The following is a 115,343-nucleotide window of genomic DNA, read 5'->3' on the forward strand; positions in this document are numbered from 1 at the left end:
TAAGAATCAATTAAGCCCCAAATACAAACAGCTGTTCAAGGATATACAAGAAGATGATAATCCAATCGTAATTATTGCAAAATTGAAAGATTAAATATTCCTTAATGAGTAAAAATATGATTTGTCGAGTGACTTATTTTTTATAAATGTTAATAGGAAATCGTAATTCTTTACTCAATGAAAAGTTTGATTTTATTTAAAAAATAGGAAATATGTCCAATTATTTAGTCGAGTTACTTTCTAGGCTACTCAAATCGTACGGTATTAAAATAACGACACATACGATTGAGCAGACTATACTCACTCATCCTGAGTATCCATCTATGCAATGTATATCAGATGCATTGGATAGTTGGAAGGTTAAGCATGTCATAATGAAACTCACATTGGAAAAGTTGAGAGCTTTAGATATACCGGTTGTTGCGCATTTAAAGAAAAATGAATTTGTGTGGGTAAAGCAAGTGACTGATTCAAAGGTTTATTTAGAGGACTCATTCGGTAAAAAAATAAGCGATGACATTGAAACATTTGAGCAGGAGTGGTCAGGAATAGCACTGGCTATCGAAGATATAGTAGATGCAGGAGAGCCTAGTTACAAAGAAAAGTACGATAAAGGGTTGAGAAAAAAGATATTTGAATATACCTTTATGAGCAGCTATATGATTTTACTATTTGCGTTGGTATATTTTTCATGGATGAATGATACTGCTATATCTATTCTGTGCAAATTAATACTACTTTTTGTAAATATGACAGGATGTTATATCGCTTATACACTGATAAAGCAAGAAAAATTCCAAATCAATCGTTTAGCTCAGAGATTCTGTAAAGTTGGGAAACATGTAGATTGCTTCCAAGTAACTCGATCAAATTATTCTAAGTTTTTCGGATGGTTGTCGTGGGCAGAACTGGGAATAGCCTATTTTTCTGCAGTAACTCTTTGGGTAGCTATTGCTCCAATCAGTAGTCATTGGATATCGCCTTTATGATGGCTTTTATTGTTGCCATTACCTTTCACTTTGTGGTCGCTGTATACCCAGGTATTTTTGATTCGTAAGTGGTGCTTGTTTTGCTGTACAATAGTATTTATTTTATGGTTAAAGGAGTTAATTCTTTATTTTATTCTTCCTCAGTGTAATGTGTTTCCAATTATTGAATCGTTATTGGCAGCTTTATTACTTTTGACATGTACAGCAGTTGTATTCTATATCAGTAAAACAAGAAAAGTAATCGATCCATATTTGGAAGAAAGGCAAATGGCTCGTATAAAATATAATGTCCCAATTATACGTAGTCAGCTTTCTGAGACTAACTATGAAACTAAAAATATAGGGCTTACGTGGGGAGATCCTCAATCTTCTCATGAAATTATTCTCTACATTAGCGTAGGATGTTCGCATTGTGGAAAGGCAGTAAAAGAGTTGGGACGTTTAATGGAGATTTATCCCAATCTTCATTATCGGTTAATTTTTGCTCTTAATCCTAATAGTTCTAATGATGAGACAAATATCATCACTCGTAATTTTATCTGTTATTATAGAAACTTGAGTAAAAATGAGTTCTTTAATGTGTTGGATACTTGGTATGCTCTGCCGGAAAAGACATTTGATGCGTTGCAAAAAGCTTATCCTACTTTATACACCCAATATGACTATAAGAAGGAAATAGATATTTTATATGAATTCAACCAACAAAATAAAATAAACTATGCACCAGCTATATTTCTTGATGGACGGTTATTATCTCATATATACAATTATATGGATTTGTATGGAATAGCAAGAGCTATAAATGCTGAATAATGTTGCTTTAGTTCATTTGCGTAAGTCTGATACTTTTATATTATCCATATTTATATTTATAAATATAAATTTTCTTGAATAGGTATCATGAGAAGAATAAGTCACAATAAATAATGAGAATGGTAATTTTGCAACTAGTTTGCATTTAATTCTCACTACTTTTGTCATCAAAGAAAATATGAATATGAAAGAATATCGTTATGAATGCTTCTCGTTCTTGATGTTGATAGGCGGGATTTTAGCTTCTCATTTTGAACAAAGTTGGTTTGCAGCAGAATACGTTAGATTAATCTGGTATCTCATCGCAATCTTACCTGTAGGACTTCCTGTTCTTAGAGAAGCATTAGAGTCATTGAAAGAGAAGGATTTTGCCAATGAGTTTATGTTAATGAGTCTTGCTGCTATTGGTGCCTTTATTATAGGTGAATATCCGGAAGGAGTTGCTGTAATGTTGTTTTATGCGGTTGGTGAGAAATTGCAGGATAGTGCAGTTGATAAGGCACGTGATAATATTCGTGCTTTATTGGATATGCGTCCTCAGACAGCTTCTGTATTAAGGGAAGGTGAGTTACAAATTGTAACTCCTGCTGAAGTGCAGATTGGAGAAACGATTGAGATAAAGGTAGGCGAACGAGTACCTTTGGACGGTACATTGCAGAATGAGTCGGTTCTTATGAATACCGCTGCTTTAACGGGAGAGAGTGTTCCCCGCTTATTAAAACAATCAGAAGAGGTATTGGCAGGTATGATTCCTTCGGATCGTATGATTCATCTGACAGTAAACAGGACGGCAGATCAGAGTGCTTTATCACGTGTATTGAAGATGGTAGAGGAAGCAGCAGAGCGTAAAGCTCCGACTGAAGTTTTTATGAGGAAGATAGCGCGTATTTATACGCCTGTAGTCATGGGAATAGCTTTATTAATAATGGCTTTACCTTTTTGTTATAGTTTATTACAACCTACATTTAGTTATGTATTTGCCGATTGGCTATATAAAGCATTAGTATTCTTGGTAATAGCATGTCCTTGTGCATTGGTGGTTAGTATTCCGTTAGGATATTTCGGAGGTATTGGAGCAGCCTCTCGCAGAGGTATCCTGTTTAAAGGAGGAAATTATTTGGATGCCATAACAAAAATTGATACGGTAGTATTTGATAAAACTGGAACATTGACTACCGGGAAGTTTAAATTGGATAAAGTGATTGGAATCGTGCCTGAAGAAGAGGTTTTGCAGTATATAGCTTCAGCAGAAAGTCAAAGTAATCATCCGATGGCAAAGGCTGTGATAGAGTATGCCAGACAAGAAAATATTCCGATCCTACCAGTCGAATTTTCAAGAGAAATGGCTGGTTATGGTTTGGAAACAAAGATAGACGGGCAGCAGGTAGTGGTTGGTAATTATCGCTTGCTGGATAAATTTCATATAACGTACCCTATTGAGCTACGTTCTATACCGGAAAGTTTGATTTTGTGTGCTCGTGACCAACAATATATAGGTTATGTTGTATTAGTAGATGAACTGAAAGAAGATGCACATCAAGCTATTCTGGATCTAAAGAAATTGGGAATCCGACAAATCGAAATATTATCGGGAGATAAGGATGCTCTTGTGCAGAGTATTGCCCGGAAATTGGGAATTGATAAAGCTTATGGTGATTTATTACCCGGTGGGAAAGTGGAACATTTGGAGACATTGAAACAGGAAGGGCGTCAGGTTGCTTTTGTCGGTGATGGCATCAATGATGCTCCGGTATTGGCTTTAAGTGATGTAGGAGTGGCAATGGGAGCTCTAGGAAGTGATGTCGCTATTGAAACAGCAGATGTTGTGATACAAAATGATCATCCCTCTCAGCTGGCGACAGCAATAAAAATTGGAAAATATACTCGCCGTATTGTCTGGCAAAATATTACCTTTGCATTTGTAGTTAAGATTATTATTCTTATTCTGGGTACAGGTGGACTTGCTACATTGTGGGAAGCTGTATTTGCAGATTCCGGAGTGGCACTTTTAGCCATCTGCAATGCAATGCGTATCGGAAAATTACTAAAATAAATGATGAAAGAAATGGAATCGAATCAAGTTTATATAGAGCGACTGGAGAAGAAAAATATAAAACCAACCTCGATGCGTATTTTGATTTTACGTGCGATGATGGACGTGCCTTATGCAGTTTCATTGGCGGATTTGGAAGATAAATTAGATACAGTCGATAAATCAACGATTTTTCGTACCTTAACTTTGTTTCTGAGCCGTCACCTGATACATGGTATTGAAGATGGTAGCGGATCTTTGAAGTATGAGGTTTGTAGCAGTGAGTGTGAATGTAGTGTAGATGATATGCATACACATTTCTATTGTGAAAAATGCCATCGTACATTCTGTTTTAAGAGAATACAAATTCCGGTTATTGATTTACCGGAAGGGTTTATAATGGAGAGTATTAATTATATGGTAAAAGGAATTTGTTCAGATTGTGCAGGAAAAGAAGATCTCTCTTCCTGCATTTAATTACCTTATATTGTTGTTATGATATCAACTATTAGCATAGCTGTGCATTCCACCAAGAATATAATTTACTCCAAAATAAGTCATTAATACTGTCAGGAAAGCCAGAATCATATAGATATGAAAGAATAAAGGTTTACGGAATATGCGTAAGCTGTGCGAATGAAAAGCTACGCCATATACAAGAAATGTAATTAAAGCCCATACTTCCTTAGGGTCCCATGCCCAATAACGTCCCCAGGATACATTTGCCCAAACAGCACCTAGAAAGATTCCTGCACCTAAAAAGAAGGTTGCCGGATAGAGTAGCAGACGACTGAGTAAAGTCAATTGTTCTACACGTTCGCTGTTATTTGCGGGTTCGGAAATGGTAGTATCTTTCTTCAGAATACATAATACAAGTATCCCGTTGAGCATGATAAATGCAAATAAGGCATAGGACATCATGATCAGTGAGACATGAATGCTTAACCATGGAGAAACGAGTACCGGCATTAAAGGAGTGATTTGTGGATTCATTTGTCCCAAATAAGAGACTAGTAATGCAAAACCGGAAAGTAAGAAGCCGAATGGAAGGGTATATGGGAATTTGCGGTGAAGCAGACAAGATAAAAGAAGAATGCAAAGTGCCATAAATTGCATTGTTTCGTAACCATTGCTAAGTGGAATACGTCCGCCAATATACCAACGCAGGCAATAACCTGATAAATGAAATAAAAATGTAGTATAAAGTGCAATGGAAAAAAACAGATTTGTGATGCGTAATAACCTTCTTTTACCGGTTACAAAATACGTTGGTTTCAAATAATAATAGAGTAATCCCAGAAAGGAGAGTAATCCTAATGATAAATTTGCCATAAAAAGTATTTTGCTGAAAGGGATACGGTTATAAAGTATTTCTGCTTCTATTTTCGTGTTGGAAAGAGGTTTTACACTACCATCATCCGGTAGCAGACGAATCATTGTGCCGTTGGTTAGCATAAGAATCAAGCCTACCTTTTCGTCTGTTTCCTGAATCGCTTTTGCTAATTTACTTTGTTTCTCCTCTTGTTGAAAATAGTCTTGTAAACGATAGACAGAACCGTTGAATAATTCACTTAGACGTGCATAAGGAGCTTTTATTCCGAGTAAATGACGGAGTTCAGTGCTTTTTATGTAAATCATCGGTTCGTCTTTCCATATTTCCGGGTGGAGCAACCATCCTCCTAATACCTGTTCGGAAGTCAAACCTTTGTAAGTTGGTTTTCCTGTAAGTTTTTGTACAAAATCACGAGCCAATGTATTAAATGGAGCTATCCGTTCATTGTATATTACCTGTTTATAAGCTAGACTGTCTGCTTGGGCTCTTGTGAGAGCGGGGAGTACTCTTTTTTGTCCTTGCATAGTTCCTATTATACAGAAAAGAAATGTTACGAATAATCCTCCTTTTTTCAATAAAGGATGATTTAAAAGCCGGATAAATTCACCTTTGCGTGAGAACAATAAACAGATCATGGAGAGACCAAGTAAAATATACCCAATATATGTTACCCCTGTTCCCCATCGATCATAATTTACAGATAACCAACTCCCTTGCTTATCATCATCAAACGAGGCCTGGTAAAAACGATAACCTTGTAAAGTGAATATATGGTTCATAGAGATCGATTCTTGCATTGAAACCTGTTCTCCCGGAAGAGAATAGGTAAAATGGGTGACATAATCAGCAGGTGCTTCCGTACCCGGATAATATTCTATCTGAAAACTGTCCAAGCGTATTGTAAACGGTAAATTGATATGATTTTTGCTTTCCTTTTCTTGAAAGCTACATTCTGTTACTCCCGGTCGTAAATGTATATATCCTTTTTTGCCTCCGACAAATGTAATCATGGCCCCCACCAAGATAACCAAGAGGGAGCCATGAAACAACAATAAAGGAAGCCGGTGCCATAGAGAACGTCGGATGAGCACAACGAACGCTATGGCGGCTATTGCTCCCCATAAACAACAAAACCAGATCGTATGATATACATTCTTTTCTACAAAATCTGTCCCTTCTAGCTGTTCCACAAAAGTGGTAACGGCAAGTAGAACTATGAGACAGGTATACAAAACAACAATGAACCCTTTCAACGATGTAACTTTTTAATGATACTAAAATGGAACATACTTTTTGTTCTCACAAGCTTTCACTCCTATACATTCCATTTCGATTAGCCATCCGGGACGACATACAGGTGCATGAACAAATACTTTAGGAGCATTAGGAAAGCGTTGGTCGTACATCTCTTTGACAATTGTATAATCTGCGATGTCACGTAAATATACGATCATCTGTCCTACATGATCGAATGTACATTCCGCCTCCTTTAATAAAGTTTCTACATTTTCCCACATTCGTTGGGTCTGTTTGCGGATATCCCCGGGATATACCACTTCACCTTTGTTGTTAATACTTGCGGTTCCGGAGATAAACACTTGACGTCGATCTCCATAATCTACGTACGTTCCGCGTTCGAAACTGACACCATACTCATAAGTTGGATTTAGATGAGACGGCGCATAGAGAAAATGAATCTGTTCCGGTTTCAAACCATCAACAGCATATGTATCCATTTGGACCAGAACTTTAGGATCTGCATGACGTCCACCGATTCCTGTACTGGAGATGTAATGTGTCTTTTCTGTCAGATTTTGAGTGACAAAAACTTCATTGCGTGCTTTAACTACTCCGGCATAATTAACATCTACATTTTGTACGAAAAACCAGGTACGGATGCAATTGTCTGCTAATTTGCAGCCTTGTTCTACGAGTTGCATCACATAGTCATTCAATAACAAGCGCGTCTGGTATTCTGAATTGGCAGCATGATTGAACGCATTACCTCCCCAGAAATGGCGATAAGAATTATGCTTAACTTCAAACAAACCATTGTGAAGCACTCGCGTCTGTACATTGGTTTGGAGATAAATCCATAACGCGATTTTTGTTCCATTCAATGGTGGTTGTTCTACAATGGAAAGCGCACAATCTGTGCTTTCTGCCGTTAGAGCCAATAAAGTGTCCGCTTGATTAGAAGCATCACTAAGGAAATAACGTTTGAAAACGGCTGTTGCTCCATACAATTCTTTTTCACGTAACCGATAATAAGTATCTATGATGGCATTTAATTGCTCCTCATAACTAATCTTCGGATTAGTAACATGAATCATTACGTGAAATTCCGAAACTCCGGTTTTTACTTCATATTTAAATATTTCGGTTAAAGTATTTTCTGAATAAATAGTTTGTTGTTTATTGTTGTCCATATGATTTTTTTATAACTGGTTACTGTTGTGCACCACCGTCAATCCAATTGTCGATAAGTTCTAATAATTCGGTTTTGGTTTTGGCGGGAAGTATATCTACATGAGGGTGATGTGAATAATCATTGCTATTTAATATAAGATGTAAAAAGCTCTCTTGCGCATTGTTGGGCTTTACTCTTAACATATTCCCATCAATTGTTGAAGGCTGATTAACCAAAGCATTGTAGCTTGCTCCTGTTGTCAGATGTAGCTGGGCAGCTGCCGCAGTGCTTTCGCCATGACAACCAATACAATTGGTGGTAAAAATGTTAGCTTGAATCGCATGGTACATACTGATGTCAATAGTACCTGCATCCATTCTGATCGTATCGGCTTCCGCAGTACTGCTATTTATCGAGCAGAATGTTACCACACGTCTTCTCAACCTGTCAATAGCACATAGTTCTACTTTCGTTACATCATCACTAATACCTGACATGGTTACTTGGGTATTACCATCTTCTCCTACCGCAGTGGAGACTATCTTTGATATAATAGCATACTCACTCTCATCATCAAAGCCTGCCACTACTATGTTATAGTCACTAGTCCATTTATCTATCCCATTAATCTTACCGGTCAATTTCAAGGTACGACCTTCTCGGGGAATGTGAACTGTTTTTTCATAAATCCGTCCGTCATCACATGAACTAATGACTATGGAAATCAAGGTAAGAATAAAGATTGGAATTGTATATTTTCTTATATATAACATCTTTTCTATCTTTTAGAAAGTATATTGAAGCATAATAACTCCTGAATGCATAGCTAAACCTAAGTCGTCATTATCCCGGTCGAGTTGTGTATCATGACCTGTACGGGCAATATATTGATACATTGCTTGCATCTTCAAGTTGCAATTCTTGAAGAAATAATTCACTCCTATGGCAGGCATATTCAAAAAACCGTTTGTATCCAATCCATTACGGTTGAAGAAATCATAGCGTAGAGCCGCTTGCAAACGTGGAGCTACAAAATAACCACCTTGAACATAACCACCTAAATAATCGTATGACTCGGATATCTTTTGACGTTTGGTAAAGCCTACATGCATATAGTACATCTCGGCTCCTAGATAAAGTTTATTCTTCAACATAGCAAATTCAAGACCTGCACGAAAATCATTAGTACTTTCATTTTCACTTTCTACATTGAGAGATGTAGAAATACCAAACATAATTTTGTCCTCGTGCAAACGATTGGGATTTCCCTGAGTGGCCGGCAATACTCCTTTGGGCATATAAGTAAAGCGACCGGCGTATAATAGGGATGGAATATGCCAATCGTCACTAAATGTTTTAGTAGCTGTATTTACTGAAGCTCCTGTACCATTAAATATACCAACTTCATAGCCGAATTTATCAGCAACTAATCCATGAACTTCTACACCTAAGTCGAAACCTGTACCAATATTGGGTGTTACGGCATTCAGAGAATAGGGGAGAATGGTAGATGCTGTCAGAGATACAGGGAGTGAAGGTAACAATGTTTCTCCTAATGTAGTCAAATAAGCATGTGAAAATGGAGTTTTAAATTTTCCGACACGAATGGCAAATTGCTCTTTTAACTGTACGTCAAACCATGCTTGTTGGAGTAATGCCGCTCCACTGGCAGCAGCATTCATGGAAAGATTGAAAGATACTTTACCAAATGCCTTACCGGTAAATCCTAAGACTGCATAGGGTATGGAAAAACCTGAATTGGCTACATTATCTTGATTGTAAGCTTTATCCAGTCCTTCATCATCGTAAAAGTTGAAGTTGGCACTTGTCTGTACCAGTAAATAGGGCTTGAATACAAAATCTCCTTTTTTAGTCTCGATGGTAAAGCCTTCTCTTCCTGCTAATGAAACTACACCGTTTTCCGTATCTTCTTCGTGTTGAGCCATTATTGCAGTAAAAGGCATGATCGACAATATAATGGCAGTTATTATTTTATTCATAATAATATTATTCTGTTTTAAATTTAAAGTGAATTTATAAATGCAATAAGTGCGTCGCGGTCTTCTTTACTCATATTTTTGAAAATATTTTTGGACGCTTCTCCTTCTCCTCCGTGCCACATAATAGCTTCTACTAAGTTTCTAGCACGTCCGTCATGCAAAAAGTAGGTATGCCCATTGACTTTCTCTTGTAATCCGATCCCCCACAGAGGAGTGGTTCGCCATTCATTTCCTCGTGCCAGACCACTTACATAATTATCGTTCAACCCGACTCCCATGATTTCAGATCCCATATCATGTAGCAGGAAGTCTGAATAAGGGTGGATAGTTTGCCCGCCTAACCATGGTAGTTGAGTACCGTTCAATAAAGCTGTTCCACGTGTTTTGGTGTGAAGTGTAGTCACATGACAAAGATGGCATTTAGCTTCGTAAAACTTTTGCTCGCCTTTAATTACCTGAGGATCATTTACATTGCGGCGTGCCGGCACGCTTAAAGATTGCATATAAAGGTCCACATCTTCCATTTCTTTTGTGCTGATATCCAGCTGATCGTAAGAAAGCCCCATCATACTACCTTGATTTACTTGAGTTTGTCCTTCACAAATTTCCTCCGGATAGCGACTGTTAGTGACTCCCATATCACTAGAAAAACCAAGTTCAACGGTTAAATCAGCATGTTGAGCTTTATTACCGGAAAGCCCCAAACATCTAACGCCCCGTTCTGTGATGTAATTACAGCGTCCGCTGATACCGTACTCCGGATAATTACTTTTCGCGGCTAAAGCCTCTATTTCGATAGGATCCAATGCCATCATTTGTCCCATGCCTACGTGACGCAGAGGAATACGTACTGTGCAAAAAAGGTCTTCTGGTTTTATTTCATCTGCATACCATTGAGTAATTGTGTAATTGGGCTTACAAAGTTTATATTCTTCACTGTCCGGGAAGGTGAAAGTCTCTTCAGTATAGGTAACAGAAAGCTTTCCTTCCGGATCAACCCCATAAATAGCCTGATCGTGAAGCACTCGTCCATAATCTTGGAAAAATGCACCATTTTTACGTGAAATATAAACTAACATTGAGGAGAATCCATAGTTTCCTGAACCACCTTCACTCCACAGTGTTGGTTTGGTGCGACCGGCATTTCGATGGCAACTTCCGCAAGAATAACCGGCATATACCGGACCTAATCCCCCTCCTGTGCCATTACTACTTGTACGGACATCATCATAAAGCTTATCACCAGAATTGAAACGGCTATCATAGCTGCCTGAGATCCAGTCTGCAGGAGTGTCATAAGCAAAGGATGAGTTTAGAAAATTAGTTGCCGTACCGGCTGATAATGCATAGCCTTCAGGAACTTCTATTTCTAAAACATCAATTCCTTCTTCGTTGCAAGCACTGCATGCTAACAGGAAAAAGATAGGAAATGAATATTTAAATAAAGAATTCATTTTCATTGTCATAGATTGAGATAATATACTTGAACATGCCAAAGAAGTAAAGGGAGATTTTTCAATCTCGCCTTTACTTCTCGGAGTTATTTATAAGATACACTTATTTGATAGTACGTGCTTTACCATCTTTAAAAAGCAAATATTCTAATGTGTGGAAGCCACGTACATTTTGAGCTGCTGCTATATCTTCATTATCTTCATCGTAGTCACCACTCCATTCCAAGTCTGCATAGTTTCCTGAATTCAAAATATTAACAATTGCATCTTGGTCTAAAGGCCAGCTATCCATATTTGGATCAAGACCTTTTGAAGCAACAGGGCCAAACAAAAATGCTTCACTTGTTTCCCAAGGACCACGTGCTTTTACCCAGGCAGCAGCAGCAGTAGTGAATGCTGCGTTACTAGGATTAGCTTGGAAGGCACTTACTGTGTTGTAAAGTACTGCGGTTTCATTCTTTAAATCCAGATATGTTGGCAATACGACAACATCTACATATTGTTTAACTACGGGGTCTAAAGTACTATTACTACTAAGAGTTGAGTTATTAGTGATGGTGGGTTTTAATGTATTTGTTAATAAGTTGGCAAGTTCTGCGCAAGCTTCCATAGCGGCTTCAGCTTCAGAACTATTAATGTTATTACGAAAAGGTTGCGGAATATCCAAAATAGTATCATAAGCTTTATTGATGGCTGCTATCATTTGATTATTCAATTCTGAGTAACCGTTGTTGGCAAGAATCTTTGATATTGAATTATCGTTAATACTACCATCTCTAGTTCCATAATATGCATTACGGATAGAAAGTATATTATTTGAATAGTCTTCACGCGAATGCCAACTGTACCAAGACTCAACAGCATATAATGCTCCGCTGATATTTCCTGCTTCATATTTTTCGTATGGGTCACCGATTTTCTGCGTACCGACTTCATTGGCAATATCGTAACAACCGTCAATAATTTGCTGGACACAGTTCAATGCACTTGAAAAAGTTGTACTGTTATGTTTTTTGAATATCTCAGCATAACTATCTCCACCCTCATAACTATTATTCCAATCTGAATATAGGTTAGCTGCATCATTTTTTAGAAGAGTAGCTACCACTTTCATGTAGTTGCCCCAGGAAGCCACATTATTTTGCGTACATTCCAGATCTATGGGAGATTGGGTAATATCATCATCATCATTACTACAAGCTGTAGTTGTAAAAGTCAATCCTGCAATAAGTATTGCAGTGTAAAAGATGTTCTTTTTCATATTTATATAAAATTAAATTATTAATATATACTTATTTTTTTATAAACCAGCCAATGTATGCAATACCGATGGCAAATTCATTTTCGCTATTATAGCGTCCTTTACCAAATATTTTACTTGTCCCTATTTTACGTGTTGTATAATCGGCTTTAATGACTAGGTTGGGTAAAGCATACCAGTTTAAGCCGGCTGTCCACATACTGACCTGATTACGTTTATCCATTGTTTGTCTTTTTTCACCTTTTTCTTGTGGGTTGTAATATTCATAACGGGCAAAAGGATAAATAACCGGAATTTTGCTATTATTGAATATTGACCTGATATTGACTCCAACTTCCCCGGCATAACTTACAGCATTTTTTGCTATCGGTGTGATACGGCTATATGGGGATAAGTTAGATAACTGGGTATTTTTCCCGCTAAGTGCAGCAGAATTTCCTAAATTCCCATATACAATATTTCCACGTGCAGTTACATATTTATTAATGTATTGCGCATCTGCTGTATAAATCCTTACCGGAATACTACCAATTTTTGAGTACGTAGCAGCTTTATCAGAATTAGAGCCTGCATTTACACAATAATAGAATGACGCTCCTACACGTAAGCCGGGTACTCCTTTATAATCCAAGCGGGCAACATAAGCTGGTGAAGTAAAGTTATCTTCTTCAAAGAAACCTTGTTTACCACTGGCTACCCACGTGTTTCGGTCAAATCCATTAGCATTTAATCCGGTAACTACCATAGCTTGGTAATCGAAACTGGCATGTCCTTTTCCAAAAGAACCGAAAAAGGCTAAACCTGTTTCATGCCACGTAGATGGTAGAATGGTTGTTTCTCCTTCCGGACGTGAGGTCCCGAAAAAGAACGTTGGTTCATGATGTGCATTTGTTAGTCCCACTGGAACAATCATATGTCCGGCACGTATGTTGAAAGCAGGATTTATTATGCGGGTAATGTGAAATTGTTCCAAGGCAACTTCACCACCCTTTTCAATTTCTGTTTCATATTCTCCGTTCTCAGAGTTTTCTAGTTCAAGAGCAGTTCCTGTTCCACCGGATTCAAACTCAATTTCAGCACCAAGTATCCATTTAGAATTAAATTTGTAATCGAATGCTAATACAAAGCGTGGAATAGAAATTGTATTTCTTTGATCATTGGCATTTCCGTCACTACCACCATAGAATCGGTTGATACCATAATCTTTGAATTTTGCGATAATTTCACCATAGCCGCCGAAACGGAATTTTGTATACTCTTCCGAAGAAGATTTGGTGCTTTTAGATTTTTCTTGCGTTTCCTGTGCTGAAAGTGTATGAAATGAAGACAGGAAACAAAGAATGAAGATTGCAGTTAGTTTTCTCATTTTTTATTTAATTTTTTCGACTGCAAAGTTATATGAGGTTAAAAGGGGGTGCAATACCTAGAAATAGGCAAACTTATTTCTTAAATTCAGTATATTTAGGTAGTTTAAGGCTGAGGAGTAAAAAGGTAGAGAAAAATAAAAAGCAGAAAATACAAAAAGGTGTATATCTATAGTTCTTATTCTATATTGAAATACACCTTTTTATAGGACTATTAATTTGATTTAGTTGAGAGTGAGTGTTTGCTTCCAGGTTATTCCACTGATATCAGTTAAAATGATCTCGTATTCACCTGGGAGTAGTTGGGAGAGTTTATTATTTCTGATTGTAATAATGGCTTTGCTTCCTAAAGGAACAATAAGACTATGTTTTCCCGGAACTACTTTGGCTATATATTCATTTTGAATATCAGAGATGGGAAAGTGTGCAAGTTTTTCTCCATCTTCTTGGAAAACAGTCGTTCCGTTTGATTCTTTTAAAGTAATTCCAATAAGAAATGAGCCATATACATCAACGCCTTCTACACGATAAATCTCAAATGATAGTATATTATTGTGGATACTGGCATTGGATATTTCTATTTTGGGTTTTACAGATTTATTGTGCAATGGTCCCCAAACTCCATTGTGGAATGTTTGATTTGTATATAGAGTGAGAATGAAAAGTAAGAGTGCACCACTGACTGCTGTTTTATTAAATTGTTTCATAGTGATAGGTAATTCACCTGAAGTGAGCCAAAAGAGCCATTTATGTTGTGAGGGATTGATTTTACCTTTTAGTAAATAATCTAAGGAGTATTTTCCACCACCGGAAAGAAAAATAGTAAATCCGGCTGCTACTCCTAAAATTCCGATTTGCCATTCGTCGAGACAAGTCGTACCTAGCCAACCGGAACCTAAAAGAATTCCAAACGCGAGGCTAAATACTCCGATACTCATCAGACGGGTGAAAAATCCAAGTATGTAAAATAGGCCTACAATACCTTCTACTAATGTAAAGATAACCATTGCCCACCAGAGTAAGTCTGGAGTACTGACTAAATATTCGATAATTGGTTTGATGCCTATGGAGTTTGGGAGAAAATGATTAAATTTCTCTCCAATGTAACCAACTGTATCTGGGATAAGTTTATTTTCAAGAATTAATCTACGCCAAAACGCAGAGAAATAAGTCCAACCTACAATGAGACGTAACGAAAGAGTGAAAATACCAGCTAGCGTATAAGCTTTGATCTGTTCTTCTTCTTGTGTCATAATTTTGTTTGATTAGTTAATAAAAGGACGAATCGTTTCTTATGTAACAAATTTCCATCAGAAATAGTTTGGAGGAAATTAATTAAAAAGAAACGATTCGACTCAGGACAAACTATACACAAACAAAGCTAACTAAGCTACAAATATATATTATCATTCAAACAGCAATCTTGATACTTTCTTTTTTACTACAATAACGTTTACATTGCTGACACAGATCATATCCTAGCATGGTTCCCAGAATAAAATCTTCCTCAGCTGTTAGTCGGTTTAAAGGGCGGATGATAATATGACGCATAGCTTCCATACATTCAGGCTTTCCAAAAAATAGGTTGATTTTATTTGTACCAACTTCTTGTATCATATAGCTTATTTTCTGACTTTTGAGCCGACGGATAGCAAATTCTTCATGTTCTTTATTCATAGTATAAAGTACCATGTTACGTACACCTTTCTTAAACTCATAGATATGGTTGAGAAAAATCCGGATTTCACCGGGAATTATTCTTTCAGTGGGCATAATGTAAATAGATTTTTTATGATAGACTATTAACTGATTTCTTGTTTTACTTGTTCTACCCATTTACTGATTCGCTCAGCTGTTTTGTTGTCTTCGTTCACTTCATCAATTGGAAGTCCGATGAATTTTCCATTAACAACAGCAATAGAAGAATCAAATGTATATCCGGTAGTATTGATTGTACCGCAGAATTTACAATTGGTATCTTTCAGTTCTTCATAAAGAATACCTATACCATCGCAGAAGGTATCGTAATAAGAGTCTGAATCACCACAGCCAAACAAGGCAACATACTTGTGAGACAGATCGCATTTCTTTAATATCTTTACTCCATCATACCAATCATCCTGTAGTTCGCCGGCTCCCCAAGTAGAGGTACCTAATACTAGTACATCATATTCTCTAATCAAATCTTCCGTAATTTTGGAGACATCGTAAATATGTCCGGAGGGGACATTCAGTTTTTCTGCAATTTGACGGGCTACGTCTTCAGTAGTTCCGGTTGTGGAACCGTAAAATACTCCGATTTTATTCATCTTTATTTCTTTTTTTATGTGATGTTGCAAAGATAGAGGGGCTTGTTGAGATAGAAAATCCCTATTAATAATGGAATAACAGGCCTTTCTCATTATTAATGGGGATATTGTCAGATATATTTTTGGATATTTTAAGGTTTTAGGTTACCTTTGTAGGTATCGAAACAAACATAGTTTAGTAAATATGAGAAACTTAAGGTACCTTTTTGGGGGAATTATTGGCTTGATACTAGTCTCATGTGTGGATGAGAAGAACTTGTATAAGCAAGATGGGGAAACATCAAAAGATGAACAACTCGGTTTGTCCTCGGACTTTAATCTGAAAACAGTAAAAAACATCTCAATTACTGCACTCAATGGGGATGGAGAACCACAAAAGGATGTAAAGTTTGGGATTTTTATGAGCCAGCCTTACATTGGTGAAGGGATTATTTCTATAGATCCGGTATATGTTGGAAATACGGATACTTCGGGTAAATTGGATGCGGAAGTGGTAATGGCAAATAATATTTCAACAATTTATGTAGCTCCTCTTACAGCTGGTTACGGTCAGGTGCAGGAGGTGAATGTTCAAGATTTTATTTCATTAAATTTTCGAGGTGTTGCTTTTCCTCAATTTACTACTAATGTCCGTGCCACGACTTCTATTGAGATTCCTCAAACTTTTACTAAGGTTAGTGGATTGTATGAATTATATGTGCCTTATAAAAATGCGGAGGTAGATAAAGATGGTATTCCGGTTCAAGGCGGTTGCTCTTTGATATCAAAAGAATTACTGTCTACTGCTTTGATTAATCAGATTGATAGCTGGTATCCGGAACAGGAAAATGTTCAGAAAGCAGATCTTTCTAAAAATTCTGATTTGAGGGTTATTGATGAAAATGGAGCTGAGGTTTGGGTGACTTACGTAGGTGATGGAGGTTTTTATGTTTCCAATCAAACAGTTTATAATTCATTAATGTATTATAATTATAAAGAAGGAGAAATAAATGGGCATGATGATATTGATAATCTACATATGACCCTGTTACTTCCTAACACAAATCAGATCCAATGTCCATCTGGATTGAAGATTCAGTTGCTTTATTGGAATGGAACTGAATATAGTACGGTTTTTCCAAAGGGAACACGTATTGGATTTGCTGTAGCACGAACAGGCTTTAAGAAAGATGGTACGTTTATAACAGAAAAGAATGCATATTCTTTTAAAAATAAGACTTACCCGATTGTGAATGGTGATGTGTCTGGAATGTATTATTCTACTCCGATGTTGAATGCTTGGGGAAAAACTCAGGCTGTAACTCGGCAATTGGGTTCTTATAACTGTTGTGTGACAGGGTTTGATATTCGTCCTTTCGGTGATAGTAAGTCTGATTATGATTTCAATGATGTGATGGTGAAAGTGACAGCTAGTCCTGTGGAAGCTATTGAGCCTGGAGAAGATATTCCGGTTGATGAAGAAGTAACTGTTAATGAATCTATTCATGGTACATTGGCTTTTGAAGATCAATGGCCTAATCCCGGAGATTATGACCTGAATGATTTTGTGGTGAACTATACTTATAGTGTAGTTAAAAATACTGATAATAAAATTACGGATATCAAACTGCGTTTAAAGCCGATAGCTAAGGGAGCCGCTGCTTATACAAAAATAGGTTTTGGAATAGAGTTGCCTTTAGCAGAGAATGATATTGATGTTGTAAAGGTGGAAGGTGCTACCATGGAAAGTGGGAATTCAAAAGCTACTTTTGTTGTATGGGAAGATGTAAGTGAACTTTTTCCAGATGCGAATGGCTTTATAAATACAGAGAAAGGATCTGATTTTGTTTCAATAGAAGAGGTGGTTGTAAATATCCCTTTGAAAGTTTCGGTTACTAATCTTTCTTTGATGAAATTCAATCCATTTATATTTGTTAATGGGCGTTCCCGAGAAATCCATTTACCAGATTTTGCTCCAACGTCTAAAATGGATAGAACATTACTTGGAACAGAGAAAGACTGTTCCGATGAATCAAAAGGAATTTTCTATCGAATGGAAGATATGTTTTGTTGGGCATTGGATTTTCCTCGTGTTTCTGCAAATGAACCAGCATGGAGATATCCGAAAGAGAGATCATCTGTGGTAAAGGCTTATAAAAAGTATAATGAGTGGGTGACTAATAAGACAGATTTATCTTGGTTCGATTCTACAATTTCTGGAAACGTAAACGAGGAGGAATTATATTAAGTACAATATATATAATGATTTTTTAAGTAAAGGGATTATCTTTCACGAGGTAATCCTTTCTTTTTGAGAGGTAAGTATGAAAATTAGAAATGAACTTGTCGGTATATCGATGTTTACATAATCGCATAAATTAGGCGTGGATTGCACAAGATTACATGAATATTTATTATCCTACTCATGAAATTTGTGAGATCCACGCCTTGAAAAAGTATGAGTAACTTTTTACACATCCCTTAAAACTAAGATTTAATAGTTTGATTTTAAGATTTATATGTATGAATCTTAAAGCTTTTATAAGTAAAATCTTTGTATTTTAATGATGGAATAGACGGATACCTGTAAATGCCATTGCCATATTATATTTATCACAAGTTCCAATTACATGGTCGTCACGTACTGAACCGCCCGGTTGAGCAATGTAGCTGACTCCACTTTTGTGAGCACGTTCGATATTATCTCCGAAGGGGAAGAACGCATCAGAACCTAATGCTACGCCGGTCATAGTATCTAGCCAAGTACGTTTTTCTTCACGAGTCAGTACTTCAGGTTTTTCTGTGAAGAATTGCTGCCAAACTCCATCCGCTAATACGTCATCATAATCCTCGGAAATATATACGTCAATAGTATTATCGCGATCAGCACGGCGAATTTTTTCAATCCAAGGTAAGTTCATTACTTTTGGATGTTGGCGCAAATACCAGATATCCGCTTTATTTCCGGCTAGACGGGTACAATGGATACGTGACTGTTGTCCGGCACCAATACCGATTGCTTGTCCGTCTTTGGCATAACATACTGAATTTGATTGAGTATATTTCAGTGTAATTAAGGCAATAATCAGATCACGTTTTGCATCAGCCGGAATTTCTTTGTTTTGTGTGGGCATTTCTTTCAAAAGACTTTCATCGATTTTCAATTCATTTCTACCTTGTTCAAAAGTAATGCCAAATACATCTTTATGTTCGATAGGAGCAGGACGGTAAGCTGGATCTATCTTGATAACATTATAAGTTCCTTTTCTTTTATTTTTTAGGATTTCCAGTGCTTCAGGTGTATAATCCGGAGCAATTACACCATCAGATACTTCACGGTTGATAATACGTGCAGTTTCTTCATCGCATATATCAGACAATGCGATAAAATCTCCATAGGATGACATACGATCAGCACCACGTGCACGTGCATATGCTGTAGCTAGCGGAGATAGTTTGACATCATCTACAAAATAGATTTTTTTAAGTGTTTCATTCATTTCTACAGCTACAGCAGCACCAGCCGGGCTGACATGTTTGAACGAAGCTGCAGCCGGTAATCCAGTTGCTTCTTTGAGTTCTTTTACTAACTGCCAACTATTGAAAGCATCCAATAAGTTGATATATCCAGGTCGTCCATTCAATACCTCAATAGGTAGTTCGCCTTCTTTCATGAAGATACGTGCTGGTTTTTGATTAGGGTTACAGCCGTATTTTAATTCGAGTTCTTTTGCCATAATATGGATTAATTATGAATTACTGATTACAAATTGATAGCGACAAAATTACTAAAAAAAGCATATTCCTCCTAACGACTCTAGTATTTAGTAACATATAATCAGTAATTAGTATTCTGTAATAAATCAAAATACCTATAAATAGTGATTGTGCACCCGCAAAATAATGCGTTTCTTTGCAGGCGTTAATATTAAATAGGTATAGATGGATAACTTACAGAAATACAAGCCAACAGATAAGATGATTGATCTCATCAGTGATAACTATTCCTTATTACAAGTGATGAGCCGTTTTGGACTCTCGTTGGGGTTTGGCGACAAAACGGTCAAGGAAGTATGTGAGCTTAATAGGGTAGATTGCCGTACTTTTTTGATAGTTGTTAATTTTATGGCAGAAGGATTTTCTCGTTTAGATGGAAGTAATGATGAGATTTCTATTCCTGCACTGATTGATTATTTGAGACAGGCGCACCTCTACTTTCTTGACTTTTGTCTTCCTGCCATTCGTCGTAAATTGATTGAAGCTATAGATTGTTCACAAGATGATGTGGCTTTCTTGATTCTTAAGTTTTTTGATGAATATACGAGGGAAGTACGTAAGCATATGGATTATGAGGAAAAGACTGTATTTAAGTATGTAGATTCACTACTGCTGGGTAATGCTCCTAAAAATTATCAAATTAGTACATTCTCTAAGCATCATGATCAAGTAGGTGAGAAGTTGACAGAACTCAAAAATATTATAATTAAATATTGTCCTGCTAAGACGAATGTAAATCAACTCAATGCTGCACTTTTTGATATATATGCTTGTGAAGAGGGATTAGAATCACATTGTAAAGTTGAAGATTATATTTTTGTTCCTGCTATTCTGAATTTGGAAAGGAGGATAAGAGAAAATGAAAAATAACGAAACTGTTCGAGTTGCAATTGCCGAAAGCTCTGTGATTGTTCGTAGTGGATTGACAGCGGCTTTGAAGCGTCTTCCTAATCTGAAAATACAGCCGATAGAATTACTGTCTGTTGAGGCTCTACATGATTGTTTACGTACGCAATATCCTGAAATGTTGATTGTAAATCCCACATTTGGCGATTATTTCGATGTAAATAAATTCAGAGAAGAAACTTCTGGAAAGAGAATACGTTTGATAGCTTTAGTCACTTCATTCGTTGATGTGACTCTATTAAGTAAGTATGACGAATCTATTTCTATATTTGACGACCTAGCAGTACTTTCCAAAAAGGTTCATGAGTTATTGAATATGAGTATGGAAGAAGGGGAAGTGGATAGTCCTGATACATTGAGCCAACGAGAGAAAGAAATCGTGATTTGTGTAGTAAAAGGTATGACGAATAAAGAAATCGCTGAAAAACTATTTTTGTCTATTCATACTGTCATTACTCATCGTAGGAATATCAGTAAAAAACTTCAGATACATAGTGCGGCTGGTTTGACTATTTATGCTATTGTAAATAAGTTGGTTGTATTGAGTGAGGTGAAGAATTTATAACTCAAAAATAATATTATAAAATACAAATTCGTTTGTGGGCGCAAAGATTCTTCTGTATATTTGCAGTGCAGTTGTGAAACTGTTATTAGTTTTTTTAGTAAAGAAAAGATTTCTAAGTATTTAGATTAATTAAGGTATTAAATTTAGTTTTTTAGGATAAGTTTAATAGAAGGTAAAAGGGTATTAATTAGGTAAGAAAGTTTTAAGGTAAAGGATAAGAAAGTTTTTAGGAAAAAGAGGAAAATTAAAGAAAAGCCTTATGGCTTTTCTGATGTGGGGCGAGTGATTCCATCTAGGGAATTAGCTCGTTTTTTTATTGTAAACTTTGAGGATATGACGAGGTCTGCATTAGTAGTAGAATTGATAGTTCTTGGAGAAAACTTACCCTTTATACATACATATAGTTTTGCTGGTTTTTTGAAATCTGGCAGATGAATATTTACTGAAGCAGATTATGATTTTAGAATAAAAACAAAATCCCGGCGAAATCACTTCGACAGGACCCTATTTCATTTTTACTTAAATGTGGCTACGTAATAAAATTATGACTAATTAATTCAATTCTGATACTGCAAAGATAGATTGTTTTAATTAGTGCCACAATCCCCTTTAAAAGGTATATTGTAAAGTGATTCTCATCATTTATAGCTACTGAAGGCTAATTATTATCTTTTTTCCCATTCTTTTGTTTCAAAATTGTAGGACTTGATCACTTTAGCTGGGCTACCTGCACAGACAGAATAGGGGGGAATGGAATGGGTAACTACACTTCCGGCTGCTACTATACAATGTTTTCCTAAAGTTACTCCAGATAATATAACTGAATTAGCTCCTATCCATACGTCATCTTCAATAATGATGGGTCGAGTGCTGACTCCTTGCTCATCAATTAATTTTTCTACATTTTGGAAATTATGATTAAGTCCACTGACTGTTATATTCTGAGCCAGATTTACATGATCTCCAATGTTGACCGGTCCAATAATAGTGTTTCCTAATCCGATACGTGAGTAATTTCCGATGATAATATCACCAACTGCATTATTCAAACAGCAGAAATCTTCTACTACGGAATAACGTCCTAAAGAAAAACGATTGAAAGGAGGAAGATCTTTACGGACACTACGGTATATGATTGAACCTTTTCCATATTTCAAATAGGTGAAATAGAATAATCGTATCCACCAATTAGGACGTGTTTTGACAGGGTGCATAATAAAGCGATGGATTATCTGTTTCAGAGCAGGATGTTGCTTGATTCGTTGTTTTAAGGTCATCGTTTCCATATTGAATGTTTTTTTCTTTTTTTCTCTTTAACTAGATAGTCAGGTATTGCCAGACTGTATGTAATTGCAAGTCCGAATAATATTATCCACCATTTGAATGATTCCCCAAAATCATAGACTGCCATCAATAAAGTCCAAATACTGACACAGATATATAATTTAGTTGGAGATGGAAGTAGCTGTTGGATTATTCGGTTACAGAAATTCCAATTTCCTTCAAAAAGAGAAGATAAAAAATAAGAAAGGAATTTTCTGGTTCTTTTGCGATAGGGATGAGCGGGAATCGAATTGCAATATACTATTGCATCGGGTAAATATTCAATATATATATTTTGTCTGAATAATTTTCGCTCTAGATTCGTTTTGGAAGTTTTTAAGTTGTTTTGTAGCCAAGTCAGATCAATAGCCATATTCGTTCCATATAAATTAGATGAGAAACCAAGTTGAGTATTTCCGGCTCTAAATAAACTATTATTTATTTCTTCGCATAAGGCTTGTAGATACTTTTGAATCCCTTTGCGATCTTTTATCATGGTATGCAATTGAATAACTTTTATTCCGGCATCATATACATTACAGACTTTCTCGAGAAGGTGAGGAGAGAGGCTGTAGGTAACACCGGAGAGAAGGATTACTATATCATACTGTTCTCTGTTTAAAGAATAGACGGTTTCTTGTAGATTTTTATATGTGATTAATTCGTATGAAGCTTTCTCGTCAGTATCATTAGAGAATTGATTTTCTTCAGGGATGAGGACGACGCAACGGTATTTACATTTGCACTTAGAATACTGCATGCGTTTCCCATGTGAAGCAACAGCAAGAATAAACCAATATAACAACATAACTCCTGTACAAAGAAGTAGTAAGCCGTCTATCATATAAACAAAGGTATCCATAAGTAGAGGGAATTATACATTCTCTTTTTGTACAAAGGCTGTGACTGTTTTCAGGATTATTTTCATATCCAATCCAAATGAAAAGCTTTTTGCATATTGGATATCCAACTGCTTACGTTCTTCTGCAGATAGTTTGCCGGCTTCACCTCTTTTTTCCACTTGCCATAGTCCGGTAAGTCCTGCTGGTCCCATAAAACGATCGATATGTTCGTCACTGGTCAGTAGTTCTGCTTCGTAAAGCGGGAGAGGACGGTTGCCAACAATAGACATATCACCTTTCAAAATATTAATGAGTTGTGGTAATTCGTCAATACTATATTTACGAATAAAACGTCCTACTTTGGTTATTCTAGGATCATTTTCCAGTTTTACGAAAGCGTTACTTTTTTCTTGGGATTTTTGGTGGATATAATCTTCTTCGGAAATAACAAAGTCGTCGGATACTAAAAGAATTTCTTCAAAGTCTTCTTCATTTATATCCGATATTTCTTTTTCTTTATTTTCTTTTGTTAATACATATTCCTCTTGCTGATATTGATTTAGAGCATTAAAATCCTTTAAGTGTTTATCCGCATCGGTATACATTGAACGGAATTTTAGAAAGTCGAATATTTGATAATTGCTTCCAACGCGCTTAGATTTATAGATAATTTGCCCTTTACTTTCCAACCGGATAGCTAAAGCTGTTGCAATTAAAAGAGGAGAGAGAAATAATAAAGCCATGCTGGAGAAAATAATATCAAAAACTCTTTTCCATAAGGGTAAATGGAAGCTATATTGGTTCTGGGTTTTCAGCTGTAGATCTTCTATTTTTTGTTCTTTTCTGCGATTAAGGAAAGTAGATAGAGTAATAAATGTATCACTAGTTGTTTGGTGTTTGATAGTGTTATTTACACCAGCCTTTAGATATTTTGTACCTTCTTCCTGAGTGATGGCGTCAGTTACTAGTACCATATAAAGCCCCGGATATTTCTTACGTATAAAAGAGATGTTTTTAATATCTTCGGAAGTGGTGGATTGCTCAAAGAATAATACGGCATCGTATTTCTCATGAATATTGTCTAGTATACGAAACGCCTTTTGGCAGGTAGAAACTGCACAAAATACTCCTATACTTAGCTTTGAGAACAGTTCTATTGTCTTATTATTTTTGCCTATGTAAACAAAATATTGCATGATATTACCGTGGATTAGTCTTAATCTATAATCTTTTTGATACGGATTTTAAGTTCTAGCGGATTAAAAGGCTTCAATATATAGTCTTCAGCTCCTTCCTCCAGAAGTCTGATTCTTTCTGTAGTACTTTCCTCGCTGGATAACATAACGATGGGTATTGATTTAAATAGTTCGTTAGTTTTCATGTAGCGTAAAAACTCATCTCCCATCATAAGAGGCATACGAATATCTGAAATAATTAGATCTGGCATATTACCTTCATTAAGCCATTGTATTGCTTTTAAAGGGTTTTCTATGTAGGTAAAATCATAATCTTTACCTAAATATATTCCTGCTACTTTTCCGATGGTTTCTTTATCATCAACCAATAATATTTTCTTTTTCATATAAATACAATTAGAACCGTTTTTAATGTTTGTTTTGTCATTCGGTTTTAAATGGATAGATTATTCTTTTGTCATATTTCTATGACTCTATGCAAATATAGCTATTATTTTGAATATTCTTTCAATCTGTGCATATAAAATTCTGAAGACTGCACCATTAATGTTATTTATTTGTTGTTTTATACATGATAAGGGCACGAATTCCTTGTATTCTGTGAAATTCGTGCCCTTATATTAAGAGCTAAAGTTAGTTTTTATTGGTTTGAAAGACTTTTGTTTTGTCCCAGTCATTCCACCAGTTTTTATTTCCTGCACCACCACTGGTTACCCAATCATTAAATTGGTTATAAGCTGTTTTAATATTGACATATTCCAATGGCCATTTAAAGTTGGTAGGAACAATGATTCCCCAAGCAAGATTTTCTTTACTCAAATAGTATTTTTTAGAAGAAATAGAGCTGGCATCATCATTTCCTCCAAATGAACTAACATCTGCTAATTGGGTAGGTTGGTAACCTGCTACATGGATTTCTCTACGATTTGTACCGTTTCCTCCAGTAATGATGAAGACATTCAATTTGTTAATGTTAAAGGCATCAGCTGATAGAGTCGGTTTATCAAATTCTATAGAAAAGCTTATAGTCTTTGTTTTTTTGACATTGTTTGAATGACCGGAAATAGTGTTTATTTGTATATACCGATCTCTTCCCAATGCTTTATGGGCATCGTCAAACAATGGAACTACTGCATATTTTTGTCCTTTTTCAATATTATAATTGTTTAAATTGAAGTTTTTAATAAGAGTATTGTCATCATCGTCATCGTCAAAGTCTACCTCTTCTGTAATATCACTTGCAAGAACTCCGTCAAACATAATAGCGGCACCGATTTTCTTTGTGGCTCCGACAGCACTCAATTCAATCTCGAGTTCGAATTCTTCAACTTTATTATCGTGTTTTGATAATTTTAATTTCCTTTTTTTGATAGTCATAACGATGTCATTCATATCGTAATCTCCATATAGAGGCCATTGATCTTCGAAAAGATAACTGTATTCATGATTATCTTCCACCTCAATAGGGAATTGAGGATCTTTAGGATCAGTAGATATTCCTCCTCCATATCCATTGTTACATTCTGTTTGGGGAATGGATAGCGTATTTTTCCCTTCTTCTCCCCATTCAGCACCATTGGTCATAGTCCAACGTTTGTTCCAGGCATCAACTAAGGCATTTGGGTGATCGGAACATACAATTTGAATATTGCCAGTATAATGAATCATGTCATTATTGTTGGGATATTTAGCTATAGCCTTTTTCATTACAAGGAGTGCCTTATTCGTGTTTGAACTAGTTCCTTTGAAACCCTTATTGTTCACATTATAACCAAATTCAGCTTTTTCAGTAACTTCTAATAATGAATTCACTCCTAATTCAATAGTTGCATCATCCATGTATAGTTCTTTGCATTGTATATATGCGCCTCCATCATTAATAAGTTTGGCCGAGCTGACTTGAAATTCATTTGTTACAACTAGCTTGCATTTATTGATTGCATTTTGATTCTGGCTAGAAATAAGAAAATCATAGGTAAACCATTTGCCTTCGTTCTCCCAAATACCATTATTACAATCAATGACTGTTTTTTCTTCAATATCCATTTTTCCTCGGTTCATAATGTGGCTATTTCCACTAATATATGCTGTTTTGGCTTTAAGAGTTCCGGTATTGAGAATGAAGGATTCCATATTTTCTCCACTAATCTTGCCTGATATAGTGGCAATACCTTCACTGCCATTATAGAAAAATGAGGAGTTGGTATTCATCCATGTATCGGCACTTATGTTACCCATATTATATATTTTGAAGTCCTGATCCAATTTTATGTCACCATTAAATATCAGACTTGCGTTTTTACCGATAGAGATAAAACTATTTTTTTGGCCATTATTTTGGTAGGTCGCAGAAACTTTTATTCCTGGAAGTATAAAAAGAGACGAACCTGTGGATAGTATAAGCGGATTCTCTAAATTAATATCTTCTGTAATATATAACTTTATATTTTTATTGTTTTTTAATTCTATGTTTTTTGTAGTAGAAGTCACTTTGTAACTTTCTCCATCTTTTATAGAATTACCGTTGCCAAAGATGTTTTCTGTAGGACATTTAATAGGAAATAATGATGGATCCTCATCATTAGGTTCTTCAATTGTTAAACCTCGTGTTGTCGCAAGGCTCCGATGTATTGCGGATGTAGTTGTTTTAAAGCTACAAATAGCAATTCCGTCGGTAATGTCGGCAGATTTAACAGTGGAAAATCCTGTTGGGGTTATTTCCTTAACATAGATTGTATTGATTGTCTTTTCAGCAGTTATATTGATAACATAAGGTTTATCACCTTTGGCAACACCTTTACCTAAAAGATGTGCGTCAGCCGATATAACCGGATGGTTATCATATAATTCAACTGTATAGTAAAATTGACCGTTAAACTGGTCATTGACTTCTACTGTAACTTGTGTGGTTGCAGTCATTGACCAATCAAAACCATCGGGAGCAACAAATTCGTCTCCCATTGGATTAGGCGTTCGATAAGATGAATCATAGAAATTTTTGTCGGAATCAACGCAACTAAACAAAGCACTTACTATTGCTATCGCAATAATGGGTGCAAATAGGTTAAATCTTCTCATACTATTGTAGATGTTTGATTGTTTGTTAATTAGTTTGCTACAAAGATACTTGTATATTTTTAAATAAAGATGTATTTATTGATTTTTTTGTTTATTAGAACAATATATTTCTTTTTTAGTTTCAATTTTAGCTTTATAAAGTGAAAGCCCTTTGATTTTTTTTATTGTAGGGCATAAAATAGAAAAAATCAAAGAAGATAATCACCTATATAATTTAGTCTTTTACGACTTAGTGATTTCCCCAATTAAGCATGAATCCATTTTATTACGAATTTCTTTGTTGGGTAATTCATGTCCCAATAAAAACATTAATTTAGTAATTGCACATTCCGGAGTGCTATCATAACCACTGATAACTCCTGCTTCTAATAAATGCATTCCAGTTTCATAACGTTCCATTTCTACCGCTCCGGAGGAACATTGTGTAATATTTACTATAATAATCCCTCGTTCTGTTGCCTCTTTTAATTGCCTGATAAACCACTCTTTTTGTGGTGCATTTCCTGAACCAAATGTTTTTAGAACAACAGCTTTCAAACCAGGGACATGGAGTAGGGAAGTGACTATCTCTTCTTGAATACCGGGGAAAAGAGTTAATATGACAACGTTGGTATCAAATAAATAATGCGGTTTGAGTGGCTTGTTTGGATCTGGTTTGCGAATAAGGTTCGGTTCATATTTAATATGAATGCCTACTCGTGCCAGTGGGGGATAATTGAAAGAACGAAAAGCATTGAAATTTTCAGCATTTATTTTGGTTGTACGGTTGCCACGCATTAAGTGATTCTCAAAGAAAATACAGACTTCAGGGACAATAGCAGTACCGTCAGGATGTTTCGCAGCTGCTATCTCAATAGATGTAATCAGGTTTTCTTTTCCATCTGTACGTAATGTCCCAATAGGGAGCTGAGAGCCTGTTAAGATCACCGGTTTACTCAGATTCTCGAGCATAAAACTTAGTGCAGAGGCAGTGTAGGCCATTGTATCTGTTCCATGAAGGATGACAAAACCATCAAAATCATCATAATTGTAATTGATAATTTTGACTAACTTGGCCCAGTAGACAGGCTCCATATCCGAAGAATCAAGAGGAGGATTGAATTGATAAGAAGAAATACGGTAATTGAATCTTTTTAATTCGGGAACATGCTTGAGCAAGTGGTCGAAATTAAAGTTTTCCAAGGCACCTGTTTCGGGGTTTTCTATCATTCCGATAGTACCACCTGTGTAAATTAACAAAACGGATGGGGCATCTACTCTCATAATTGACGAATCTTAGTTAAATGGCTAACAAAGATATAGATTTATCATGAATAATAAATAGTGAATGATGTATTTGTTGGTAGTTTATATTATAATGTTATAAAAATGAATATTTATTTGTATAAATACTGCGAATTAAAAGAAAAAACTACAGAACTCAATCATTCACTATTTGTCATTAGGTGTATATTTTTATTTGAGTGCTTCTTTTAAGCGAATGATCGCTTTCTCGGGATCTTTTTCTTCTTCAAGTAAAGTTACGAATCGGCTACCGATAATAGCTCCGGAAGCATGTTCACAAGCTGCATCAAAAGTTGTTTTATTAGAGATTCCGAATCCTACCATCAAAGGATTATTCAGATGCATATCCTCTATCTTTTTAAAATAGGCCTTTTTTTGTCCATCGAAATCTTGCTGGGCACCAGTAGTAGCTGCCGACGATACCATATAGATGAATCCGTCTGTATGTGTATCAATTTCCTTTACTCGTTCTTCACTTGTTTCAGGAGTAATAAGCATAATCACTTTGATGTTGTAACGTTCAGCTATGATACGATACTGTTCCTGATAGTCTCTGAAAGGTAGGTCCGGGACAATAACACCGTCGATGCCACATTCTACACACTTTTGGCAGAAGTTCTCAAATCCAAATTGCATGATTGGATTTAAATATCCCATTAATATGAGTGGTATTTTTACATCCTGACGAATATCACGTAGTTGCTCAAAAAGAATTTTCAGAGACATGCCATTACGTAATGCCTGAGTGGCAGCATTCTGAATGACAATCCCATCAGCCATGGGATCACTGAATGGAATCCCGATTTCAATCATATTTACCCCTTGTTTCTCAAGGGTGCGGATTACATTGGCAGTACCCTCCAAGGTTGGATGTCCGGCACAAAAATAAATGGAAAGCAAATTTTTCTTGTTACTGCTGAAAAGTTGGTTTATTCTATTCATGACTTTGGTTATTTTTGATTGATTATATAGTTTCTAATTTATGGAGAAATTTCTGAATGCGCTTCGTATCTTTTTTCCCTGGTTCCACTTCAAAACAGCTGTTGATATCGTATCCTGCTAAACGTGGATGTTCGAATCTTTTCAATAAATGAATACTATTCATATCGATACCTCCACTTAGAAGAAATGAAGTTTTCCCATTATAGGTACGGAGAACATTCCAATCGAATTGTGAACCGGAACCACCGTACTGTTTACATTTAGTGTCGAATAGGAAATAATCACAGACTTCTTCGTAATTGCATACATTTTCCAAATCTTGGATATTGGCTATAGAGAAAGCTTTGATAATTTTTATTCCGTGAGTAGATAGGGAACGGCAATATTCGGGTGATTCGTTACCATGAAGTTGTACATAGTTCAGTCCGAAACGATCAGCATAAGTAGCGATAACTTGTTTGTCTTCGTTTACAAATACTCCGACACGTTGAGAGTGAGTTGGCAAATAGGAGGGTAACTCATATACAAACCGGGGAGATGGAGGATAGAAGATGAAACCTATCATATCTATACACCCAAGTTCCTCCAAGCTTTGTATATTCTCAGCTTCTCGCATACCGCATACTTTGATTATTTTTCTATTTACCATGATACTATTTGTTTGGGAGATCAGGGATTAATGAATTGATTGTATAAAGCTTTGTAGAGTTTCTCCTGGTTGTGGAGTTTTCATAAATGTTTCCCCGATCAAGAAACCATGGAATCCATTTGCTCGAAGTAATTTTACAACTTCAGGATTAGAAATACCGCTTTCCGAAACCAACACTGTATCTTGAGGAAGTTGTCCGGCCAGACGGAAGGAGTTCTCTATGTCAGTAATAAATGTTCCTAAATTACGGTTATTGATACCTACCATATCAATCTCCTTATTTATATAAGATAATTCTTCGGTACTATGAATCTCTAACAAAACTTCCAATCCCAGTACATGCGCTTGTTCAGTCAGTTGCTGACATTTGTCTTTTCCCAGTGCGGCAGCGATGAGAAGGACTGCATCTGCGCCGACAATTCTTGCCTGATATAATTGGTATTCATCAATGATAAAATCTTTTCTGAGAATTGGTATATCGACTAAAGGACGTACTGTACGAATGTCTTTCAAAGAACCACCAAAAAACTTCTCATCGGTAAGTATCGATAATGCGGAAGCACCTGCTGCAACATAAGAAGGAATAATCTCTTCCGGACATGCCTCCTGCTTGATCCATCCTTTTGAAGGTGAACGGCGTTTGAATTCGGCAATAATGCCTGAACTGGAGGAAGATAAAGCCTGCTTCATGGAACGTGCCATCGGAATATCCCCGATGCCTTCTTGCAATTGTTCGAGTGATATCGTTTGTTTTTGCAGATCAACTTCGAATCGTTTGTTAGCTATGATTTCAGATAATATATCTTTCATACGAGTTTTATTTATTCAGTTCGATAAATTTTTTGAGGGTTGCTAGTGCCTGTCCGCTTTCCAGTGATTCTTTAGCAAGAGCAATGCATTCTTCAATTGCTTTTTCAGGGCAAATCACATGAATAGCAAAAGCTGCATTGATCATTACTGCATTTTTCTGTGCATTTGTAGCTGTATTATTCATTACACTATCAAAGATTTTTGCAGCATCTTCAGGAGTTTGTCCACCATCCAGTTCTGCTTCGGTACATCGGGAAAAGCCAAGATTTTCCGGAGTATAAATCTTCTCGTGATCACAGGTGGCAACTTTAAATTCGTTAGTCAGAGAGATTTCATCGTATCCATCCAGACTATGAACTACTGCGAATTTTGTTTTACTTTCCTGATAAGTGTAAGTGTAAAGACGTAGCAAAGGTAGATTATAGACACCCAATAATTGATAAGCAGGAAGTACAGGGTTAACTAATGGACCGAGCATATTGAAGAAGGTACGTACGGCTAGTCCTTTACGTATAGGTGCAACAGCTTTCAGAGCCGGATTAAATAGCGGTGCATGTAGATACGCGATGTTACACTGTTCAATGCTTCGCCGTAATTGATCTACATTGCTTGTGAATTTGACTCCATGTTGCTCCATTACATTACTTGCTCCACTGACAGAAGTTGCTCCATAATTACCATGTTTTACAACAGGAAAACCTGCTCCTGCTACAGTAAAAGAAGCGGCTGTAGAAATGTTGAAAGTGTTTTTTCCATCACCTCCTGTACCTACAATGTCTATTGGTGAAAACTCACTTAAATCGACAGGAACACGCATTTCTAACAAAGCATCGCGGAATCCGCATAATTCTTCTACAGAAATATTACGCATCAAAAAGACAGTAATTAGTGAAGCGACTTGTACATCATTATATTTTCCTTGTGCAATATTTTGCAAAATAGTGCGAGCTTCGTCGCGTCCCAGATATTGATGTTCAAAAAGTTTATATAGAATCTGTTTCATAAGTTTAGCTATTTAAGAAGTTCTTGATAATTTCTTTACCTTGTGGAGTAAGTACGGATTCCGGATGAAATTGAATTCCATGTACATCATAAGTTTTGTGGCGTAGTGCCATGATCTGCCCTTCTTTACTTTCTGCCGTGATTTCCAGACAGTCGGGGAAATTATCACGACTGACTACCCACGAGTGGTAGCGTCCCACAGGTATTTCTTTCCCTAAGTGCTGAAATAGAATGTCTTCACGAAGGATGGATACCGGAGTCTGTACTCCATGATACACTTCTTTCAGGTTTTCCAAACGGGCACCGAAAGATTCTCCAATGGCTTGATGTCCCAAGCAAACTCCCAAAATACTTTTAGTTGGTGCATATCTTTTGATAATAGGCAGTAATAATCCGGCTTCCTCTGGTATTCCCGGTCCGGGAGAAAGGATTATTTTATCGAATTGTTCAACTTTGTCAAGAGATATCTGGTCATTACGGAATACTTCTACATCTGGAGTACCCAGCTCTTTTACAACGTGTAAAAGGTTGTAGGTGAAAGAATCATAGTTGTCTATAAGTAATATTTTCATTTTTCTATTTTATTTCTAAAGTTGATATCTTAAAATGAAGTTTTAAGTAGAATTACTAAGATCAATTCTTTAATGTAACAGCTAAATCAATCGCTTTTTTCAAAGCTCCCAATTTATTGTTCACCTCTTGTAACTCATATTCTTCCTGGCTACGTGCTACTATACCTCCTCCGGCTTGAAACCACAATTCATTGTTACGACTGACAAAAGTACGTATAGTGATAGCTTGATTTAACTCTCCGTTCAATCCGATGAATCCGATACAGCCTCCGTAAGCACCACGGTTGTGCGGTTCTATTTCGCTGATCAGTTGCATAGCGCGGACTTTGGGAGCACCGCTTAAAGTTCCTGCCGGGAAAGTGTCGATAAAAGTCTTTATTTTATCTGCTCCTTCATTCAAGACTCCGGAAACACGACTAACCAAATGGATGACATGACTGTAATATTGAGGTTCTTTATAGAATAGCACTCGTACATCATAACAATTGCGTGAAAGATCATTTCTTGCCAGATCTACCAGCATGACATGTTCTGCATTTTCCTTGGGATCGGCTAGTAATGCTGCTGTTAATTCACGGTCTTTGACTGTATCTCCTGTACGACGTGTTGTTCCGGCAATCGGATCAATATAGGCGTGTCCATTTTCTATTTTACAATGTGTTTCGGGTGAAGAACCAAATATACGATATCCTCCGAAATCAAAGTAGAAAAGATAGGGAGAAGGATTTATACTACGTAAGGCACGATAAACTTTGAAATCATCTCCGGCATACGGCTGTATAAATCTGCGGGAAAGGACGATTTGGAATACATCCCCACGCATACAGTGAGCAATTCCTTTACGCACATTGGCTTTGTGTTGTTCGTCGGTAATGGGACTGGTAACAGGACCTGTAACTGCAAAATTGTATGAAGCATAATTACGGTTTTCAATAGCTGCCTCTAGTTCTGTCAAGCCGCTTTCTTCGCCTTCGGAAAGCATCTCTACTAATGTCAATTCATTTTTGAAATGATTGAAGACAATTACATATTTATATAATATGTATAGTAGATCCGGCGCGTCATTTTGTTCATCATGGCTTTCTTTTACAGGAATCTGCTCAAAGTACTTTACCGCATTAAAAGTAGTGTATCCATAGAGTCCACATACATTTTTGTTTTCTCCGCTGACATGAAACTGATTAATAAAACGATTCATGGCTTTTTCTACAGTGAGAATTTTACCTAATGGTTCTTTAGTATGGGTTTGATCCGGATAAGTAGTAGTTACGATGCCACTATTTACTCCGATAGTTGCCAATGGGCAGAGTGCGATGAATGACAGCGAGTTTTCTCCGGCATGATAGTCCGAACTTTCCATTAATGCGGATTGCGGATACATATCGCGTACTTTCAGATAGATACTGACGGGAGTATGCATATCTCCAAGTACCTGTTTACTATGAGTGGTGTAATTAAATGTTTTCATTTTTATTAATTTTGAATGGTCGATCATTTTTTGTTAATCGTTAAACGCTAAATACGTTTCAACATCTTTATCTCCACGTCCTGACACAGTAAGTACGACTATGTCATTAGCTTTGAACTTCATCTTTTTCAAAGCACCAAGTGCATGTGCCGATTCTAATGCAGGAATAATACCTTCAAGTTTGGTTAGTTCATAGGCTGCTTCTATCGCTTCATCATCATTTATAGCCAATACAGTAGCACGTTTTTGTGCGGCAAGATTGGCATGAATAGGTCCGATACCCGGATAATCAAGTCCGGCAGAGATAGAATAAGGTTCTTCAATTTGTCCGTCTTCGTTTTGGATAACGTAAGTTCGTGCTCCATGGATGATTCCCATTTTACCTAACTGAATGGTTGCGGCAGTCATTCCTGTTTCTATTCCTTTTCCACCGGCTTCTGCAAGAACGATATTGATTCGTTCGTCATTGATAAAATGATAAATAGTTCCTGCAGCATTACTTCCTCCTCCTACACAGGCGATCAGATAATCAGGATGGTCACGTCCCTCTTTCTCCAAAAGTTGCTTTTTGATCTCTTTACTGATAACAGATTGCAAACGTGCTACCATGTCGGGATAGGGGTGAGGTCCTACAGTGGAACCGATAATATAATAAGTATCCGAAGGATGACAGCACCAGTCGCGGATTGCTTCATTTGTTGCATCTTTCAAGGTCATGTTACCAGAAGTGACAGGGATTACTGTTGCACCTAACATTTTCATTTTTTCTACATTGATATGTTGGCGCTCAACATCTGTTTTGCCCATATATACAATGCATTCCATATTCATCAGTGCGCATACGGTAGCTGTTGCTACTCCATGTTGTCCGGCACCCGTTTCAGCAATAATCCTTTTTTTACCCATGCGACGTGCTAAGAGGATTTGTCCAATAGTATTATTGATCTTATGGGCACCCGTATGATTTAAATCTTCTCGTTTGAGATACAATTTGCAACCATACTTTTCGGAAAGCCGTCGTGCCAGATAGAGAGGTGAAGGACGTCCTACGTAGTCACGTAATAATTGGTCGAACTCTTTTTTAAATTCTTCACTTTCGAGTACTTCAAGATACGTATTCTTCAATTCCTCTACACATTTGTGGAGTATTTCCGGTACATATGCACCACCGAACTCTCCGTAATAACCATCCTGATCAACTAAAAAACTTTTCATGATTCTTATTTTTATTTTGTTAAACTCTAACTGGATTTGAAATTTGAGTATACGAAAAGAGCCCTGTCGCAAGTTGCGACAGGGCTCTTTCAAATATCTTATATCTTTAATGAAGTATATATATACGAGCACTGCTCCCTTACGACTGTCGGAGTTGTAACGGGTGCCACCACCAATATGTATTTACTAACATTGTTCTCATATCTTTTTTCTTTAATTCGCAGCAAATATAGACATTTTGTTTTAAACAACAAACTTTTGATGACTTTTTTTCTTCCAGTTTTTGATTTTTTTCTAAAATAGAACAATTCTCTTTCTTATCTGTTCTAATAAATATTGAATATTAAAACAGAAACAAATTATGAAACAGAGAAAGATTTTAGTAGGCATTGCCGTAGCTATTTTTATTATACTTTTACTTTATTGGTTGCTTGTTGCAGAGGACATGAATGCATGGTTATCAGCTATGGTTCTTTAATATGTATGCCATTGGAGCATATGCAACCTATTTGAGCGAAAACTTCGAAAAAAGTTAATTACTCGAAATCCTTTTAATAAAAATGTGAGAGTCTGAAGTTGAGAAGCAATTCAGTTATTCATATCCACAGGGTAGCTTTCTGTTAGATAACTTTTCCTTCAAGTAAAAAAGAACTATTGTTTTATTGTATTCGATCTGTTAAAACTGTACTTTTATAGCGGAATTGTTAATATAATAATGACCTATGAAAACGATACAGAGTAATATGAGTGCTTTAAACTAAGTATAGAAATAACTTTTTGATATACTTTTGCCTATTGGTAGTCATCTATAATCTTTATTAAAGACGGTATGCAAATGCTTATGTGTAGTTTTATTGTTTAAAAACCTAGATATGATAGCTTATGAAAAAGAATAATTTATTTCTCAATTACTATAGAGGGATTGTGTTATGGTTATTTCTACCTTTGTTGTTAGGCGATATCAATAATGTTTGGGCCATCTCTAATTCATATTTGAAAAATGAGAGGCAAGGGATGGGCAATACTATTGGGAAAGATAGTTTGGGAGCTTATTATACCGGTGTTTATCCTAACTTATTTAAAGAGTATTTGGGAATTTCCCAGCAACAAACAGATGACAAAATAGAGCAAATATGGGAGCATTTCTTTGTAAAGGAGGCAACGAAGGTTTATTTTGAAAGTGATGGCAATACAGCTTACATTTATGATACGGGTAATCGGGATGTAAGGACAGAAGGAATGTCCTATGGTATGATGATTTGTGTACAGTTGGATAAGAGAGCGGAATTTGATAAGTTATGGAGATGGGCTAAGAAGAATATGTTGTATACATCGGGTAAGTGGTCCGGATATTTTGCATGGCAATGTGATATAGAGGGTCGGAAGATAGGAGGGCAGCCTAGTTGTGCTCCGGATGGTGAAGTCTATTTTATAACCTCTCTATTTTTTGCTTCTCATCGATGGGGAGATGAAGGTAGTTGTAATTATGGTCGTGAAGCACAGGAAATATTAAAGAATATTATGTCCAAAGATGGGACAAATGGTGTTTTCAATATGTTCAACCCGGATTCCAAATTAATAACCTTTGTTCCTTCAGGAGATATGTGGAAAATTACGGATCCTTCCTATAATCTGCCGGCATTCTTTGAACTTTGGGCTGCTTGGACGGATACAAATAAAGATTTCTGGCAACAAACTCCGGATGCGGCTCGCTGTTTATTGGCTAAAGCTTCACATCAAAAGACAGGATTATTTCCTGATTATTCTACTTTTGAAGGGAAACCTTATCAACCGGAGTGGAAAAAAGACTATAATGCAGGACGTTATCAGTTTGATGCAATAAGGTGTGCGATGAACGTCGGGATGGATTACTATTGGTTTGGAAAAGATGTTGAAAGACAAACGATTATGATGACGCGTTTACTGAAATTCTTCAAATATGATAATTTCTTGCATGGACAGTTTAACTGGGATGGAAGTGGTGCAAGTGGTAATTATTCGGAAGGTATGGCGGGGGCAAATGCTGTTGGAGCTTATGCTCTTAAAGATGATAATTTGAAACGTGAATATCTTCAACATCTTTGGGATGTAGAAATTCCTATCGGTACTTATCGTTATTATAACGGTATGGTGTATATGCTCTCCATGTTACATGTAACCGGTAATTTTAGAATTTTCAAACCCTAATTCTCTGGAATTCCATACAATTAAATATGTTTATTTTGTTCACTCAAATAAATTGTGATGTTTTTTGTTCTACCTAGGTCTGTAATGGGTTCATCTAAAAGAGGTGTATTTGATGAGTAATATATAAATCGTGAATATTAAAAAGATACGAAATCTTTTATATTAATGACATATATCCGTAAAAAACGACGATACACTAACTTGTCTGTCAGAGATTTTTCTACTATTACACAACAATAATACATATTATTTAAAAAACTTGTGCTTATCTTACAAAAAGACCGTATAGTTTGATTGATTTCTCTTTAATGTTTGACAAAAACAATAGGAAGAATGGATGAAAAGATACGGATGAAGTTACCAAAAGGAGCGGATAATGTCATCAAAAGATACGGATGGTGTAAGCAAACTGTCTTTATGGTGTCATCATACAAAATATATGTCTATAATTTATACTTTATAGCCTTTTAATTTCCTACTTTACTCTTTTTAATGAACGAACTGCAAAAGATAAAGTGAAATGAAATAGGTGTGGAAAATAGCTATCGGATGTGAGAATTGTGAAATAACTGTCTTTAAGGAGGAAATAAACGAAAAATATGAGAATTATGATTTAGCTTGATGTCTCTGTATGCGCAGAAAATAGTGCGCACTTGGATAAGCATCGAAAGAAGCCACTCCTGACACTGTATAAAATACAAAATGTCAAAAGTAGCTTTTTGTCAAAATCAAAATCCGATTATATTTTATTCTTGGTATATAAACTATCAATGATTCTGTGGACAATCCAATAGTCGGTACTGCAATTCCTGTAGCATTACTTAATTTCCAATTTCAAGATACGGTATATGCTTCTTCCTGACTGTCGGTAATCTCAACGCGGATACCGGTTATCTTAGCAAAGCGTTGTGTAATTTCTTTGCCGTTACTGGCAGCACGCAAGTCAGATGTGGCACAAGCACGGTAATCGACTATATCATATATTTTCATCAATTGCTTATAAGTCTTTCATTCTGTATTCTTTTTATATTCTTTATAAAGTTCTTCCTGAGAACGGAAAAGAGATATCTTTGTTTCATCAACTGGCTGTTCCGAAAGAGTAGGGTAGATATCTTTCCAGGGGAGATTCTCTCCACTACCGTCTACGATATGTCCTTTCGCAGTATCATGCAAATCATAATAAATAATTTGTTTCAAATCTGCTTGTATTTCTTTATTGTAAACTGGTACAAGTACTTCAATACGGTTATCCAAATTGCGTGGCATCCAGTCCGCAGAACCGATGTAATACTTCTCTTCTCCACCGTTAGAGAAAATAAAGATACGCGAATGCTCCAAATAACGATCGATAATTCCATTGATATGTATATTTTCACTAACGTCCGGAATACCTGTTACTAAAGAACAATTACCTCGTACTAGCAGGTCAATACGAATACCGGCAGTCGAAGCCTCATAAAGTTTTTCTATCAGCATGCGATCGGTTATATGATTTACCTTAGCCAGTATATAGGCATCTTTACCCTGCTTCTTATTTTTGATTTCTTTGTTGATAAGAGCTATTAGTCGTTTCCGCATATCATTCGGAGAAACCAGTAACTCACGAAAATTTACTGGAGTATAAGGCTTCTCAATAAAATTGAATACCTCATTCACCTCTTTTACGATTTGCCGATGAGCTGTCATAATTGTGTAATCTGTATACATACGTGCATTTCCTTCATGGAAATTGCCTGTACTTATACAAGCTATATCTCCATGACGAGATGCAATATGAACGAGTTTCGAGTGTATTTTCAACCCTTCCACACCGAAAATGACATGAATGCCTGCATCTTGCATTCTCTTGCTCCAATAGATATTGGAAGCTTCATCAAAACGAGCTAATAATTCGATAACTACTGTTACCTTCTTTCCATTCTTAGCAGCACAAATCAGTGCTTTAACCACTTTCGAATCTTTAGCCAGGCGGTAAAGTGCTATTTTGATACTTTTTACTTCCTTACTGATAGCTGCTTCACGAAGTACCCGTATAAAAGAGTCGAATGAATGGAACGGATAATGTAACGAACGATCTTTATAACGGATTAGCGTTAATAAACTTTCAGTACCATTCAACTCCGGTTTGAAGATTGGATACCAGACCGGGTATTTTAAATTTTTACGATTACAGTCCGGGAATTTCATCAGGTCTTTGAAGTTATGATAACGGCCTCCTGCTACACGAGTATCATTTTTGTCTATATTTAGGCGTGTAATCAGTTTTTTTAGCAGATCTTGGGGCATCTGTTGATCATAAACAAAACGTATTGGTTCTCCTTTTTTTCTACTTTTCACTCCTTTTGAAATCTTTTGAAGTACTCCTGTACGGAGATCACTATCTATTTCCATCTCAGCATCTTTGGTGAATTTAAAGGTATAGGCTTCGTAATCCGTATATTTCATACCGACAAATATCAGAGGCAAACAATAGCGAATGACATCATCCAGAAACATAAGGTAGGTTTTGCCATCTACATCCGGGAGTTGAATGAAGCGTCCGAAATCGGCAGTTGGAAGCTCAATTACTGCATAATCTTTTTCCTTTATTTTTCCTTCCGTATCTTTTCTGATGAGACGGGTTGCCAGATAGATATTTTCGTCATTTTGATCGTCTAGAGGACGGCTATTGATTAGTAAAACCGGATTTGTGGAACCATTTAGTCTGCTACGATAAAAGGAAGTGATAAATGCTTGTTGTTTCGGAGTCATCTCTGTTTCTTTGATGACGAAAATGTTTTCTTGCTTCAGCTCTTCCATGATTTTGGCAAACGTTTCCTCAAACTGTTGATAGTATCGGTTATGTAGTTTGCCAATCTGTTTTAGAGTTTGTGAAGCTATTTCCTGTTCTTTTCGGATGTTTTTGTCGTCATATTCGATAATACGATTCAAAGTTGCTACGCGTACGCGAAAAAACTCATCCAGATTGTTCGAATAAATCCCAAGGAAAGTCAGACGTTCCAATAATGGGACTGCCGGGTTGGCAGCTTCAAGTAAGATGCGTTGGTTGAAATACATCCAGCTGATGTCACGTTCCACATAAGGAAGTTTTTGCTTCTTGTCGTTTGATTTCATAAAGAAAAACCTTTATTATTATTACCCAAGTATCGGATGCAAATGTTATCGATATAACATTTTTGATACGAACTTATTACAATCCGAGTTTGTTATTTTTATATATGGATAGAAACACTTATATTCGCAAAAGTATTGAAATAGACTTCGTTAAAAAATATAGAATATATGAAAACAATGAATTTTTCTCTTATTCGCATACTATTTGCATTAGTAATAGGTTTGGTATTGGTACTTTGGCCCGATGCGGCTGCCAATTATATTGTTATTACAGTAGGAATCGCTTTTTTACTTCCAGGTGTGATCAGTCTTATTAGCTACTTCGGACGGAAAAAGCCAGCGGATGGAATGTCTTTGCGTTTCCCGATTGAAGGGGTAGGCAGTTTGTTATTTGGTATTTGGCTGATCGTGATGCCTGATTTTTTTGCTGATGTACTGATGTTTTTGTTGGGCTTCATTCTGATGATGGGTGGAGTTCAACAGATCGCTTCTTTATCAATGGCGCGACGTTGGATGCCGGTTCCGGGAGCCTATTATCTGGTGCCTTCGCTGATTCTTATTGCAGGAATTGTTGCTTTATTCAATCCGACTGGGGTACGTAATACTGCATTTATTATTATCGGAATCACTAGTTTGGTATACTCAGTTTCAGAATTGATAAATTGGTTTAAGTTTGCACGTCGTCGTCCTATGAATCCGGTTTCACATTCGGATGACGATATTGAAGATGCCAAAATAATAGAGTGAGTATATTGAGTATAAAAAGAAGAGGACTACTTCACAGTACCCCTCCCCACAAACTTAAAACAACCAACAAAAGAAATAGATAATCTCAATCTGAATGAGGCTATATCTTTTAAAGATATAACCTCATTTCTTTTTTATCTGATAAATAAGAGTTCTCTATATTTCGGCAGTGTCCACATTTGGTTATCCACGATAAGTTCGAGCTTGTCAATGTGATAACGGATTTCTTCCAGAGCCGGAACAATCGTGTCATGATAAGCAATTGCTTTCTCTCGTTCACTTTCAATTTTGTTTGCCACTTTGCGGGCCTCGACCATTGCATCCACATGTTCCTTGATGAAGGCCGTACGGTCAGCAATCTCTTCGATCAGTTCCAGATTTTTGGAAGAAAGTTTGGTAGCTTTTTCAGCCGGGAATAGAGACTGCATTTTATATACGTTATTAATCAAGTCGGTCTGATACTGAGTAGCAACCGGGATAATATGGTTCATAGCCAAGTCTCCTAAAACTCGTGCTTCGATTTGAATTTTTTTGGTATACATTTCCCATTTCACCTCATTACGTGCCTCCAATTCTTTCTTTGTCATGACTCCGGTAGCTTCGAACATTGCAATGCTTTCCGGTTTCAGATAATTATCGAAGATAACGGGAACACTGGTTTCGCAATCCAACCCACGACGGGCTGCTTCCGCTTTCCATTCGTCACTGTAACCGTTACCGTCAAAATGAATAGGTTTACATTCTTTGATATAACCGCGGATAATTTCCAGAATGGCGGAGATTTTCGGTTCTCCTTTCTCAATCAGGGTGTCTACATCTTTTTTGAACTTATTCAGCTGGTCGGCAACTGCTGTGTTCAAAGCTATCATAGCAGAAGCACAGTTTGCTTCGGAACCTACGGCACGAAATTCGAACCGATTCCCGGTGAAGGCGAAAGGAGAAGTACGGTTACGATCAGTGTTATCAATTAACAGTTCGGGGATTTGCGGAATATCCAGCTTCATTCCTTGTTTACCGCTGAGATTGATCAAATCGTCTTTGGTACTGTTTTCAATGTGCTCTAATACTTGAGACAACTGCTTGCCAAGGAAGGAAGAGATGATTGCGGGAGGTGCTTCGTTGGCTCCCAGGCGGTGAGCATTGGTAGCACTGGAAATGGAAGCTTTCAATAATCCATTGTGGTGATAAACTGCCATTAAAGTATTCACTACGAATGTAACAAAACGCAGGTTGTCTTCAGGGGTTTTGCCCGGTCCCATTAATAAGATACCCGTATCGGTACCTAGCGACCAGTTGTTGTGCTTACCGGAACCATTGACACCTTTGAACGGCTTTTCGTGCAGTAGCACACGAAAACCGTGACGACGACTTACCTTCCGCATTAATGACATGATAAGCAAGTTATGATCATTTGCCAAGTTACATTCTTCAAAGATAGGTGCCAATTCGAATTGGTTCGGAGCAACCTCGTTATGACGGGTTTTCACCGGGATACCAAGTTTCAAAGCCTCAATTTCCAGATCCTTCATAAAAGCAGCTACCCGGGTTGGAATAGCACCGAAATAATGGTCTTCCAATTGTTGATTCTTTGCGCTATCGTGTCCCATAAGAGTGCGTCCCGTCATCAATAGATCTGGGCGGGCTGCATAGAGTCCTTCGTCTACAAGAAAATATTCTTGTTCCCAACCTAGATAAGCAACCACTTTCTTTACTTCCGGATTAAAATAATGACAAACGGAAGTTGCTGCTTTATCTACGGCACGAAGTGCTTTCAATAATGGAGCCTTATAGTCAAGTGCCTCACCGGTATATGCGATAAATACAGTCGGGATGCAAAGCGTATCATCAACAATAAATGCAGGTGATGAAGGATCCCATGCACTGTAGCCGCGAGCTTCGAATGTGTTACGAATACCACCATTGGGGAAAGAAGAAGCATCCGGTTCTTGCTGTACTAACAGTTTGCCTGTAAACTCTTCCATCATACCACCTTTTCCGTCGTGTTCAACAAAAGCATCATGCTTTTCTGCTGTACCTTCGGTCAGTGGTGCAAACCAATGTGTATAATGGGTAGCACCCATTTCAATAGCCCATTTCTTCATTCCGGCAGCTACTTCGTCGGCAATGCTGCGGTCGAGTGGGGCACCGTTGTCAATTGCGTCAATCAGTGTGTTGTATACCTTGCTGGGCAGGTATTTAAACATCTTTTCTTTGTTGAAGACATACTTGCCGAAATATTCCGAAGGACGTTCGGCAGGCGTTGCTACTTCCACTGCTTTCTTTTTGAAGGCTGTTTCTACTACTCTGAATCTTAGTTTTGACATAATTACCTAATTAATTTGTTGTTTAATATATTAGAGTCTATAATCACTTTCTTTTTAAACTTCCGGGTAGGCGGTCAAACCTGCCCGGAATGATATTTGTTTCGTTGTACAAAATCTGTTTTATAAGCAATAAACCGTTTATTTTAGTTATAAGCAGACTCTCCATGCTCGTAAATATCGAGCCCTTCTTCTTCCACACGTGCCGAAACGCGAAGTCCGTGAATTTTATCAAGTGCTTTGAATATGATGAATCCCATACTTGCCGCCCATGCACCGACAACCAAAGCACCGAATATCTGTGCCCCGAAGAAACCATAACCGTGTCCGTAGAATACTCCTTCACTGACGGAGAAGAGCCCGGTCAGGATTGTTCCGAGGCATCCACATACTCCATGTACAGAGGAGGCACCTACAGGATCGTCTATTTTTAGAATGCGGTCAATAAATTCGACAGAGAAGATCATTACCACGCCACAGATTGCACCGATGATAACTGCTCCTGCTGCGGAAACTGCATCACATCCTGCAGTGATACCTACCAAACCTGCTAAAATACCGTTCAACGTTAAGGAGAGTGAGGGTTTGCTGTATTTTATCCAGCTTACTAGCAGAGCGAAGAAGCCACCCGCACAAGCTGCGAGGTTAGTAGTCAGAAATACGTGTGAGATAGCTTCCTGATCGGCTGTCGTAGCAGCAGCCAGTTGTGAACCGGGATTAAACCCGAACCATCCGAACCATAGAATGAATACTCCGAGGGCAGCAATGGTCAAATTGTGTCCGGGGATTGCTTTTGACTTACCGTCTTTTCCATATTTACCGATACGGGGACCCAGAATGGCGGCTCCTACTAATGAAATCCAACCTCCGACAGAGTGGACAATGGTGGAACCTGCGAAATCATGAAAGGTAGTTCCGAAAAGATCCATCATGAATGATCCTTCTTCACCGTTCATCAGCCAACCTCCTCCCCATGTCCAGTGACCCGAAACCGGATAAATTAATACACTGATAAAAATGGTGTAGACTAAATACATGGAAAACTTTGTACGTTCTGCCATTGCTCCTGATACAATGGTAGCTGCGGTTGCACAAAATACAGTTTGGAATATCAGAAAACCTTCTCTAGGTAATTCGGAATCTAAAAAGGAAAGATTGAAGAAGTGAGGCATTCCAACGAATCCGCCTACTCCAAACATTAGTCCAAATCCGATAAACCAATACAAAAGGGAACCGAACATAAAGTCTACAAAGTTTTTCATTAAAATGTTAGCGGTGTTTTTTGTACGGGTGAATCCTGCTTCCACAAGAGCGAATCCCGGTTGCATGAAAAATACCAGCATTGCGGCTAACAACATCCATACAGTATTCAGTCCTGTTGCTAATTCTGTGATATTATCGGTTGCTGCTTCCATAGTAGGGGAGGCTACTATAGTATCTGTAACCGTTTCTATTACTTCTGCACTTGTGGAGGAGGTGCTACTGTCTTGTGCGAAAGTTTCTGTTGTGAGGCTCAGTGCAAAAAGCATAGCACTGGCTATACACAGCTTTATAAGGCTGCGTTTTTTATATATATCCATAATGTAATATCTTTAGATTTATAATATCTATTTATTGTAATCAGAGGTGCTCCGAACCTTATTGTTTATCTTGAAATTAACGTTCCTGTTCGGCATTATAAAGAGCGATATCACCTCTTTCTGCAGTCCGGATACGAATGGCATCTTCTATGGGGATAACGAAGATACGTCCGTCACCAATTTCTCCGGTTTGTGCAGCCTTGATGATCGCCTGTACGGTCTTTTCTGCATTCTTATCACGTACTACAATAGAAATCAAAATGCGTTCGATGCTACTGGTATCATACACTACGCCGCGGTAGATACGTCCTTGTCTTGCTTTTCCAATACCTCTCACATCATAGTATGAGAACCATTCGATATCCGCTTCCAGAAGAGCTTCTTTCACGTCTTCAAATTTTGTTTTGCGGATAATTGCTTCAATCTTTTTCATACACCTTACTTGTTAGTGTGACTTATTCTTTTTTTTACTCTCTTAAAAACTTAGCCCGAATGTGAAGTAAGCTCCCTCGGTACGGGGATTTACTGTTACTTTGGCAAAGGCAGGAAGGGTGAACGAACTAGTTACCTTCATGTCTTTTGCAGCACTGAGGCTGACATCGGAAACACAGAATCCACTGGTGTAACCGTTATAGAAAGTCGTTTCCCAAGGTACCATACCTAAATCCACATTCCATTCAAGTCCTCCGAAAGTTAATGGAACACTGACTGCCAGATAGGAAGAATAAGCTCTTTTCCCATTTTTTTTGATACCGTCATTTCCTGCAAAGTTGGTATACCAATTTACAACCATAGGACCGAAATCATAGCCAATCTGTGCTTCAAATACATGTGCTGTAGAATATGTTCCGTAATGAAAATATTCCCCGGAGGTAGGCATTCCTGTTTTAAAGTTGTCACCTTGATTAAACCAATAGTCGGTTACTGAGAAACTAAAACCTCCGGTCGAATATCCAAGAGTTAAATCCAGTTCTTTTGTATCGGATGACTCAATACCGGCCGATCCCCAAGCTCCCAGTGAGAAACCTTTGTAGCTAGCTGCTAAAGAAGGTTGTATGCTAACGCCTCCTAAATGCTGACCACGCCAGATATAACCACTGACCAAATCCGCTCCTACAGAAGCCTCCAGATTGTCCTGTGCCATCATTCCGGATGATGGGGCAAGAGTTGCAAGTATAGTCAATGCTATTACTTTCAATTTTTTGTTCATCGTCGTTTTCATTGTCTTTTTACCTTTAAATAGTTAGAAAAATGTGGATGTACGGTCCATGTGTTATATAGTAGCGCGCAAAATACTATCTAAAGCCAGTTCTTGATTCTTCTCATTGCTTCTATGCAATCATTGCGGTCCCCGAATGCTGTTAAGCGAATGTAGCCTTCTCCACTGGGACCAAACCCTACACCGGGAGTACCGACTACATTGGCTTCATACAACATTTGTTCGAAGAATCGCCAAGAAGAAATTCCGTTGGGCGTTTTTAGCCATAAGTAAGGAGCGTTTACTCCTCCATATACTTTCAAACCTGTTGCTTCCAGTCCTTCTTTCATGATTTTAGCATTAGTCATGTAGTAATGTATGGTTTCTTTCACCTGTTCTTTCCCTTCTATACTGTATACTGCTTCCGCAGCACGCTGGGTGATATAAGAAGTTCCGTTGAATTTTGTACATTGGCGTCGATTCCATAATCTGTTGAGTGGAATGCGGTTACCTTCCAAAGTCGCTGCAGTCAGTTCTTTGGGTACAACTGTATATCCGCAACGTACTCCCGTAAAACCAGCAGTTTTTGAGAAACTGCGGAATTCAATGGCACACTTCCTGGCTCCTTTGATTTCATAAATGGAATGGGGGACATCTGCATCTTGAATATAAGCTTCATATGCAGCGTCAAATAAAATCAGCGTATCGTTCGCCAAAGCATAATCCACCCATTTCTTTAACTCCGGTTTGGTCAATGTAGTCCCGGTTGGATTATTCGGATAACAGAGATAAATGATGTCTATCCTTTTATCCGGGATTTCCGGAATAAAATTGTTTTCGCTCGTACAAGGCATATAAGTAACATTACTCCATTTGCCTATCTCTTCTTCCAATATTCCGGCACGTCCACACATCACGTTACTATCAATGTATACCGGATAAATAGGATCTGTTACTCCCACGCTGTTGTCATGCCGAAGAATATCACCAATATTGCCGGTATCACTTTTCGCTCCGTCATTAATGAATATTTCTGATGTTGAGAAATGGATACCTCGTGAGGTGAAATCATTTTTTATAATTGCTTCAATTAGGAACTCATAACCCTGCTCAGGACCATATCCGCGAAAGGTGTCTTTATTAGCCAACTCATCAACTGCTTTGTGCATGGCTTCAATACAAGCTTTCGGAAGCGGTTGGGTGACATCACCGATACCTAAGCGGATGATGTCCTGTTTAGGGTGCGTTATCCTGAATGTATTAACTTTTTTCGCTATATCCGAAAATAAATAACTTCCGGGTAGTTTTAAAAAATGTTCGTTTACTAGTGCCATATTGTTATTGTTTTAAGTTTCTTCAATTTATTGTTGTTATGCCTTCAATATCAGTTTTCTATTTCTCCATCGAAAACTTTGGTGGCGGGACCGGTCATCAATATATGTCCCGAAGCTTGTTCCCATTCGATAGTGACGGTTCCCCCGTCCATTATGATTTCACATTTTCTTCCGGTTAGCCCGTTCTCAAAAGCTGCTACTGCTGTGGCGCAAGCACCGGTTCCGCAAGCTTGGGTAATGCCTGATCCTCTTTCCCACACTCTCATCCGGATTTTATCTTTGTCGATAATTTGTGCAAACTCTACATTAGTCCTGTCCGGAAAAAGAGGACAGCACTCTAATTCGGGTCCTATTTTCGATAGATTAATTGAAGTAATATCTTCTACAAATGTTACCAAATGAGGATTTCCCATTGATATCCGAGTGGATTGCAGAGGATATTTTCCTTCTAACCGGATTCTTTCTATCTCTAGCGGAGTGCCCATATCTACGGTGACTGATGTTACTTTATCGTTTTCGATATTTAGTTTCAGCACTTTAATACCAGCCAGCGTTTCAAGAGTGATCTCAGTCTGACGGGTAAGACCGTATTCATATACATACTTGCCTACACAACGACTTCCATTACCACACATCATCGCTTCCGAACCGTCTGCATTGAATATGCGCATACTGAAATCTGCTATTTCTGAAGCTCCAATCAATATAAGTCCGTCACTGCCGATCCCAGTATGATATTTGCTCCATTCAATTGCTTTCCTTTCGGGAGCCGCTATCGGAGACTTGGTAACATCTACATATATATAATCATTACCGGCTCCATGCATCTTAGTGAATCTTATTTTGTTTGTCATTTAGCTTTTTAATGACTGGTTATTCTTTCTTTTTGTTTTATTTTGATGCAAAGATATGACTTTTTGATTTATCTTTTTGTTAAAAGAGTGTCTAATATCTATTTGTTTTTATCTAACTTTCATTTGGTATAAATATGGATGTGAATAGTGTTAAATTATAATTATATGGATATTAATAATAGTATATTGTTATTTGGGGAAAGAATACTGCATATCTTTTCATTAAATATGAAGAATGTATAGAGCAAAATCGACTCTGTTTTTGAAGAACTTTTTCTATTGATCTGTTGTTTTAATCATTACTTATAATTAATAAATAATAGAGATGGACATAAAGAAGCAATTAGAAATAGAAGCAAAAGGTGATCATTTGGTTTTAGTCGTTTTTTATGCAGATTGGACTCCTCATTATGAATGGATTGGTCCGATACTGCGAACGTATGAAAAAAGAGCGGTTGATTTGATAAAGGTGAATACGGAGGAGAATCAAGATATAGCTGACTTACATAATGTAGAGACAGTTCCGGCTTTTATTCTGTTACATGGGGGACATGAACTTTGGAGACAGGTAGGTGAGTTGACTGTGGATGAGTTGAAAGAGGTATTGGATGATTTCAGATAAATTGAAAAGGGAAAAAAGATTGTAAAGCCTTCATTTCCGAATTACACATTCCGGAATGAAGGCTTGTACTTAGTGGGAATATCATTATTTGATGAGCCCTTGCAAAACAACGGGTTCATTTGTTGTGATGAAATCTGCTTTTTGGTCTATGAGCCATTTCATGTCTTCTTCTTTATCAATGGTCCATGAATTGACTTTCATCCCCAGATCATGACATTCTTTGATCCATTCCGGATGCTTCTTGAACATTCCGAGATGATAATCAGGTCCTGCGCATCCAAGAGCTTTCAGTTCTTGAGGCGATAAATCTCCGTTTAAATAAAATACGGGAGTTCCTGCTGGTGCCAGCCGGATAAATTCTTTGGTAGCATGCAGAGAAAAAGAGATATATTCCATGCGTTTCTCCAAGCCCAACTGTTTGACCAGAGCTATAATTTCTTCCACAGCTTTTGTTTCACGTTTTTTATTATTGTGCTTTTTTAGTTCCAAAATGAGACGTGTCGTTCCTTTTTGAGCCGCTTTCAGATACTGTTCCAGCGAAGGCAGTTTTTCACCGTTAGAGAGCCTTAGACCGGTCAATACATCTCCTTTAGAATATTCCATTGCCTTCATCTTGTACATGGGATCATGATTGACTACTAATTTATTGTCTTTAGTCATCCATACATCAAATTCTGAACCGTAACATCCTATCGAATCTGCTTTTTGGAGGGAGGTGATACTATTCTGTGCCGAGCCCGGAGTTTTCCAGAAACCTCGGTGAGCAATGATTTGTGTTTGAGCTTGCATATAGCAAGCAGAAACCACTAAAGCGGAGAACATCAATATTTTAGTTAACTTCATTTTCTTCTGATTTTAAAAAGTTTTATGTTCTGAATTTAACTTAGGCTTCAAATTTACAAAAAAGAAAACGCCAATTAGTTAATAGGAGTGCTAATCTGCGTTAATCGATACAGAGTATTTGTTTCATACGTTGAATTTCGTTCTTATTATAGGATATTTCATCCATCTGTATGAAAGTTATGGCGTCTATTTAGTTTGAAATAGGTAATATTTGCTCTCACCTTGCCACCACTGGATCTCTCAATGAATAGGGGAGTGTATAGAGAAAGTGGGAGCGTGAGAGCAAATTGAATATAAATTGTATAAGTAGTGTTTAGTCAGTATACGCTTCTTCGTGTATTCCCTTTACTGCCCTTCCGCTCGGATCATTCAGGTGTTGAAAGGCAACATCCCAAGCTAATGCTTCCGCTGTGGAACATGCCACACTGGGAACACTGGGCACACTGCGTGCAGCACTTTCACTTGGGAAATGTTCTTCGAAAATACTACGGTAATAGTATTCTTCTTTATTCATCGGAGTGTTGATTGGAAAGCGTTCAGCAACATGTTCCATTTGTTCGTCACTGACGGCAGCAGCTGTTACCTCCTTCAGCGTATCAATCCATGAATAACCTACACCGTCACTGAATTGTTCTTTTTGACGCCATGCCACACTGGGCGGTAACATATCTTCAAAAGCTTCGCGCACTATTCGTTTTTCGATTTCTTTTCCCGGACACATCTTGGCTTTAGGATTCAATCTCATGGCTATATCCAGAAATTCTTTGTCCAAAAAGGGAACGCGCCCTTCCACTCCCCATGCTGCCAGACTTTTATTCGCGCGTAGGCAATCATACAAATGAAGTTTGTTTAATTTACGAACGGTTTCTTCATGAAAAGCTTGTGGGGTAGGAGCCTTATGAAAATAAAGATATCCGCCAAATACCTCATCGGCACCTTCACCGCTCAGTACCATTTTGATTCCCATCGATTTGATAACACGTGCTAATAAATACATCGGTGTGGAAGCTCGTACGGTGGTTACATCATAGGTCTCGATAAAATAAATAACATCACGAATAGCATCCAGTCCTTCCTGAATGGTATAATTGATTTCGTGATGTACGGTTCCAATATATTCTGCTACTTCACGGGCCTTGATCAAGTCGGGCGCACCTTTTAATCCGACGGCAAAGGAGTGGAGTTGAGGCCACCAAGCATCGCTGGCACCATCCGTTTCTATACGTTTGGCTGCATATTTCTTGGCAATGGCAGAAATAACGGAACTGTCTAAACCACCGGAAAGTAGTACGCCATACGGCACATCACTCATTAACTGTCGTTGTACAGCCTCTTCCAGTGCCTTTTTTACATCATTTACTTTTGCATCATTATCTTTTACTGCATTGTATTCCGTCCAGTTACGGGTATACCAGCGATTCATTTTTCCCTCTTTACTATAAAAGTAGTGTCCGGGGAGAAAAGGTTCATATTTATCACAAAATCCTTCTAACGCCTTGAGTTCACTTCCAAAATATATTCTTCCTTCTTTATCCTTACCTATATAAAGAGGAATGACACCAATAGGATCTCGGGCAATGAGAAATTCATCTTTTTCCTCGTCATAGAGGACAAATGCGAAAATACCGTTCAGTTCTTCCAGAAAATGAATCCCTTTCTCTTTGTAGAGAGCGAGGATCACTTCGCAGTCACTACCGGTCTGGAAATGATATCGATCTGCATATCGGGTACGGATCTCACGATGATTGTAGATCTCACCATTGACAGCGAGCACTTGTTTCCGATCGGGTGAGAACAAAGGCTGTCCTCCGCTTTCCGGATCTACAATCGAGAGCCGTTCATGAGCCAAAATGGCACTTCCACCTACATAAATGCCACTCCAATCCGGTCCGCGATGACGAATTTTCTGAGCCATTTTCAGTACTTTATTTCTTAGTTCTCTAGATTGATATTTTATGTTGAGTATACCAGCTATTCCACACATAACTTTTACTTTTGAAGGTTGATGAAAAACTTTGTTTATTATATTGAGACAGAATTTATTTACTCAAATAGGCATCGATTTTCGTGGCGGCTTTCCGCCCTTCTGCCATGGCACGTACTACCAGACTGGCACCTGTGGCTGCATCTCCAGCGAAAAATACGTTTTTTGCTGGTTGAGGATGTTCAGGTTTCAGGAATCCCATAGCAAGCAAAACCATATCGGTCTCGATGATTTCTTTTTTACCAGTCGGTTTCATGGTTGGTTTGTTGCCGTTCGGTGAGGGTATCCATTCCACCTCTTCGACTTCTACTCCGTTCACTTTGCCGTTTTTTCCGATAAATTGCTGGGAAGCCAGACACCAACGTCGGATACAACCTTCCTCATGACTGGATGTAGTTTTAAGAACGATAGGCCATTGTGGCCATGGAGTAGAAGGATTGTATCCGACAGGCGGTTGAGGCATGATCTCGATCTGTGTGACACTTGTCGCTCCCTGACGAATACTGGTCCCGATGCAGTCAGACCCCGTATCTCCGCCGCCGATGACCAGAACTTTTTTCCCTTTTGCATTGACTGTTTTATCTTTAGGAAAGTTTTGACCGGCCAGTATACGATTCTGTTGTGAGAGCATTTCGAGCGCGAAATAAATACCTTTCAGTTCTCTGCCCGGAATATTCAGGTCACGTGCTGTCGGAGTTCCGGTACAGATACAATATGCGTCAAACCCTTCGGGTAAATGGTTGACATCGATCTCTGTGCCGAATTTGAACTGTATACCTTCTGCCGTCAGAATCCTTATTCGACGGTCTATCACGTTTTTGTCCAGTTTGAAATTTGGAATACCAAAACGTAACAATCCTCCGGCAGCTTCGTCCTTATCAAATAAGGTAATTGCATACCCTTTCAGATTTAACTGATTGGCAACAACCAAGCCGGCAGGACCGGCACCGATCACAGCAACCTTCTTGCCATTTCTTTTAGGTGACTTTACTTGTATATACCCTTCCCGGAAAGCTGCTTCCACAATTGCTGCTTCATTCTCACGAATGGTAACCGGCTGATTGCATGATAGTTTGAGCACACATGACTTTTCACAGAGTGCCGGACAGATACGCCCTGTAAATTCGGGAAAGTCACAAGTGGATGATAATATCTCGTAAGCCTCTTTCCATTTTCCTTTATAAAGTGCATCTTGCCATTCAGGCTGCTTATTGCCTAACGGACATGCCCAATGGCAGAAAGGCACACCACAATCCATGCAGCGTGAGGCTTGCAGTTTGCGACTGTTCGTATTCAACGTTTGTTCAACTTGACTGAAATCTGTGATTCGCTCGCTTACAGGACGGTATCCTGCTTCTTGGCGAGGTATATTTAAGAATGCTTTTGGATCTCCCATACGACTTTTATTTAATTATCAATAGTTACTAATGTCGGTTAATAGTCTCTTTGCATATCTGCTATTTTTTGCTGTAACTTTTTCATCTGTTCTTCCTGTAATACCTTTTTGTATTCGATGGGTACTACTTGGATAAATTCATCTGCGTAATGATTCCAGTCATCCAGCATTATACGTGCCAGTTTGGAACCTGTATACAAATAGTGCTGACGAATCAGTTCATGGAGTTCTTTCCGGTAGCTGGCTTCCTCGATTAGTGACAGTTCCACCATTTCCATGTTACAGAAATAATCAAAATTGCCATCCTTATTCCATACATAAGCAACACCTCCACTCATTCCGGCTGCGAAATTACGCCCTGTCTGACCGAGTACTACGACACGTCCTCCTGTCATATATTCACAACAATGGTCGCCTACCCCCTCTACTACAGCAATTGCTCCAGAGTTTCGGACTGCAAAACGTTCACCTGCCCGACCGTTAATATATACTTCTCCGCTTGTTGCACCATAAAGTAGCGTGTTGCCTGCAATGGTGTTTCTTTCAGCTTCAAAATTACTGCGGATCGGAGGAAGTACAGCTATACGACCACCACTCAGACCTTTACCCAAATAATCATTGGCTTCCCCTTCTAACTTGAAATAGACTCCTCTAACAAGGAAGGCACCGAACGATTGACCGGCTGCTCCTTTGAACTTGATGTTCAGGGTATGTTCCGATAATCCTCTTTCTCCATATTTCCCGGCAATAACTCCGGAAAGCATGGCACCTATGGCCCGGTCTGTATTGGCAATCGTATATTCCAGAGAAACTTCTTTTTCATGTTCGATAGCTTCTTGTGCCGCATCTATGATAGTGATGTCTTTTACAGAAGAAACTCCGTGCTCCTGATCAATGACATGACGGATAGCTGCACTATTGTCTATACGTGCCAACATCTTTGTAAAATCGATTAACTCGTGTTTCGGGTTTGAATCGTCTTTTATTGATTTACGTTGAATTAAATCCGTACGTCCGATGATGTCGTCTAAGCGAGTAAAGCCCATTTCTGCCAGATATTCACGTACTTCTTGTGCCAGGAAGGTGAAGAAATTGATCAGGTATTCACTGCGTCCATGAAAGCGTTGGCGTAATTCCGGATTCTGAGTGGCAACTCCTACCGGGCAGGTATTCTGATGACATTTACGCATCATGACACATCCTAATACGATCAGTGCGGAAGTAGCGAACCCATATTCTTCAGCTCCCATCAGTGCCATAAGGATAATGTCACGTCCGGTTTTCAACTGTCCGTCAGCTTGTAGAATGACCTGTCCGCGCAATCCGTTCAGAACTAATGTTTGTTGGGTTTCACTTAATCCCAATTCAGGAGATATTCCTGCATACCTGATAGATGATGCTGGAGAAGCTCCCGTACCGCCTTCTGCACCTGAGATTACGATTAAGTCGGCTTTTGCTTTTGCCACTCCTGCTGCGATGGTTCCTACGCCACTTTCCGCTACTAATTTCACGCTGATCTTGGCCTTTGGATTTACGTTTTTCAAGTCGAAGATCAATTGTGCCAGGTCTTCGATAGAATAAATGTCGTGGTGAGGAGGAGGAGAGATTAGTGAAATACCCGGTATGGAATGACGGGTTTTAGCTATCACATCATCTACCTTAAATCCGGGAAGCTGTCCGCCTTCACCGGGTTTGGCTCCTTGAGCTATCTTTATTTGTATTTCATCTGCATTGACTAGATATTCAGTTGTTACTCCGAAACGACCGGATGCTACTTGTTTAATGGAACTTCTCAGAGAGCTCCCGTCCGGCAAAGGCTGAAAACGGGAAGAGTCTTCTCCGCCTTCACCAGTATTACTCCGTCCATGAATCTTGTTCATGGCAATAGCCATCGCTTCGTGTGCTTCTTTACTAATCGCTCCGAATGACATTGCTCCGGTAACGAAACGATGTAGTATATTTTCTACAGGTTCTACCAAGTCAATAGAAATAGGGTTGCGACGAAAATCAAGAAAATCGCGTAGAAAGATGGGAGTTGCCTTGTCATCGACTAAATGAGTGTATTCTTTAAACTTTTTGTAACTTCCCAAACGGGTAGCAAGTTGAAGAGTACTGATCGTTTCCGGATTCCAAGCATGTTTTTCTCCGTCTTTACGGAAAGAATATAACCCTCTGTTCGGCAATAAACCGGTGATTTCTTCTTTTGCCAAAAAGCCTTCATCATGGAAGGTTATTGCATCCTTTGCAATTTCTTCTAGCCGGATACCGCTGATAGGAGAACTGATTCCTCCGAAATAAGCTTTACTTAATTCTGCACTTAATCCGACGGCTTCAAAAATTTTGGCTCCCCGATAAGAACGGATAGTGGATATTCCCATTTTACTCATGATCTTGAATAAGCCTTTGCAGATAGACTTTATGTAGTTTTTCTCAGCAGTGGCGTAATCCAGCTGGATATCTTTATCTTTTACCAACTGATCTAAGATTGCAAACGCCATGTATGGATTCAAAGCACTGGCTCCAAAACCTAATAGCAAAGCTGCGTGCATAACTTCTCGAATTTCTCCGCTTTCTACAATCAGTGCGGTTTGTACCCGCTTTCCCACAGAAATAAGATGATGATGAACAGCACTTACTGCAAGTAGGGAGGGAATAGCGGCATGTGTAATATCTACTTCACGATCTGTCAAGACAATATAATTAACTCCTTCCGTAACGGATGCTTCCGCCATTTTGCAAAGTTCATTCAGGGACTCCTGTAGCCCGGCTTTTCCTTTGGCTACTTCAAACAACATAGGTAATTTCACCGTTTTGAAACCTTTGTAGCGAATGTTGCAAAGAATATCCAATTGCGTATTACTTAAAATCGGATGGTTCAGGCGTACCATCTTGCAATGGCTTTCGCTGGGAGTGAGAATGTTCATTCCGACAGCTCCGATATATTCTGTAAGTGACATTACCAACTCTTCACGAATCGGATCAATCGGAGGATTGGTTACTTGGGCGAACTGTTGGCGGAAGTAGTTATAAAAAAGTTGTGGTTTATCGGAAAGTATCGCTAAAGGCGTATCATTACCCATAGAGTTCACTGGCTCTGCTCCTGTACTGGCCATTGGTATGATTAATCGTTCGATATCTTCTTTAGAGTATCCGAAGGTACGAAGCATTTGGCTATAGTTTTCTATATGGTGAGGTACTTTACGCCCACTTTTCAGCTCATCCAACTCAATGCGGTTGTTTGCTAGCCACGTTCGATAAGGTCTGGCTTCTGCCAGTTGTCTTTTCAACTCGCCATCGTAGTAGATTTCTCCCTTTTCTGTGTCTACCAATAATATTTTCCCAGGCTGAAGACGACCTTTTTCTTTGATATCTTCCGGTTCGAAATCCATAACTCCTACTTCAGAAGCCACTACCATCATGTCGTTCTTGGTGATTAGGTAACGTGCCGGTCGTAAACCGTTACGGTCGAGCATGCCACCGACAAACCGCCCGTCACTGAACAATAGAGCAGCCGGTCCGTCCCAAGGTTCCATGAGGATGGAATGATACTCGTAAAACGCTTTTAGATCTTCGCTGATTGGATTCTTTTCATTGAAAGACTCCGGAACCAACATTGCCATAGCATGAGGTAGGCTTAATCCGGACATTACCAGAAACTCAAGTACATTATCCAGAGAAGCACTATCACTCATTCCTGGTTGAATAATGGGTTTTATCTCTTTAATGTCTCCTAATGTCGGAGTGGAAAGTACACTTTCACGTGCTTCCATCCATCCGCGATTACCGCGGATAGTATTGATTTCCCCATTGTGGGCGAGTAGACGGAAGGGTTGCGCCAATCCCCAGGTTGGGAAGGTATTGGTGCTGAAGCGTGAATGCACTAATGCCAGACCACTGGTAAAATAAGTGTTTGTCAGATCGGGAAAGTAACTTCGTAGTTGCAATGATGAAAGCATTCCTTTATATATAATGCTTTTAGTTGAAAGTGAAACGACATAAAAGTTATCTTTTCCGGGAATTGCTGACAATCTGATTTTATTTTCAATCCTTTTTCGGATTAAATATAGTTTGCGGTCTGCGGTCTCGGTTTCTGTAAATCCGGTAATAAATACTTGTTTGATGTCCGGTTCATTTGCAAGAGCCGACTCACCTAGAATTTCCGGGCAAGTAGGTACATTACGCAGATGCATCAATGTAAGTCCTTCTTTTTCGATCTCTTCGATAATGATACTTAAAATACAGGCCTGGTCTTTCTCATTTTTAGGCAGAAAGAGTAATCCCGTACCGTAACGTCCTTTCTCCGGGACGGGAATACCTTGTAATAATATAAATTCATGTGGAATTTGCAGCATAATACCTGCACCATCCCCTGTTTTGTTATCCGCACCTTCAGCACCACGATGACGCATGTTCTCTAATACTTTTAAAGCCGACTCAACAATGTCGTGTGACTTCTCTCCATGAATATTTACCAACATACCGACACCACAAGCGTCATGTTCATATGCTGAGTCATAGAGACTCGCCTGTTGAAGCTGTCGTTGATAAATGAATCCTTTTGTTTCGTTGTTAAAAAGCTCTTTTTTCTTCATCTTTTCTAGCTTTATTGTATGATAATACCTGTTTAGTGTATCAAAATGTTCTGCAAAATTAATAATTTAATTTCATAATGATATTATTTCCCGACTTTTGTATGACACTAAATAAGGAAGCCTGCTTTTATTCTTTTAATTTGTAATCAGAATACTTTGGTTTAGTTTTAAATTGATAGTAGCCGAATGGTTATTTGAATGTGATTGTAATTTGTTTCTTTTTGAGATAAAAATAATATATTATTTAACTTTTTGATGTGTTTACATCTTTTTTATGTGCTTATGTCAAATAAATATAGAAATAGTTGTCTTTATGTTATTTAAAATGTGTATCTTTGCACACGAAATAAAAATATCATAATATATGTGTGGAATCGTAGGCTATATTGGTAAAAGAAAAGCCTACCCCATCCTTATAAAGGGACTGAAGCGATTAGAGTATCGAGGATATGATAGCGCGGGGGTAGCATTGATCAGTGATAACCAACAGTTGAATGTTTATAAGACGAAAGGTAAAGTCTCAGATCTTGAAAATTTCGTCACTCAGAAAGATATTTCCGGTACAATCGGAATCGCCCATACCCGTTGGGCTACTCACGGGGAACCTTGTTCCGCTAACGCTCATCCTCATTACTCTTCTTCCGAAAAACTCGCTCTCATTCATAACGGCATCATTGAAAATTACGCTGTTCTCAAAGAAAAACTTCAAGCCAAAGGTTATACTTTCAAAAGTAGTACTGATACAGAGGTACTCGTCCAATTAATCGAATATATTAAAGTAACCAACAAAGTTAATTTGCTTGCAGCCGTTCAGTTGGCATTGGGTGAAGTGATCGGAGCGTATGCGATTGCTATTCTTGATAAAGAACATCCTGACGAGATCATAGCTGCTCGTAAGAGTAGTCCACTAGTCGTTGGAATTGGTGAGGATGAGTTTTTTCTGGCTTCAGACGCTACACCGATTGTAGAATATACGGATAAGGTCGTTTATCTGGAGGACGGAGAAATCGCTGTTATTCATCGGGGGAAAGAACTGAAAGTCGTTGATTTGAATAATGTGGAAACAACTCCTGAAATAACAAAGGTAGAGCTAAATCTTGGACAGCTGGAGAAAGGAGGATATCCACACTTTATGCTGAAAGAGATTTTCGAGCAGCCGGATTGTATTCGTGACTGTATGCGTGGGCGTATCAATGTGGAAGCGAATAATGTAGTACTATCAGCAATTATCGATTATAAAGAGCGTTTGCTAAATGCTAAGCGATTTATAATTGTTGCTTGTGGTACTTCTTGGCATGCGGGACTGATCGGTAAGCATTTGATTGAAAGTTTCTGTCGCATTCCGGTAGAAGTAGAATATGCTTCCGAATTTCGTTATCGAGATCCGGTGATTGATGAACACGATGTGGTGATTGCTCTTTCGCAAAGTGGTGAAACAGCAGATACGCTTGCAGCCGTTGATTTGGCAAAAAGTCGCGGAGCATTTATATATGGTATATGTAATGCTATCGGTTCTTCCATACCTCGTGCTACCTATACAGGTTCATATATCCATGTCGGTCCGGAAATTGGGGTAGCTTCTACCAAAGCATTTACCGGTCAGGTTACGGTATTGGTTATGTTGGCTTTGACACTTGCTAAAGAGAAAGGTACGATTGGCGAAGAACAATATTTGGCTATCGTAAAGGAATTGAATCATATTCCTGAGAAAATGAAAGAAGTCTTGAAACTGAATGATACATTGGCTGAATTATCGAAGACCTTCACCTATGCTCATAATTTTATCTATCTGGGACGCGGATATAGTTATCCCGTAGCTCTTGAAGGTGCATTGAAATTGAAGGAAATTTCGTATATTCATGCTGAAGGCTATCCGGCTGCGGAAATGAAACATGGTCCTATTGCTCTGATTGATGCGGAAATGCCGGTAGTGGTGATTGCTACTCAAAATGGACTTTATGAGAAAGTGTTGAGTAATATTCAGGAAATTAAAGCGCGTAAGGGAAAGGTAATTGCATTTGTGACTAAGGGAGATACGGTAATTAGTAAAATAGCAGATTGTAGTATCGAACTTCCCGAAACAATCGAGTGCCTTGACCCGTTAATAACTACAGTACCTCTTCAATTGCTCGCATACCACATTGCGGTATGTAAAGGAATGGATGTAGATCAGCCACGAAATTTGGCCAAGTCGGTAACAGTAGAATAAGAATCTGGTAATTTATAAATTGCAAGTTTATCAATGGAACAATTGAAACATGAATGTGGCGTGGCTATGATACGCTTACTCAAACCGTTAGAGTATTATGAGAAGAAGTACGGAACGTGGATGTACGGTCTCAATAAACTCTACCTGCTGATGGAGAAACAACATAATCGCGGACAGGAAGGCGCGGGATTGGCATGTGTGAAATTGGAAGCGAATCCGGGTGAAGAATATATGTTTCGTGAACGTGCTTTAGGTTCCGGTGCTATTACAGAGATTTTTGAAAACATTCAAAGTAATTTTAAAGATCTCGCTTCCGAACAATTGCATGATGCGAATTTTGCTAAACGCACCTTACCTTTTGCCGGTGAAGTTTATATGGGACATTTACGTTACTCTACGACTGGTAAGTCCGGTATTTCGTATGTTCATCCGTTTTTAAGAAGAAACAATTGGCGTGCCAAGAACTTGGCTCTCTGTGGTAACTTCAATATGACGAATGTTGATGAGATATTTGCACGTATTACTGCTATCGGCCAACATCCGCGCAAGTATGCTGATACTTATATTATGTTGGAACAAGTGGGACATCGTCTCGATCGTGAAGTAGAACGACTGTTCAATCTTGCGGAAGCTGAAGGTCTCACAGGGATGGGAATTACCCGTTATATCGAAGAGCAAATTGATTTGGGAAATGTTTTACGTACTTCCAGCAAAGAATGGGATGGGGGATATGTCATCTGTGGCGTGACAGGAAGTGGTGAATCGTTTGCTATCCGTGATCCGTGGGGAATTCGTCCGGCATTTTGGTATCAGGATGATGAAATAGCTGTGTTGGCTTCCGAACGCCCGGTCATACAGACAGCTTTGAATGTTCCGGTAGAAGAAATAAAAGAACTGCGGCCGGGACAAGCATTATTTATCAGCAAAGAAGGTAAACTACGTACATCACAAATCAATAAGCCGCGTGAAAAACGTGCCTGTTCCTTTGAACGCATCTATTTCTCTCGCGGTAGTGATGTCGATATTTATAAAGAGAGAAAATTGTTAGGAGAAAAACTCGTTCCGAATATCTTGAAAGCGATCAATAATGATATTGATCACACAGTTTTTTCTTTTATCCCTAACACTGCTGAAGTAGCTTTTTATGGAATGTTACAAGGCTTGGACAATTATCTGAATGAAGAGAAAGTACAACAGATAGCGGCTTTGGGCCATAATCCGAATTTACAAGAGCTGGAAGCTATTCTTTCTCGTCGGATTCGCAGTGAGAAAGTAGCCATTAAAGATATTAAGCTTCGTACTTTCATTGCAGAGGACAATAGTCGTAACGACCTTGCTGCCCATGTGTATGATATCACCTATGGTAGTCTTGTTTCTGGTATCGATAATCTAGTGATTATTGACGATAGTATTGTGCGTGGCACGACATTAAAGCAAAGCATTATTGGTATTCTCGACCGTCTCGGGCCAAAGAAGATTGTCATCGTTTCTTCTTCTCCTCAAGTCCGCTATCCCGATTATTATGGTATCGATATGGCAAAAATGAGTGAGTTTATCGCTTTTAAAGCAGCCATCGAACTGTTGAAAGAGCGTGACATGAAAGATATAATTGCTGCTGCGTATCGAAAATCTAAAGATCAAGTCGATTTGCCCAAGGAACAGATGGTGAATTATGTGAAAGAGATCTATGCACCGTTTACCGATGAAGAGATTTCTGCTAAAATGGTGGAACTGTTGATTCCGAAAGGAACGAAAGCAAAAGTCGAGATTGTCTACCAACCATTAAAAGGACTACATGAAGCCTATCCGAACCATATGGGGGACTGGTATTTTAGTGGTGATTATCCGACTCCGGGTGGCGTAAAGATGGTAAATCAGGCATTTATTAACTATATCGAACAGATGTATCAATTCTAAACAACCATAGAACGATTCAATAATAAGAATGAGAAATGTGACATTAATCCTTGACGACGGGAGCCGCTTCAGTGGTAAGTCGTTTGGCTACGAGAAGCCGGTGGCGGGCGAAGTAGTGTTTAACACCGCCATGACGGGATATCCGGAGAGTCTGACTGATCCTTCGTATGCCGGACAGTTGATGACTCTTACTTTTCCATTGGTAGGTAATTATGGGGTTCCTCCTTTTACAATTGAACCGAATGGACTCGCTACTTTTATGGAAAGCGAGAAGATTCATGCGGAAGCGGTTATTGTAAGTGACTATTCTTACGAGTACAGTCATTGGAATGCAGTAGAAAGTCTCGCTGATTGGTTGAAGCGTGAGAAGATCCCCGGTATTACTGGCATCGATACGCGCGAACTGACTAAAGTTCTTCGTGAACATGGTGTAATGATGGGGAAAATCGTTTTTGACGAGTCAAATGAAGAATTAAGAATGAAGAATGGAGAATTTCTGTCCTATGCTGATATAAATTATGTTGATCGAGTATCCTGTAAAGAAATTATTCATTATTTCCCTGATGGAACCGGCAGCTGTAGCGTAGCCGATTCTTCATTCCTCATTCCTCATTCTTCATTAAAAAAAGTTGTTTTAGTGGATTGTGGAGTGAAGTCTAATATCATTCGTTGTCTGTTGAAACGGAATGTAGAAGTAATTCGTGTTCCTTGGGATTATGATTATAACGGACTTGAATTTGACGGATTATTTATCTCCAATGGTCCCGGTGATCCGGATACTTGTGATGTTGCAGTACAGAATATTCGTAAAGCAATGGTGAATGAAAAACTTCCTATTTTCGGAATCTGTATGGGTAATCAGTTGTTGTCAAAAGCTGGAGGAGCTAAAATCTATAAATTGAAATATGGACATCGCAGCCACAATCAACCTGTACGTATGGTAGGTACTGAACGTTGTTTTATAACTTCCCAGAATCATGGTTATGCAGTAGATAACAATACATTGAGTAAAGACTGGGAACCACTGTTTATTAACATGAACGACGGATCGAATGAAGGAATCAGACATAAAAAGAATCCCTGGTTTTCGGCACAATTTCATCCTGAAGCTGCTAGTGGTCCTACAGATACGGAATTCTTGTTTGATGAGTTTGTAAAATTATTATAAATAGACTTTCGCCACTCTATTGCGTAGCTATAGATCATTTGGAGTTATGCCAATCTGTGGCGATTCAGAAAATAGAATCAATGAAAGAAAATATAAAGAAAGTATTACTGTTAGGTTCCGGTGCTCTGAAAATAGGTGAAGCCGGTGAGTTTGATTATTCCGGTTCGCAGGCACTCAAGGCCTTGAAAGAAGAAGGAATTGAGACAATCCTCATCAATCCGAATATTGCTACTGTGCAGACCTCTGAAGGAGTTGCGGATCAGATTTACTTCCTTCCTGTGACTCCCTATTTTGTTGAAAAAGTCATTCAGAAAGAAAGGCCGGAAGGTATCATGCTAGCGTTTGGCGGTCAGACAGCTTTGAATTGTGGCGTGGCATTGTATAAGGAAGGCATACTTGAAAAATATAATGTGAAAGTACTCGGCACTCCTGTACAGGCAATTATTGATACGGAAGATCGTGAATTTTTTGTGCAAAAGTTAAATGAAATAGACGTAAAGACGATTAAGAGCGAAGCTGTTGAGAATGTGCAAGATGCCCGTCGTGCTGCTAAAGAGTTGGGTTATCCTGTGATTGTTCGTGCTGCTTATGCGTTGGGAGGGTTGGGCTCCGGCTTTTGCGACAATGAAGAGCAATTGGATGTGTTGGTAGAAAAGGCTTTCTCTTTCTCTCCGCAAGTATTGGTCGAGAAATCTTTGAGAGGATGGAAAGAAGTGGAATATGAGGTAGTACGTGACCGTTTCGACAATTGTATCACCGTTTGTAATATGGAAAATTTTGACCCGCTGGGTATCCATACCGGTGAATCTATTGTGATTGCTCCCTCGCAAACATTGACCAATAAAGAATATCACAAACTTCGTGAACTTGCTATCCGCATCATCCGTCATATCGGTATTGTTGGTGAATGTAATGTTCAGTATGCTTTCGATCCTGAATCGGAAGATTATCGTGTCATCGAAGTGAATGCCCGTCTTTCCCGTTCGTCTGCATTAGCATCTAAAGCTACCGGATATCCGTTGGCTTTTGTTGCAGCTAAACTAGGACTCGGTTATGGGCTTTTCGATTTAAAGAACTCGGTAACAAAGACGACTTCTGCGTTCTTTGAGCCTGCTTTAGACTATGTGGTATGTAAAATACCTCGGTGGGATTTAGGTAAATTCCATGGTGTGGACAAAGAATTAGGATCTTCCATGAAGTCGGTTGGTGAAGTGATGGCTATCGGTCGTACCTTTGAAGAGGCGATTCAGAAAGGACTTCGTATGATCGGCCAGGGAATGCATGGATTTGTAGAAAACAAAGAACTTGTCATTTCTGACATAGATAAAGCCCTTCGTGAACCGACAGATAAACGTATCTTTGTTATATCTAAAGCATTTCGTGCCGGATATACGATTGATCAGGTTCATGATTTGACAAAGATTGACAAGTGGTTCCTCCAGAAGTTGATGAATATAATGAAGACTTCTGAAGAACTGCATAATTGGGGCAAGAATCATAAACAGATTGCCGAGCTTCCTGATGAATTGCTGAAAAAAGCGAAAGTACAAGGTTTCTCTGATTTCCAGATAGCTCGTGCCATCGGTTTTGAAGGCGATATGGAAGATGGTATTCTCTATGTTCGTAATCATCGTAAGAGTGTGGGAATCCTTCCGGTCGTTAAGCAGATCGATACATTGGCAGCCGAATATCCGGCACAGACCAATTATTTGTATCTTACTTATAGCGGTGTAGCAAATGATGTCCATTATCTGGGTGATCATAAATCTATCGTCGTTCTCGGTTCCGGTGCTTACCGTATCGGTTCTTCCGTAGAGTTTGACTGGTGTGGTGTTCAGGCTCTGAATACTATCCGCAAAGAGGGCTGGCGGAGTGTCATGATCAACTACAATCCGGAAACTGTTTCTACGGATTACGATATGTGTGCCCGTCTCTACTTTGACGAACTGACATTTGAACGTGTGATGGATATTCTCGAATTAGAGAATCCTCATGGTGTAATTGTTTCTACTGGTGGTCAGATTCCTAATAACCTTGCTCTACGTCTGGATGCACAGAATATTAATATCCTTGGAACAAGTGCCAAGAGTATTGATAATGCTGAAGATCGTGAGAAGTTCTCTGCTATGCTCGACCGTATCGGGGTAGATCAACCGCGCTGGCGTGAATTGACATCTATGGATGACATCAATGAATTTGTAGACGAAGTTGGTTTTCCTGTGCTAGTTCGTCCTTCTTATGTGCTTTCCGGTGCTGCGATGAATGTTTGTTCTAATCGGGAAGAGTTAGAGCGTTTCCTCCAATTGGCTGCAAATGTATCAAAGAAGCATCCGGTGGTGGTAAGTCAGTTTATAGAACACGCTAAAGAAGTCGAAATGGATGCTGTGGCACAAAATGGAGAAATCGTGGCTTATGCAATCAGTGAACATATTGAGTTTGCAGGAGTGCATTCCGGTGATGCGACTATACAGTTTCCTCCGCAGAAATTATATGTAGAGACGGTACGACGCATTAAACGCATTAGTCGTGAGATTGCAAAAGCACTCAATATATCCGGTCCGTTTAATATTCAGTATCTGGCAAAAGATAACGACATTAAAGTGATTGAATGTAATCTTCGTGCCAGCCGTTCTTTCCCGTTTGTCAGCAAAGTATTGAAGATCAATTTTATTGAACTGGCAACGAAAGTAATGCTTGGTCTGCCTGTAGAAAAACCAAACAAGAATCTATTTGAGTTGGATTATGTGGGAATTAAAGCTTCCCAATTCTCATTTAATCGTTTGCAGAAAGCCGATCCTGTGTTAGGAGTAGATATGGCATCTACAGGAGAAGTTGGTTGTATCGGAAGCGATACTTCCTGTGCCGTTCTTAAAGCTATGCTTTCTGTCGGGTATCGTATTCCGAAGAAGAATATTCTGTTATCAACCGGAACTATGAAGCAGAAAGCCGATATGATGGACGCCGCCCGAATGTTGGTAAACAAAGGTTATAAGCTTTTCGCAACGGGTGGTACTCACAAGGCACTCATTGAAAATGGTATTGAGAATACGCTTGTCTATTGGCCGAGTGAAAATGGTCATCCGCAAGCTTTGGAAATGCTTCATAACAAAGAAATAGATATGGTAGTCAATATTCCGAAGAACCTGACTGCCGGAGAACTTGATAACGGATATAAAATCCGTCGTGCAGCTATCGACCTGAATATTCCGTTAATTACTAATGCGCGTTTGGCAAGTGCATTTATTCAAGCTTTCTGTACAATGGGTATTGATGACATTGCTATTAGGAGCTGGGAAGAATATAAGTAGATAGAAACGATAAATTGTTGTTTTTAAGTTGTATGGTCGTTTCCGGGATTTCGGAGGCGACCTTTTTGTTTAGTGATTCTAAAAGCACTGGTTTACATAGACTAAAGCTATGCTTTAGGAACCGTAAAGCATAGCTTTAGCCTTTTAAAGCAATACTTTATAATTGATGGGTGCAAGGTGCACTTTTCTCAGCCTTTCTTTCACACACACACATACACGTACGCGCACGTGCGTACGTGCGATGAGTATCTCTACTGTTTTTCATACTTTGCTGATCGATTTGGTCAGGTAAGTGTTTGAATGCTATCTTTTTCATCTTGTTTCGGTATCTATGTAGCTACAGATGATTTATTTATTTGATTATAACATGATAAGAACAGTGCAGTCGACATCCGTATTTGTTATGGCTCACCTTACTTATATACGCGCGTGTGTGTGATATATAGGGGGCTGAACTATTGCACCTACTGTACCCTTATGATGGTTCATTACTATTCAACCATTTCAGTTATGCAGCATAAATATTCAATGTTATTCTTTGTTTAATATGATTAGTGATGATAATTTTCAATAATACAATGAGAGAAGAAAATCTATCATTATGTGTTTGGCTTTTATAAAAGAGTAGCTTAAGTATGGAAAGTCGAAAATTATAAAGATAAGTTGATAAATAACTATAAGTAAGTAGATTTACTAGAATGATCGGGTGGAAATTCGAGGATAGAAAAATACGGGATAAAAAGAATTTTGGTCTATAAGTTGTGTAATTGCATTATTTGCCGTATCTTGCATAAATATTATATAAAAGAGAAAAATGGGAATGGATAACCATGTTGTTATTATGGCAGGCGGTATTGGTAGCCGTTTCTGGCCGATGAGCACACCAGAATGTCCAAAACAGTTTATAGACGTGATAGGGTGTGGAAGAACGTTGATTCAACTGACGGTAGATCGCTTTAGTGGTATCTGCCCACTAGAAAATATGTGGGTAGTGACATCTGAAAAATATATTGATATTATCCGAAAACAATTGCCTGAAATTCCAGAAAGTAATATTTTGGCAGAACCTTGTGCACGCAATACTGCACCTTGCATTGCTTATGCTTGTTGGAAAATAAAGAAGAATCATCCGAATGCTAATATGGTGGTGACTCCTTCGGATGCACTGGTAATTGATACGTTTGAATTTCGTCGGGTAGTGGAGAAAGCACTTCGTTTTACAGATAAAAGCAGTGCTATTGTGACATTGGGGATTAAGCCGACTCGTGCTGAAACAGGTTATGGATATATTGCCGCCGGAAATATGCTCCAGACTGATAAAGAGATATTTACTGTTGATGCATTCAAGGAAAAACCGGATAAAGGTACTGCTGAGGTTTATTTGGCAGAAGGGAATTTTTTCTGGAATGCAGGTATTTTTGTTTGGAATGTTCGTACTATTACTTCAGTAATGCGTGTTTATGCTCCAGGTATAGCACAGATATTTGACCGTATTTTCCCGGATTTCTATACTGAAAAGGAAAATGATTCTGTGCGGAGATTTTTTCCGACTTGTGAAAGTATCTCGATAGACTATGCTGTGATGGAGAAAGCGCAGGAAATTTACGTACTTCCGGCTTCCTTTGGTTGGTCGGATTTGGGTACATGGGGTGCTTTAAGAGGATTATTGCCGCAGGATACATCTGGAAATGCTACGATAGGACCTGACATTCGTTTGTATGACAGTAAAAACTGTATAGTGCACGCAAGTGAGGAAAAACGGGTAGTGGTTCAAGGACTGGATGGGTATATCATTGCAGAAAGAGATAATACACTACTTATTTGTAAGTTGGAAGAGGAACAAAGGATTAAGGAGTTTTCACAGTAGTGCTTCAATTCTTAAAATCAGCTTGATTTTTACAGGAAAGAATATCATCATTTCAGTTTACTCTGTTGAGATTAGAATTTATTCATCTTCTCAACAGAGTTTTCTATTTTTTATGTTGTCATGTTGTGTGAAAGGAAAGTAAATAATATTCTTCTTTGCTATTTTAGTCAAATAGAAATATAATACCCAAATTTGCTAATTACGTTCAATTCCAATTGTAAATAGTACGTTTTAATAAGATTCTTTTAAATTTGTAGATCAATTATCGATTTATATCTATAACAAACATTGCATTTTAATGATAGATACTGACATATCATATCTTCCTTTGAATAGGCATGAAGCATATACGAAAGAAGGTTTCGCCGGACTCTGTACAAGTGGAACTGCTATTATAGAAGTTTTCTCAGTTAGTCATCAAATATCAAAAAACGATATTGTTACTATATTGCCACTACAACGGGCTATGATCCGTGATATTAGCGATGATTTTTCTATGACATTCTTTAGATTTGATAAGGCTATGTTTATTGATATAATGAGTAGCTTGGGGAAAATAACTCCAGATTTCTTTTTTTATATGCGAAGAAAAGTCAGCTATAGTTTAAGTGATAGTGAAGTTCTAAGATTTCTTGATTATTGCAATATTATCGCTTTTCGGATTAACAATGATGATCCTAATTACCGTAATGAAACTGTTCTTCATTTGCTTCAGATTTATTTCTGGGACTTTTATGTATCATTCCTTAAAGAAGCAAATGGCTGTAGCAGCTATTTTGCAAATTCTAACAAAGAAAACATTGCAATAAAGTTTGCTATGTTAGTTGCTGAGCATTATCGCAATTCACGTGAGGTTGCTTTTTATGCTGCCAAATTATGCATATCGCCCACTTATTTGACTAAAGTAATTCAAGAAATGAACGGTCAGTCTCCTCATGAGCTAATTGCGGATTATGTGATCATTGAGATAAAAAAAATACTTCGAAATCCTCTTATTGACATCAAGAGTGTGGCCCAGCAAACCAATTTTGCTAGTCAATCGTCATTAAGTCGTTTTTTTCGCCAGCAGACAGGAATGTCTCCGTCGGAATACCGTCGTGCGATTCATATAATACGATGAGATTTGAGATTGAATGCTGAATGATTATTAGTGTATTTATATAAAAACATCATATGATATGAAACAAAACAAAGAAGATTCTTACAAAAGTGATAAAGAGTATTTTGAGGAGAAAATGTCAGAGTTACTGGCGGATCAAATCTTGTTTTCGGAGAGTGTTTATAGTCATTTGCCGATAGGGATTGAAATATATGATAAGGAGGGTCTTCTGCGTGGTATCAATCATCGAGCTCTGGAGATATATGGAGTGGATAATGCTTCTTCGGTTGTAGGAACAGTAAATCTTTTCAATAGTCCATATGTAGATGATAAACTTAGAGTTAGTATAGAAAACGGAGAAGAGATAACATTGGAATTTGAGTATGATTTCGATCGGATAAATAGAGGATATTATTCTTCTCGTCATCAGAATACTATCATATATGAGGTTAAAATTGTTCCTGTCCGTAATAGGAATGAAGTTATTTTAGGGTATATGCTCCTTACTAACGATGTAACTGCTACAAAGGAAGCGGAATTTCGTACAGAAGAAAACAAGAAGAATCTGGAGATGGCTATGGAGGCAGCAAATATGTCTTCTTGGGTATATGATTTACAGAATAATGAATTCAATTCATTACATGGAAATACTATTGCCAAAGAAGGTATGAAATTGGAAGAGTTACAGAAAAAACTACATCCGCAGGACTATGTTCAATTGACGGAACTTTTTCAAAAATTGGTCAGAAAAGATGTGGAGCAAGGGCAAATTACTGTGCGAGCCTTTAATGAGCAGGAGAATCAATATCGTTATTATGAAAGCCGGATGCGTCTTTCATCTGAACACTTGGGAAAATTATTAATTGTTGGAACGCAGTTAGATGTTACTGAAAAGATACAGTTGGCTAAAAAAACGCAAGAGTTGATTGCTAAACGTGAACTGGCGATGAAGGTTAGTAATATTGTTCATTGGGATTTTGATGTTCCTTCTCGTAGTTTTGAATCTTTCAATGATCCGATCAATGATTACATTCCAGGCAGATTATTAACTTTGGAGGAATATATGGATGTAATTCATCCGGAGGATCAGTCAATTGTTTGGGATGCTCTTCAATCTATGGCGATAGGTAAAGAAATCAATGTAGATTTTATATGTCGTATGCAAACTAAGCATGACGATACTTGGCAGTATTGTAATGTGATTGGTGTTCCATTTGAAAAAGATGATAGGGGAAATGTAATTCGTTTCACAGGATTACGGCAGAATATTTCGAAACAGCACCAGTTAGATGAGGAACTTAGAGAACGAAATTATAGAATGGAGCTTACATTCAAGACAGTTGGTATGTCTTATTGGGTGCTTGACTTGGATACCAAAAAGTTTCATGCATTCAACGATCCGGTGAATGACTATAATCCGGAAAAGGAAATTTCACCGGAAGACTATCTACTTGTCACGTTTCCAAATGATGTGGACGTTGTTCGCGAGAATATTGAAGGGATGCTTCAGGGTATTAATAAGGAATTTAATTTTCAATATCGATCCAGGACTAAATGGGATCAGGAATGGCAAACCTATATTGTAACCGGAATTCCAGCAGAAAAGAATAAGAAAGGGGAAATAATTCGCTATACAGGTATTGCATTCAATAACACGAAATGGGAGAAAATGGCTAATGAATTGAAAATCCTGAAAGAAAAGGCAGAACTTTCTGACAGGATAAAGTCTGCATTCTTAGCTAATATGAGCCATGAAATACGTACGCCTTTGAATGCTATTGTTGGATTTTCAGAATTGTTGGTGGATTGTAATGATCCGAACGAGAAAAAAGAGTATATGGATATCATTGAATTTAATAATGAATTACTACTCCGTTTAATCAATGATATTTTGGATCTTTCTAAGATAGAGTCGGGGATTCTTGAACGTAAGAGGGAAAAGTTTAATCTGCGTAGAGTATGTAGTGAATTATGTGCGACAATTCAACAAAAGATAACTAATCCGGATGTCGAATTTAGAACAGCTTCCGGTCCGGATTGTAAAGTGTACTTAGATCCGAATCGACTCAAACAGGTATGGATGAACTTTTTGACTAATGCTGTAAAATGTACTAATGCTGGGTTTATCAGGATGGGGTATACTGTTGAACAAGGAGGTATTCGTATTTATGTGGAAGATTCGGGAGTCGGTATTCCACATGAATTACAAGACAGAATATTCGGACGGTTCCAGAAACTTAACGATTTTGCTCAGGGAACCGGATTGGGATTGGCAATTTCCAAGGCTATTATTGAAGGAGCTAATGGAAAGATAGGTTTCACTTCAGAACCAGGGGTAGGATCTACTTTCTGGGCATGGATACCTTGCGAAGTAGAGATATTGGATAGTAATGATGAAGGTGATTCAGACTCTTCATCGCAACTTGTTTTCAGGGATCTTCATGAAAATGGAAGTAAATTGAATATTTTACTTGCCGAGGACAATGATAGCAATTATATGTTGGTGAAAAGTATTCTTAAGGATTATCATCTCAATCGGGTATGCAATGGAATAGATGCTGTACGAAATGTACTCGATGGAAAATACGACTTTGTCATTATGGATATGAAAATGCCAATTATGGGAGGACTAGAAGCAACACGTAAAATTCGGGAATTCAATTCTGAAATACCTATTATCGCGCTTACTGCCAATGCATTTGATTCTGATAGAGTAAGTGCCATTGAGGCCGGATGCAATGCATTTCTTACAAAGCCTGTGAAGAAACATCAGTTGCTTGATTTGTTTGCAAGAAATGGCGGTTGATCTGAAATGGTTATATACGGGACAGCGTAGTCTGTCCCGTTCTTTCGAACCAGTTGCTTGAGGGTTTGTAAACCATAGAATATTCTTGACTTGTTTCCGTATCCGATAGCTATTCCTTTTCTTATGCTATGAATTCTATACCATATCCTTCTTCATGTAAAATACTAGTGACGGGCTCGTTTATTTGATAACTTTCACTCCTTTGGGAGCTTTTATCGTTGATTTGACAGAACCATCGTTTCTTTGCTCATGGTGTATCTTGATGATGCCGTAGGGAGTAGGGAATGTACCTTCTGCCCATTGTAGATCACCCAGATGTGGTTCTATTTTTACTACTTTGCATCCTGGTTCTATCACTTTTACTCCCAATACATATTCGCTCAGATAAGAGGTGGGACCGGAAGCCCAGCCGTGGCAGAAACTATGGCGATACCCTTTGTAACAGTAGTTGCCATAACTTTTATGTACGTCCACCTTACCTTTAGGGACAATTTCGTCAATGCGGGCGGCGTTTTTAATCCATTCGATGTTGAAGTCTTCCCAAAATGAAGTGGCTCCTAAATCGAGCATTGCTCCCCAGAATTCGCGGATGCGATTTAATGCATTCGTATAATCGCCTGCGGCAGCCATTGCTTTTAGCATATAATAACCATAGAAAGTGGAGAAATTCTTAGAACCACCTATTGATAAAACTTCGTTGTTGGCTTTTTCCGGATCCATTAACCCTGATAAGGTCATCAAAGCAGCTGCCTGTTTTGAATGATTGGGCTCAGGCCGATAGGTACGTAATCGAACAGCGGCATCTCCGCACTTCTTCGCCATTTCGTTGTCTTTGAGTATGGAAAATAGTTCTTTGCCGCAATCCATTGCCTGCACCATCAATGCTTGTAATCCGGCATCAACTCCTTTTGGGTTTTCGCTGGATGGCCAATCCAGAAATCGCATTCCGTCCAATGTTTCTTTTCCGTTTGCATCTATTTTAGTCAATAGATGATTAATAAGTTGTGTCAGGTAAGTTTTTTGCTCTTGTAGGTAATCTAAATTACCTTGATAAAAATACCAGTCACGATGAATAATGATCCACCACAAAGAATACGAACTGATACCGTTCATCCATGCAGGAACAGGGGTAGCATCGCGAATAAGATCGAGACTTTTAGGAACGACTTCATTGTAACCGAATACTGTATTGACAGTCATTACTTCCGGGTGAAGGTCGCCCACCCATACCAGACGGTCACGTTTGATGGCATCCCAAAGATATTCTTGCATATTGAGATGTACGGTATATGCTCCAGTCATCCAAATATCGTTTAAGCGTTCGTCATTGCAACGGAATGAACCTAAATAAGGGACATCACGATAATTAAATATAGCAAGTACTTCTTTTAATTGCAGTTCAACATCAGTGTCAAGTAAATCAATACGTACAAAGCGGAATCCTGAATTTCCAACCTCCAATACGCCTAACCAAGGAAGTTTGAGTTCAAAATCGCGCATAGCGTGGTCATTGCTTGCACCATTTTCTCCATCAATATCGCACATGGCTTCACTAACGGATTCACCGAAACGAATTCGTATTTTAATTGGTGTATTATTGGGGGATTGGCCTGTAACAATTTGAACTCCTCCTTGCAATTCCCGTCCAAAGTCGAGTAGGATTGAGGCTGTATCAGTAGTTGTACTGCGCATTCGGCAGACATTTTCGCTACCTAAGATGGATTGCCTGATACCGGTACGCATCAAGTTTTGTTCATCGTTGACTTGTGCAGTTGTGTTGTTACTTTTCCAGACAATACGAGTGGGGGATATATAGCTTCGTATGCGTGAGTCTTGTTGTATAGGAGTGTCTTTCCATACAGGGGGGAGTTGATGTTTTTGGGCTATGCCCATTTGTGCTGAAATTAATAAAACGATAATAAAATATAGTTTTTTCATATAAAAGAAATAAGTTATTTGAATAAAACAAAGGCATTAATTGATGAACTGTTTAAACAGTGGCACAAATATATAGAAAATTTTCAGATGAAAAAAAGTGTAAGCGAAAACATTGATGTGAAGTATGAAATTAATGTTATGATACTTATTGTTTCTTCTGATATTCTTGTGGTGTCTTCCCCGTCATTCTTTTAAAGAATTTACAGAAGAAAGACGGATTAGGAAAATTTAATTCATCTGAGATTTGATATACAAGAAGATCACTATGCTTGAGTAAAATTTTGGCTTCCTGTATAATGGATTGGTTGATCCAGTCCATAATTGTTTGTTGGCTGGTTTGTCGGATAATAGTGTTCAGATAGCGCGGAGTAAGGCATAATTTGTCTGCGTAAAAACTGACGTTTCGTTCCTTTTTGCTGTGTGTATTGACGAGAGAGATAAAACGTTGAAAAATATCTTCTTGGTGGGTTAGGTGTTTAGTAGTAGTTTGTGTGTTGTTAGTTATACATTCTATATTATATAAGAGGCTTGCCACCAGATGCTGTATGACCTCACGGCGGAAAGTTGCTTCTTGTAATATATCCCATATTAATGTGAAATAGCTTTCAATACGAGTTTGTTCTTGTAGAGGTAATGTTAATAGAACATTATTAGGATACTGGGGAAAATGTATGAGAAAATCATCTTTACTGGTGAAGGGAAGAAAGTTGTTGTCAATTGCCATCATTTTCATATCAAGATCCGGGGATATTTTGATGGCTTGTATGATGGAATTAGGAGCAATGAGTGATATAATGCCGGATTGTAGAGTGTATTCTATTAGGTTGATTCGTGCTTGTAAAGATCCTTGTCTGATAAATACGATCCGTCCTTCTTTTATACGGTAAGGCTGATCAAAAGTGAAAAGTTGAGATTCCATTTTGATGAAGCTATTGACAAAACCAAAATCAGAAGTTATGAAGCGAAATTCATTGTGACGGACAATTTTCAATCCTCCTAATAGTTTCAGTCCTAATTCTACCGGTTCTTTCTTTTCCATTTTATTTTATCGTTTTCCTGCAAAGATAATAAATCATGCTATATCTTTCGTTTAATTTCTGATTCATCGAACTATTAGAACATATTTACCGACTCTTGGAATGTGAAACAATGCTTGAAACACCTATCTTTGTCTTTCGAAGAACTCATAGAAAATATGCGTATGAAAAGAATGATTTTTACTCTCTCTCTGTTTGTTTGCGTATCTGGAATGTATGGTCAGGTGACGCTGGAAGAATGTCAGCGGAAAACACAGGACAACTATCCATTGGTACGTCAATATGATTTAATAGAGAAAACAAAGGAATATACTCTGGAGAATGTAGCTAAAGGATATTTGCCGCAGTTCGCTCTTTCGGCAAAAGCGTCTTATCAGAGTGATGTAACCGAATTGCCGATAAAGATTTCAGGAGTGGATATAAAAGGAATGCCTAAAGACCAGTATCAGGTAATGGTGGAATTACAGCAAAATGTCTGGGATGGTGGTGGAATCAAGGTGCAAAAGAAGCAAGCGACTGCCGAAGCAGATGTAGAGAAAGAAAAACTGAATGTAGATATGTATGCGTTGAATAACCGCGTGAACGATCTTTATTTCGGGATTCTTTTATTGGATGAACAATTGAAACAGAATACTTTATTGCAAGATGAACTGGAAAGGAATTTCCGGCAGATCAGTTCTTATTTTGAAAATGGAATTGCTAATCAGGCTGATTTGGATGCTGTGAAAGTGGAACAATTGAATACCAGACAGAAGAGAATAGAATTGTCTTTCTACAGGGAGGCTTATCTCAAGATGCTTTCTTTACTGACGGGTGAGGAACTTTCTCCGGAAACGATTTTGGAAAAACCTGTACCTGAAACAATGGTAAATGCGGTCAGTGAGATTCGCCGACCGGAATTGTCGTTGTTTGATGCTCAGGCAACCGGATTGAATGTGCAGGAAAAAGCATTGAACGTCCGACATCTTCCGCAATTCGGATTATTTGTACAGGGGGCTTATGGTAATCCGGGGCTAAATATGTTGAAAAATGAATTTTCACCTTATTATATAGCGGGGGTTCGGCTTTCGTGGAATTTCGGGAGTTTTTATACTTTAAAGAATGATCGTCGGGTGATTGAGAATAAACGGCAGCAATTGGGAAGTAATCGTGATGTATTCCTTTTTAATACCCGTTTGCAGGTAACGCAGCAAGATCAGGCTGTCCGTTCGGTGGAAAAACAAATGCGGGATGATGATGAGATTATTCGTCTTCGTACTAATATTCGTCGCTCTGCCGAGGCAAAGGTAGCGAACGGTACATTGACGGTTACCGAAATGCTGAGGGAACTGACGAATGAAAGTCTGGCAAGGCAAGCAAAGGCGATACATGAGATTCAACGCTTGCAAGGTATCTATCAAATGAAATATACAACGAACCAATAATAAAAACTTTCGGATATGAAACGAATAATAAAAATAGGTGTATGGGGAGTGACGTTATTGCTGATGTCAGCATGTGGAAACCGTTTGCCGGATTATGATGCGACTGGCACATTTGAGGCTACGGAGGTGATTGTTTCCGCTGAAGCATCGGGCAAGATACTTCAGTTGAAGGTGGAAGAGGGAACAAGGTTGAAAATGGGAGAAGATGCCGGTTTGGTTGATACGGTGCAATTGTATTTGAAAAAGTTACAGTTGGAAGCTAGTATGAAATCGGTAGAAAGCCAACGTCCGGATTTAACCAAACAAATAGCGGCTACCAAACAGCAGATAGCTACGGCACAACGGGAAAAGAGACGAGTGGAAAGCTTATTGGCGGCAGGAGCTGCCAATCAAAAACAGTTGGATGATTGGGAGGCTCAGGTAGCTTTGCTTGAACGGCAGCTGGTCGCTCAGGAATCATCGTTGCGGAATAGTACGAATAGTTTAACGGAACAGGGTAACTCAGTTGCCATACAAATAGCTCAAGTTGATGACCAGTTGAATAAATGTCATATTCTGTCACCGATTGACGGGACTGTATTGGCTAAGTATGCGGAAGCTGGTGAGTTGGCGACTGTGGGCAAACCTTTATTTAAAGTTGGAGAGTTAGATCGAATGTATTTACGAGCTTACATCACTTCGGAACAATTATCATCTGTAAAGTTGGGTGATGAAGTGAGGGTATATGCTGATTATGGAAATTCGGAGAGAAAGGATTATTCCGGCGTGGTGACTTGGATCTCCGACCGTTCGGAATTTACTCCGAAAACTATTCTTACCAAAAATGAACGTGCCAATCTGGTATATGCTGTTAAGATTGCCGTTAAAAATGACGGATTATTGAAAATCGGTATGTACGGAGGAGTAACTTTTAAGTAATGGATCATTGGCAATGCGTAAAGATAAAGTGGATTTGGTGGGTACTGATAAATTTATAGTAACAGTAGATCATGTCAGTAAAAACTACGGAAAGGTAGAGGCGTTGAAGGATGTTTCTTTTTCTGTGAAGCGGGGAGAAATCTTCGGGCTGATCGGTCCTGACGGTGCGGGAAAGAGTACGTTGTTTCGTATTCTGACTACTCTTTTGCTGGCTGATCGGGGAAAGGCAGTTGTGGATGGATTGGATATTGTGACGGATTATAAAGAGATTCGAACGAAAGTGGGATATATGCCCGGTCGTTTTTCGCTTTATCAGGATCTTTCGGTGGAAGAAAATCTACAATTCTTTGCAACTGTATTTCATACGACGATTCAGGAGAACTATGATTTGGTTAAAGACATCTATCAACAGATTGAGCCATTCAAAAAACGTAGGGCAGGTGCTTTGTCGGGTGGAATGAAGCAGAAGCTGGCATTGAGCTGCGCACTCATTCATAAACCTGATATTTTATTTCTGGATGAGCCCACTACAGGAGTTGATCCGGTGTCTCGTAAAGAGTTTTGGCAGATGTTGCGACACTTGTGTGATTTAGGGATTACGATTATTGCATCGACACCTATTATGGATGAAGCCCGGCAGTGTGATCGGATCGCTTTTATTAATCATGGACAGATTCATGGCATTGATACCCCTGAAAGGATTCTCCAGCAGTTTGCCGCTATTCTATGTCCGCCCCCTCTTAAGCGTGAAGAACTTCGTGAGAAAGGGATACCTGTAATTGAAGTCGATCAACTGACAAAGAGTTTTGGGCGTTTTACTGCGGTCGATCATATCTCTTTTCAGGTGAATCGGGGAGAAATATTTGGCTTTTTGGGAGCAAATGGGGCAGGAAAGACTACGGCAATGCGTATGCTTTGTGGGTTGAGTAAGCCTACGTCAGGAGTTGGAAAGGTAGGGGGCTTTGATATTTTCAGGGAAGCGGAGATGGTGAAGAAGCACATTGGATATATGAGCCAAAAGTTTTCTTTGTATGAAGATTTAAAAGTGTGGGAAAATATTCGACTTTTTGCAGGTATATATGGAATGAAAGATCAGGAGATTGAACAGAAGACAAATGAACTGTTGGAACGTCTTGGATTCTCTGCCGAACGAAATATGCTGGTGAAAAGTTTGCCTTTAGGGTGGAAACAGAAGTTGGCTTTTTCTGTATCGATTTTCCATGAGCCGAAGATCGTCTTTTTGGATGAACCGACGGGAGGTGTAGATCCTGCTACCCGGAGGCAGTTCTGGGAATTAATTTATCAAGCAGCCGACCGAGGAATTACGGTATTTGTGACTACGCATTATATGGATGAAGCGGAGTATTGTAACCGGATTTCCATAATGGTGGACGGGCAAATAAAAGCTCTCGATACGCCTGCTAACTTGAAAAAGCAGTTTAATGCGGAAACAATGGATGATGTTTTCCAACAATTGGCCCGTCATGCGGTGCGTAATGCAGATTAAGTTATGAAACAGTTTATTGCTTTTGTCAGAAAAGAGTTTTATCATATTTTTCGTGATCGACGGACGATGTTGATTCTGCTTGGGATGCCGGTTATTCAGATCATTTTGTTTGGATTTGCTATTACTACGGAAGTGAAAAATGTACGGTTAGCAGTGCTCGATCCTTCTAATGATGTCATGACGCGAAAGATTATAGATAAATTGGACGCCAGCGAATATTTTACTGTTGCCCGCCGGTTTCACTCACCTCAAGAGATGGATCTTGCTTTTCGGAAGAATGTGGTGGATATGGCACTTGTTTTTGGGGAACATTTTACTGATGGATTGTATTCGGGGGACGCTCGTGTGCAGCTTGTAGTGGATGCTACTGATCCGAATATGTCTACAACTCAAATGAATTATGCGGCTGGAATTATTGCTGCGGCGGGACAGGAGATGTTGCCGCCGAACATTTCGATGGGACGTTTGGCACCGGATATCAAACTATTGTATAATCCGCAGATGAAGAGTGCTTATAACTTTGTACCGGGAGTGATGGGATTAATTTTGATGTTAATATGTGCAATGATGACTTCCATTTCTATCGTTCGTGAGAAGGAGACAGGAACGATGGAAATATTATTAGTTTCTCCTGTAAAACCGCTGTTTATCATTCTGGCAAAGGCAGTGCCCTATTTTGTGCTTTCGTTTGTCAATTTGATTACTATTTTACTGTTGTCGGTGTTTGTATTGGATGTCCCGGTAGTAGGAAGTTTGTTTTGGCTGGTAATCGTCTCTTTGTTGTTTATCTTTGTGTCTCTGTCATTGGGATTACTGATTTCATCCGTAACACGTACACAAGTGGCTGCTATGCTTGCTTCCGGATTGATATTGATGATGCCGACAATGGTATTGTCAGGGATGATTTTTCCGGTGGAAAGTATGCCGTTGGTTCTTCAAATCATATCGGATCTGATACCTGCACGTTGGTATATTCAGGCTGTGAGGAAACTGATGATTGAAGGAGTGCCGATAATGCTGGTTTATAAGGAAATCGGTATCCTTTTGCTGATGGCGGTGGTGTTGATAACTATTAGTTTTAAAAAGTTTAAATATAGATTGGAATAGAGTGTTATGATTAAGTTTCTATTGGAAAAAGAGTTTAAACAGTTGCTTCGCAATTCTTTTTTGCCGAAATTGATTCTTATCTTTCCCTGCATGATTATGTTGCTGATGCCTTGGGCGGTCAGTTTGGAAATAAAGAATATTCAGTTGAATATCGTTGATAATGATCATTCGGTTATTTCGCAACGATTGGTGAATAAGATTGTTGCTTCGACTTATTTCCGCTTGAAAGAGGTTCCGGCTTCGTATCAGGAGGGATTGACAAATATTGAGTCAGGTGAAGCTGATATTGTGATGGAGATTCCGCAACATTTGGAAAGGGATTGGATGAATGGAGAAGAAGCTCATATTTTGATTGCTGCTAACTCGGTGAATGGTATGAAGGGTGGTTTGGGAAGTTCTTATCTTGCTTCTATTATTAGTGATTATTCCACAGAGTTGCGTTCGGAACATCCTGATGCTACATCTGTTTCCGGCACTGTTCCGACCCTTCGTGTCGATACGTTGGGCTTGTTTAACCCGAATCTGAATTATAAGCTTTATATGATTCCGGCATTAATGGTAATGTTATTAACAATGCTTTGTGGTTTTCTGCCAGCTTTGAATATAGTAAGTGAGAAGGAGGTTGGAACGATTGAGCAGATCAATGTTACTCCTGTGCCAAAGTTCATGTTTATCCTAGCTAAACTACTTCCGTATTGGATCATAGGCTTTGTAGTATTGACTTTATGTTTTATTATGGCTTGGTTACTGTATGGAATCGTCCCTGTGGGGCACTTTATAGTGATTTATTGTTCTGCTATTCTTTTTGTCTTGGTAATGTCCGGCTTTGGACTTGTTATTTCCAATTATTCGGCAACGATGCAACAGTCTATGTTTGTGATGTTTTTTTTCTTATTGATATTGATGTTGATGAGTGGTCTGTTTACACCAATCAGCAGTATGCCAGAGTGGGCTCAGATGATAACTATCTTTAATCCGTTGAAATATCTCATGGTAGCTATGCGAATGGTTTATTTGAGAGGAAGTAGTTTGGTAGAATTGTTGCCGCAATTAGGGGTGTTGTTACTTTTTGCTGTTGTTTTCAATACTTGGGCGGTGTTGAGTTACCGGAAGAATCGATAGTAGGAACATATGACTGAAATTTATTAATGATGAGAATATATAAAACGGCTCCTTCCTGATTGCAGGATAGAGCCGTTTTTTAGTACTGTCACCGTTTCCGGTGATTGATAGATTACAATCTTATTTAACTTCGATTTGTTTTTCAGCTTTCTTGACTTCTTCTGCGGAAAGTTTCGGTAATTGCACATTCAATACACCATTTTCTACAGCAGCAGAAATCTTTTCTTTGTCTACGTTGTCCGGTAGAATCATGGTTTGCTGGAACTTGGAATAAGAGAATTCGCGACGCAGATAACGTCCTTCTTTCTTTTCTTCTTTGTTCTCTGTCTTCTTCTCCATCGTGATGACGAGGTTGTTGTCTTCATCAATGCGAACATTGAAGTCCTCTTTCGTCATGCCAGGAACTGCTAGTTCTACTTTGTATTCTTTTTCTGTTTCAAATACATTGATAGCTGGTGCAGTAGCATTTGCTTTTACCATCCAATCGTTATCAAAGAAATCGTTAAAAATACTTGGTAACCAATTCTGAGTTCTTCTAACAGGCATCATAATTAAGTCTCCTATCTTTTAAGTTATACATTCTATTTATTCTGAACTTCGGATCTTTCACTTTCGTCGGTGGATCTTTTATTGTGATTCCTTTCGTCCATTTCTTGGATCGTCGTTCACTTAATCTATTGCAAACTTGATGCCAATAGACTTTTGATTTTAGAATTGTCTATTTGTCATAGTTATAATGCCAATTTTACCTGATTCGTGACAAAATGTATCTTGATTTTATTTATTTTATATAAGATAGGTATTAATTTGATAATTTATCTCTTCTCAATCAGTTTGAATCTTAGGCGCAGTGTTTTTCTGTCTTCATCATAATCATAACTGATAATTTTGAATGTTCCTATTTCAGAAGTATTGGAAACATGTGTGCCGATACAAGCACAAGTGTCGTAATCTCCAATGCGAATAATGCGCAATGTTTCACTAGCATTAGCCGGAAGTTTGCTGAGGTCTACAATGTTTTTGGCTTGTTCCTGTGTCATGAACTCTGCGGTTACCGGCAGATTTTGACTGATTACTTCATTTACTTTATTTTCTATAGCTTGAATTTCTTCTTGCATTGGGCAAACAGGAAGCTGATAGTCGCATTTACTCTTTTTACGTTCGATGTGTGCGTTGCGTGAACGGGGACATCCGAAGGTGCTTACCATTGTGGCATTTAATATATGCTCGACTGTGTGCATAGGTGGATACTCTTCCTTGTTATGGTCGTTGAGTTGTAGTTTCATGTTGTAAAAATACAGTTTTTTTTGAAATTAGAAAAGCATGCGAATCAGTATTTGATTCCTTAGTTAAAAATTAGAGTAATCAATGCGATGGCAATTTTTCCCATCGTATGTACCAGAAGTCCAGATGTAGATCTGACTTTCATCGCTCTTTGAATATTTGTTTTTTCATTCAACCAGTTGAATAATGATTCAATGGGTTGTCTGACTTTTGAGACTGCCGTTGAAAACAAGTCTCTTGCCGCTTTCTCCCTTTTTGTTATTTCAGGTGATTCTCCTTTGAGTTTTCTTTTCATTGCTTGAGTGATTCGTCTAATTGATCAAGGGAACGGCTAATGTCGAAATACATTTGGGTTCCTTCGTAATATTTGCATTTATCGAATTCTATCAGGTCGCATTTATTATCGGTTAGTGACTGTTGCTTCATATTTTCCATCTGAAATAATTTGTTTAGCAATTGATATTCATCATTAACACAGATTACTTTAAATGCTGTTTCTTCTGTTTTTCCGTCACCGCTAGAGGCAATTGTCGTAATTAATGCAGCGTATCTTTTTGTATAACTTCTCATCTTTTCCTGATCTTTATTTTGCATATAAACTAATGCTCCCATCTCATATAGCGTTTGCAAAGATACTGGATTCTTTTTCAGAAGCTCTGTTCCTGCATTGTAAGCCTCTTCATACTTATTTTCGCTGATTAGTCTCTTGAAATCCTGGTAATCCTGTAACATATCATACATACTTCCTTGATAATCGGGAGTAAAGGAGTATCCATAATATATCATGGCGTATTCTTGCCGGGTGAGTAATGTATCATTCATCTCGAAACGTTGCATAAGCTTTTGAAAATCTTCCTTTTTATTAGTCACATATTCTTTGATATACTTATAATCTATATACAACTTTTCCTGTTTTACTTGAGCAGAACAATAAGAATGTAGACTGAAGATGATTCCTATGAAGAGGACAGTAGTTATTCTTTTCATGGTATTTAGTTTTTAAGATATGATTCACAAAAATACCATTCTTTTTTAGGATAACAAACGAACGGACATAAAAAAAGGAGTACCGCTGTACTCCAACCTTTGTTAACCTTAAATCTAATACTATGAAAAACACATTGCAAAGGTACGGACTTTCTGCATATTTGCAAATAATCCAAGAAAAAGAGTATGTTATATAACACAGATTAAGTTTTTTGTGACTCGTATTAACGGTTATTTGTTTTTTATTTCATTATATGAAATCAAATTTATATCTTTACGCGAATTTTAGTTCACTAATACTTACATTAATAAACATGAAAAAGATTTTTTTAGGGCAATGGATAATACTGACCATTGTATGTTTGGGACTTTCACTAGGAGAGGCTTATGCGCAAAAGTATGAATTTGCAAATTTCAAGCGTTTTGCAAAAGACAATTCTGAATTGTCGAAACCCGCAAAGAAGGATAAAAGAGTTGTTTTTATGGGGAATTCTATTACGGAAGGTTGGATAAATACGCATCCGGACTTTTTTAAAAAGAATGGGTATATCAGCCGTGGTATAGGTGGACAGACCTCTTATCAATTTTTGTTGCGCTTTCGTGAAGATGTGATTAATCTTTCTCCTGCTTTGGTGGTGATCAATGCCGGTACTAATGATGTAGCAGAAAATACTGGACCTTATGTTGAAGATTATACTTTTGGAAATATTGTTTCTATGGTAGAACTGGCTAAAGCAAATAAGATAAAAGTGATTCTGACTTCAGTGTTGCCAGCTGCCGGGTTCGGATGGAATCCTAAAATTACAGATGCTCCTCAAAAGATAAAAGCATTAAATAAACGGATTGAGGCTTATGCTAAAGCTAATAAAATTCCATATGTGGATTATTATCAATCAATGGTTGTTCCTGAAACTCTGGCTATGAATCCTGAATATGCAAGAGCAGGGGATGGGGTACATCCGGTAAGCAAGGGATATGATGTGATGGAAGGTTTGATTAAGGTAGCAATTGATAAGGCACTTTAATGAGTAGAGAGTTGTAATATGTAATATAGTTGAAATGTCACTTGATTATTTTTCAAGTGGCATTTTTATTGTAGTATGATTGTAGGGAAATTCAGAATTATCATGTAAATTTGTGGTATATTTAAAATTTAATAGTTATGATTAGATTGAATGTTTTTATTCAAGTAAGTGAAAGTAATCGTGCAGCACTGTTAGAGGCTGCAAAAGAATTGGTAGCTTCTTCTCTGAAAGATGGAGGCTGTATTGCGTATGATATATTTGAGAGTTCCACGCGTCCGGACATTCTCATGATTTGTGAAACATGGGCTGATGAGGAATCATTAGCTGCTCACGAAAAGGCAGCACACTTTGTAAAGTTGGTTCCTAAAATACAGACCTTAGGCTCAATGAAGATAGAAAAATTTATTTTCTAGGATTACAAAGAATGTAATAAATTTACCACAGATTGCCCTGATTCTCACAGATAAAATACTAGATATATAATATTTATGATTTGTGAGAATGTGCGTAATCTGTGGTAAGAAAATATATATCATAATATATTTTCCTATCAAATGTTCTGAGATTTTTTGGGAGGGTTTCTGTTTTCCCGTATAGATCCTAATACATTGCAGCGAGATTTGCCAAAATTGGATAAACAAGGTCTAATAGCACTGAATCGTGAGGAGGCTATGGTAAAGAGGTTAATGATGGAACGTGCTCAAGAAAGAATCGTTTTGGCAGATAGTCATAAACTAAGTAAGCAGAAGATTAATTGTTTTGTTAGAAGAAGAGGTAGACTATTTGGCGGCAAAGGATGCTAAAGTTGAATCTATTAGGATACATTGGTATGATATTTATTTATTCTTTTTCTTGAAGTTAGGCATAAAAAAAGGAGTACCGCTGTACTCCAACCTTTGTTAACCTTAAATCTAATACTATGAAAAACACATTGCAAATGTACGGACTTTTTAGAGATAAGCAAATAAATCAAACCTAACGGGGCATTTTATAACACTAATTAAAAATAAACACTTCTTATTCTATGTTTATTAAGAAAGTACTAAAATAAAGTCGCTTATTATACTGTCATTATTCGGTTGAAAAAGTGACACTATGTTATAGATGTGGTGACACCGTCTGAACAGTATTATGACGCTATTTTAGTTATCACTTTCTGTTGTTATATATAACAACAGAAAGGCTTATCCCCATTTTTCTTTCATTAAATCTTCTAGTTTCAGTAATTCGTCACGATATTGAGCAGCTTCTATAAATTCTAGCTTTTTGGCTGCCTCTTGCATTAGTTTGCGAGTACGTTCGATACTCTTTTCCATCTGTGCCTTGCTCATATATTGAACTACCGGATCTGCTGCAATGTTTGGGCTGCTAGGTTCAATATAAGCCTTACTTTCTGTGAGGAGAGTAGCTGCTTCGGAAGTTGCATTGCCAAATACAGACAGATTCCGCGCTTTCTTGATTTGCTGTGGAGTAATTCCGTTTGCTTCATTATAAGCTAACTGTTTTTCTCGTCTGCGATTGGTTTCGTCAATAGTAAGTCGCATACTGTCTGTCATCTTATCGGCATACATAATGACTTTGCCGTTCACATTACGGGCTGCGCGTCCTGCTGTTTGTGTCAGTGAACGATGAGAACGGAGAAATCCTTCTTTGTCTGCATCGAGAATAGCTACAAGAGATACTTCAGGGAGGTCAAGTCCTTCACGAAGCAGATTGACTCCAATCAGCACGTCATACACTCCTTGGCGAAGATCATCCATGATTTTCACACGTTCTAATGTATCTACGTCACTATGTATATAATTACACTTTACATTATTATTAAGTAGATACTCTGTTAATTCCTCTGCCATACGTTTGGTGAGTGTAGTGACAAGTACCCGTTCTTCTTTTTCGATGCGTAGTTGAATCTCCTCCATCAAATCATCGATCTGATTTAAGCTGGGACGGACTTCGATAATCGGGTCGAGTAATCCGGTCGGACGGATAACCTGTTCTACAACGATGCCTTCAGATTGAATAAGTTCATATTCGGCAGGAGTTGCACTGACGTATATTACTTGTTTAGCCATTGTTTCGAACTCTTCAAATTTCAGTGGCCGGTTATCCATAGCGGCAGGTAATCGGAAACCATATTCTACCAAGTTGATTTTTCGTGCACGATCTCCGCCATACATAGCACGGATTTGAGGAACACTTACATGACTTTCGTCTATAACAATTAAAAAATCATCTGGGAAGAAATCGAGCAAGCAATAAGGACGAGTACCAGCGGCACGACCGTCGAAATAACGAGAATAATTTTCAATGCCGGAACAATGGCCTAACTCCCGAATCATTTCCATATCATAGGTAACCCGTTCATATAAACGTTTGGCTTCATATTCTTTACCGATGGATTCAAAGTAGGCTACTTGCTTGGTCAAGTCATCTTCAATTTGATGGATAGCTTGAAGAGTTGCTTCTTTGGTAGTCATGAACAAGTTGGCTGGATATATTTTATAGGCTTCGAACGGAGCAATAGTAACTCCTGTTACGGGATCCACTTCTTCGATTCCATCAATTTCGTCTCCCCAGAAAGTGACACGAAGAAGATTATCTGTATAAGCAAGATAAATATCTACTGTGTCTCCCTTAACACGAAAATTTCCACGGTTAAGGTCGATATCATTACGTACGTAAAGACTATCTACCAGGCGGCGGAGAAAAACATTGCGGTCAAGCATTCGTCCCCGTTCTATCTCAATTACATTTTTATAGAAATCCGATGGATTACCCATACCATAAATGCAAGAAACAGAGGATACGACTACTACATCTTTCCGACCGGAGAGTAGGGCGGAGGTAGCAGCCAAACGAAGTTTATCTATTTCGTCATTGATAGCCAGATCTTTTTCTATATAAGTATCTGAATTTGGTAAATAGGCTTCCGGTTGATAATAATCATAATAGGAAACATAATATTCTACAGCATTCTTAGGAAAGAATCCCTTAAACTCGCTATATAATTGGGCAGCTAATGTTTTGTTATGACTCAAAATCAATGTCGGTTTATTGATCTGAGCGATAACATTGGCAATGGTAAATGTTTTTCCAGAGCCGGTAACACCTAATAAAGTCTGTGCAGGAACTCCTTGAAGTACTCCGTCAGTCAGTTGGGCGATTGCTTCCGGTTGGTCTCCGGTAGGCTTGTAGGCAGATGTTAATTCAAAATTCATAGTTAAATCCTAAAAAGTGAAGCAATATTCGGGAAAATAATCGAGATATCAAATCATTTTTCCAAATAAATCCTTTACTTTGCAACATATTAATATCAAAAAACAGATTAATACAACTAGTAAATACCGGAAAAACATGATTTGGAATGAGAACATTGAGTGTATGGACCGCGAGAGTCTTCGAAAGATTCAAAGCATACGACTCAAGAAAATTGTAGACTACGTTTATCACAACACTCCTTTTTATCGGAAGAAAATGCAGGAATTGGGGATTACCCCTGATGATATCAAAAGTATTGATGATATTGTGAAACTTCCGTTTACTACAAAATATGATTTAAGAGATAATTATCCTTTTGGACTTTGTGCGGTGCCGATGAGTCAGATTGTACGTATTCATGCTTCTTCCGGTACTACGGGAAAACCAACTGTGGTAGGATATACCCGCAAAGATCTTTCTTCATGGGCAGAATGCATTTCACGTGCTTTTACTGCTTATGGTGCAGGTCGTTCGGATATATTCCAGGTTTCTTATGGGTATGGACTTTTCACAGGAGGATTAGGTGCTCATGCCGGAGCGGAAAATATTGGTGCATCAGTGATTCCGATGTCTAGTGGCAATACGGAAAAGCAGATTACGTTAATGCATGATTTTGGCTCAACTGTCTTATGTTGTACTCCTTCGTATGCACTTTATCTGGCAGATGCAATAAAAGATTCCGGTTTACCACGTGAAGAGTTTAATTTGAAGATAGGTGCTTTCGGTGCAGAACCATGGACGGAACATATGCGTCATGAAATCGAAGAAAAGCTGGGTATTAAGGCTTATGATATTTATGGCTTAAGCGAGATAGCGGGACCGGGAGTTGGGTATGAGTGTGAATGTCAGCATGGCACGCACTTGAATGAAGATCATTATTTCCCCGAAATTATTGATCCGAATACATTGCAACCGGTAGAACCTGGTCAAACAGGTGAATTGGTATTTACGCATCTGACTAAAGAAGGTATGCCATTATTGCGCTACCGTACGCGTGACTTAACCGCCTTGCATTATGATAAATGTTCTTGCGGACGTACATTAGTTCGTATGGATCGTATTTTGGGACGTAGTGATGATATGTTGATCATTCGTGGTGTGAATGTATTCCCGACTCAGATTGAATCTGTCATTCTTGAAATGGCGGAATTTGAACCACATTATTTGTTAGTGATCGGTAGGGAGAATAATACTGATACCATGGAACTGCAGGTGGAAGTACGTTCGGATTTCTATTCTGACGAAATCAATAAGATGTTAGCTTTGAGGAAGAAACTGGCAGCACGTTTGCAAAGTGTTCTTGGGCTTGGTGTCAATGTGAAATTGGTAGAGCCACGTAGTATTGAACGTAGTGTGGGTAAAGCAAAACGAGTAATTGATAACAGAAAACTTTAATAATTCAACAACTATGGTAGCAAAACAACTTTCTATCTTTTTGGAGAACAAGTCCGGTCGTTTAACGGAAGTGACTGAAGTACTAGCGAGAGAAAATATCAATCTTTCTGCATTGTGTATCGCTGAAAATGCTGATTTTGGTATTTTACGCGGGATTGTATCTGATCCTGATAGAGCATACAAAGCATTGAAGGATAATCATTTTGCTGTTAATATAACAGATGTAGTTGGAATCAGTTGTCCTAATGTTCCGGGAGCATTGGCAACAGTGTTAGGATATTTGTCTGCAGAAGGAGTGTTTATTGAATATATGTATTCGTTTGCCAACAATAATATCGCGAATGTCGTGATTCGTCCCAGCAATCTGGACAAATGTATCGAAGTTTTAAAAGAAAAGAAGGTCGATCTGTTAGCAGCAAGTGATTTGTATAAACTATAAATCAGGAAGTAGACAATGAGTAGCGGGCGGACTATGCTATCGGGTAAAAACGTAGCGCAGTCTGTTCGCTGTTTTTCGTTCACTGTTTGGCGTTCTTTTTATTCTTTTCGTCGATGTTTAACGCCTTTTTTGTATTAAAAAACATAGATTAATTGGTTAATTCCCTGCGAATACGTAACTTTGCGCATTATTTGAAATAGGATGAAGAAAAATATCATTATAGCTTTACTTGCAGCAGCTACTCTAACTTCTTGTGGAGAGTACAATAAATTATTGAAAAGTACTGACTACGATTACAAGTACGAAGCTGCTAAAAATTATTTTGCGAAAGGACAGTATAATCGTTCGGCTACTTTGTTGAATGAGTTAATCACAATCCTAAAAGGTACAGATAAAGCGGAGGAATCTCTTTATATGCTGGGAATGAGCTATTTTAATCAAAAAGATTATCAGACAGCTGCCCAAACATTTATCACTTATTTTACTTCATATCCACGTGGTACTTTTACCGAATTGGCACGTTTCCATGCTGGTAAATCATTATACCTTGATACTCCAGAGCCACGCTTGGATCAGACGAGTACTTATCAAGCTATTCAGCAGCTACAGATGTTTATGGAATACTTTCCAGAAAGTATAAAGAAGCAGGAAGCCCAAGATATGATTTTTGCTTTGCAGGATAAGTTGGTTTTAAAAGAACTTTATTCGGCAAGGTTATATTATAACTTGGGTAATTATATGGGCAATAACTATGAGTCGTGTGTTATTACAGCTCGGAATGCATTGAAGGATTACCCTTATACTGACTATCGCGAAGAACTCTCCATACTGATTTTGCGTGCTTTACACGAGATGGCTGTATATAGTGTGGAAGATAAGAAGATGGACCGTTATCGTGAAACGGTTGATGAATATTATGGCTTTAGGAATGAATTTCCGGAAAGTAAATATCTGAAAGAAGCTGAGAAAATATTCAATGAATCACAAAAAGTAATTAAAGACCAAATTTAAATAGATTTATGGACTACAAAAAGACAAATGCTCCTGCTACAACGGTAACCCGTGATATGATGGAACTCTGTTCTGATACAGGGAATGTTTATGAAACTGTTGCCATTATTGGTAAACGCGCTAACCAGATTAGTGTGGAAATTAAGAATGATCTTTCTAAGAAATTGGCAGAGTTCGCTTCTTATTCTGATAATATGGAAGAAGTATTTGAAAATAGAGAACAAATTGAGATTTCACGTTATTACGAGAAATTGCCAAAACCGACGTTGATTGCAACGCAAGAATACATCGAGGGAAAAATTTATTATAGAAATCCATCTAAGGAGAAGGAAAAACTTCAGTAATATATTTCCTGAAAAGAGATTGATAGTCAAGTAGTAAGCGGGAGTTGTTCCCTTATTTCTTATTGCTTGGCTATTATTGTTTAACTTAACTACTATAGAATATTTATGATTCAACGGATTCAAACAGTTTATTTGTTAATTGTTACAGTGGTGCTGATTACGGCAATGTGTCTACCTATGGGATATTTTGTTGATGCTACCGGGGCAATGGGAGAATGTGCTTTTAAAGCTTTGGGGTTGGATGTGAATGGAGCTTTTCACTCTACTTGGGGCTTGTTCGGTATCCTAATGCTTAGCACAATAGTAGCTTTTGCAACTATATTTCTATATAAGAACCGTATGCTGCAGATTCGTATGTCTATTTTTAACAGTTTGTTATTGGTAGGATATTATATCGCTTTTGCTGCATTCTATTTTGCTTTAAAGAATGATGTAAATTCTTTCCGGATTGGTTGGGCTTTGTGCTTACCACTTATTTCTATTATTCTTAATATATTAGCTATACGTGCCATTGGACGTGATGAGGTGATGGTAAAAGCTGCAGATCGATTGAGATAGTTTCTTGAGTTCTTTCAAGCAATAAATTAAAGAAGGAATTCTAGATTAAAAATAAATTTCAAATAAAAATATGACCACTAACCCATCGAAAAGTTAGTGGTCATATTTTTATTTGATTGTATTAATCAAATCTTTTATTTTTTCAAATCAAACAAGTAGGTAAGTTTCACTGTGATAGTACCATGTGCTGCACGTGAGAAATAGTCTTTTTTTGACGTGCTATAAAAGTCTGATAAAGCGAAATAATATCTTCCTTCAACTAGAAAGCTACCTGCTTTTTTAGTTCTTAGTTCTACTCCACCGCCACCGGCAATACCGTAATCGAATTTATTATCAAGTTTACCACCATAGACAGCTTTCTGAGTATTTGTCAGAGAGTTCATATCTATATTTGTTGTTTTTTCCGATTCTCCTATCAAGAAACCGATTTGTGGACCTAAATTTAGAAAAAACTGCAATCCTTTTTCATTTCCAAATGCTAAATGAGCTAGAAAAGGGATATCGATATAATTTAATTTTCGAGTATATGCTCTGCTGGTATCTTTGACGGGTTCTCCGTTTTCTCCGGCTATCTCAAATAATTCATCCCAACCTCTTTGTGAAAAGTTTAATTCTACTTGCGCACCGCATATCATAGCAAAATACTTCTCGGAAATATAGCGTGCTGTTAATCCTCCGGTAATTCCCATCAAACTATTTTGTTTGATAGTAGGAGTAAAAGATGCACTATTTAAATTCACTCCTCCGTTAAATCCGACAGAGAAGTTGTGACGAGCTTCACCTATTTGTGCACTTGCAGGAAAGGCTAGTCCTACAAGTAATGAAGCAGCAATCAGACATGATTTTATCTTTATCATTGTTGTACTATTCGAAATCGAGTTTTTCTAATTCAAAATTCTTAGTGAAATGGATGAAGAATACTTTCTTATTGATAAATCCTCCCCAATTATTAACCCGTTCGAATAAGAATCCTGTTTGTATTGGAGTCAGATTCATTTTAGGTAAATTATTCTCTAGCTCGGAACCGAAACGCGATAATCCTTTTAAAAAGAAAAATCCGGTATCGAAACCTAACATTGCATAATTGGGATATTTGCTGGTAAGATCTTTACTATACCATTTATGATAAGCATTAGTAAATTGTATAGCAGCAGGAAATAAGGTATTCATATAGAACGAGGAATAGAAATACACATCCAATTCAAAGAAATTCTCCAAATGATCAAGAGTATATGTTTGCCATTCCGGGTAGCCGAATAAGTGGATTCTCTGATCCGGAGCCTCCCTAACTAGCATAGTAAGTTGGGGTAGAGCTTTAATTAACAACACATTACTGCCAGATGTCGGAATGAATATATTTTCTTTGTCACTGCGTAGTGCTGCTTTTAGAGTTTCTTTGGTATCATTTTCACTGACACTGTTCATGGAAATGCCTTTGCTCTTTAGTTCTTGTTTCAATCCTTTGATGAACTCCGCTTTATCTTTGTCCGGACTGGTCGGTTCGATGAAGATAACATGAGCATTGGGAAATTGGCGAGTGAAATGTTCATATACTTTTGAATATAAATAAGACTGAGGGGTGTTTATTTGGTAAATGGAAGGATTGTTGAATACTTCCTCACTGTTTTGAGAGAAAGGAATTACTAAACGTATGTTGTTCTTTTGGGCAAAATCAGACAATGGCTTGATATGTTGTTGGTGCATTGGACCAAAAATAATATTCATTTTTTGCATTTCCTTCTTTGACAGTATATTGTTTATGGCAGAAGCATCTTTACCTGATTCATATACATACAGATCAATGGAAGTACCAGTACGTTTTAAGCTATCAATTGCCATCAGAAATCCTTCGTAATATTCTACCATACGTTTTTCCTCATGGAAAGGTAGAATTAAAGCTGCTTTTATAGTTGAGATTTCTTCTGGAGCCTCTTTTATTTTGTTGAATAATTCACTGTTACTTGGTGGAATCACATTCAAATCTTCTTTTTGAGTAGGCTCCAAAGTAACCGCATTTGGATAAGGAATGCAAAGGTATTGTCCTTTTTTCATACCTTCCTTTAACTCAGGATTAGCGGCTATCAATTCCTGTTCACTGATTCCATATTCACGACTTACACTAAAGATCGTTTCTTTGCGTTTTACTTTGTGCATATCTTTGCATCTAGACTGTACTGGTCCTTGAATTGCAGTTTGTTCAACAGGAGGTTGAGTAGTGGGCGCAGTAGTCTTTTCTTCTTCTAAAGGAATTCGGATTACTTGACCTATGCGGAAATTCTCGGCACTAAGTCCGGGATTGGCATCGCAAATTGCTTTGGCAGACACTTTATATAAAGTAGTAAGCTTATAAAGAGTTTCTCCAGCTTGGATAGTGTGAAATGTTTCCCCTTTCTGGCTAGCTTGTCCTTGTGGAATTTTAATAGTTTGTCCGGCATAAATTTTCTCTTCACATCCAGGATTCAACCGAATAATGTCTGCTGTGGTGACATTATACATCTTGGAAATAGAGTATAAATTCTGCCCTTTTTCAATGGTGTGCAAAATATAAGATTGGTTCTCTTGCGCATAACTAGTTACGTATGAAGCGCTTGCTAAAAGCAAAAGTATAAATATTCGACTTATCGGTTTCATCAATTAATTACTATTAGTTCTTGAAATCAAGGAACAAAGGTACAAATTATGACCTATATCTTCATAAGATTTGAGTTAAGAAAATAATATTGTGCTTTTTTAGGAGCATATTTCAGGCGGAAACATTAATTTTGCGACATTTATGAAGAAGATGAATATGCAAGAAACAGAATATATTAATGTGTATGGTGCACGGGTACACAACCTGAAAGATATTGATGCTGAGATTCCTCGTAATAGTTTGACGGTGATTACCGGATTGAGCGGAAGTGGAAAGTCTTCTCTCGCATTCGATACAATTTTTGCTGAGGGACAACGCCGTTATATTGAGACTTTTTCCGCGTATGCACGTAATTTCCTAGGAAATTTGGAACGTCCGGATGTAGATAAGATTACAGGATTAAGTCCTGTAATTTCTATTGAACAGAAAACGACGAATAAGAATCCACGTTCTACAGTAGGAACTACAACGGAGATATATGATTATCTTCGTTTACTCTATGCCCGCGCAGGTATAGCCTATTCATATCTGTCGGGGGAAAAGATGGTGAAATATACGGAAGAGCAGATATTGGATCTTATTCTGAAAGATTATAAAGGCAAGAAAATATATTTGCTTGCTCCATTAGTCCGTTCACGTAAAGGACATTATAAGGAACTTTTTGAACAAGTCCGTAAGAAAGGGTACTTGTATGTACGTGTAGATGGGGAAGTTCGTGAGGTGACACATGGCATGAAACTTGATCGTTATAAAAATCACGATATAGAGGTCGTGATAGATAAACTGATAGTTGCGGATAAAGATGATAAGCGGTTGAAACAAAGTGTGGCGACTGCTATGCGGCAAGGAGATGGTTTGTTGATGATACTGGATGCTCAGACCGAAAGTGTTCGGCACTATAGCAAACGGTTAATGTGTCCTGTCACAGGACTGTCTTATCGTGAACCGGCTCCTCACAATTTCTCGTTCAATTCTCCTCAGGGGGCATGTCCGAAATGTAAAGGATTGGGTGTCGTTAGTCAGATTGATATAGATAAGGTGATTCCTGATCGGGACTTATCTATTTACGAAGGCGCGATTGCTCCATTGGGTAAATATAAAAATGCGATGATTTTTTGGCAAATAGGAGCTCTAATGGAGAAATATGAATCAAATTTGAAAACTCCTGTGAAAGAATTGCCGGATGATGCGATTGATGAGATCTTATATGGTTCTGATGAACGGATTAAGATAAAGAGTTCACTGATTGGAACTTCTTCTGATTATTTTGTGACCTATGAAGGTGTAGTGAAGTACATTCAGATGTTACAGGAGAAAGATGCTTCGGCTACAGCACAGAAGTGGGCGGAGCAGTTTGCCAAGACGACTGTTTGTCCTGAATGTAAAGGTGCTCGTCTGAATAAGGAGGCACTTCATTTTCGTATTCATGATAAGAATATTAATGAATTAGCCAACATGGATATCAACGAGTTGTATGAATGGTTGATGAATGTGGATGAGTTTCTGTCTGATAAACAAAAAAAGATAGCAGCTGAGATTCTGAAAGAAATTCGTACCCGTTTGAAATTCCTGTTAGATGTTGGATTGGATTATTTGGCTCTGAATCGTAGCTCGGTAAGTCTTTCGGGAGGTGAAAGCCAGCGTATCCGTTTGGCTACACAAATTGGTTCGCAATTGGTCAATGTACTTTATATTTTGGATGAGCCGAGTATCGGTTTACATCAGCGCGACAACTTGCGTCTGATTAATTCTTTGAAAGAACTTCGTGATATGGGTAATTCTGTCATTGTGGTGGAACATGACAAAGATATGATGTTGGCAGCTGACTATGTCATTGATATGGGACCGAAGGCAGGGCGTTTGGGTGGAGAAGTCGTATTTGCCGGAACTCCGCAAGAGATGGTGAAAACTGATACGATGACTTCCCAATATTTGAATGGGAGGATGAAGATAGAAATTCCTGCCAAGAGAAGGAAAGGTAATGGAAAATCTCTGTGGTTGAAAGGGGCTAAAGGAAATAATCTAAAGAATGTAGATGTGGAATTTCCTTTGGGAAAATTAATTTGCGTAACGGGAGTTTCGGGAAGCGGTAAGTCTACGCTGATCAATGAGACCTTGCAACCTATTCTTTCGCAGAAATTCTATCGTTCCTTGCAGGACCCTTTGGAGTATGATTCTATTGAAGGATTAGAAAATATTGATAAAGTTGTAAACGTCGATCAATCTCCGCTAGGGCGGACTCCGCGTTCTAATCCGGCTACTTATACAGGTGTGTTTTCAGATATTCGTAATCTGTTTGTCGGGTTACCTGAAGCAAAGATTCGCGGGTATAAACCGGGGCGTTTTTCTTTTAATGTGGTAGGCGGACGTTGTGAAGCTTGCTCGGGAAATGGTTATAAAACGATTGAAATGAACTTCTTGCCGGATGTGTATGTGCCTTGTGAGGTTTGTCATGGTAAACGTTATAATCGTGAAACGTTAGAAGTACGTTTCAAAGGAAAATCTATTGCTGATGTGCTAGATATGACTATCAATCGTGCAGTGGAGTTTTTTGAGAATGTTCCGCAAATTCTGAATAAAATTAAAGTGTTGCAGGATGTCGGATTGGGATATATTAAGTTAGGACAGTCGTCCACTACACTTTCCGGTGGAGAAAGTCAGCGTGTAAAGTTGGCAACTGAGCTGTCTAAACGTGATACTGGTAAAACATTATACATATTGGACGAACCTACAACCGGATTGCATTTTGAAGATATTCGTGTTTTAATGGGAGTCTTGAATAAGTTAGTTGATAAAGGAAATACAGTTATTGTTATTGAACATAATTTGGACGTTATTAAAATGGCGGATTATATTATAGATATGGGTCCCGAAGGTGGTAAAGGAGGAGGGGAGCTCCTGAGTTATGGAACCCCTGAGGAAGTTGCAAAAAGTCAGAAAGGATATACTCCAAAGTTTCTTCGCGAGGAACTTTCCTTATGATTATAAAGGAGTAGAAATAAAAAATGAATACGCTAATAAATAAGAAACGGCGCATTCATTTTTTATTTAATATCTTCTTTTCTGATTTATTGTTCGAACTTTATTATTTTTGCGAATAAAAATTTAGAAAAGAAACAAGAATGAAGATTAATAAGACCAATGTTGCCCGTCTGCTGGATAAGGCTAAAATACCTTATGAACTCATCCCTTATGAGGTAGACGAAAATGATCTAAGTGCTATTCATGTAGCTAGCAGCCTGGGAGAAAATGTAGAACAAGTGTTTAAAACACTAATTTTACAGGGTGATAAGAGTGGTTATTTTGTTTGTGTTATTCCGGGAGAACATGAGGTTGATTTGAAATTAGCTGCGAAAGTATCCGGAAATAAAAAGTGTGATTTAATACCAGTGAAAGAGCTTTTGCCATTGACGGGATATATTCGTGGGGGATGTTCTCCTATTGGGATGAAGAAACACTTTCCGACTTATATTCATGAAACTTGCCGGGATTTTTCGTATATTTATGTAAGTGCGGGAATACGTGGATTACAGATAAAAATAGCTCCGAATGATTTAATTCGTGAGGTACAAGCAGAAGTTTGTCTGTTGTATATCGAGTAAATTCCGGAAAAAGTATATATTTGCAAAAAATATAAAAAACAAAATCAATTTATTAATTAAAAAACTTATATCTATGTTCAAGAAACACCCTAAGGGTTTGATTGGTGCGGCATTGGCAAATATGGGAGAGCGTTTTGGCTTCTATATCATGATGGCAATCTTAACACTGTTTATCTCTGCAAAATTTGGGTTGTCCGAAATTACTACCGGATACATTTATTCCGTATTTTATGCTTTAATCTATATTTTAGCTTTGGTAGGAGGTATTATTGCCGATAAAACGAGAAACTTCAAAAGAACTATTCTGATAGGTCTGATATTAATGGCTGTCGGCTATTTGATAATTGCTATTCCTACTCCCACACCTGTACCTGATATGGCTCTTTATTTGGGATTAACCTGTTTGGGACTTTTTGTGATTGCTTTTGGTAATGGTTTGTTTAAAGGAAATCTTCAAGCATTGGTAGGTCAGATGTATGATGACCCAAAATATTCTAGCTTACGTGATTCTGGTTTCCAGATATTTTATATGTTTATTAATATAGGTGCTGTTTTTGCTCCATTTATTGCTATTGGTGTACGTAACTGGTGGTTGCAAGTGAATAATTTGGATTATGATGCTAGTTTGCCTGAATTGTGTCATCAATATCTGGAAAAAGGAAGTGAAATGGCCCCACAAGCAATGGAAAATTTAACTACATTGGCAAATAAAGCTGTTTTAGATGCTACTCCTGTTACAGATATGAATGTATTTGTACATAACTATCTTGATGTGTTTAACCGTGGTTTCCAATATGCTTTTATGGCTGCCATCGCTGCAATGATTATTTCATTAGTAATTTATATAGTGAATAAGAATCGTTTTCCGGATCCTGCAAAGAAAGTAGTAGTCAATAAGGGTGGTAATGTAACGGTTAGTAAAGAAGAAATAGCAATGAGTGCAACCGAAATTAAACAACGCATATATGCTTTGTTTGCAGTATTTGGCGTTGTGATCTTTTTCTGGATGTCTTTCCATCAGAACGGTTATTCTCTGACATATTTTGCTCGTGATTATGTTGATTTAAGCGTTATTAATATCGATTTAGGCTTTACCCAAATAAAGGGAGCTGAAATATTCCAAAGTGTTAATCCTTTCTTTGTTGTATTCCTTACTCCATTTATCATGTGGTTATTTGGTGCTTTGAAAAAGATAAATAAGGAACCATCTACTCCTATGAAAATAGCTATTGGTATGGGTATTGCTTCATTGGCATATATATTCCTAATGGTATTCTCGTTCACATTGCCTTCAAAAGAAGTATTAGGTACTATGAGTGCTAATGAAATAGAGGCAATTCGTGTTACTCCATGGGTTATGGTTGGTTTATATTTCATCCTTACAGTTGCTGAGTTGTGTATTTCTCCATTAGGGTTATCATTTGTATCTAAAGTTTCACCTCCTCATTTGCAAGGATTGATGCAGGGATGTTGGTTGGCTGCAACTGCGATAGGTAACTTATTAGTATTTATCGGTGGTATACTTTATACAACAGTTCCGATTTGGGCTTGTTGGTTGGTATTTGTTGGTGCAACTGGCATTTCAATGATATTAATGCTTTCAATGGTGAAATGGCTGGAGCGAGTAGCTAAATAAAATTCTGGTTATAACACTCAATAAAAACCCCGGTACATCTATTTTTATTAAAGTAACAATAGATGTACCGGGGTTATACATTTATAATCTTCGAACTGATTTTTTTAATGACCGTTATATTTAATATCAATCATTGAGAAGATTTATTTTTTTATTGAGAAGAAAAAAATAATCTATTAGCATCTTTTTTTTATGAAGAAAATAGTTTTTGTTAATAGAAAAGAGAAGTGCAGAAGCTTCTTTTATATTTCCAATCCCATGATGTAATCGTTCATATAGTATCCATTTCCGATCGGAAAATCTCCTTCACGTAGTTTTTTCATTCCCATATGTTCGTAGAATTTTAGTGCTTTGTTATTACGGTTCACATTAAGTTCCATCAAACATGGGCTCGGATGTACTTCTTTAATGTATTTAATAGCTTCTCTAAATAAGAAGCTACCGCAATGAGCATTCTGGAAATTAGGCAGAACATATATTTTTTGTAAGTGAAATACATTATTCTCCTGAGGCTGTACCGAAACATATCCACATGGTTCACATCCTTCATAAGCAATAAAGTAAACATGCCCTTCTTCTTCTATCTGTTTACGTATATTTTCAGGACTGTACATCCAATCCATCATATAATTTAATTGTTCAGAAGATAATATTTCTTTGTAGGTGGCAGGGAAAACATTTTGAGCCATCTTATTGATTAAATTGCAATCGCTAACTGTTGCTTTTCGAATGGTAAACATATTATCGTACTTAATTTGTAGTTTTACAGGATACAAATATAGATATTATTTCTTTTTATAATAAGGTGATTACTGTTTAATTGATTAATTATTATTAAATTATAGTACTTTGTAATACATAGTACTAAAGTAATACATATATTTGTTACATCAAAAAGATCTATTATGAATGTAGACAATGTAAAATCTCAGATGCGAAAAGGCCTATTAGAGTATTGCATTATGCTGTTACTCCATAAAGAACCTGCCTATGCTTCGGATATTATTCAGAAACTGAAAGAAGCACAGTTAATTGTAGTGGAAGGCACTCTATATCCACTGCTTACTCGTCTGAAAAATGATGATTTGTTAAGTTATGAATGGGTGGAGTCTACCCAAGGACCACCGCGTAAGTATTATAAGTTAACAGAGAAAGGAGAAGCTTTTCTTGGCGAACTGGAACTTTCGTGGAAGGAACTGAATGAGACTGTGAATCATATTGCTAATAGATAAATTGAAAAAGAAATAGGATGAAAAAGACATTAACTGTTAATTTGGGTGGAACCGTTTATCATATTGATGAAGATGCCTATAATTTGTTGGACAATTATTTAAATAATATTCGTTTGCACTTCCGTAAACAACAGGGAGCAGAAGAAATTGTGAACGATATGGAGAATCGTATTGCTGAATTGTTTTCTGAAAAGGTTACTTTAAGCAAACAGGTGATTACAATTTCTGATGTGGAAGAGGTTATTTCGCGTATGGGAAAGCCGGAAGATTTTGAAGATAATTCAGAATATAATGAATTTCAAAATAATTCACAGCAGATAGGAAATTCCGGAAGTGATGCATTTAATCAAAGTGGAACAGCGCATCGTCGATTATACCGAGATCCGGACGACAAAATGCTCGGTGGAGTTGCCGCAGGTTTGGCAGCATATTTGGGATGGGATATTACGTTAGTACGTATATTAATGGTGATATTAGTTTTTATTCCCTATTGTCCGGCAATTATCTTTTATTTGATTGCTTGGATTGTTATTCCCGAAGCACGTACAGCTGCAGAAAAATTGAGTATGCGTGGACAAGCAGTGACGGTAGAGAATATAGGAAAGACTGTAACTGACGGTTTTGAACGTGTATCGAATGGAGTAAACGATTATGTAAATTCAGGTAAGCCTCGTTCCTTTTTACAGAAAGCGGTTGATTTCTTTCTTTCTGTGGTCGCTTTCATCTTTAAGCTTGTATTAGTCATTCTGGCAATTGCCATATGTCCTTTTCTGTTGATTGCGGCCATTGTTTTAGTAGTTGCTTTAATAGGAATTATAGCTCTTCTACTTGGATTGGGAGGAATGCTTTTTGGTACACTGCCTGCTGCAATACCAGGATTGGATTTGACTATCGCTTGGAATTCACCTTGGACATTTGTTGCTTGGATTGTATTGATTTTATTCTTTGGTATCCCACTTTTTGCATTGGTACATACCATCTTCCGTTCCATATTCAATTGGACTGCAATGTCTAAAAGATTAAGAGTTTCTTTATTGCTCATTTGGCTATTTTGTTTATTGTTGGTACCTATATTCTTTTTTATGCCAAGCATCAAAAGGACAGAAACATATCGGTATATACATTATGAAAAATCAGATACTTTGGTAGATACCATTTATAATAATAAAGATACGATTCGAATAGATACCTTGCAATATTAAATATGCCTTAAAATGTGTCCCGTTTGTGTGTCCGGGGCACATTTTTTGTTATGTTTGTAATGAACATATTCAAAAGAGCAAAGTATGGGTGAACATATATGTTTCAGAAGAAACGAGCATTTGGCTACCGTTAATCCTTATTGGAGAGGAAATCCGATGGTACGTGGACGTTTTTTTAATCGGCAACACCGTTTCCGTCCTGGTATGGGAAGTGTACTAAAATGGCGTTTATCTCCAAATCCTCAACGGAAAGAGAAGAAAACAGTGAAATGGGATCCGAAGGTATGTTATCTTCGTTCGTTGGATGCTGTTGTAGGGGATTCATTAATATGGCTGGGACATAATTCCTTTTTTCTTCAATTAGCAGGAAAGAGGGTGATGTTTGATCCGGTTTTTGGAAACATTCCATTTGTGAAGAGAAAAAGTGAGTTTCCTGCCAACCCTGACATATTTACAGGAATTGATTATTTGTTGGTTAGTCATGATCATTTCGATCACTTGGATAAACAAAGCATAGCAAGGCTATTGAAAAATAATCCTCAGATGAAACTATTCTGTGGATTAGGAACGGGAGAATTGTTAAAGAACTGGTTTCCGGAAATGGAAGTAATTGAAGCTGCATGGTATCAGCAACTTGAAGACGAGGCTCTGAAAATAACTTTTCTTCCTGCGCAACATTGGAGTAAACGCTCTGTACGAGATGGTGGACAACGTCTCTGGGGAGCTTTCATGTTACAGGGCGATGGTATTTCACTTTATTATAGTGGAGATACTGGATATTCTAAACATTTTCAGGAAATCCCAGAGCTCATTGGAGCACCGGATTATGCACTATTAGGAATTGGAGCGTATAAGCCTCGTTGGTTTATGCGACCTAATCATATTTCACCTTACGAATCATTGACGGCTGCTGAAGAAATGCAGGCGGGGCTTACCATTCCGATGCATTATGGTACTTTTGATTTATCAGATGAACCTCTTCATGATCCGCCTAAAGTCTTTGCAGCTGAAGCTAAGAAGCGGAAGATACGGATAGAAATTCCATACTTGGGACAGATTGTAAAATTACATAAAAAGAAATAGATTATTGGAATATGAACAAGTAAGAACTAAATGTATAAAAAGAGATGAAGAAATTAGAAATAAAAGAGTTATCGGATAACTTTTTCGAATCTATTGGAAAAGAGTGGATGCTGGTGACAGCTGGAACAAAAGAGAAATTTAATACAATGACTGCAAGCTGGGGTGGTATTGGTTGGTTATGGAATAAACCAGTTGCTTTTGTTTTTATTCGTCCTGAACGTTATACTTACGAATTTATAGAAAAGAATGAGTTTCTGACACTTTCCTTCTTAGGTGAAGAAAATAAGAAAATTCATGCTATTTGTGGTTCCAAATCGGGACGAGATATTGATAAGGTAAAAGAAACTGGTCTAAAACCTATATTTACTGAACAAGGGAATATCCTTTTTGAACAGGCTCGTTTGACATTAGAATGTAAAAAACTATATGCTGATGGTATTAAACCTGAATGCTTTCTGGATAAAGAATCTCTAGAAAAATGGTATGGGGGAGTTCATGGTGGCTTGCATAAAATGTATATTGTCGAAATAGCGAACATTTATTCTCATTAGACTTGAGAGAGAAAATATAATTAGGATAAGGATGAGAATCTACTTGCAAACTGCCTACAAAATAGTTTTTTGTAGGCAGTTTGGTCTGATTCTGTCATTATTTGAATAAATATTTCTCTTCGTTTTTCTTTATTTTCCCAATCTTTGCAACATTGAAAACCATCAATGAAGTCTTATTTATATGAAGTAGACTAAAATAATTTTGTAAACCATAAAATAAAAAAAAACATGAAAAAACTTTTTGCAGTAGCTCTATTAGCTCTGATGAATGTGTGGAATGTATTTTCAGCAGACGTTCCTCGTCCGGAATATCCCCGCCCACAATTTGAACGCACGGATTGGGTAAATTTGAATGGTACTTGGACTTATGAATTTGATTTTGGAAATTCGGGAAAAGATAGGAAATTACAGGAAACTGATAAATTCAAAAACAACATTATTGTACCTTTTTGCCCGGAAAGTAAACTTTCTGGCGTCGAGCATACTGATTTTATTAATCAGATGTGGTATCAACGTCCTTTGACGATTCCGGCAAATTGGAGTGGAAAGAAAATCTTTCTGAATTTTGGTGCTGTAGATTATTGTGCAGAGATCTTTATTGATAAAAAGTTTATTGCTCGTCATTTGGGAGGTAGTTCGTCGTTCTCTATTGATTTAACACGTTATGTAAAACCTGGTCAAACTCATAATTTAGTGGTTTTTGTGAAAGACGATTTGCGCTCAGGTGAGCAGACGGGTGGTAAACAATGTACAAATTACTTCTCAGGAGGTTGTTCTTATACACGTGTAACAGGAATCTGGCAGACTGTATGGATGGAAGCTGTAGCTCCTAACGGACTGAAGACTGTTTTTGCACGTCCTGATATCGACCAGAAACAACTAGTTATTTTGCCGGAGTTTTATCAGGAATCAAATGACGGAACATTAGAAGTGACGGTAATGGATGGTAAAAAAACTGTTGCAAAGAAAGAAGTTAGCAGTTGCAATGGTTCAGTAGTTGTTCTTCCGATGAAGAATATGAATCTTTGGACACCGGAGACTCCTTTTCTTTATGATGTAATTTATCGTGTAAAGGATGCTAAAGGTAATGTTATTGATGAGGTAAAATCATATGTTGGTATGCGTAAAGTGCATACCGCAAATGGTATATTCTATTTGAATAACGAGCCTTATTATCAACGTCTTGTATTAGACCAAGGTTATTATCCTGATGGAATTTGGACTGCTCCGAGCGACGAAGCCTTAAAGAATGACATTATATTAGGTAAAGAGGCAGGTTTCAACGGTGCCCGTTTACATCAGAAAGTATTTGAAGAGAGATATTATTATTGGGCAGATAAACTAGGATATATCACTTGGGGAGAATCTGCAAGTTGGGTGTTAGATGTAAATAAAGAACTTGCTGCTCGTAACTTTATCGGAGAATGGACTGAGGTTGTACTACGTGATCGTAATCACCCTTCATTGGTGACTTGGACTCCATTTAACGAAACATGGGGTGGTGGACAAAATGCTTATGTACGTCTGGTAAAAGATGTATATCATATTACTAAAGGGATTGATCCGACTCGTCCTATAAATGACGCTAGTGGTGATAATCACGTTTTGACAGATATTTGGAGTGTTCATAATTACGAGCAAGATCGTGCAAAACTGACTGAGCAATTGAAGTTTGAAGAAGGTAAAGAACCATATCGTAATACTAGAGATAAAGATTTTCTAGCGGTGTATGAGGGTCAGCCATATATGTTAGATGAATTTGGTGGTATTCCTTGGATGGCAGAAAAAGACCGTAAAAATTCATGGGGATACGGCGGAATGCCTGCTAATGAAGAAGAATTTTACAAACGTCTTGAGGGACAGATTGATGCATTGATAGATTCAAAACATGTTTGGGGATTCTGTTATACACAATTAACAGACGTAGAACAAGAGAAGAATGGGGTTTATTATTATAATCGTACTCCTAAATTGGATATGAAACGTATAAAAGCTATTTTTGAGAAAATCCCAAGCAGACCTGGAAAATAAAAAGGATTTTTTATTGTATTATAAAAGATGGAATTTAAGTGAAATTCCATCTTTTTTTTATTGAAGCTACACGAATGCTGTAGGATATGTTAGATATTTGAGGTAGAGAGGAAAAAATAGCATAGCAAAATTTTGAAAATGAGATTTTTTCATTAATTTTGGCAGTATAGACAACCAAACTAAACTAAAACTTATTAAATCATGAAAACTAAATTATTTTTTCTTTTAAGCTTTTTAGCTGTATTTACTGCTTGTGGTGAAGAATCAAATGACTCAATTCCTTCCATGCCCGTTAAAGTGGAACTTATTTCTTGTGATTTTATACAAGAAGAGGGGGATATCCCGGAAAAAATAGAATCACCTTTGATAGTATGGTCTTCTCCTGAGAACCATACTGTTACTCCTTTTCCACACACTTTTTATTTCGAAGAGAAATCTGAAGAGACTTCTCTACTTACATTGACTGAAGGGTATCTGCCTGAAGATGTAGAGAATCTGGAAGAACTGGAAATTAGACTTCCTTTGATTGATAATTCAGGTACTATTTCTGATTTTAAATATGGACCACGTACTTCTTTAGTCTTTGGAAAAAAACAGGAAATTAAGTCAATTCATACTTGGTCTACTAAGACTGCTATCAAAGTTACTGTATCACCTTATACTTTCGTGACATTGTCTGTACAAAAAGGTGGATACAAGTGCTCTGCGACTTTTAATATTGTTCTGCGAAATATTTATACGTTTGAGCAATATCATCTGAAAGGTAGATGGATAGGAGAACAGTTAGGGAAATCCATGGGAACTGTTGCAGATTATAAGATTGATGGGAGTGAAGTACTTAGAAAGTATAATTATCCGATTTCTGAGTAAATATTATAATTTAGAATTAACAAATAAAAATGTCCTATACATTTGCTTTTTGGAAGCGATGTATAGGACATTTTATTTCTCAATAGAATTATTATTTCTGTTGGTTAGCTTCCGTTTTCAGCCATTTGTCTAACCATTCAAAGAAAGTACGTTGCCATAAAATTCCATTCTGTGGTTTTAGTACCCAGTGGTTTTCATCAGGATAAATTAACAACTCAGCTGGTATACCACGCATTACAGCAGCATCAAAAGCTGCCATTGCCTGATTAGCTAAAATACGGTAATCTTTCTCTCCATGGATACAAAGGATAGGAGTATCCCATTTGTCTACAAACTGGTGTGGAGAATTAGCAAAAGTACGTTGTGCTATTGGATTCTGTTTTTCCCAGTAAGCACCTCCCATATCCCAGTTTGCAAACCATTTCTCTTCGGTTTCAAGATATTGCATTTCCATATTGAAGATTCCGTCGTGAGCAATAAATGCTTTGAAACGTTTGTCATGATGTCCGGCTAACCAATATACGGAGAAACCACCGAAGCTAGCTCCTACACATCCCAAACGATCTTTGTCTACATACGATTCCTTGGCCATTTCATCAATAGCAGTGAAGTAATCTTTCATACACTGACCACCATAGTCACCACTGATTTGTTCGTTCCATTCAACACCAAATCCCGGTAATCCACGACGGTTTGGAGCAACAATAATATAGTCGTTGGCAGCCATAATCTGGAAATTCCAACGATAAGACCAGAATTGGCTGACAGGACTTTGAGGACCGCCTTCACAGAATAATAAGGTAGGATACTTCTTATTAGGGTCGAACTGAGGAGGATAAATGACCCATGTTAGCATGTCTTTACCGTCGGTTGTTTTCATCCATCGACCTTCCACTTTACCCATTTCCAGCTGGTCGTAGATTTGTTTATTTTCTTGTGTCAGTTGGGTAGTAGCACCGTCTAGTGCGACAGCATAAATTTCGTCACCCATGCTGATAGAATGACGTTTGGCGATTAGTTTATCACCGAAAAGCGCAACTCCTTCATAATCATACATTCCCGAAGTAACAGCTTTTACAGAGTCATTTGTCAGGTTGAGTGCATAGATTTGAGTTTCTCCATGCCATACCCCCGTGAAATAAATGCTCTTAGCATCTGAACTCCATACAAAAGCATCCACATTCGATTCAAATGCTTTACTAACAAAACGTTTTTCACCCGTTTTCAGGTCCATGATGAACAAACGGTTCAGGTCTGCTTCATAACCGTCACGTTCCATACTTTGCCATGCGATATATTTGCCGTCTGGAGAATATTGTGGATTCGTGTCGTATCCTTTATTTTCTTCAGTGATGTTTTTCGTTTCCTTTGTCTTTAAGTCATAGATATAGATATCTGAGTTGGTGGAGACTGCATATTCCATACCTGTCTTTTTTCGGCACGTATAAGCTACTTTATCTGATGTCGTGTTCCATGCCAATTGTTCAATGCCGCCCCATGGTTTCATTGGACTTTCGTATGGTTCTCCTTCCAGAATGTCTACGATATTAGAGAGCCCTTTCTTGTCTAGGTCAGCAATAAAAGGATGCGGTGCCGTTGTCACCCATTCATCCCAATGTTTGTACATCAAATCAGTGATGATGATACCCGTAGCTTTGGGAAGATCCGGATATTTTTCAGCCGTACTTTTCTTAGTCTTTACTTGAGAGATGAAAAGAATTTTCTTGCCATCCGGAGAAATAGAGTATCCTTCGATGTCTCCATCGTAGTTGGTTAGTTGTTTACGTTCACTGCCATCCGGGTTCATTTCATAAAGTTGGCTGCTTCCTTGGTCGTTACTCAGAAATGCAAGTTTACTTCCTCCTTTAATCCAGGTAACTTCATTCTCCTGGTAAGGAGTATGCGTGATTTGCTGGTTATCGCTACCATCTGCGTTCATTACAAAAACCTCGCGATTACTTTTGTTTTCCGGTACACTGTAATAAGCTACTGTATACGCGATTTTCTTACTGTCTGGTGATACGGAGAGTCCACCAATACGTCCCATTGCCCAAAGTGCTTCGGGAGTCATGCGTTTCCCTTCAATTTTAATATCCGATTTCCCGATAAGCACTTGATCTGTTTTGCCTGTTTCTTTATTTTCACCACAGGCTGCTAACAACATTGCTGCTGACATCATAAATAGATTTATTTGCCTCATATTTTAAAATAATGATTTAATATTAATCGGACAAATATACGATAATAAAACGATTTTACTTATCTTTGGGACGGATAAAACATTCAGTACTGAACTATGAATATATATAAACCGGAAATTGTAGAATTATTATTGTTAGTTGAAAAAAAATATAGCAAACCTTTGCGTACGACTACTGATTTTGATGAGTTTTCTTTCTATTTGCAGAAGAACTCGTTTGGGGTAATTTCAACTTCTACTCTAAAACGTTTATGGGGATACGTGAATGATGTGCATAAGCCACGTGTACAAACGCTTGATTTATTATCTCGTTATATAGGTTTTGATTTCTTTACCACCTTCTGTAGCTATTTAAAGAGTAGTAGTGCTTTCAATTCTTCTTTTTTCTCGGCTTATCAAGTGATGGCGAAAGAACTCGTTCCTGGAGCAGAAGTGGAAATTGGATGGTCGCCGAATCGCTATGTACGTTTGCTGTATAGAGGGAACGCGGTGTTTGAGGTACAAGAGGCAAAACAGTCTAAACTGCAAAAAGGAGATTGTTTTGAGACTGCTACTTTTATCAAAGGACAACCGTTATTTCTTCCGTACATTTTGCGGGATGGGGTTCGAACTTCTCCATTTATAGCCGGACGAAATGGAGGTCTTACTTTATTGAACTGCATTGAATATGAATAATGATTCTTTTACTTCCGGTTTCTTCAAGGAAGATACTTATCCGAATGATACGGCTATTACGGATATACAGGAGATATATACTTCTGCTTCGGGATATAATCAATTATTCCGTTGTCATCGGTATGGTAAATTGCATATATTGAAGGCACTGCAACCCATGTATCGGAGGACGGTCTTTTGTGAGCAAGCACTTGAAAAAGAGTTTAATATTGGTTATCAGTTGGAACATCCTCATATTTGCCGAACGTTGAGTTGGGAAAAGGTCTCTTCGTTGGGACATTGTATCCTATTGGAATATGTGGATGGGGTAACTTTGAAAGAGTTTATGCAGCAGGGAAAACTGAATTTTCCATTGGCGATTAAGATTATAACGGAATTGTGTAGTGCTTTGCAATATATCCATAGCAAACAGATTGTCCATCGGGATTTAAAACCAAGTAATATTCTGATTACTCATAATGGCAATAATGTCAAGCTGATTGATTTCAGCCTTTCCGATTGTGACGATTACGATGTGTTGAAACTTCCTGCCGGCACCCGGTATTATCTTGCTCCCGAGATACTCCAACCGGGTACTTCTTTAGACTTGCGTGCGGATATCTATTCATTAGGAGTGATAATTGGAGAAATGGCTACTTTGCTTAAAGACAAACATTTGGCTACCGTTTCACGTAAGTGTACCCACCAGAAGCGTGATAAGCGTTATGCATCTGCTACGGAAGTGATAAATGCAGTTGGTGTTACTCATAAATGGCACTTTTATATGGTTATAGCTGCTGCCATGTTGGTTGGTATTACCTTCTTAGCTATTTGTTTTAATACCGATGTTCCTTCGACTTCTCCGACTTTCTATCCTGTCTACGGAAATCAAGTCAGTAGCGAAAACTGTCGTCGTTTGATTGCTTCGGAACGATTGCGGATGCTTCATTCTGCCGATTCATTGTTAGATGAGAAACGTTGGCGGACTGACAGCCTGAAACTTGTCAAACGACTGAAAGAAACGTTGGATGAAGAGTATCCATTACCGGAGCTACGACAATCTGTTACTTATCAACGTCAGTGGGAGAGTTTGCAACAAGAGGCGTTCCGGCAATTGCAACAAATTAGATTTCTTATTCAACAGCGTTAATAAGATCGTTGGCCTTCTTTTTATTTGAGATACTATAAAGACATTGGCGGATTGAAAATCCAGATACTTATTAAAAAATCATTTCTATGTCAGACTAGACTGTGTGTAAAAGAATGGCTGCGGGAGTCTAGCGTGACAAGGGTAAGGGAAGAATAGGGAAAGTTTGTATCTGTCTGATGGCATTTGTGGGTCTGTCTAAATAAAAATGTGCTTGTCGTTTGTCATTCAACATTTTCACCTTATCTTTGTTGAAGTGAAAACAAATCAAAAGAAAGGGAACGATAGTATGATAGGTAATTATATTCGTTTCGACTGGGCGATGAAACGCCTGTTGCGCAATAAAGCTAATTTTGGTGTACTTGAAGGTTTTCTGACCACGCTGTTAAAAGAGGAAATCAAAATCCAGAAACTGCTTGAGAGTGAAAGCAATCAGGAAGACGAGTTCGATAAATATAACCGTGTGGATATGCTTGCTGAGAACTCTAAAGGGGAGCTTATTTTAATTGAAGTACAGAATAACAATGAGTATGCCTATTTCCAGCGCATGCTGTTCGGCACCTCCAAATTGGTAACAGAATATATCAATCGTGGTGAAGGATACGATAAAGTACGCAAGGTGTACAGTGTCAATATCGTATATTTCTCATTGGGTAACGGAAAGGACATTGTCTATCACGGTAAGACTGAGTTCCGAGGCATCCATGCAGGGGATATTCTGGAACTAACTCCCTTTCAACGACAGACGTTTAAAGTGGATTATGTGAGTCAGCTTTATCCTGAATATTATATTCTGAAGGTTAATGACTTCAATCAAGTGGCTAAAAGCCCACTTGAAGAGTGGATTTATTATCTGAATACAGGGGATATTCCCGATAGTGCTACAGCTCCGGGCTTGGAGGATGTTCGTGAACGATTGAAGTTGGACAGAATGACGAAGGATGAACTGAATGCTTATTACCGTCATTTGGATAATATCGTCATCTTACGCGATAATATTTATACAGAACGTGAGGAAGGTCGTGAGGAGGGGCGCGTAGAAGGTCGTGTAGAAGGTGAGAAGAAAAAACAGGAAGAGATAGCTCGTACGATGAAGCATGACGGTCTCTCCATTGACACGATCATCAAATACACCGGTCTGACTCCTGAAGAAATAAGTTGTTTATAAACCTCCGCTTCTATCAATGACATCGTCGGAGACGGATGTAAATGTTCTGTTAGTATTTTCCGGATATAAATCGTAACTTCACGCTGACGTAGTTAGCGTTGCGGATGTATTACCTCCCATGAAGAAAACGTCTACTTTTAATACGTTGGAACTTATCTATTAATACTCTGCAAGCAAATGCATGCTACGTTTGTGATTTTCGATTAAAAAGCAACTCCTTCAATGTGAAGAAACTGTTTCCAGATATTATGATTTCTATATTGTGTCCGACTTTCTAGGGGGATATGCAATATGCAATTAGCAAAAATACTTTCTGCTCCACTGAAAGTCTCTGAATGGCAAACAGGAGGAGTAGATGCTTTTACATATAAATGCTGGAGCGGGCAATTGTCAAAACTGTATGCTGAAATGGACTCGCATTTACTTCCCAAAGTAACGGAAGTAAGACTCTTGCAATTCTGAAATAATCCGGTGGAAATGCTTCGTAATCCGTCAGGAAGTATGACTGATTTAATTTCAGACTCGCAGAAGGCCTGTTTTCCTATGCTACTGAGTGAATTGGGAAGTACGATCGAACGAATTTTGCATTTCTGCAACGCATAGTCTCCGATACTTTTTAGTGTAGGTGAGAACTGAATATTATCTCCCATTATTCCTTCGGGAAACCAAACAAGAACTTCACCACTTTTATTATACACTACTCCATCCATACTGGTATAATGGGTATTTCCCGAAGCTATGGATATATGGCTGAGATTTTTACATCCGGTAGAAGGAGTTAATACTTCCGTATTGCTGGGAATTGAAAGCTTCGTTAATGCCGTACTATTCTTGAAAGCATTCTGCTCAATGATCAGTGTGCTTGCCGGAAGTTTTATTTCTTTCAGCACTTCCAGTTCACCAAACATTCCGTAGCCAATAGTATGATCCTCTGTATGTCGTGATTCATCATAAGACGTCCCCCCTGATACAATAAGTGCATCCGTCAAATCCAACTGTTGTAAAATTCCTGGTGTTGGATTTCCAGTAATATCTTTTCCGGACATCTCACGGATAAATCGGATATCAGTTCCGTTTAGAGGTCCTACTATATTGAGTGTATTATATTCGTTTTTTTCTTTTTCACCGATGATCTTAGGCAATGTTCCCGCACTTGTGAGTATTACAGCACTTCCAGTTTGAAAGTGGTAAGGTTCACTATATGCTCTTCCTATTTTATTTTCGGCAAAGGCTCTGACTGTATATTGAGTATCCTTTTCTAAATCTCCGATACGGAGTTGCCATTGGTTGCTATCCGAAAGGGGAGCACTCAGCTCATATTCTTCTCCATTTGTCTTGGTATAGCAAAAACCATTTTTTAGAATTGTTTCTCCACCATTATCCATGATAGCACATTGCAAAATAATACTGATAGGTCCTTGTCCTAAGAAATTAATTTTATCGACTTTAGGGACCTCATTGGGAATGGTCATAAAACTATAAATCGGGCTTTGTTTCAGATATTTCTTATTTCCGGCTTCTAAGCAGTAATAGTAAGTAGTTCCTGGAATTAGATCCTGTAGTTCAGTGCTGACATGACTATTCTTTAATGACTGTTCGTCCATTTGTTCAATTTGGAGGGAAGTCCCGTAACGAAAACGATAGCGATCCGTCTTGCTATTGGATGAGGCATTCACCGTTCCGGTAAGTCTGGCACTGGTACGGGTGATGTCTTGAGCTTCGCGCAGCAAGATCTCCGGTGCGGGATTATCCGGTTGATTTTCATCACTACATCCCGTAGGAAGCAACCAACAAGCTATGATCAAGAAATAAATTATTTTCGTATACATATATCAATCTTCATAAATAGAATAAGGTTATTATAAACGAATCCCAATGCCAATGTTTAGCTCCCAATAGTTTCCTCTTGTAGTAATGGCACCAGCTGAAAATACGAACCTTTGTAATCTTAGCATAGCACCTAACTCTGCTGCAATACCTTTTGAAGAATAATCCGTGTTGCGTAAATAATTTCCCTCGTTTGTTTCCCAAATGACAGTGCGCACACCGTAACCAATTCCTTCGTAGATACAGAAGTCACCAGCAATCCGGTGCAGTCCGCCTGCAAGTAAAGCATAATGTGAATTTTTAGTTTTTCCTGTGTAATAAGGAGGGATATCATCACCCTTGGGTATTCCGTTTTTGTCACATTCCATTCCATTCGTGTTAGCAGTAGTGCGGAAATTGCTTAATACGTGTAAATATATTCCATGTCTTCGCATCCAGCCAAAGCGTATACCTCCGGCAACTTCATTCTCATGTACACTTGCATCCAGTATAATCAGATAGCAGGCATCTTCTTTTGGCCGTTTGAGACGAAGCTTTGCCGGTTCGGGAAGTTGTGTCGGTAGCCTATATATACGTGGAAATTCAACAATGTTATTTTCCATTGGAGGTATTTTTTTTCGGGGCATAGTGATCGGAGAATTTAAAACTAGTTCATAAGTCAAACGAGATTCCAGTGGGGAGGGGAAACGATAGTCACGGAGTACTCCCCATTGCGGGTGTTTGATTGTGATTTGTACAGTGCCTCGCGGAACGTATATCCATGTTTCTCCAACATCATTTTTTCGTTTCACGATACCTAAAGGGGTGGAAAACACAAAATCACGGTTTCCTACTATTTTGATAAGTGCGCAAGCCTCGTCATTCAGGTCCTTTTCTGGCTGAATATATGCACTGATATCATTAGGAAGCTGTCGAAAATGTTGCACAGAGAACTGTTGCGCATATAAATGTGAGAAGGCTAAGAGCATTCCTAATGTCAGAAAGCATCTCCGGACGTTATGATATGATTCGAATATATTCATTGCAAATTGAAATTACGAATATTGAAAATCTCTTTTTCCGGTAATGGAGTCTGATCGTCCAACATACTGGGTTGCCATGTGCGTACGTGAATTAGAGGTGTCGTTTCATCTCTGAAATCCCATAGCAGGAACAGATAGCCGTCATCCGAATATAGGTCTGAACTATATTTTTGCCGGAGCGTCACTCCATATAATTCTTGTTGAGTAGGATGTCGCATAATCTTAAAATCACTGAATTTCAACTTGATTTCTTTGTTCTGCTTAAATAAAACCTTTAAACGTTCCAAATAGGTTCGTTTACTTTTTATATTGTATTCCACCTGGTCTTTTGATAGATATTCTCCGTCCATTTTAGGAGCATTGCGAATAACTTTTCCTACGATGATCAGGGCTTCCTCGCTAAACAATTGAGT

The 115,343-nt window shown here is 38.0% G+C and carries 91 protein-coding genes and 2 pseudogenes (2 of these 93 running past the window's edge); 42 read left to right on the plus strand and 51 right to left on the minus strand.

Going from position 1 to position 115,343, the window contains the following annotated elements; genetic code table 11:
• The 5 genes from CZ225_RS09175 to CZ225_RS09195 form a co-directional block, all read left to right on the plus strand.
• On the plus strand, positions 1–94 hold the 3' portion of the coding sequence (locus CZ225_RS09175) for a 6-bladed beta-propeller (RefSeq protein WP_077153871.1). Its footprint begins 1,088 nt before the window's first position; 94 of the gene's 1,182 nt are visible here — the last part of the coding sequence; the start codon falls outside the window, past its left edge; it ends in the stop codon at positions 92–94.
• 118 nt (positions 95–212) lie between these two features.
• Positions 213–989: a cysteine peptidase family C39 domain-containing protein gene (locus CZ225_RS09180; protein WP_077153872.1), complete on the plus strand. Its 777-nt coding sequence runs from the start codon at positions 213–215 to the stop codon at positions 987–989.
• 174 nt (positions 990–1,163) lie between these two features.
• Entirely contained in the window at positions 1,164–1,802 is a 639-nt protein-coding gene (locus CZ225_RS09185) for a DsbA family protein (protein ID WP_077153873.1), read from the plus strand.
• A gap of 184 nt (positions 1,803–1,986) precedes the next feature.
• Complete coding sequence (locus tag CZ225_RS09190; RefSeq protein ID WP_083714719.1) at positions 1,987–3,855, plus strand: heavy metal translocating P-type ATPase; 1,869 nt, start codon at positions 1,987–1,989, stop codon at positions 3,853–3,855.
• Complete coding sequence (locus tag CZ225_RS09195; RefSeq protein WP_370685695.1) at positions 3,856–4,311, plus strand: Fur family transcriptional regulator; 456 nt, start codon at positions 3,856–3,858, stop codon at positions 4,309–4,311.
• A gap of 24 nt (positions 4,312–4,335) precedes the next feature.
• Here the strand turns inward: CZ225_RS09195 and ccsA are convergent, their stop codons facing one another.
• The 10 genes from ccsA to fldA all read right to left on the minus strand — a co-directional run bounded on the left by ccsA (position 4,336) and on the right by fldA (position 15,965).
• Positions 4,336–6,420, minus strand: a complete 2,085-nt coding sequence (gene ccsA, locus CZ225_RS09200; RefSeq protein ID WP_077153875.1) for a cytochrome c biogenesis protein CcsA — start codon at positions 6,418–6,420, stop codon at positions 4,336–4,338.
• Between the two features lie 21 nt (positions 6,421–6,441).
• Positions 6,442–7,596, minus strand: a complete 1,155-nt coding sequence (locus CZ225_RS09205; RefSeq protein ID WP_077153876.1) for a Rid family hydrolase — start codon at positions 7,594–7,596, stop codon at positions 6,442–6,444.
• Positions 7,597–7,615: 19 nt separating this feature from the next.
• Positions 7,616–8,350, minus strand: a complete 735-nt coding sequence (locus CZ225_RS09210; RefSeq protein ID WP_317045359.1) for a hypothetical protein — start codon at positions 8,348–8,350, stop codon at positions 7,616–7,618.
• 12 nt (positions 8,351–8,362) lie between these two features.
• The gene (locus CZ225_RS09215) at positions 8,363–9,577 is read right to left on the minus strand and encodes a porin (protein ID WP_077153877.1); all 1,215 of its coding nucleotides are present in this window, start codon (positions 9,575–9,577) and stop codon (positions 8,363–8,365) included.
• A 23-nt stretch (positions 9,578–9,600) separates the two neighbouring features.
• Positions 9,601–11,031 carry a di-heme oxidoredictase family protein gene (locus CZ225_RS09220; RefSeq protein WP_077155772.1) on the minus strand — a complete coding sequence of 477 codons (1,431 nt, stop codon included), beginning with the start codon at positions 11,029–11,031 and terminating at the stop codon, positions 9,601–9,603.
• 103 nt (positions 11,032–11,134) lie between these two features.
• Complete coding sequence (locus CZ225_RS09225) at positions 11,135–12,292, minus strand: imelysin family protein (RefSeq protein WP_077153878.1); 1,158 nt, start codon at positions 12,290–12,292, stop codon at positions 11,135–11,137.
• A 31-nt stretch (positions 12,293–12,323) separates the two neighbouring features.
• The gene (locus CZ225_RS09230) at positions 12,324–13,658 is read right to left on the minus strand and encodes a porin family protein (RefSeq protein ID WP_077153879.1); all 1,335 of its coding nucleotides are present in this window, start codon (positions 13,656–13,658) and stop codon (positions 12,324–12,326) included.
• 222 nt (positions 13,659–13,880) lie between these two features.
• Positions 13,881–14,909 carry a TQO small subunit DoxD gene (locus CZ225_RS09235; protein ID WP_077153880.1) on the minus strand — a complete coding sequence of 343 codons (1,029 nt, stop codon included), beginning with the start codon at positions 14,907–14,909 and terminating at the stop codon, positions 13,881–13,883.
• Between the two features lie 157 nt (positions 14,910–15,066).
• Positions 15,067–15,429: a DUF2023 family protein gene (locus CZ225_RS09240; RefSeq protein WP_077153881.1), complete on the minus strand. Its 363-nt coding sequence runs from the start codon at positions 15,427–15,429 to the stop codon at positions 15,067–15,069.
• Between the two features lie 29 nt (positions 15,430–15,458).
• The gene (fldA, locus tag CZ225_RS09245) at positions 15,459–15,965 is read right to left on the minus strand and encodes a flavodoxin FldA (protein ID WP_077153882.1); all 507 of its coding nucleotides are present in this window, start codon (positions 15,963–15,965) and stop codon (positions 15,459–15,461) included.
• Between the two features lie 184 nt (positions 15,966–16,149).
• On the opposite strand from fldA, the gene CZ225_RS09250 reads away from it, so the two are divergent.
• Positions 16,150–18,192 carry an LruC domain-containing protein gene (locus CZ225_RS09250; RefSeq protein ID WP_077153883.1) on the plus strand — a complete coding sequence of 681 codons (2,043 nt, stop codon included), beginning with the start codon at positions 16,150–16,152 and terminating at the stop codon, positions 18,190–18,192.
• A gap of 313 nt (positions 18,193–18,505) precedes the next feature.
• On the opposite strand, the gene CZ225_RS09255 is transcribed toward CZ225_RS09250, so the two are convergent.
• Positions 18,506–19,681: a phosphoribosylaminoimidazolecarboxamide formyltransferase gene (locus tag CZ225_RS09255; protein WP_077153884.1), complete on the minus strand. Its 1,176-nt coding sequence runs from the start codon at positions 19,679–19,681 to the stop codon at positions 18,506–18,508.
• 205 nt (positions 19,682–19,886) lie between these two features.
• Here CZ225_RS09255 and CZ225_RS09260 point away from each other — a divergent pair, with 205 nt between their 5' ends.
• Both CZ225_RS09260 and CZ225_RS09265 read left to right on the plus strand, forming a co-directional pair.
• Positions 19,887–20,591 carry a hemerythrin domain-containing protein gene (locus tag CZ225_RS09260; protein WP_077153885.1) on the plus strand — a complete coding sequence of 235 codons (705 nt, stop codon included), beginning with the start codon at positions 19,887–19,889 and terminating at the stop codon, positions 20,589–20,591.
• Entirely contained in the window at positions 20,581–21,192 is a 612-nt protein-coding gene (locus CZ225_RS09265) for a response regulator transcription factor (RefSeq protein WP_077153886.1), read from the plus strand. The genes CZ225_RS09260 and CZ225_RS09265 overlap by 11 nt, the downstream gene beginning before the upstream one ends.
• Before the next feature lie 665 nt (positions 21,193–21,857).
• On the opposite strand, the gene CZ225_RS09270 is transcribed toward CZ225_RS09265, so the two are convergent.
• The 13 genes and pseudogenes from CZ225_RS09270 to trpB all read right to left on the minus strand — a co-directional run bounded on the left by CZ225_RS09270 (position 21,858) and on the right by trpB (position 35,573).
• On the minus strand, positions 21,858–22,451 hold the full coding sequence (locus CZ225_RS09270) for an acyltransferase (protein ID WP_394334028.1): 594 nt from the start codon (positions 22,449–22,451) through the stop codon (positions 21,858–21,860).
• A pseudogene (locus CZ225_RS09275) lies at positions 22,434–23,377 on the minus strand (glycosyltransferase family 2 protein); the annotation flags it as partial. The pseudogene CZ225_RS09275 and the gene CZ225_RS09270, both read right to left, overlap by 18 nt.
• 12 nt (positions 23,378–23,389) lie before the next feature.
• Complete coding sequence (locus CZ225_RS09280) at positions 23,390–24,553, minus strand: sugar transferase (protein WP_077153889.1); 1,164 nt, start codon at positions 24,551–24,553, stop codon at positions 23,390–23,392.
• 20 nt (positions 24,554–24,573) lie between these two features.
• Positions 24,574–24,939 carry a response regulator gene (locus CZ225_RS09285; protein WP_077153890.1) on the minus strand — a complete coding sequence of 122 codons (366 nt, stop codon included), beginning with the start codon at positions 24,937–24,939 and terminating at the stop codon, positions 24,574–24,576.
• A 247-nt stretch (positions 24,940–25,186) separates the two neighbouring features.
• A complete protein-coding gene (locus CZ225_RS09290) occupies positions 25,187–27,631 on the minus strand; it encodes an LruC domain-containing protein (protein WP_077153891.1) in 2,445 nt (814 codons plus the stop codon).
• Between the two features lie 222 nt (positions 27,632–27,853).
• A complete protein-coding gene (locus tag CZ225_RS09295) occupies positions 27,854–28,894 on the minus strand; it encodes an asparaginase (protein WP_077153892.1) in 1,041 nt (346 codons plus the stop codon).
• A gap of 192 nt (positions 28,895–29,086) precedes the next feature.
• Positions 29,087–29,857 carry a tryptophan synthase subunit alpha gene (gene trpA, locus CZ225_RS09300; protein WP_077153893.1) on the minus strand — a complete coding sequence of 257 codons (771 nt, stop codon included), beginning with the start codon at positions 29,855–29,857 and terminating at the stop codon, positions 29,087–29,089.
• Between the two features lie 22 nt (positions 29,858–29,879).
• A complete protein-coding gene (locus CZ225_RS09305) occupies positions 29,880–30,506 on the minus strand; it encodes a phosphoribosylanthranilate isomerase (RefSeq protein ID WP_077153894.1) in 627 nt (208 codons plus the stop codon).
• A gap of 27 nt (positions 30,507–30,533) precedes the next feature.
• Complete coding sequence (trpC, locus tag CZ225_RS09310; RefSeq protein WP_077153895.1) at positions 30,534–31,316, minus strand: indole-3-glycerol phosphate synthase TrpC; 783 nt, start codon at positions 31,314–31,316, stop codon at positions 30,534–30,536.
• Positions 31,317–31,323: 7 nt separating this feature from the next.
• Complete coding sequence (gene trpD / locus CZ225_RS09315; RefSeq protein ID WP_077153896.1) at positions 31,324–32,319, minus strand: anthranilate phosphoribosyltransferase; 996 nt, start codon at positions 32,317–32,319, stop codon at positions 31,324–31,326.
• Positions 32,320–32,323: 4 nt separating this feature from the next.
• Positions 32,324–32,890, minus strand: coding sequence for an anthranilate synthase component II (locus tag CZ225_RS09320; RefSeq protein WP_077153897.1), 567 nt, complete (start codon positions 32,888–32,890; stop codon positions 32,324–32,326).
• 61 nt (positions 32,891–32,951) lie between these two features.
• Entirely contained in the window at positions 32,952–34,358 is a 1,407-nt protein-coding gene (locus tag CZ225_RS09325; protein ID WP_077153898.1) for an anthranilate synthase component I family protein, read from the minus strand.
• A 33-nt stretch (positions 34,359–34,391) separates the two neighbouring features.
• Positions 34,392–35,573: a tryptophan synthase subunit beta gene (trpB, locus tag CZ225_RS09330; protein ID WP_077153899.1), complete on the minus strand. Its 1,182-nt coding sequence runs from the start codon at positions 35,571–35,573 to the stop codon at positions 34,392–34,394.
• A gap of 882 nt (positions 35,574–36,455) precedes the next feature.
• Between trpB and CZ225_RS09340 the strand changes: the two genes are divergently transcribed.
• On the plus strand, positions 36,456–37,760 hold the full coding sequence (locus tag CZ225_RS09340) for a family 8 glycosyl hydrolase (protein ID WP_234983027.1): 1,305 nt from the start codon (positions 36,456–36,458) through the stop codon (positions 37,758–37,760).
• Positions 37,761–38,600: 840 nt separating this feature from the next.
• On the opposite strand, the pseudogene CZ225_RS09345 reads toward CZ225_RS09340, so the two are convergent.
• Positions 38,601–38,768, minus strand: a pseudogene (locus CZ225_RS09345) (Ppx/GppA phosphatase family protein); the annotation flags it as partial.
• Positions 38,769–40,874, minus strand: coding sequence for an RNA degradosome polyphosphate kinase (locus tag CZ225_RS09350; RefSeq protein ID WP_077153900.1), 2,106 nt, complete (start codon positions 40,872–40,874; stop codon positions 38,769–38,771).
• 168 nt (positions 40,875–41,042) lie between these two features.
• On the opposite strand from CZ225_RS09350, the gene CZ225_RS09355 reads away from it, so the two are divergent.
• Positions 41,043–41,621: an HdeD family acid-resistance protein gene (locus tag CZ225_RS09355; RefSeq protein WP_077153901.1), complete on the plus strand. Its 579-nt coding sequence runs from the start codon at positions 41,043–41,045 to the stop codon at positions 41,619–41,621.
• Between the two features lie 134 nt (positions 41,622–41,755).
• Here the strand turns inward: CZ225_RS09355 and CZ225_RS09360 are convergent, their stop codons facing one another.
• The 6 genes from CZ225_RS09360 to dapF form a co-directional block, all read right to left on the minus strand.
• Entirely contained in the window at positions 41,756–43,945 is a 2,190-nt protein-coding gene (locus CZ225_RS09360; RefSeq protein ID WP_077153902.1) for a glutamine synthetase III family protein, read from the minus strand.
• 143 nt (positions 43,946–44,088) lie between these two features.
• On the minus strand, positions 44,089–45,471 hold the full coding sequence (locus CZ225_RS09365; protein ID WP_394334029.1) for an ammonium transporter: 1,383 nt from the start codon (positions 45,469–45,471) through the stop codon (positions 44,089–44,091).
• A gap of 127 nt (positions 45,472–45,598) precedes the next feature.
• Positions 45,599–45,955 (minus strand): P-II family nitrogen regulator, encoded by a 357-nt coding sequence (locus CZ225_RS09370; RefSeq protein ID WP_077153904.1) that lies wholly within the window; start codon positions 45,953–45,955, stop codon positions 45,599–45,601.
• A 42-nt stretch (positions 45,956–45,997) separates the two neighbouring features.
• Positions 45,998–46,744 (minus strand): hypothetical protein, encoded by a 747-nt coding sequence (locus CZ225_RS09375; protein ID WP_077153905.1) that lies wholly within the window; start codon positions 46,742–46,744, stop codon positions 45,998–46,000.
• Between the two features lie 77 nt (positions 46,745–46,821).
• Entirely contained in the window at positions 46,822–48,054 is a 1,233-nt protein-coding gene (locus CZ225_RS09380) for an LL-diaminopimelate aminotransferase (RefSeq protein WP_077153906.1), read from the minus strand.
• Positions 48,055–48,104: 50 nt separating this feature from the next.
• Positions 48,105–48,908 carry a diaminopimelate epimerase gene (gene dapF, locus CZ225_RS09385; RefSeq protein WP_077153907.1) on the minus strand — a complete coding sequence of 268 codons (804 nt, stop codon included), beginning with the start codon at positions 48,906–48,908 and terminating at the stop codon, positions 48,105–48,107.
• A 325-nt stretch (positions 48,909–49,233) separates the two neighbouring features.
• Here dapF and CZ225_RS09390 point away from each other — a divergent pair, with 325 nt between their 5' ends.
• Positions 49,234–49,530, plus strand: coding sequence for a thioredoxin family protein (locus tag CZ225_RS09390; protein ID WP_077153908.1), 297 nt, complete (start codon positions 49,234–49,236; stop codon positions 49,528–49,530).
• Positions 49,531–49,614: 84 nt separating this feature from the next.
• On the opposite strand, the gene CZ225_RS09395 is transcribed toward CZ225_RS09390, so the two are convergent.
• From CZ225_RS09395 to gltB, 4 genes are all read right to left on the minus strand, one after another.
• Positions 49,615–50,373: a glycerophosphodiester phosphodiesterase family protein gene (locus CZ225_RS09395; protein ID WP_077153909.1), complete on the minus strand. Its 759-nt coding sequence runs from the start codon at positions 50,371–50,373 to the stop codon at positions 49,615–49,617.
• Positions 50,374–50,686: 313 nt separating this feature from the next.
• Positions 50,687–52,357 (minus strand): asparagine synthase B, encoded by a 1,671-nt coding sequence (asnB, locus tag CZ225_RS09400; protein WP_077153910.1) that lies wholly within the window; start codon positions 52,355–52,357, stop codon positions 50,687–50,689.
• 55 nt (positions 52,358–52,412) lie between these two features.
• On the minus strand, positions 52,413–53,753 hold the full coding sequence (locus CZ225_RS09405; protein ID WP_077153911.1) for a glutamate synthase subunit beta: 1,341 nt from the start codon (positions 53,751–53,753) through the stop codon (positions 52,413–52,415).
• A gap of 38 nt (positions 53,754–53,791) precedes the next feature.
• Positions 53,792–58,345, minus strand: a complete 4,554-nt coding sequence (gene gltB / locus CZ225_RS09410; RefSeq protein WP_077153912.1) for a glutamate synthase large subunit — start codon at positions 58,343–58,345, stop codon at positions 53,792–53,794.
• A 364-nt stretch (positions 58,346–58,709) separates the two neighbouring features.
• Here gltB and glmS point away from each other — a divergent pair, with 364 nt between their 5' ends.
• The 7 genes from glmS (at position 58,710) to CZ225_RS09445 (ending at position 72,719) form a co-directional block, all read left to right on the plus strand.
• Positions 58,710–60,554 (plus strand): glutamine--fructose-6-phosphate transaminase (isomerizing), encoded by a 1,845-nt coding sequence (gene glmS, locus CZ225_RS09415; RefSeq protein WP_077153913.1) that lies wholly within the window; start codon positions 58,710–58,712, stop codon positions 60,552–60,554.
• Between the two features lie 33 nt (positions 60,555–60,587).
• A complete protein-coding gene (locus CZ225_RS09420) occupies positions 60,588–62,471 on the plus strand; it encodes an amidophosphoribosyltransferase (protein ID WP_077153914.1) in 1,884 nt (627 codons plus the stop codon).
• A gap of 28 nt (positions 62,472–62,499) precedes the next feature.
• Positions 62,500–63,639, plus strand: coding sequence for a glutamine-hydrolyzing carbamoyl-phosphate synthase small subunit (gene carA, locus CZ225_RS09425; RefSeq protein ID WP_077153915.1), 1,140 nt, complete (start codon positions 62,500–62,502; stop codon positions 63,637–63,639).
• 80 nt (positions 63,640–63,719) lie between these two features.
• On the plus strand, positions 63,720–66,947 hold the full coding sequence (carB, locus tag CZ225_RS09430; RefSeq protein ID WP_077153916.1) for a carbamoyl-phosphate synthase (glutamine-hydrolyzing) large subunit: 3,228 nt from the start codon (positions 63,720–63,722) through the stop codon (positions 66,945–66,947).
• A gap of 820 nt (positions 66,948–67,767) precedes the next feature.
• The gene (locus CZ225_RS09435) at positions 67,768–68,814 is read left to right on the plus strand and encodes a mannose-1-phosphate guanylyltransferase (protein ID WP_077155774.1); all 1,047 of its coding nucleotides are present in this window, start codon (positions 67,768–67,770) and stop codon (positions 68,812–68,814) included.
• Between the two features lie 298 nt (positions 68,815–69,112).
• Complete coding sequence (locus CZ225_RS09440) at positions 69,113–69,934, plus strand: helix-turn-helix domain-containing protein (RefSeq protein WP_077153917.1); 822 nt, start codon at positions 69,113–69,115, stop codon at positions 69,932–69,934.
• Between the two features lie 58 nt (positions 69,935–69,992).
• Positions 69,993–72,719 carry a hybrid sensor histidine kinase/response regulator gene (locus CZ225_RS09445; protein ID WP_077153918.1) on the plus strand — a complete coding sequence of 909 codons (2,727 nt, stop codon included), beginning with the start codon at positions 69,993–69,995 and terminating at the stop codon, positions 72,717–72,719.
• On the opposite strand, the gene CZ225_RS24875 is transcribed toward CZ225_RS09445, so the two are convergent.
• The 3 genes from CZ225_RS24875 to CZ225_RS09460 form a co-directional block, all read right to left on the minus strand.
• Positions 72,683–72,865 carry a glycoside hydrolase family 20 zincin-like fold domain-containing protein gene (locus tag CZ225_RS24875; RefSeq protein ID WP_083714721.1) on the minus strand — a complete coding sequence of 61 codons (183 nt, stop codon included), beginning with the start codon at positions 72,863–72,865 and terminating at the stop codon, positions 72,683–72,685. The genes CZ225_RS09445 and CZ225_RS24875 overlap by 37 nt on opposite strands.
• Before the next feature lie 34 nt (positions 72,866–72,899).
• Positions 72,900–74,612: an alpha-L-rhamnosidase-related protein gene (locus CZ225_RS09455; RefSeq protein WP_077153919.1), complete on the minus strand. Its 1,713-nt coding sequence runs from the start codon at positions 74,610–74,612 to the stop codon at positions 72,900–72,902.
• Between the two features lie 190 nt (positions 74,613–74,802).
• On the minus strand, positions 74,803–75,696 hold the full coding sequence (locus CZ225_RS09460; protein ID WP_077153920.1) for a helix-turn-helix domain-containing protein: 894 nt from the start codon (positions 75,694–75,696) through the stop codon (positions 74,803–74,805).
• 156 nt (positions 75,697–75,852) lie between these two features.
• Here CZ225_RS09460 and CZ225_RS09465 point away from each other — a divergent pair, with 156 nt between their 5' ends.
• The 5 genes from CZ225_RS09465 to CZ225_RS09485 are packed head-to-tail and all read left to right on the plus strand — an operon-like array spanning position 75,853 to position 81,772.
• On the plus strand, positions 75,853–77,118 hold the full coding sequence (locus CZ225_RS09465; protein WP_077155775.1) for a TolC family protein: 1,266 nt from the start codon (positions 75,853–75,855) through the stop codon (positions 77,116–77,118).
• Positions 77,119–77,133: 15 nt separating this feature from the next.
• A complete protein-coding gene (locus CZ225_RS09470; protein WP_077153921.1) occupies positions 77,134–78,036 on the plus strand; it encodes an HlyD family secretion protein in 903 nt (300 codons plus the stop codon).
• Positions 78,037–78,049: 13 nt separating this feature from the next.
• Positions 78,050–79,543 (plus strand): ATP-binding cassette domain-containing protein, encoded by a 1,494-nt coding sequence (locus tag CZ225_RS09475; RefSeq protein WP_077153922.1) that lies wholly within the window; start codon positions 78,050–78,052, stop codon positions 79,541–79,543.
• 3 nt (positions 79,544–79,546) lie between these two features.
• Complete coding sequence (locus CZ225_RS09480; protein WP_077153923.1) at positions 79,547–80,650, plus strand: ABC transporter permease; 1,104 nt, start codon at positions 79,547–79,549, stop codon at positions 80,648–80,650.
• Positions 80,651–80,656: 6 nt separating this feature from the next.
• On the plus strand, positions 80,657–81,772 hold the full coding sequence (locus CZ225_RS09485; RefSeq protein ID WP_077153924.1) for an ABC transporter permease: 1,116 nt from the start codon (positions 80,657–80,659) through the stop codon (positions 81,770–81,772).
• 120 nt (positions 81,773–81,892) lie between these two features.
• Here CZ225_RS09485 and CZ225_RS09490 read toward each other — a convergent pair whose 3' ends face one another.
• The 4 genes from CZ225_RS09490 to CZ225_RS09505 all read right to left on the minus strand — a co-directional run bounded on the left by CZ225_RS09490 (position 81,893) and on the right by CZ225_RS09505 (position 84,043).
• Entirely contained in the window at positions 81,893–82,321 is a 429-nt protein-coding gene (locus CZ225_RS09490) for an Hsp20/alpha crystallin family protein (protein WP_129585780.1), read from the minus strand.
• Positions 82,322–82,587: 266 nt separating this feature from the next.
• The gene (locus CZ225_RS09495; protein ID WP_077153926.1) at positions 82,588–83,058 is read right to left on the minus strand and encodes an alanyl-tRNA editing protein; all 471 of its coding nucleotides are present in this window, start codon (positions 83,056–83,058) and stop codon (positions 82,588–82,590) included.
• A gap of 59 nt (positions 83,059–83,117) precedes the next feature.
• On the minus strand, positions 83,118–83,351 hold the full coding sequence (locus tag CZ225_RS09500; RefSeq protein WP_077153927.1) for a transposase: 234 nt from the start codon (positions 83,349–83,351) through the stop codon (positions 83,118–83,120).
• Positions 83,348–84,043: a DUF4919 domain-containing protein gene (locus CZ225_RS09505; protein ID WP_077153928.1), complete on the minus strand. Its 696-nt coding sequence runs from the start codon at positions 84,041–84,043 to the stop codon at positions 83,348–83,350. The genes CZ225_RS09500 and CZ225_RS09505 overlap by 4 nt, the downstream gene beginning before the upstream one ends.
• Positions 84,044–84,357: 314 nt before the next feature.
• On the opposite strand from CZ225_RS09505, the gene CZ225_RS09510 reads away from it, so the two are divergent.
• Together CZ225_RS09510 and CZ225_RS09515 are read left to right on the plus strand one after the other, a co-directional pair.
• Positions 84,358–85,068, plus strand: a complete 711-nt coding sequence (locus CZ225_RS09510; RefSeq protein ID WP_077153929.1) for an SGNH/GDSL hydrolase family protein — start codon at positions 84,358–84,360, stop codon at positions 85,066–85,068.
• Positions 85,069–85,205: 137 nt separating this feature from the next.
• Positions 85,206–85,481: a putative quinol monooxygenase gene (locus CZ225_RS09515; protein ID WP_077153930.1), complete on the plus strand. Its 276-nt coding sequence runs from the start codon at positions 85,206–85,208 to the stop codon at positions 85,479–85,481.
• Between the two features lie 771 nt (positions 85,482–86,252).
• Here CZ225_RS09515 and uvrB read toward each other — a convergent pair.
• Positions 86,253–88,286 (minus strand): excinuclease ABC subunit UvrB, encoded by a 2,034-nt coding sequence (uvrB, locus tag CZ225_RS09525; protein WP_077153932.1) that lies wholly within the window; start codon positions 88,284–88,286, stop codon positions 86,253–86,255.
• 136 nt (positions 88,287–88,422) lie between these two features.
• Between uvrB and CZ225_RS09530 the strand changes: the two genes are divergently transcribed.
• The 5 genes from CZ225_RS09530 (at position 88,423) to CZ225_RS09550 (ending at position 92,073) form a co-directional block, all read left to right on the plus strand.
• Positions 88,423–89,721 (plus strand): phenylacetate--CoA ligase family protein, encoded by a 1,299-nt coding sequence (locus CZ225_RS09530; RefSeq protein ID WP_077153933.1) that lies wholly within the window; start codon positions 88,423–88,425, stop codon positions 89,719–89,721.
• A gap of 13 nt (positions 89,722–89,734) precedes the next feature.
• Complete coding sequence (locus CZ225_RS09535) at positions 89,735–90,160, plus strand: amino acid-binding protein (RefSeq protein WP_025073487.1); 426 nt, start codon at positions 89,735–89,737, stop codon at positions 90,158–90,160.
• A gap of 201 nt (positions 90,161–90,361) precedes the next feature.
• The gene (locus tag CZ225_RS09540) at positions 90,362–91,171 is read left to right on the plus strand and encodes an outer membrane protein assembly factor BamD (protein ID WP_077153934.1); all 810 of its coding nucleotides are present in this window, start codon (positions 90,362–90,364) and stop codon (positions 91,169–91,171) included.
• Between the two features lie 8 nt (positions 91,172–91,179).
• Entirely contained in the window at positions 91,180–91,515 is a 336-nt protein-coding gene (locus CZ225_RS09545) for a DNA-directed RNA polymerase subunit omega (RefSeq protein WP_077153935.1), read from the plus strand.
• Positions 91,516–91,620: 105 nt separating this feature from the next.
• The gene (locus CZ225_RS09550) at positions 91,621–92,073 is read left to right on the plus strand and encodes a DUF4293 domain-containing protein (RefSeq protein WP_077153936.1); all 453 of its coding nucleotides are present in this window, start codon (positions 91,621–91,623) and stop codon (positions 92,071–92,073) included.
• A 134-nt stretch (positions 92,074–92,207) separates the two neighbouring features.
• Here the strand turns inward: CZ225_RS09550 and CZ225_RS09555 are convergent, their stop codons facing one another.
• Together CZ225_RS09555 and CZ225_RS09560 are read right to left on the minus strand one after the other, a co-directional pair.
• Complete coding sequence (locus tag CZ225_RS09555; protein WP_077153937.1) at positions 92,208–92,930, minus strand: porin family protein; 723 nt, start codon at positions 92,928–92,930, stop codon at positions 92,208–92,210.
• Positions 92,931–92,937: 7 nt separating this feature from the next.
• Positions 92,938–94,704 carry a PBP1 and LysM peptidoglycan-binding domain-containing protein gene (locus CZ225_RS09560; RefSeq protein ID WP_077153938.1) on the minus strand — a complete coding sequence of 589 codons (1,767 nt, stop codon included), beginning with the start codon at positions 94,702–94,704 and terminating at the stop codon, positions 92,938–92,940.
• A gap of 157 nt (positions 94,705–94,861) precedes the next feature.
• Between CZ225_RS09560 and uvrA the strand changes: the two genes are divergently transcribed.
• The 3 genes from uvrA to CZ225_RS09575 all read left to right on the plus strand — a co-directional run bounded on the left by uvrA (position 94,862) and on the right by CZ225_RS09575 (position 99,943).
• Positions 94,862–97,687: an excinuclease ABC subunit UvrA gene (uvrA, locus tag CZ225_RS09565; RefSeq protein ID WP_077155776.1), complete on the plus strand. Its 2,826-nt coding sequence runs from the start codon at positions 94,862–94,864 to the stop codon at positions 97,685–97,687.
• Positions 97,688–97,827: 140 nt separating this feature from the next.
• On the plus strand, positions 97,828–98,307 hold the full coding sequence (ybaK, locus tag CZ225_RS09570; protein WP_077153939.1) for a Cys-tRNA(Pro) deacylase: 480 nt from the start codon (positions 97,828–97,830) through the stop codon (positions 98,305–98,307).
• A 73-nt stretch (positions 98,308–98,380) separates the two neighbouring features.
• Entirely contained in the window at positions 98,381–99,943 is a 1,563-nt protein-coding gene (locus CZ225_RS09575) for a peptide MFS transporter (protein WP_077153940.1), read from the plus strand.
• A gap of 242 nt (positions 99,944–100,185) precedes the next feature.
• On the opposite strand, the gene CZ225_RS09580 is transcribed toward CZ225_RS09575, so the two are convergent.
• The gene (locus tag CZ225_RS09580) at positions 100,186–100,683 is read right to left on the minus strand and encodes a GNAT family N-acetyltransferase (RefSeq protein WP_077153941.1); all 498 of its coding nucleotides are present in this window, start codon (positions 100,681–100,683) and stop codon (positions 100,186–100,188) included.
• A 165-nt stretch (positions 100,684–100,848) separates the two neighbouring features.
• Between CZ225_RS09580 and CZ225_RS09585 the strand changes: the two genes are divergently transcribed.
• The 6 genes from CZ225_RS09585 to CZ225_RS09610 all read left to right on the plus strand — a co-directional run bounded on the left by CZ225_RS09585 (position 100,849) and on the right by CZ225_RS09610 (position 106,912).
• Positions 100,849–101,175: a PadR family transcriptional regulator gene (locus CZ225_RS09585; RefSeq protein ID WP_025073497.1), complete on the plus strand. Its 327-nt coding sequence runs from the start codon at positions 100,849–100,851 to the stop codon at positions 101,173–101,175.
• Between the two features lie 17 nt (positions 101,176–101,192).
• Entirely contained in the window at positions 101,193–102,377 is a 1,185-nt protein-coding gene (locus tag CZ225_RS09590; protein WP_077153942.1) for a PspC domain-containing protein, read from the plus strand.
• Positions 102,378–102,461: 84 nt separating this feature from the next.
• Positions 102,462–103,460 carry an MBL fold metallo-hydrolase gene (locus CZ225_RS09595; protein ID WP_077153943.1) on the plus strand — a complete coding sequence of 333 codons (999 nt, stop codon included), beginning with the start codon at positions 102,462–102,464 and terminating at the stop codon, positions 103,458–103,460.
• A gap of 44 nt (positions 103,461–103,504) precedes the next feature.
• Positions 103,505–104,011: a flavin reductase family protein gene (locus CZ225_RS09600; RefSeq protein WP_077153944.1), complete on the plus strand. Its 507-nt coding sequence runs from the start codon at positions 103,505–103,507 to the stop codon at positions 104,009–104,011.
• Between the two features lie 228 nt (positions 104,012–104,239).
• A complete protein-coding gene (locus CZ225_RS09605) occupies positions 104,240–106,042 on the plus strand; it encodes a glycoside hydrolase family 2 protein (protein ID WP_077153945.1) in 1,803 nt (600 codons plus the stop codon).
• A gap of 201 nt (positions 106,043–106,243) precedes the next feature.
• On the plus strand, positions 106,244–106,912 hold the full coding sequence (locus CZ225_RS09610) for a hypothetical protein (RefSeq protein WP_077153946.1): 669 nt from the start codon (positions 106,244–106,246) through the stop codon (positions 106,910–106,912).
• Between the two features lie 91 nt (positions 106,913–107,003).
• Here CZ225_RS09610 and CZ225_RS09615 read toward each other — a convergent pair whose 3' ends face one another.
• Positions 107,004–109,112, minus strand: a complete 2,109-nt coding sequence (locus CZ225_RS09615) for a dipeptidyl-peptidase Dpp5 (RefSeq protein ID WP_077153947.1) — start codon at positions 109,110–109,112, stop codon at positions 107,004–107,006.
• 96 nt (positions 109,113–109,208) lie between these two features.
• Between CZ225_RS09615 and CZ225_RS09620 the strand changes: the two genes are divergently transcribed.
• From CZ225_RS09620 to CZ225_RS09630, 3 genes are all read left to right on the plus strand, one after another.
• A complete protein-coding gene (locus tag CZ225_RS09620) occupies positions 109,209–109,787 on the plus strand; it encodes a hypothetical protein (RefSeq protein WP_077153948.1) in 579 nt (192 codons plus the stop codon).
• Entirely contained in the window at positions 109,780–110,916 is a 1,137-nt protein-coding gene (locus tag CZ225_RS09625) for a serine/threonine protein kinase (RefSeq protein WP_077153949.1), read from the plus strand. Before CZ225_RS09620 ends, CZ225_RS09625 begins: the two co-directional genes overlap by 8 nt.
• 286 nt (positions 110,917–111,202) lie before the next feature.
• Positions 111,203–112,081, plus strand: a complete 879-nt coding sequence (locus CZ225_RS09630; protein ID WP_077155777.1) for an Rpn family recombination-promoting nuclease/putative transposase — start codon at positions 111,203–111,205, stop codon at positions 112,079–112,081.
• 203 nt (positions 112,082–112,284) lie between these two features.
• Here CZ225_RS09630 and CZ225_RS09635 read toward each other — a convergent pair whose 3' ends face one another.
• The 3 genes in view from CZ225_RS09635 to CZ225_RS09645 are tightly spaced (at most 30 nt apart) and all read right to left on the minus strand, a layout consistent with a single transcriptional unit that may run on beyond the window.
• Positions 112,285–113,910 (minus strand): leucine-rich repeat protein, encoded by a 1,626-nt coding sequence (locus CZ225_RS09635; RefSeq protein ID WP_077153950.1) that lies wholly within the window; start codon positions 113,908–113,910, stop codon positions 112,285–112,287.
• A 30-nt stretch (positions 113,911–113,940) separates the two neighbouring features.
• A complete protein-coding gene (locus CZ225_RS09640; protein ID WP_077153951.1) occupies positions 113,941–114,930 on the minus strand; it encodes a hypothetical protein in 990 nt (329 codons plus the stop codon).
• On the minus strand, positions 114,927–115,343 hold the final stretch of the coding sequence (locus CZ225_RS09645; RefSeq protein WP_077153952.1) for a WG repeat-containing protein. 1,431 nt of this gene lie beyond the right edge of the window; 417 of the gene's 1,848 nt are visible here — the last part of the coding sequence; its start codon lies beyond the right edge, outside the window; its stop codon occupies positions 114,927–114,929. The genes CZ225_RS09640 and CZ225_RS09645 overlap by 4 nt, the downstream gene beginning before the upstream one ends.

It is taken from the genome of Bacteroides bouchesdurhonensis, from assembly GCF_900155865.1.
Classification (GTDB): domain Bacteria; phylum Bacteroidota; class Bacteroidia; order Bacteroidales; family Bacteroidaceae; genus Bacteroides; species Bacteroides bouchesdurhonensis.

Excerpts from the sequence above, each read along its gene's own strand:
- CZ225_RS09305 (WP_077153894.1), bottom strand. The coding sequence starts at position 30,506 with ATGGTAAATAGAAAAATAATCAAAGTATGCGGTATGCGAGAAGCTGAG.
- CZ225_RS09250 (WP_077153883.1), top strand. The coding sequence starts at position 16,150 with ATGAGAAACTTAAGGTACCTTTTTGGGGGAATTATTGGCTTGATACTA.
- CZ225_RS09470 (WP_077153921.1), top strand. The coding sequence starts at position 77,134 with ATGAAACGAATAATAAAAATAGGTGTATGGGGAGTGACGTTATTGCTG.
- CZ225_RS09235 (WP_077153880.1), bottom strand. The coding sequence starts at position 14,909 with ATGACACAAGAAGAAGAACAGATCAAAGCTTATACGCTAGCTGGTATT.
- glmS (WP_077153913.1), top strand. The coding sequence starts at position 58,710 with ATGTGTGGAATCGTAGGCTATATTGGTAAAAGAAAAGCCTACCCCATC.
- CZ225_RS09505 (WP_077153928.1), bottom strand. The coding sequence starts at position 84,043 with ATGAAAAGAATAACTACTGTCCTCTTCATAGGAATCATCTTCAGTCTA.
- CZ225_RS09475 (WP_077153922.1), top strand. The coding sequence starts at position 78,050 with ATGCGTAAAGATAAAGTGGATTTGGTGGGTACTGATAAATTTATAGTA.
- CZ225_RS09290 (WP_077153891.1), bottom strand. The coding sequence starts at position 27,631 with ATGAGAAGATTTAACCTATTTGCACCCATTATTGCGATAGCAATAGTA.
- CZ225_RS09420 (WP_077153914.1), top strand. The coding sequence starts at position 60,588 with ATGGAACAATTGAAACATGAATGTGGCGTGGCTATGATACGCTTACTC.
- CZ225_RS09615 (WP_077153947.1), bottom strand. The coding sequence starts at position 109,112 with ATGAGGCAAATAAATCTATTTATGATGTCAGCAGCAATGTTGTTAGCA.
- CZ225_RS09375 (WP_077153905.1), bottom strand. The coding sequence starts at position 46,744 with ATGAAAACGACGATGAACAAAAAATTGAAAGTAATAGCATTGACTATA.
- CZ225_RS09510 (WP_077153929.1), top strand. The coding sequence starts at position 84,358 with ATGAAAAAGATTTTTTTAGGGCAATGGATAATACTGACCATTGTATGT.
- CZ225_RS09395 (WP_077153909.1), bottom strand. The coding sequence starts at position 50,373 with ATGAAGTTAACTAAAATATTGATGTTCTCCGCTTTAGTGGTTTCTGCT.
- CZ225_RS09325 (WP_077153898.1), bottom strand. The coding sequence starts at position 34,358 with ATGAAAACATTTAATTACACCACTCATAGTAAACAGGTACTTGGAGAT.
- trpB (WP_077153899.1), bottom strand. The coding sequence starts at position 35,573 with ATGAAAAGTTTTTTAGTTGATCAGGATGGTTATTACGGAGAGTTCGGT.
- CZ225_RS09620 (WP_077153948.1), top strand. The coding sequence starts at position 109,209 with ATGAATATATATAAACCGGAAATTGTAGAATTATTATTGTTAGTTGAA.
- ybaK (WP_077153939.1), top strand. The coding sequence starts at position 97,828 with ATGAAGATTAATAAGACCAATGTTGCCCGTCTGCTGGATAAGGCTAAA.
- uvrB (WP_077153932.1), bottom strand. The coding sequence starts at position 88,286 with ATGAATTTTGAATTAACATCTGCCTACAAGCCTACCGGAGACCAACCG.
- CZ225_RS09180 (WP_077153872.1), top strand. The coding sequence starts at position 213 with ATGTCCAATTATTTAGTCGAGTTACTTTCTAGGCTACTCAAATCGTAC.
- CZ225_RS09285 (WP_077153890.1), bottom strand. The coding sequence starts at position 24,939 with ATGAAAAAGAAAATATTATTGGTTGATGATAAAGAAACCATCGGAAAA.
- trpD (WP_077153896.1), bottom strand. The coding sequence starts at position 32,319 with ATGAAACAGATTCTATATAAACTTTTTGAACATCAATATCTGGGACGC.
- CZ225_RS09625 (WP_077153949.1), top strand. The coding sequence starts at position 109,780 with ATGAATAATGATTCTTTTACTTCCGGTTTCTTCAAGGAAGATACTTAT.
- CZ225_RS09265 (WP_077153886.1), top strand. The coding sequence starts at position 20,581 with ATGAAAAATAACGAAACTGTTCGAGTTGCAATTGCCGAAAGCTCTGTG.
- CZ225_RS09610 (WP_077153946.1), top strand. The coding sequence starts at position 106,244 with ATGAAAACTAAATTATTTTTTCTTTTAAGCTTTTTAGCTGTATTTACT.
- CZ225_RS09220 (WP_077155772.1), bottom strand. The coding sequence starts at position 11,031 with ATGAATTCTTTATTTAAATATTCATTTCCTATCTTTTTCCTGTTAGCA.
- CZ225_RS09630 (WP_077155777.1), top strand. The coding sequence starts at position 111,203 with ATGATAGGTAATTATATTCGTTTCGACTGGGCGATGAAACGCCTGTTG.
- CZ225_RS09455 (WP_077153919.1), bottom strand. The coding sequence starts at position 74,612 with ATGGGCATAGCCCAAAAACATCAACTCCCCCCTGTATGGAAAGACACT.
- carB (WP_077153916.1), top strand. The coding sequence starts at position 63,720 with ATGAAAGAAAATATAAAGAAAGTATTACTGTTAGGTTCCGGTGCTCTG.
- CZ225_RS09500 (WP_077153927.1), bottom strand. The coding sequence starts at position 83,351 with ATGAAAAGAAAACTCAAAGGAGAATCACCTGAAATAACAAAAAGGGAG.
- uvrA (WP_077155776.1), top strand. The coding sequence starts at position 94,862 with ATGCAAGAAACAGAATATATTAATGTGTATGGTGCACGGGTACACAAC.
- CZ225_RS09260 (WP_077153885.1), top strand. The coding sequence starts at position 19,887 with ATGGATAACTTACAGAAATACAAGCCAACAGATAAGATGATTGATCTC.
- CZ225_RS09280 (WP_077153889.1), bottom strand. The coding sequence starts at position 24,553 with ATGCAATATTTTGTTTACATAGGCAAAAATAATAAGACAATAGAACTG.
- CZ225_RS09635 (WP_077153950.1), bottom strand. The coding sequence starts at position 113,910 with ATGTATACGAAAATAATTTATTTCTTGATCATAGCTTGTTGGTTGCTT.
- CZ225_RS09575 (WP_077153940.1), top strand. The coding sequence starts at position 98,381 with ATGTTCAAGAAACACCCTAAGGGTTTGATTGGTGCGGCATTGGCAAAT.
- CZ225_RS09360 (WP_077153902.1), bottom strand. The coding sequence starts at position 43,945 with ATGTCAAAACTAAGATTCAGAGTAGTAGAAACAGCCTTCAAAAAGAAA.
- trpA (WP_077153893.1), bottom strand. The coding sequence starts at position 29,857 with ATGAATAGAATAAACCAACTTTTCAGCAGTAACAAGAAAAATTTGCTT.
- CZ225_RS09230 (WP_077153879.1), bottom strand. The coding sequence starts at position 13,658 with ATGAGAAAACTAACTGCAATCTTCATTCTTTGTTTCCTGTCTTCATTT.
- trpC (WP_077153895.1), bottom strand. The coding sequence starts at position 31,316 with ATGAAAGATATATTATCTGAAATCATAGCTAACAAACGATTCGAAGTT.
- dapF (WP_077153907.1), bottom strand. The coding sequence starts at position 48,908 with ATGACAAACAAAATAAGATTCACTAAGATGCATGGAGCCGGTAATGAT.
- CZ225_RS09320 (WP_077153897.1), bottom strand. The coding sequence starts at position 32,890 with ATGAAAATATTACTTATAGACAACTATGATTCTTTCACCTACAACCTT.
- CZ225_RS09240 (WP_077153881.1), bottom strand. The coding sequence starts at position 15,429 with ATGCCCACTGAAAGAATAATTCCCGGTGAAATCCGGATTTTTCTCAAC.
- CZ225_RS09585 (WP_025073497.1), top strand. The coding sequence starts at position 100,849 with ATGAATGTAGACAATGTAAAATCTCAGATGCGAAAAGGCCTATTAGAG.
- CZ225_RS09355 (WP_077153901.1), top strand. The coding sequence starts at position 41,043 with ATGAAAACAATGAATTTTTCTCTTATTCGCATACTATTTGCATTAGTA.
- CZ225_RS09600 (WP_077153944.1), top strand. The coding sequence starts at position 103,505 with ATGAAGAAATTAGAAATAAAAGAGTTATCGGATAACTTTTTCGAATCT.
- CZ225_RS09295 (WP_077153892.1), bottom strand. The coding sequence starts at position 28,894 with ATGAGAGTAGATGCCCCATCCGTTTTGTTAATTTACACAGGTGGTACT.
- CZ225_RS09460 (WP_077153920.1), bottom strand. The coding sequence starts at position 75,696 with ATGGAAAAGAAAGAACCGGTAGAATTAGGACTGAAACTATTAGGAGGA.
- CZ225_RS09215 (WP_077153877.1), bottom strand. The coding sequence starts at position 9,577 with ATGAATAAAATAATAACTGCCATTATATTGTCGATCATGCCTTTTACT.
- CZ225_RS09595 (WP_077153943.1), top strand. The coding sequence starts at position 102,462 with ATGGGTGAACATATATGTTTCAGAAGAAACGAGCATTTGGCTACCGTT.
- CZ225_RS09640 (WP_077153951.1), bottom strand. The coding sequence starts at position 114,930 with ATGAATATATTCGAATCATATCATAACGTCCGGAGATGCTTTCTGACA.
- CZ225_RS09495 (WP_077153926.1), bottom strand. The coding sequence starts at position 83,058 with ATGAAACTACAACTCAACGACCATAACAAGGAAGAGTATCCACCTATG.
- CZ225_RS09390 (WP_077153908.1), top strand. The coding sequence starts at position 49,234 with ATGGACATAAAGAAGCAATTAGAAATAGAAGCAAAAGGTGATCATTTG.
- CZ225_RS09555 (WP_077153937.1), bottom strand. The coding sequence starts at position 92,930 with ATGATAAAGATAAAATCATGTCTGATTGCTGCTTCATTACTTGTAGGA.
- CZ225_RS09370 (WP_077153904.1), bottom strand. The coding sequence starts at position 45,955 with ATGAAAAAGATTGAAGCAATTATCCGCAAAACAAAATTTGAAGACGTG.
- carA (WP_077153915.1), top strand. The coding sequence starts at position 62,500 with ATGAGAAATGTGACATTAATCCTTGACGACGGGAGCCGCTTCAGTGGT.
- CZ225_RS09560 (WP_077153938.1), bottom strand. The coding sequence starts at position 94,704 with ATGAAACCGATAAGTCGAATATTTATACTTTTGCTTTTAGCAAGCGCT.
- CZ225_RS09445 (WP_077153918.1), top strand. The coding sequence starts at position 69,993 with ATGAAACAAAACAAAGAAGATTCTTACAAAAGTGATAAAGAGTATTTT.
- CZ225_RS09580 (WP_077153941.1), bottom strand. The coding sequence starts at position 100,683 with ATGTTTACCATTCGAAAAGCAACAGTTAGCGATTGCAATTTAATCAAT.
- CZ225_RS09190 (WP_083714719.1), top strand. The coding sequence starts at position 1,987 with ATGAAAGAATATCGTTATGAATGCTTCTCGTTCTTGATGTTGATAGGC.
- CZ225_RS09350 (WP_077153900.1), bottom strand. The coding sequence starts at position 40,874 with ATGAAATCAAACGACAAGAAGCAAAAACTTCCTTATGTGGAACGTGAC.
- CZ225_RS09205 (WP_077153876.1), bottom strand. The coding sequence starts at position 7,596 with ATGGACAACAATAAACAACAAACTATTTATTCAGAAAATACTTTAACC.
- CZ225_RS09605 (WP_077153945.1), top strand. The coding sequence starts at position 104,240 with ATGAAAAAACTTTTTGCAGTAGCTCTATTAGCTCTGATGAATGTGTGG.
- CZ225_RS09535 (WP_025073487.1), top strand. The coding sequence starts at position 89,735 with ATGGTAGCAAAACAACTTTCTATCTTTTTGGAGAACAAGTCCGGTCGT.
- CZ225_RS09340 (WP_234983027.1), top strand. The coding sequence starts at position 36,456 with ATGAAAAAGAATAATTTATTTCTCAATTACTATAGAGGGATTGTGTTA.
- CZ225_RS09550 (WP_077153936.1), top strand. The coding sequence starts at position 91,621 with ATGATTCAACGGATTCAAACAGTTTATTTGTTAATTGTTACAGTGGTG.
- CZ225_RS09590 (WP_077153942.1), top strand. The coding sequence starts at position 101,193 with ATGAAAAAGACATTAACTGTTAATTTGGGTGGAACCGTTTATCATATT.
- fldA (WP_077153882.1), bottom strand. The coding sequence starts at position 15,965 with ATGAATAAAATCGGAGTATTTTACGGTTCCACAACCGGAACTACTGAA.
- CZ225_RS09365 (WP_394334029.1), bottom strand. The coding sequence starts at position 45,471 with ATGCTTTTTGCACTGAGCCTCACAACAGAAACTTTCGCACAAGACAGT.
- CZ225_RS09225 (WP_077153878.1), bottom strand. The coding sequence starts at position 12,292 with ATGAAAAAGAACATCTTTTACACTGCAATACTTATTGCAGGATTGACT.
- gltB (WP_077153912.1), bottom strand. The coding sequence starts at position 58,345 with ATGAAGAAAAAAGAGCTTTTTAACAACGAAACAAAAGGATTCATTTAT.
- CZ225_RS09490 (WP_129585780.1), bottom strand. The coding sequence starts at position 82,321 with ATGATGCCTGTTAGAAGAACTCAGAATTGGTTACCAAGTATTTTTAAC.
- CZ225_RS09545 (WP_077153935.1), top strand. The coding sequence starts at position 91,180 with ATGGACTACAAAAAGACAAATGCTCCTGCTACAACGGTAACCCGTGAT.
- CZ225_RS09540 (WP_077153934.1), top strand. The coding sequence starts at position 90,362 with ATGAAGAAAAATATCATTATAGCTTTACTTGCAGCAGCTACTCTAACT.
- CZ225_RS09515 (WP_077153930.1), top strand. The coding sequence starts at position 85,206 with ATGATTAGATTGAATGTTTTTATTCAAGTAAGTGAAAGTAATCGTGCA.
- CZ225_RS09485 (WP_077153924.1), top strand. The coding sequence starts at position 80,657 with ATGATTAAGTTTCTATTGGAAAAAGAGTTTAAACAGTTGCTTCGCAAT.
- CZ225_RS09255 (WP_077153884.1), bottom strand. The coding sequence starts at position 19,681 with ATGGCAAAAGAACTCGAATTAAAATACGGCTGTAACCCTAATCAAAAA.
- CZ225_RS09465 (WP_077155775.1), top strand. The coding sequence starts at position 75,853 with ATGCGTATGAAAAGAATGATTTTTACTCTCTCTCTGTTTGTTTGCGTA.
- CZ225_RS09405 (WP_077153911.1), bottom strand. The coding sequence starts at position 53,753 with ATGGGAGATCCAAAAGCATTCTTAAATATACCTCGCCAAGAAGCAGGA.
- CZ225_RS09480 (WP_077153923.1), top strand. The coding sequence starts at position 79,547 with ATGAAACAGTTTATTGCTTTTGTCAGAAAAGAGTTTTATCATATTTTT.
- CZ225_RS09210 (WP_317045359.1), bottom strand. The coding sequence starts at position 8,350 with ATGTTATATATAAGAAAATATACAATTCCAATCTTTATTCTTACCTTG.
- CZ225_RS09435 (WP_077155774.1), top strand. The coding sequence starts at position 67,768 with ATGGATAACCATGTTGTTATTATGGCAGGCGGTATTGGTAGCCGTTTC.
- CZ225_RS09195 (WP_370685695.1), top strand. The coding sequence starts at position 3,856 with ATGATGAAAGAAATGGAATCGAATCAAGTTTATATAGAGCGACTGGAG.
- CZ225_RS09530 (WP_077153933.1), top strand. The coding sequence starts at position 88,423 with ATGATTTGGAATGAGAACATTGAGTGTATGGACCGCGAGAGTCTTCGA.
- CZ225_RS09380 (WP_077153906.1), bottom strand. The coding sequence starts at position 48,054 with ATGGCACTAGTAAACGAACATTTTTTAAAACTACCCGGAAGTTATTTA.
- asnB (WP_077153910.1), bottom strand. The coding sequence starts at position 52,357 with ATGTGTGGAATAGCTGGTATACTCAACATAAAATATCAATCTAGAGAA.
- CZ225_RS09440 (WP_077153917.1), top strand. The coding sequence starts at position 69,113 with ATGATAGATACTGACATATCATATCTTCCTTTGAATAGGCATGAAGCA.